At 59.4% G+C, this 92,252-nt stretch carries 67 protein-coding genes, 3 tRNA genes and 1 riboswitch; of the genes, 34 read left to right on the top strand and 36 right to left on the bottom strand.

Annotated elements, in window-relative coordinates; genetic code table 11:
- From WKI89_RS08575 to WKI89_RS08585, 3 genes are all read left to right on the top strand, one after another.
- The coding region (locus WKI89_RS08575) for an Ig-like domain-containing protein (protein ID WP_337868791.1) at positions 1-2,806 on the top strand (2,806 nt) is incomplete at its 5' end.
- A gap of 38 nt (positions 2,807-2,844) precedes the next feature.
- Positions 2,845-8,100 carry a DUF11 domain-containing protein gene (locus WKI89_RS08580; protein ID WP_337868792.1) on the top strand — a complete coding sequence of 1,752 codons (5,256 nt, stop codon included), beginning with the start codon at positions 2,845-2,847 and terminating at the stop codon, positions 8,098-8,100.
- A gap of 333 nt (positions 8,101-8,433) precedes the next feature.
- Complete coding sequence (locus tag WKI89_RS08585) at positions 8,434-9,090, top strand: hypothetical protein (protein WP_337868793.1); 657 nt, start codon at positions 8,434-8,436, stop codon at positions 9,088-9,090.
- Between the two features lie 296 nt (positions 9,091-9,386).
- On the opposite strand, the gene WKI89_RS08590 is transcribed toward WKI89_RS08585, so the two are convergent.
- Both WKI89_RS08590 and WKI89_RS08595 read right to left on the bottom strand, forming a co-directional pair.
- Positions 9,387-10,931 carry an ABC transporter ATP-binding protein gene (locus WKI89_RS08590; RefSeq protein WP_337868794.1) on the bottom strand — a complete coding sequence of 515 codons (1,545 nt, stop codon included), beginning with the start codon at positions 10,929-10,931 and terminating at the stop codon, positions 9,387-9,389.
- Between the two features lie 166 nt (positions 10,932-11,097).
- A complete protein-coding gene (locus WKI89_RS08595) occupies positions 11,098-12,231 on the bottom strand; it encodes a BMP family ABC transporter substrate-binding protein (RefSeq protein ID WP_337868795.1) in 1,134 nt (377 codons plus the stop codon).
- A 197-nt stretch (positions 12,232-12,428) separates the two neighbouring features.
- Here WKI89_RS08595 and ligA point away from each other — a divergent pair, with 197 nt between their 5' ends.
- Positions 12,429-14,417, top strand: coding sequence for an NAD-dependent DNA ligase LigA (ligA, locus tag WKI89_RS08600; protein ID WP_337868796.1), 1,989 nt, complete (start codon positions 12,429-12,431; stop codon positions 14,415-14,417).
- 6 nt (positions 14,418-14,423) lie between these two features.
- Here the strand turns inward: ligA and WKI89_RS08605 are convergent, their stop codons facing one another.
- Entirely contained in the window at positions 14,424-16,994 is a 2,571-nt protein-coding gene (locus WKI89_RS08605; protein ID WP_337868797.1) for a G8 domain-containing protein, read from the bottom strand.
- Between the two features lie 629 nt (positions 16,995-17,623).
- Between WKI89_RS08605 and WKI89_RS08610 the strand changes: the two genes are divergently transcribed.
- The 7 genes from WKI89_RS08610 (at position 17,624) to WKI89_RS08640 (ending at position 22,269) form a co-directional block, all read left to right on the top strand.
- Positions 17,624-17,700, top strand: a tRNA-Pro gene (locus WKI89_RS08610).
- Positions 17,701-17,901: 201 nt separating this feature from the next.
- Complete coding sequence (locus WKI89_RS08615) at positions 17,902-18,279, top strand: FxLYD domain-containing protein (protein WP_337868799.1); 378 nt, start codon at positions 17,902-17,904, stop codon at positions 18,277-18,279.
- 118 nt (positions 18,280-18,397) lie between these two features.
- Positions 18,398-18,799: a hypothetical protein gene (locus tag WKI89_RS08620; protein WP_337868800.1), complete on the top strand. Its 402-nt coding sequence runs from the start codon at positions 18,398-18,400 to the stop codon at positions 18,797-18,799.
- Between the two features lie 16 nt (positions 18,800-18,815).
- Positions 18,816-19,343, top strand: a complete 528-nt coding sequence (locus tag WKI89_RS08625) for an RsmD family RNA methyltransferase (protein ID WP_337868802.1) — start codon at positions 18,816-18,818, stop codon at positions 19,341-19,343.
- Between the two features lie 91 nt (positions 19,344-19,434).
- Complete coding sequence (gene coaD, locus WKI89_RS08630) at positions 19,435-19,932, top strand: pantetheine-phosphate adenylyltransferase (protein ID WP_337868803.1); 498 nt, start codon at positions 19,435-19,437, stop codon at positions 19,930-19,932.
- Positions 19,933-19,935: 3 nt separating this feature from the next.
- Positions 19,936-21,528 carry an aldehyde dehydrogenase family protein gene (locus WKI89_RS08635; protein WP_337868804.1) on the top strand — a complete coding sequence of 531 codons (1,593 nt, stop codon included), beginning with the start codon at positions 19,936-19,938 and terminating at the stop codon, positions 21,526-21,528.
- A 279-nt stretch (positions 21,529-21,807) separates the two neighbouring features.
- Positions 21,808-22,269, top strand: coding sequence for a hypothetical protein (locus tag WKI89_RS08640; protein WP_337868807.1), 462 nt, complete (start codon positions 21,808-21,810; stop codon positions 22,267-22,269).
- Positions 22,270-22,616: 347 nt separating this feature from the next.
- On the opposite strand, the gene WKI89_RS08645 is transcribed toward WKI89_RS08640, so the two are convergent.
- From WKI89_RS08645 to WKI89_RS08675, 7 genes are all read right to left on the bottom strand, one after another.
- A complete protein-coding gene (locus WKI89_RS08645) occupies positions 22,617-23,831 on the bottom strand; it encodes a VWA domain-containing protein (protein WP_337868808.1) in 1,215 nt (404 codons plus the stop codon).
- A 30-nt stretch (positions 23,832-23,861) separates the two neighbouring features.
- Positions 23,862-24,761, bottom strand: a complete 900-nt coding sequence (locus WKI89_RS08650) for a MoxR family ATPase (protein ID WP_337868810.1) — start codon at positions 24,759-24,761, stop codon at positions 23,862-23,864.
- The gene (locus tag WKI89_RS08655) at positions 24,758-25,867 is read right to left on the bottom strand and encodes an XdhC family protein (protein WP_337868811.1); all 1,110 of its coding nucleotides are present in this window, start codon (positions 25,865-25,867) and stop codon (positions 24,758-24,760) included. Before WKI89_RS08655 ends, WKI89_RS08650 begins: the two co-directional genes overlap by 4 nt.
- Positions 25,868-25,989: 122 nt before the next feature.
- Positions 25,990-26,439, bottom strand: a complete 450-nt coding sequence (locus WKI89_RS08660) for a carbon monoxide dehydrogenase subunit G (protein ID WP_337868813.1) — start codon at positions 26,437-26,439, stop codon at positions 25,990-25,992.
- A 94-nt stretch (positions 26,440-26,533) separates the two neighbouring features.
- Positions 26,534-28,933: an aerobic carbon-monoxide dehydrogenase large subunit gene (locus WKI89_RS08665; RefSeq protein WP_337868815.1), complete on the bottom strand. Its 2,400-nt coding sequence runs from the start codon at positions 28,931-28,933 to the stop codon at positions 26,534-26,536.
- 54 nt (positions 28,934-28,987) lie between these two features.
- Complete coding sequence (locus tag WKI89_RS08670) at positions 28,988-29,476, bottom strand: (2Fe-2S)-binding protein (protein ID WP_337868817.1); 489 nt, start codon at positions 29,474-29,476, stop codon at positions 28,988-28,990.
- A gap of 46 nt (positions 29,477-29,522) precedes the next feature.
- Complete coding sequence (locus tag WKI89_RS08675; RefSeq protein WP_337868818.1) at positions 29,523-30,401, bottom strand: xanthine dehydrogenase family protein subunit M; 879 nt, start codon at positions 30,399-30,401, stop codon at positions 29,523-29,525.
- 306 nt (positions 30,402-30,707) lie between these two features.
- On the opposite strand from WKI89_RS08675, the gene WKI89_RS08680 reads away from it, so the two are divergent.
- The 11 genes from WKI89_RS08680 to WKI89_RS08730 all read left to right on the top strand — a co-directional run bounded on the left by WKI89_RS08680 (position 30,708) and on the right by WKI89_RS08730 (position 49,649).
- Complete coding sequence (locus WKI89_RS08680) at positions 30,708-31,604, top strand: nucleotidyltransferase family protein (protein WP_337868820.1); 897 nt, start codon at positions 30,708-30,710, stop codon at positions 31,602-31,604.
- 182 nt (positions 31,605-31,786) lie between these two features.
- Complete coding sequence (locus WKI89_RS08685; protein WP_337868822.1) at positions 31,787-34,450, top strand: HD domain-containing phosphohydrolase; 2,664 nt, start codon at positions 31,787-31,789, stop codon at positions 34,448-34,450.
- A 197-nt stretch (positions 34,451-34,647) separates the two neighbouring features.
- Positions 34,648-34,824: riboswitch (SAM riboswitch) on the top strand.
- A gap of 147 nt (positions 34,825-34,971) precedes the next feature.
- Positions 34,972-36,267 (top strand): PLP-dependent transferase, encoded by a 1,296-nt coding sequence (locus WKI89_RS08690; protein WP_337868823.1) that lies wholly within the window; start codon positions 34,972-34,974, stop codon positions 36,265-36,267.
- An 85-nt stretch (positions 36,268-36,352) separates the two neighbouring features.
- Positions 36,353-37,492, top strand: coding sequence for a homoserine O-acetyltransferase (metX, locus tag WKI89_RS08695; protein WP_337868825.1), 1,140 nt, complete (start codon positions 36,353-36,355; stop codon positions 37,490-37,492).
- Positions 37,493-38,097: 605 nt separating this feature from the next.
- On the top strand, positions 38,098-41,472 hold the full coding sequence (locus WKI89_RS08700) for a DNA-directed RNA polymerase subunit beta (protein ID WP_337868826.1): 3,375 nt from the start codon (positions 38,098-38,100) through the stop codon (positions 41,470-41,472).
- A 79-nt stretch (positions 41,473-41,551) separates the two neighbouring features.
- Positions 41,552-46,132, top strand: coding sequence for a DNA-directed RNA polymerase subunit beta' (locus tag WKI89_RS08705; RefSeq protein ID WP_337868892.1), 4,581 nt, complete (start codon positions 41,552-41,554; stop codon positions 46,130-46,132).
- A 69-nt stretch (positions 46,133-46,201) separates the two neighbouring features.
- Positions 46,202-46,807, top strand: coding sequence for a class II aldolase/adducin family protein (locus WKI89_RS08710; RefSeq protein ID WP_337868828.1), 606 nt, complete (start codon positions 46,202-46,204; stop codon positions 46,805-46,807).
- A gap of 310 nt (positions 46,808-47,117) precedes the next feature.
- Positions 47,118-47,336, top strand: coding sequence for a hypothetical protein (locus WKI89_RS08715; protein WP_337868829.1), 219 nt, complete (start codon positions 47,118-47,120; stop codon positions 47,334-47,336).
- A 40-nt stretch (positions 47,337-47,376) separates the two neighbouring features.
- Positions 47,377-48,249 (top strand): alpha/beta hydrolase, encoded by an 873-nt coding sequence (locus WKI89_RS08720; RefSeq protein ID WP_337868830.1) that lies wholly within the window; start codon positions 47,377-47,379, stop codon positions 48,247-48,249.
- Between the two features lie 230 nt (positions 48,250-48,479).
- On the top strand, positions 48,480-49,112 hold the full coding sequence (locus WKI89_RS08725; protein ID WP_337868832.1) for a hypothetical protein: 633 nt from the start codon (positions 48,480-48,482) through the stop codon (positions 49,110-49,112).
- Positions 49,113-49,196: 84 nt separating this feature from the next.
- On the top strand, positions 49,197-49,649 hold the full coding sequence (locus tag WKI89_RS08730; protein ID WP_337868834.1) for a cytochrome P460 family protein: 453 nt from the start codon (positions 49,197-49,199) through the stop codon (positions 49,647-49,649).
- Here the strand turns inward: WKI89_RS08730 and WKI89_RS08735 are convergent, their stop codons facing one another.
- Complete coding sequence (locus WKI89_RS08735; RefSeq protein WP_337868836.1) at positions 49,650-50,336, bottom strand: Crp/Fnr family transcriptional regulator; 687 nt, start codon at positions 50,334-50,336, stop codon at positions 49,650-49,652.
- Positions 50,337-50,478: 142 nt separating this feature from the next.
- Positions 50,479-51,096, bottom strand: coding sequence for a TetR/AcrR family transcriptional regulator (locus WKI89_RS08740; RefSeq protein ID WP_337868838.1), 618 nt, complete (start codon positions 51,094-51,096; stop codon positions 50,479-50,481).
- A gap of 223 nt (positions 51,097-51,319) precedes the next feature.
- Between WKI89_RS08740 and WKI89_RS08745 the strand changes: the two genes are divergently transcribed.
- Both WKI89_RS08745 and WKI89_RS08750 read left to right on the top strand, forming a co-directional pair.
- Positions 51,320-51,396 (top strand) — tRNA-His (locus tag WKI89_RS08745).
- Between the two features lie 76 nt (positions 51,397-51,472).
- Positions 51,473-51,557: transfer RNA gene (locus WKI89_RS08750), tRNA-Leu, on the top strand.
- Positions 51,558-51,634: 77 nt separating this feature from the next.
- Here the strand turns inward: WKI89_RS08750 and WKI89_RS08755 are convergent.
- Positions 51,635-52,843, bottom strand: coding sequence for an FAD-dependent oxidoreductase (locus tag WKI89_RS08755; RefSeq protein WP_337868840.1), 1,209 nt, complete (start codon positions 52,841-52,843; stop codon positions 51,635-51,637).
- A 325-nt stretch (positions 52,844-53,168) separates the two neighbouring features.
- On the opposite strand from WKI89_RS08755, the gene tig reads away from it, so the two are divergent.
- From tig to clpX, 3 genes are all read left to right on the top strand, one after another.
- Positions 53,169-54,383 carry a trigger factor gene (gene tig / locus WKI89_RS08760; RefSeq protein WP_337868842.1) on the top strand — a complete coding sequence of 405 codons (1,215 nt, stop codon included), beginning with the start codon at positions 53,169-53,171 and terminating at the stop codon, positions 54,381-54,383.
- Between the two features lie 163 nt (positions 54,384-54,546).
- Positions 54,547-55,134: an ATP-dependent Clp protease proteolytic subunit gene (locus WKI89_RS08765; RefSeq protein ID WP_337868844.1), complete on the top strand. Its 588-nt coding sequence runs from the start codon at positions 54,547-54,549 to the stop codon at positions 55,132-55,134.
- The gene (gene clpX / locus WKI89_RS08770; protein ID WP_337868845.1) at positions 55,121-56,317 is read left to right on the top strand and encodes an ATP-dependent Clp protease ATP-binding subunit ClpX; all 1,197 of its coding nucleotides are present in this window, start codon (positions 55,121-55,123) and stop codon (positions 56,315-56,317) included. The genes WKI89_RS08765 and clpX overlap by 14 nt, the downstream gene beginning before the upstream one ends.
- 28 nt (positions 56,318-56,345) lie before the next feature.
- Here clpX and WKI89_RS08775 read toward each other — a convergent pair whose 3' ends face one another.
- The 12 genes from WKI89_RS08775 to WKI89_RS08830 all read right to left on the bottom strand — a co-directional run bounded on the left by WKI89_RS08775 (position 56,346) and on the right by WKI89_RS08830 (position 69,189).
- On the bottom strand, positions 56,346-57,032 hold the full coding sequence (locus WKI89_RS08775) for a DsbA family protein (protein WP_337868846.1): 687 nt from the start codon (positions 57,030-57,032) through the stop codon (positions 56,346-56,348).
- A 53-nt stretch (positions 57,033-57,085) separates the two neighbouring features.
- Complete coding sequence (locus WKI89_RS08780) at positions 57,086-58,000, bottom strand: alpha/beta hydrolase (protein ID WP_337868847.1); 915 nt, start codon at positions 57,998-58,000, stop codon at positions 57,086-57,088.
- A 171-nt stretch (positions 58,001-58,171) separates the two neighbouring features.
- Positions 58,172-59,110: a polyamine aminopropyltransferase gene (gene speE, locus WKI89_RS08785; protein WP_337868849.1), complete on the bottom strand. Its 939-nt coding sequence runs from the start codon at positions 59,108-59,110 to the stop codon at positions 58,172-58,174.
- Positions 59,111-59,213: 103 nt separating this feature from the next.
- Positions 59,214-59,621 (bottom strand): S-adenosylmethionine decarboxylase, encoded by a 408-nt coding sequence (locus WKI89_RS08790; RefSeq protein WP_337868851.1) that lies wholly within the window; start codon positions 59,619-59,621, stop codon positions 59,214-59,216.
- A gap of 323 nt (positions 59,622-59,944) precedes the next feature.
- On the bottom strand, positions 59,945-60,460 hold the full coding sequence (locus tag WKI89_RS08795; RefSeq protein WP_337868853.1) for a beta-carotene isomerase domain-containing protein: 516 nt from the start codon (positions 60,458-60,460) through the stop codon (positions 59,945-59,947).
- A gap of 39 nt (positions 60,461-60,499) precedes the next feature.
- Positions 60,500-61,024 carry a hypothetical protein gene (locus WKI89_RS08800; protein WP_337868854.1) on the bottom strand — a complete coding sequence of 175 codons (525 nt, stop codon included), beginning with the start codon at positions 61,022-61,024 and terminating at the stop codon, positions 60,500-60,502.
- A gap of 63 nt (positions 61,025-61,087) precedes the next feature.
- Positions 61,088-61,894, bottom strand: coding sequence for an HAD family hydrolase (locus WKI89_RS08805; protein WP_337868855.1), 807 nt, complete (start codon positions 61,892-61,894; stop codon positions 61,088-61,090).
- Between the two features lie 65 nt (positions 61,895-61,959).
- Positions 61,960-62,784, bottom strand: a complete 825-nt coding sequence (locus tag WKI89_RS08810) for an HAD family hydrolase (protein ID WP_337868856.1) — start codon at positions 62,782-62,784, stop codon at positions 61,960-61,962.
- Between the two features lie 87 nt (positions 62,785-62,871).
- Positions 62,872-63,783 (bottom strand): PhzF family phenazine biosynthesis protein, encoded by a 912-nt coding sequence (locus WKI89_RS08815; protein ID WP_337868858.1) that lies wholly within the window; start codon positions 63,781-63,783, stop codon positions 62,872-62,874.
- Between the two features lie 42 nt (positions 63,784-63,825).
- Positions 63,826-65,568: an aspartate--tRNA ligase gene (aspS, locus tag WKI89_RS08820; protein WP_337868860.1), complete on the bottom strand. Its 1,743-nt coding sequence runs from the start codon at positions 65,566-65,568 to the stop codon at positions 63,826-63,828.
- 121 nt (positions 65,569-65,689) lie between these two features.
- Entirely contained in the window at positions 65,690-66,967 is a 1,278-nt protein-coding gene (hisS, locus tag WKI89_RS08825) for a histidine--tRNA ligase (RefSeq protein WP_337868862.1), read from the bottom strand.
- Positions 66,968-67,014: 47 nt separating this feature from the next.
- The gene (locus tag WKI89_RS08830; protein ID WP_337868864.1) at positions 67,015-69,189 is read right to left on the bottom strand and encodes a diguanylate cyclase; all 2,175 of its coding nucleotides are present in this window, start codon (positions 69,187-69,189) and stop codon (positions 67,015-67,017) included.
- Between the two features lie 152 nt (positions 69,190-69,341).
- Here WKI89_RS08830 and WKI89_RS08835 point away from each other — a divergent pair, with 152 nt between their 5' ends.
- Positions 69,342-70,940, top strand: coding sequence for an S-layer homology domain-containing protein (locus WKI89_RS08835; RefSeq protein ID WP_337868865.1), 1,599 nt, complete (start codon positions 69,342-69,344; stop codon positions 70,938-70,940).
- Between the two features lie 16 nt (positions 70,941-70,956).
- Here WKI89_RS08835 and WKI89_RS08840 read toward each other — a convergent pair whose 3' ends face one another.
- Positions 70,957-71,304, bottom strand: coding sequence for a hypothetical protein (locus WKI89_RS08840; protein WP_337868866.1), 348 nt, complete (start codon positions 71,302-71,304; stop codon positions 70,957-70,959).
- A gap of 121 nt (positions 71,305-71,425) precedes the next feature.
- On the opposite strand from WKI89_RS08840, the gene WKI89_RS08845 reads away from it, so the two are divergent.
- The gene (locus WKI89_RS08845; RefSeq protein ID WP_337868868.1) at positions 71,426-72,457 is read left to right on the top strand and encodes a tyrosine-type recombinase/integrase; all 1,032 of its coding nucleotides are present in this window, start codon (positions 71,426-71,428) and stop codon (positions 72,455-72,457) included.
- Here the strand turns inward: WKI89_RS08845 and WKI89_RS08850 are convergent.
- The 5 genes from WKI89_RS08850 to smpB all read right to left on the bottom strand — a co-directional run bounded on the left by WKI89_RS08850 (position 72,434) and on the right by smpB (position 78,591).
- Positions 72,434-73,000: a Uma2 family endonuclease gene (locus WKI89_RS08850; RefSeq protein ID WP_337868869.1), complete on the bottom strand. Its 567-nt coding sequence runs from the start codon at positions 72,998-73,000 to the stop codon at positions 72,434-72,436. The genes WKI89_RS08845 and WKI89_RS08850 overlap by 24 nt on opposite strands.
- A 4-nt stretch (positions 73,001-73,004) precedes the next feature.
- Positions 73,005-76,223, bottom strand: a complete 3,219-nt coding sequence (locus WKI89_RS08855) for an AAA family ATPase (protein WP_337868871.1) — start codon at positions 76,221-76,223, stop codon at positions 73,005-73,007.
- 36 nt (positions 76,224-76,259) lie between these two features.
- Complete coding sequence (locus WKI89_RS08860; protein WP_337868873.1) at positions 76,260-76,793, bottom strand: GerMN domain-containing protein; 534 nt, start codon at positions 76,791-76,793, stop codon at positions 76,260-76,262.
- Positions 76,790-78,061 (bottom strand): N-acetylmuramoyl-L-alanine amidase, encoded by a 1,272-nt coding sequence (locus tag WKI89_RS08865; protein ID WP_337868875.1) that lies wholly within the window; start codon positions 78,059-78,061, stop codon positions 76,790-76,792. Before WKI89_RS08865 ends, WKI89_RS08860 begins: the two co-directional genes overlap by 4 nt.
- A gap of 98 nt (positions 78,062-78,159) precedes the next feature.
- Positions 78,160-78,591 (bottom strand): SsrA-binding protein SmpB, encoded by a 432-nt coding sequence (gene smpB / locus WKI89_RS08870; protein ID WP_337868876.1) that lies wholly within the window; start codon positions 78,589-78,591, stop codon positions 78,160-78,162.
- 197 nt (positions 78,592-78,788) lie between these two features.
- On the opposite strand from smpB, the gene WKI89_RS08875 reads away from it, so the two are divergent.
- Positions 78,789-80,006 (top strand): sugar ABC transporter permease, encoded by a 1,218-nt coding sequence (locus WKI89_RS08875; protein ID WP_337868878.1) that lies wholly within the window; start codon positions 78,789-78,791, stop codon positions 80,004-80,006.
- Positions 79,996-81,207, top strand: a complete 1,212-nt coding sequence (locus WKI89_RS08880; RefSeq protein ID WP_337868879.1) for a carbohydrate ABC transporter permease — start codon at positions 79,996-79,998, stop codon at positions 81,205-81,207. The genes WKI89_RS08875 and WKI89_RS08880 overlap by 11 nt, the downstream gene beginning before the upstream one ends.
- A 90-nt stretch (positions 81,208-81,297) precedes the next feature.
- On the opposite strand, the gene pdxT is transcribed toward WKI89_RS08880, so the two are convergent.
- The 4 genes from pdxT to ileS form a co-directional block, all read right to left on the bottom strand.
- Positions 81,298-81,876: a pyridoxal 5'-phosphate synthase glutaminase subunit PdxT gene (gene pdxT, locus WKI89_RS08885; RefSeq protein ID WP_337868881.1), complete on the bottom strand. Its 579-nt coding sequence runs from the start codon at positions 81,874-81,876 to the stop codon at positions 81,298-81,300.
- Positions 81,877-81,958: 82 nt separating this feature from the next.
- Positions 81,959-82,315, bottom strand: a complete 357-nt coding sequence (locus WKI89_RS08890; protein WP_337868883.1) for a hypothetical protein — start codon at positions 82,313-82,315, stop codon at positions 81,959-81,961.
- 551 nt (positions 82,316-82,866) lie between these two features.
- The gene (pdxS, locus tag WKI89_RS08895) at positions 82,867-83,748 is read right to left on the bottom strand and encodes a pyridoxal 5'-phosphate synthase lyase subunit PdxS (RefSeq protein WP_337868885.1); all 882 of its coding nucleotides are present in this window, start codon (positions 83,746-83,748) and stop codon (positions 82,867-82,869) included.
- A 106-nt stretch (positions 83,749-83,854) separates the two neighbouring features.
- Positions 83,855-87,145: an isoleucine--tRNA ligase gene (gene ileS / locus WKI89_RS08900; protein WP_337868887.1), complete on the bottom strand. Its 3,291-nt coding sequence runs from the start codon at positions 87,143-87,145 to the stop codon at positions 83,855-83,857.
- Between the two features lie 525 nt (positions 87,146-87,670).
- Between ileS and fsa the strand changes: the two genes are divergently transcribed.
- The 3 genes from fsa to WKI89_RS08915 all read left to right on the top strand — a co-directional run bounded on the left by fsa (position 87,671) and on the right by WKI89_RS08915 (position 91,053).
- Complete coding sequence (gene fsa / locus WKI89_RS08905; RefSeq protein WP_337868889.1) at positions 87,671-88,321, top strand: fructose-6-phosphate aldolase; 651 nt, start codon at positions 87,671-87,673, stop codon at positions 88,319-88,321.
- Between the two features lie 112 nt (positions 88,322-88,433).
- Positions 88,434-89,711, top strand: a complete 1,278-nt coding sequence (rho, locus tag WKI89_RS08910; protein ID WP_337868893.1) for a transcription termination factor Rho — start codon at positions 88,434-88,436, stop codon at positions 89,709-89,711.
- A gap of 190 nt (positions 89,712-89,901) precedes the next feature.
- A complete protein-coding gene (locus WKI89_RS08915; protein ID WP_337868894.1) occupies positions 89,902-91,053 on the top strand; it encodes a peptidoglycan DD-metalloendopeptidase family protein in 1,152 nt (383 codons plus the stop codon).
- Between the two features lie 236 nt (positions 91,054-91,289).
- Here the strand turns inward: WKI89_RS08915 and WKI89_RS08920 are convergent, their stop codons facing one another.
- Positions 91,290-92,033 (bottom strand): hypothetical protein, encoded by a 744-nt coding sequence (locus WKI89_RS08920; protein WP_337868891.1) that lies wholly within the window; start codon positions 92,031-92,033, stop codon positions 91,290-91,292.
- Positions 92,034-92,252 lie beyond the last annotated feature (219 nt).

Consider the following 92,252-nt stretch of genomic DNA (forward strand, 5'->3'; position numbering starts at 1 on the left):
ATGGCAAAGTGGTCTTACCCCTGTGCCCGGCTTCACCGGCACGGTGACCATCCCCTACACCGTCGCGGATCAAGACAACGACCCCAACACCAGCCCACAAACCTCCAACCCGGCCAACCTGACCGTGACCGTCAACGAGCTGCCCGCCGCGGTAGACGACCGGGCCACCACCCCGGTGGGAACCCCGGTCAACGTGCCGGTGGCCACCAACGACGTCACCAACCCCGGCCAGTCCATCCAGCCCAATACCGTTGACCTCGACCCCAGCACGCCGGGTCAGCAGACCAGCCGCACCGTACCGGGCCAGGGCACCTTCGAGCTCCAGCCCGACGGCACCGTGCGCTTTACCCCCGAGCCGGGTTTTGTGGGGACGGCCACCACGCCCTACACGGTGCAGGACAGCGCAGGCGTGACCTCGAGCCCCGCCAACATCATCATCACCGTCACGCCGCCACCGCCCACTGCGGCCAACGATCAGGCCAGCACCCCCTTCAACACCCCCGTCACCCTGTACCCCAGCACCAACGACACCCCCGGCGCGGGTGGGCAACTGGTGCCCAGCACCATTGACCTCGACCCCAGCACGCCCGGCCAGCAGACCGAGAGGGTAGTGCCGGGCCAGGGCCGCTTCGTGCTGCTGCCCGCCACCAACCTCAACAACGAGTCGGTGCAGTTCATCCCCGAGCCGGGCTTTAGCGGGACGGTCAGCATCCCCTATACCATCCAAGACAACTTCGGCCAGACCTCCAACCTGGCCAACCTGACCGTGACGGTCAACCCGCCCACCGCACCCATCGCCAACAACGACTTTGCCAGCACCAAGCGGGATACCCCGGTCACACTAAACCCGATTGCCAACGATACCAGCGGGGCAGGCACCAACCTGGTACCGGGTTCGGTTGACCTCGACCCCAGCACCCCAGGGCAGCAAACCCGCCTCGAGCTGCCGGGGCAGGGGGTCTTTGAACTGCAACCCGACGGAACGGTGCGTTTTACTCCGGCACCCGGTTTCACCGGAACCGTGCAAGCGCCCTACACCATCAACGATGCCACCGGCCAGACCTCCAACCCGGCCCGTCTGGTGGTGACGGTCAACCCCTTGCCCGCAGCTTCCAACGATAGCGCCACTACCCGTTTCAACACGCCCGTCACCCTCAACCCGCTCACCAACGACACCCCGAGCGATGGCGCGAACTTCGATCCCGCGACCCTCGACCTCGATCCCCTCACACCCGGTGTGCAGGACACCCTGACCGTACCGGGCAAAGGCACCTTCACCCGCAACCCCGATGGCAGCGTGACCTTCACGCCGGAGCCGGGCTTCACCGGAACCGTCACGATTCCCTACACCGTGAGCGACACCAGCGGAAGCACCACCAACACCGCCAACATCTCCGTCACGGTACAGGCTCCGGCGGCCCCGGTTGCCAACAACGACAGCGCCACCACCCCCTACAACACCCCGGTAACACTCAACCCGATCGCCAACGATACTCCAGGGGCGGGTGCAACGCTCGACCCCAACACCCTCGACCTCGACCCCGCCACGCCGGGCATACAAGACCGGGTGACCGTTCCGGGCAAGGGCACCTTCGTGCGCAACCCCGATGGCACCGTGACCTTTACCCCGGTCGAAGGATTTGTGGGCGCGGTGGAGATTCCCTACACGGTGCGCGACAATACCGGTCAGGAGTCTAACCCCGCCACCATCCGGGTTGAGGTGCGCGGCCCCAACCTGGTGCTCGAGAAGACTGCCGTGCAAGGTGTGGCCCGGACTGGGGGCAGCCTCGAGTACATCCTCAAGGCCACCAACCAGGGCTCGGGCGTACCGATGCGGCAGGTCACCCTGAGCGACCTGCTGCCCGTGGGGCTGGAATACCGCCCCGGAAGCAGCACCCTGAATGGCACGCCCTTTGCAGACCCACAGATCACCAACGAGGGCGGCCGTCAGCGGCTGGTCTGGGTGATTGGTGAACTGGCCCCGGACCAGTCGGCCAGCCTGCGCTTTGCCACCACCGTCACGGCGGCTGCTCCCACCACCGGCCAACTGGTCAACACCGCCGAAGCCAGCGCCTTGATCGGCAACGCGCTCAACCCGGTACGGGTCAACTCCAACGTAGCCACCGCCACCGTGCGCATCGAGCCGGGGGTCTTTAGCGACAAGGGCACCATTCTGGGCCGGGTTTATTTCGACAAGAACAACGACAACAACTACACCAGCGGGGTAGATGAGCCGCTCCAGGGTGTGCGGGTCTACCTGTCCGACGGGCGCTATGCGGTCACCGACGACCAGGGTCGCTACAGCCTGCCCGAGGTATCGCCAGGGCTCAATACCCTGCGGGTGGATGGCCTGACCGTGCCCTACGTGCCCAAGGCCGTGCCCGATGACCGCGGACTGCGCGGTACCCGTCAGGTGCGCGTCGAAGGGGCCGGTATCTACACCGAGGACTTCCTTTTCGAGGCCCCTGCCAGCGACGTGCGGGTGACCCGCTCGACCCGGGTCAGTGTGGATGGGCAGCGTCTCGAGAAGACGCTGACCCAGGTCGGAGCCAATACCTACACCGTGACCCTTACCCTGACCCTGAACAAAGCAGTGCGCAACCTGCGAATTGCCGACCCGCTGCCGCCCGGCAGCAGCCGTGGGGCCATCACCGCAACCGGCTTGCAGCCTGGCGTCCAAGGCAACGAAATCCGCCTGGGCAGCCTACCGGCTGGAACCTATACCCTGAGCTACACCCTGAGCGGCAACATCCCCATAGACCGCCTCATAACCGACCCCGACCTGTTCTGGGAGGAGGTGCGCTGATGAAGAGGCCTGTATTCTTCCCTGGATGGGTAAAAGCAATGCGAAACGAACTCGGTAAATTCGCGCTGACCAGCTTGTTGGCCCTGGCTGCTTGGGCGATGGCTCAGCCCGGAGTAGCTCAACAGTCGAGCATCAACCTGCCGCTCTCGAGCGTGGGCAGTGAGGTGGGCTGGGACCAGCGGGCCGGGGGCCAGGACGACTATCGGCTGGCTGTCTTCGAGCGGGCCGCTGCGCAGCCCCTGCGCCTCGAGCTTTATAGCCCCGACATCAACCTCAACGATTACCGCAACAAGCGGGACGTGCAAAACTACTACGGCGACGAAATCTACGCGCCGAACGTACAGATGCGTACCGATTTCAAGCTGCTGAACCGGGGCACCGCCGACGCGCTGGCAGAGCGGCGCTATGGCAACGCGGAAACCCACCGCTACGATACCCTTTACGAGGGTAGCCTCGTACAAGGCTACTACGGTCTACCGGTGCGCACCTTTGGCAACGGCAAAAACGCCTTCGGCTTCCGCCTGAGCCCCGGCCTTGCGGTGGAGGCCAGCCAGTTTACGGTTGTGACGCGGGGGCAGTTCGGTCGTGATCAGGTGGCTGCCCGCCTTACCCTGGGCCAAGCCGCGGTGGGCAAGGTTTTCCGCATCGAGAACTTCGACGCAGACGGCCCCCAGGAGATGCGCATCTTCGTGCGTTTTCCCAACGGACAGCGCCGTGAGCTGACCAGCTCCGGCGACGTGCAGTGGGCACGCAACGAGTTCCGCATCACGCCCGATCTGCGGGGGGAGTGGGCCATTCTGGTGCGGATTCTGCCCACCACCAAGCAGTTCTCCAACTCGGTCAAGTTCCGTTTGCGCCTAGATAACCAGCCCTACTACGCCCGCGTGCCGGCTGAGCCCGGCCCGGCCCTGCCCCGGGTGGAGCCGCCGCCCCCACCCCCGCCGGCCCCCAAAGTGGATCTGGCGGTGAATAAAAGTGTAAGCGCGCCGCAGGCCAATCCCGGTCAGACCGTGCGCTATACCCTGACGGTAACCAACAACGGCCCGAGCGTGGCCACCAACGTGACCCTGCGGGATGTCCTGCCCAGTGGTTTGGCGGATGTGCAGGCAGATGGCGCGGCCCGCGAGGGTAATGTCCTGACCTGGCGTCTGGGCCGCCTCGAGCCCGGCCAGCAGCAGAGCCTGCAGCTCGAGGCCACCGCCCAGAACCTGGGCACCTGGGTGAACGAGGCCGAAGTGCAGGCTGCCGAAGAAGACCCCAACCCCGAGAACAACCGGGCCCAAGCCCGCCTCGAGGTGGTAGCCCCGCCTCCGCCGCCCCGCCAGCCCGAAGTGGATCTGGTTCTCGGTAAATCGGTCGAGCCCGCCCGTATCGAGCTTGGACAGACCGCGACCTTTACCCTGACCGTGCGAAACGATGGCCCGGATGCGGCTACCGGGGTGGTTCTAACCGACCGGCTGCCGGTGGGCCTCGAGATGGTCTCCACCACCCCAGCGGCCACCCGCCAGGGCAGCACCCTGACCTGGAACCTGGAGCGCCTGCCCGCCGGGGAGCGTCGCAGCTTTAGCGTGGTGGTGCGGGGTCAGGTAGCGGGTTCACGCGCCAACCAAGCCAGCGTGACCTCGAGCGAACGCGATCGCGACACCGCCAGTAACCAAGCCCAGGCCACGCTAGAGGTGGTGGCCCCGCCTCCACCAACACCTCCACCGCCGCCCCCGCCCGAGCCTCGAGCTGACCTGGCCCTGAGCAAGTTCGTGAATCCAGCACAGGCCAGCGTGGGTGAACGGGTAACCTATACCCTGGTATTGGTCAACAACGGCCCCAGCGAAGCTACCGGTGTGGTGCTGACCGATCGCCTGCCTGCTGGGCTTAGCGAGGTCAGGGCCGAAGGGGCCTCCCTCAGCGACAGTACCCTTACCTGGGCCATCGGCAGCCTGCCCAGCGGGGCGCGCCGGAGCTTTACTGTGCAAGCCACCGCATCCCAGGCCGGCACCCTGACCAACCTCGCCGAGGTGCGCCTGCGCGAGAGCGACCCCAACCCCGAGAACAACCGTGCCCAGGCCCGTCTGAGCGTAGCCCAGCCCCCTGCGCCCCCGCCGCCGGTGGTGCGCGAGCCGGTGCGGGAGCGTGAATCCGAGGTCACCCTGGCGGCCCGTCTGGCTTCGGCCCCTGCATCGGGTGTGGTCATCCTCTCGGATCGCATCCCGGTTGGGGCCCGCTACGTGTTGGGCAGCAGCCGTCTGCTGCGCGGCGAGGGGCAGGGTGGGCTCGAGCAGTCCATACTGAACAACCCCACCCGCGAGAATGCCGATCCCATCGCCGACCCCGTGGTCTCGGGCGACCGCTTGTTCTGGATTGTGCCCGCCCCCTTGCGCAGCAGCTATGTGCTGGGCTACCGCCTGACCCACCAGGGGGCGCTGGAATTCCCGCAAGACCGCCTGGGTGTGATCCTGCAAACCCCCCAGACCCGCTCGGCGGGACGCCCCCGGACGCCCAACCAGCAGCCTCTCTTGGGCAGCCTGGGTGATGTGCGGGTACTGGTAGGGGAGGCCAGTCTGCTCGAGCGCTTGAGCCAGGCCCAGCCCATCCAGCGTAGCGAGCTAGCCGACCTGCGGGCCGTGCAGGGCGGGGGTGCGCCCAGTGTCATCCAGATCTACCCCAGCCGTCCCCTCACCACCGACCGGGCCGACCAACCCGAGCTGACCATCGTGGTGCGCGATGCCCAAGGCAACCCGGCCAATCTGGGTTATGTCTCAGTCAACGTGCAGCCCGAGCCCAACCTGCCCGATGCCGAGCCTACCGTGCCGGGCTACCAGGTGCGCCTCGAGAACGGCGAGGCCCGCCTACCGCTCTCCAACCTGGGGACGCGTTTGCAGGGTGGCAGCCCCGACGTGGTTACCCTCGAGGTGATTGCGGGCGATGTACGAACCGAGGCCCGTTTCCCGGTTGAGGCGGCCGAACCCCGTCCCTGGGTGGTCTCGGGTGCCTTGGGCGTGCAGGCCAATCTCAACAGCAACGGCTTTAGTCTGGAGAGCTCCTTGCGGGCTTTTGGGCGCGGCACGGTGCTGGGGGAGGGTTTGCTCACGGCTGCGGTGAATACCGGCGCAGACTTCAGCGTGCAGAACGGCTTCTTCTTCCGCGACGTGAACCTGCTGCCGCCCGCCAACCCCTACCAGCGCTTCCCGCTGCTGGGCGATAGCGCGCAGATTGGAACCGACGTCAACTCCGCCGATAGCTTCTTCTTGCGGTTTGAGGTGGACAAAAACTACCTGCAATACGGGCAGCTCAACACCGATTTCCAGGGCTTACTCACCGGCTATAACGCCGGCTATAACGGCCTCAAGGGGGTGTTGCGGCAGGGTGGATTTGGCCTCAACGCCTTTGCGGCGCTGGTGCCCAACGCCAACCGCCGCGAGGTGATCCCCGGCGATGGAACCAGCTTCTACCGGCTGGGCCTGCTGCCAACCGAGCGCCCGGTAGTGAGCAACAGCGAGCAGGTGGTGCGGGTGGTGCGCGATCGTTCCAACCCCAACCTGGTGTTGAGCCGCACCGTTCTGCTGCGCAACGCCGACTACGAGATTGACTACGCCGCGGGTATCTTGCAACTGCGCTCACCCTTGCAACCCACCGATCTCAACGGCAACCCGCAGAGCCTCGAGGTGGCCTACGCCGTCACCACCCCCAGCGGCATCGTGCGCGAACTGCGCGGCGGTCTGCAAGCCGGCTACGAAACCGAGACCTTCGGCATCAAAGCTACGCTGCTCTCGCTGGACAGCAGTGTCTCCGGGCTGGCGGGCCTGGGCTTTAGACTGGGTGGGCCGAACGCCGGTCTCGAGGCCGAACTAGCCGCGCCGATCAACGACTTGCTCAAGGTCGCAGGTGCGGCCCGTTTCAGCCTTAAGTCCGAAAACTTCAACTTCGAGGGCAGATACCAGGACGTAGCCCCAGGCTTCCAGGACCCACGTGGAACCCTCAACGCCCAGCGGGATATCAGCCTGGGTGCAGCCGCTCGATTTGGCTTGCTGAGCCTCAACGGTCGTTACAGCCTCAATACCGATTATGCTGCCAACAGCACCACCCAGCAGCTCAGCGCCGAAGCCCGGGCCGGTGATGAAAATCTGGCCTTGTTGCTGGGAGCAGGCGCCAGCTTTGGCCTGAGTCCGCAGTCCATCAACAACTTCCAGACCGATACCGCCTTCCTCTCGTTAGGCGCGGAAGCGCGATTTGGCAGTTTCGGCGTGGCTTTGCGCCAGTTGATTGGCCTGGGCGACACGCCCGGCGCTACCGACCTGGGCCTCGACTACGCCCTAACCCAGAACTTTGGTATACGGCTCCAAAGCCGCCTGACCTACGCCGCCAGTGGGCTGCGTCTGAGCGGCGCGCTGGGGGTGCGGGGTAGCTTTGCCAACGACGAGCTGCTACGCACCCTGCTGGGCAACAGCCCCGAGACCCCCGACCCCGAGGCTCGCCAGCTAGGTACCACCAACCTAAGCGCGGCCTACGAGTTATCCAACCTCGATGGCGAAGCCGGGCGCACCCGCCTGGGCCTCGAGACCACCATTCCGCTCAGCCCGGCGCTCCAGTTGGGCCTGAGTTCCAACGTCACCCTGGCCGACAATGCCCAGGGTGGGGCCAGCGCCGGCTTGGGCCTGCGCTACAAGATCGATCAACTGCAGGCCAGCGCCCGCGCCGAGATCTCCGGTCAGGCCAGCGCCCCTGGCATCAAGCAGGTCTACGAGTTCGGCCTGATCTATAGGCCCAGCAGCGATCTGATCGTTTCTCCACAGGCCACCTATGTGCGTGAGGCCAGCGGAACCGACGGCACCCGCTTTAGTCTGGCCGGTGCGTACCGCGGCGACCGCCTGAGCGTACTAACCCAGAACGTGCTGCGAGGCGGCTTCTACCGCGATGCCGACGGCATCTTGTTCGAGGGCGAGGTGCGCGGGGGCTACCAGGCCGATGAGCGCTGGTTTGTGCGTCTGGGAACCGCTTACCGCCTGAGCGACACGGGTGTTTTTACCGGTCAAGTGGGGGGCGGCTTCACCTACTTCTTGAGCGATACCTTTGGCCTAGGTGCGAACGGTAGTTATCTGTTCCAGTCCGCTACCAGCTCAGGCCAGCTCTCGCTTGGGGTGGAGGCCAGCCTGCGGGTCGCCACCGGCCTGACCTTCTCGGTAGGGGCCAACCTGCTGGGCACCCAGACCAGCCTGGCGGGCTTCCAGAGTCTGCCCGGTCTCTACCTGCGCCTAGACTGGCTGTTTGACGAGACCCTGTTTGGTGCGCCTACCCGATAACCCACCGGGTTGTGTGTTGCCAAGTGTCCAGGGGGTTCTGTGCCCTCGAGCGTGTAGCTGCGCGTGCAATTTTTAGGGCTTAACAAACACAGTGTGGCACAGCTCATACCAGGCCGAGATTACCTCGGCTTGGTGTTTTCTTGTGACGCGGTCTTCGCTATTTTTGCCGCTGCGCGAAAACGAGAATGCATCTGGGCCTGGACGCATGTTTTCGAGTTTCCCAGCGGCAAAAAATAAGCCTGGGAACGTACTTTTCATGACCGCGATGGTGCCATTTTTTCTGAAGACCGTTCTAACCCAGCAGACCCGGACGCGATTTGCTAGGCTGTACCTATGTTTTGGCGTGTGTTGCGCGCAGGGGGTCGGCCCCCGGCGATCTGGATATTGGTACTGGGCCTCGGGGTGGTGGCTGCGATGCTATTTGTGCAGGGCCTCGAGCCCTATCGCTCGGCCTGGCCCGTCCCCTTTCTCATCACCCTGCTGGCCTGGATTGCCATGAGCGCCACCCAGCTCGAGAACCGCGTGGCCCCGCTCATTCAGGACGACCCGCTCATGCGCAAGGCCTTGGAGCGCCGCGACGCCCTGGCCCGCGAGATCGCGCTGCTCGAGGCCCCCAGTTTCCGACACCAAGTAGATGATGTTTTGCAGCAAGTGGACAAGGATATCCTGCCCGAGTTTGAACGCCGCTTGGCTCGCCACCGCACCCTGGAATCCGCTCTGGCCGACCACCGCAAAGGGCGAGGCCCCCTGGTCGGTGCCAGCCCGGCTACTATAGCTAATTTGAGACAACTTAGCACGGCCCAGCAAGAAGCCCTGCAAGGGCTACTGACCAAGCTCTCCGACATGGTGGCTAACCTGATCGGCCTATCGCACAGCACCGAAGACCCAGAGACTCTGCGGCGCGCTCGAGCCCTGGTCGAAGACATGGCGACCTACTGGGAGTCCAGTGCGGAGGTGTTTAGAGATACCGACGCAACCCTCAAAAGGTAGGGCTTAGAGTCTAGTGGTTTGGTAAGTCATACTGTTTCCGCTTGAATCCTTCAGCGTTGGACGCAGTCAGAGGTGAAGGATTCAAGCCGACCGAAGGGAGTAGAAAAGCATTTCTGCAGTATCGTTTAGGCTCTCAAAAGTGAATGATATTGCCGAAATGCGTATCAAAGATTGATATGCAGTGAAGTTCCCAAAATGAAGCGTTCAAAGCAACTCTCAGATATTAAGGGAGCTAAATCCATCCCAGGAATTAAGTTACCGGAGCACTAGAACTCGGCTAAGATTTTCCAGGATAATCATTCGGTGATGCCCGCCATCAGCAGCCCCAGCTTTTCTTCGGTTGCTTCGCTGGCCTTGAGTTCGCCCATGATGCGACCCTCGAACATCACCAAGATGCGGTCTGCCAGCGAGCGCACCTCGTTGAGATCGGCGGAGACCAGCAGTACGGCCATACCCGCGTCCCTGGCCTTTACGATGTTTTCGTGGATAAACTCGATGGCCCCGATGTCCACCCCACGGGTGGGTTGGGCGGCTACCAGTACCTTGGGTTTGCGGCTTAACTCACGCCCCACAATGATTTTCTGGGCGTTGCCACCGGAATAGCGCCGGGCTGCCAGCTCGGTGCTGCGGGGGCGCACATCGAACTGTTCCACGATTTCGCGGCCTTCCGTTTCGATGGTATCAGCATCAATAAAACCCAAAAACCCCGCGTTGGGACTGCGGTAGTGATCGCCCAAAATCAGATTTTCACGGGTGGTAAAATCCAGCACCAAGCCCCGCGCATTGCGGTCTTCGGGAATATGGGAGACCCCCCACTCGCGCACCGCTCGCGCGCTGGGCTTGAGGGTCTGGCCGTGGTATCGGATGGTGCCCTGGTAGGGCCGCAGGCCGGTAATGGCTTCCACCAGCTCGGTCTGGCCGTTACCCTCCACCCCCGCGATGCCCACGATCTCACCGGCCCGCACCTGAAACGAAACCCCGTTGAGCCGGTGTTTTTTATCTTTACCCGGAATGTGCAGATCAATGACCTCGAGCACAGCCTCGGCGGGCCTGGCCTCGGACTTGTCCACCGAAAGGATGACCTCGCGCCCGACCATCATGCGGGCCAGTTGTGCTACGTTGGTCTCGGGGGTGTTGACGGTGCCCACCACCTTACCGTCGCGGATAACGGTCACGCGGTGCGAGAGCTTGATGACCTCGGCCAGCTTGTGGCTGATGAAAATAACCGCATTGCCCTGATCCACAAAACGGCGCAGAAAATCGAACAGTTCGTCGGCTTCCTGGGGCGTAAGTACGGCTGTGGGTTCGTCCAGGATCAGAATTTTGGCCTTGCGGTAGAGCGCCTTGAGGATTTCCACCCGCTGCTGCAAGCCCACCGGCAGCTCTTCCACAGGAGTATCCAGCGGAAGGTCGAACTCGAGGTCTTTCATCAAAGCCTCTACCTCGGCGCGGGCCTGGGCCAGGTTGAGCTGGGCTCCTTGCGTTGGTTCCGAGCCCAGAATCACGTTTTCCAGCACCGTGAAAGGGTCTACTAGCATGAAGTGCTGGTGAACCATCCCGATCCCCTGCGCGATGGCATCGCCTGGTTCAGTGATATGTACCTTTTGACCGTTGGCCCAAATCTCTCCCTGATCGGGTTTGACCAGACCATAGACAATCTTCATCAGTGTGGACTTGCCCGCCCCATTTTCCCCCACCACTGCCAGCACCTCGCCCCAGCGCACATCCAGCGAAATACGGTCGTTGGCCAAGACCAGCGGATAGCGCTTGGTGATGTCTTTGAGCTCGAGGGCCACCGCACCTTTGGGGGGTGTACTGGGGGTGGAAGCGGGATTGTTCATGCCCTCAATCATACAAGGAAGATTAGCTTGATACACGCCGTCGAAAGCGCAAAGCCAAACAATCCTTCCTCTGATGCGTGGAGACGTGGGAGAGGCAAAAGAAACGGGGTATTTGCTGCAAAAAAACGCCCAGGGAAACACCCTGAGCGTTGCACTGCAAGGCCAACTAGCGCTTGTCGGGTACTTTGAGGGCGCCGGAGATGATCTGGCTGCGCAAAACGGCCAGGCGGTTGATGACCGCCTGAGGAATCAGAGCGCGGTTGAAGTCGTCGAGGGCGTAGCCCACCCCGTTGTTGTTCAGGCCGAATTCACGCACGCCACCCTTGAAGGTATTGTCCTTAACCGACTTGATCACATCAAAGGTAGCTACATCCACCCGCTTGAGCATGGAGGTGAGCACGTGGTTGAGGGTGCGGGGGTTGTTGTCGGTGTCGCCCAGGTAGTTCTGGTTGGCGTCCACCCCTACCATGAACATCGGGCGGGTGGTAGCGGCAGGGCAGGACTGGTTATAAGCCGCGTAGCGGGGCACTGCCGAGCCGTTGTTGGAGATGAAGCGTATGCCCGAGGGCAGCTCGGCTTGCTTCAAGCAGCGCTGTTGCTTCACAAAGTCCAGCACGCCCAGGCCCGAAGCACCTGCGGCGGCATAGATGATGTCCGCACCCTGCTTGGACTGGGCGGTGGCGATTTCTTTGGCCTTGCCGGGATCGTTCCAGGCGGCAGGGGTGGTACCCACGTAGTTAATGAGCACACGGGGGTTGGCGATGTTGCGCTCACGCATACCCGCAATGGCCCCAGCACGGTAGCCCTGCTCGAACTTGTGGATCAGCGGGATGTCCATACCGCCTACAAAGCCCACCACACCGGTATTGGTGGTGCGACCGGCGATGTAGCCCACCAGGTAGCTGCCTTCGTGCTCGCGGAAGACCAGACCCACCGCGTTGTCGCACTTGCCTTCGCAGGGCACCGAGTCAATCACCGCGAACTTGATGTCCTTGAATTCCTGGGCGTTGCGGGTAATGGAGGGCTCGTTAGCGAAGCCTACCCCGATAATTAGGTCGAAGCCTTCTTCGGCAAAGCGGCGGATGCCTTGGCCCACCTGGCCGGGGTCGCCGGGCTCGAAGTCGAAGACCCGTACCCCCAACTCGCGCGCAGCGCGTTGCGCGCCCTCAAAAGTAGACTGGTTAAAACTGCGGTCGTTCTTGCCACCTGCGTCGAAAGCCATGCCGACCCGCACATCCTGGGCCAGTCCCAGCCCCAATACGGTAGCCACGGCAGCACCGAGCACTACGAGTTTCTTCATGCGATTCGCCTCCATTTACTTGTGAACAACACAAGTTCGAAACTGGCTGTTAGCCTCTGGCATTATAGAGCAGAAATCATGAAGCTTGAAAGGGGCTTGACAAAAGAATGAAGCGCACCTTCAGCACTTTGTGAGGCTTTGCGAGTTCGGTGTGAAATCGCTTCGATCTTCTTGAGCAAAAAAGATACAATCGCATTATGTCTACGCCCAAGCAGCGAATATCGGAGTTACGAGAGCAGATTCGATACCACAACTACCGCTACCACGTGTTGGACGACCCCGAGATTTCCGATGCGGAGTACGATCGGCTGTTGCGTGAACTCAAAGAACTGGAAGAAGCCCACCCCGAACTGATTACCCCAGACTCACCCACACAGACGGTCGGCAGCCAAATCTACGAGACCACCTTTGAAACCGTGCCCCACCCGAGTCGGATGTTCTCGCTGGGCAATGCCTTTAGCCTACAGGACATTCAAGACTTTGAAGCCAGCATCAACCGCGTCTTGGGCCGTGAAGATAGCCATGCGTATGTACTCGAGCACAAGATTGACGGCCTCTCGGTCAACCTGATCTACCGCGATGGGGTGCTCCGGCGCGGCCTGACCCGGGGCGATGGGACGGTGGGCGAGGACGTCACCCCCAACCTGCTCACCATTTCCGACATACCGCGGCAACTGCCCGAGCCCCTGAGCCTCGAGGTGCGGGGTGAAATTTACCTGCCCATCCAGACCTTTTTGGAGCTGAACGCCCGGTTGGAAGAGGAGGGGGCTGCGCCTTTCAAAAACCCCCGCAACGCTGCCGCGGGCAGCCTGCGCCAGAAAGACCCCCGTGTGACCGCAAGCCGGGGCCTGCGCGGCTTTTTTTACGGGGTGGGGCGGCCAGACGAATTTGGGGTGGCCACCCAGTATGAGCTACTGGAAAAGCTGAGAGAGCTTGGATTTGCCGTAGAGCCCAGTTTTCGCCTGGTTCGGGGGGTGCAGGGGGTGGAGCAGGGCTACCAGAACATGCTGGCCCACCGCCGGGAGCTTCCCTTTGAGGCCGATGGCGTGACGGTCAAGCTCAATAACCTCGCGCTCTGGTCGGAACTGGGCTATACCGCCAAGACCCCTCGCTTTGCCATTGCCTACAAGTTTCCCGCAGAGGAGAAACCTACGCGCGTGCTGAGGGTGGTTTTTCAGGTAGGGCGCACCGGGCGGGTGACGCCGGTGGCCGAACTCGAGCCCATCTCGCTGGACGGCTCCATCGTTAGCCGGGTCACGCTGCATAACGAGAGTTACGTACAGGAGTTGGGCCTCCGGATCGGCGATACGGTGCTTGTGCACAAATCCGGTGGGGTGATTCCTGAGGTGCTGCGGGTTCTTACCGACCAACCGCGCGGCGAACAGCCTGTGGAATGGCCCCAGCGCTGCCCTGAATGCAACGCCGAGCTGGTTCTGTCCGGCAAAATTCACCTCTGCCCAAATCCTCTATGTCCAGCCAAAGCCTTTGAGTCCATCCGCCACTTTGCCAGTCGCCGGGCCATGGACATTCAGGGGCTGGGGGAAAAGCTCATCGAGCAACTCTTACAGGCTGGACTGGTTAAGGATGCAGCTGATCTGTACCAGCTTCAACTCAAGGACTTGGCGGCCCTCGAGCGCATGGCGGAAAAAAGTGCCCAGAACCTGGTGGAGCAGATTGAGAGCAGCAAAAGCCGCGGCCTCGAGCGCCTCCTGTTAGCCCTGGGTATCCCGCAGGTAGGGGAGAGCACGGCCCGTACCTTGGCCAAGCGTTTTGGGCATCTGGACAGGGTTCTGGCGGCTACCGTGGAAGAGCTGGACGCGGTCGAAGACATTGCCGAAGTAACTGCCCAGGCTATCCACGGTGCGCTGGAGAAGCCCGAGATGCGACAATTTATCGAACGGCTGCGGGCTGCAGGGGTAGGTTTTGAGGCCAAGGAAAAGCAGAAAAGCAACGCCCTGGAAGGGCTAACTTTTGTGCTTACCGGCGAGCTGTCCCGTCCCAGGGACGAAGTAGCGCGGGAGCTCGAGGCCCAGGGAGCGAAAATATCTGGCTCGGTCAGCAAGAAAACCAGCTATGTGGTGGCCGGGCCGGGTGCGGGCTCGAAGCTCGAGAAAGCCAGAGAGCTGGGTATTACCATCCTGAATGAGGAGGAGCTATACCAGCTCATACAAGCCCGCTCGCAGTAGGGGGCCTCATCGGCACAGGTCGTTGCGGCAGATGTCCAGCACCGCCCAGTCGCGGCCAGGCTGGTCGCGCACCACCAGCTTCACATAAACAATACCGCCTTCGCTCCAGTAGCGGTCACCGTTGCTGCTATCGAATTCGGCCCTGGAAGCCGCCCGGGGCAGTTTATTACGGTTGTCAATCCAGTAATCGCGGTAAATGGAGGGCTCCCCGCTATAAGGGATTGCCACGTAGATGAGGTCTCCCGGCGCACTATCTTCAAAGCGCAGCTTGAGCTTGTTGGGAATGGTTCCCGTCACGCCCAAGGTGTAGCCGCGGCCCTTGATGACGCTGGCCCCAAAATTCGTATTATCGCCGCCGTTGGGCGTACCCCACATACGGAAGAGCGGGTTGCTGCCATCATTGCGCGTAAGCGAGACTGGGGCGATGTTGCCGCCGCTTTCGTTGTAAATGTACAGACGCCCGTAGCTGTAGTTACAAATTCCGGCGTTCCACTCGGCTCGCAGCACACAGTTGGTGTCCAGTAAGAAGGGGTTGTTGAACACGATGGCATGGCCCCGGCTGCCCCCCACCGAACCATCGGCATCCACAAAAACCGCACCCCGGTAGCCGTCGGCGTTGTCATCATTGGCAATTTCTTCAGGGGAGGGCTCGGCTCTGGGAGGGAAGTAGACCGGTTTGGCGTTCTCGAAACGGGCTCCCTGCGCGAAGTTGCGGCTGTCAATAGCAAAGTCGGTGAAGCGCAGGTAGCTTAAGGCCCCGGCCTCGCGGGTGGCGGTCTGGCCGCCCTGCGCGTTTTGGATTTGCAAGGGCTGGAAGTTCACAAACTGCACATTGCGGAAGCCGATCTTGCCATCGTAGAACTCGAAGCCGCGCAGGGGGAAGTTGTCCTGAATGGGGCCGCCGTTGCTGGCTGCCCAGGGCCTGGGCAGGCTACGCCCATCGCTGCCACGGAATTCCCAATTTTCGGCGAAGCCCTTGTTGGCGCTATCGCCCACCACCAGGGAGTCTTCCAGCGTGCTCTCCCAGGAGGCGAAAGTCACCCCAATGGCATTGTCGGCCAGTTTAGCCCCGGTGACCTTGTGATTGGTGCCGCGCAGCCAGGCGGCGTTGCCTCGGTTTTTGTAGGCGGTGAAGTTCTTAAACTCGGCCAGTACCGGGGGGTTCTTGGTGTTATCGTACTGGGTCTGTCCGTCGGCAGGGTTGGTGCGCGGGTTGTAGATGGTGGTTTCGGACTGTAGGGTGTTTTTGTTGGGGCCTCGGTCTACCATGAGGCCATCCCAGTTGGAGTGGGCCACGTTCCCGGAAAACTCGCCCAGCGGCGTGCGGCGGGGCCAGATGGCGGTGGTCGCCGAAGGGCCGGTGGGGTTCTCGGGAAAGGCGTACCAGAAGCCGGTGTGGTGCGAGCCGGCCGCCACGTTGCCCCGGACGATGTTGTCGGGGTGGGTGATCCAGAAGGTAGCGGGGTTGGTGTCAGTGGGAATGACCGGGCGCTCGCCTTGTTGGCTGTTGGGGCGGCGGGTCAGGATGCCCAGATTGCCCTCGAGCAGGTTTTTGGTTTCGGCGCCGTCCTCGAGGAAGTAGCAATGCCCCACGGTGTTGTAGGCCACGTTGCCGACCACTTCGACCCGGTTGGTGCCGTGAATGGTTACGCAGCGGTTGAAGCTTTGGTGGATGGAGGATTGCTTGAGAAACTGTCCCGAAGCGTCGCCCATTAGGTGCCAGTGGATGGGATAACGGGCTAGTTGATTGCGCTGGCCCATCCGAAAGAGCTCCACGCCCGAGATGCGCAATGTGCCCCCCTGCATGGCCATGATGTGGCCGCCAAAGCCACCCTGGCTCGAGGCCTCATCGCCCTGGATGGTAATGTTGCGGCTGAGCAGGCCCACCTCACCCCGCTGGTCTACCCCGTAGGTAATTTCGCCAAAATGGGGGTATTTGAGCGCCGCGTCGAGGGTGATGCTGTTGCCGGATATCGCGGTAATGGTTCTCACTTCCGCCTGATCGGGGTTGAAATCGGTGGAGGCCAGCACGATGCGGTCGCCTACCCGCCAACCCGTCGGATCCAGCACCGTGATGCGGTTGGAACCGGTGGACACACTCCCGCTCAGTTTGGTCCAGCCATTGCGGGGTTCGCCGTGAACGTCCAGCACGCCGCCCATCATCACCCCAATCACCTTGCTGCCCATGCCCATGATGTTCTCGCTGGGGTTGCTGCCGGTGAGGGTCAGGATGGCTCGGTTGCGAAAAGGCTGGCTGGGGGTGCCGATCTCGAGCTTCCCATGAACCATAATCCAGTCGGCGCTAAGCTGCAAATCCTTGCGATCAAATCGCAAAATACCGTTGATGGTCAGGCCCTTGAGCGCTGGAGGGCTGATGTCCAGCGTCACCGCCAGATCGGCCGGGATGGTCACCACCTCTCCTTGCCGAGGCACCTGTCCACTAGGCCAGGTCTTGGGGTCTGACCACACCCCCGTCCGGCTGGGGTTGGGGCCGCCGGGTGGTGGATTGGCACCTGCATCCTGTATCGAGCATGCGGCTGCACTTAACACAACGATCAGCCAGAGCCAGTGTTTCATGGGGTTCCTCCACGAATGGGGTTTTTGCTAAAAATTGCTAGGGGCAGCAGTACCAAAGATTTCGCCTAGTGCATACGATACAGAAGAGCCTTCCACACGCTTGTTTGGCTCGGATTAAGATTGGGTTTATCTTTCCATCATAGAAAATGAGCGTTTGATAATTTCTAACAGGCATCTTGCTATTGGAAGTATTGGCTGTCTGGCAAAAAAACGGTTTGGGGTTGTTTGAAGGAGCCATCCAGGTGCTCCGGTAACTTAATTCCTGGGATGGATTTAGCTCCCTTAATATCTGAGAGTTGCTTTGAGCGCTTCATTTTGAGAACTTCACTGCAAATCAATCCTTATCTTACCAATCCACCAGTGCTTAATGTCTGGGGCAGATTTAGCTCTTCAATAATCCGGGCGTTGCTTTGGGCGTCCCATTTGGGAAACGTCTTTTCTTAACCTACCCTGATGCGGTCTTCAAAAGAGCCGTACGGCTGGGGGATGTAAAACCCCCTCTTTGTCGCCTTGAGGCCTCGATGATCGGTTCACTTGCTGCATGATACTGCACTCGAGGAGGTCAGTGGGTTCGAAGGGTTGCCTAGACAAAGCCTCGAGTCCGCTCTATACTCATAAATCGCTGGTGCCGAGGAGTAGCGCAGCCTGGTAGCGCACCTGCTTCGGGAGCAGGGGGTCGCTGGTTCGAATCCAGTCTCCTCGACCAATATAGATTCGTGCCAAATGAGGTTTTTGCGTATAGAGGTCTATGGTGTACGACCCACTATTTGCCCCATCTGTACATTAAGAAAGCGCTCTCACGGGCTTCAAATAACGTTTTGTGAAACTCAATTTTGCGGTAAACTGCCATCTCAGTACCCCTCGGTTTAGACATCGGTTTTGATCTCAATAAGTTAAAACGTCCACAATGATGAAACGCTTGCTGGTTTTGTTGCTGACCCTTGGCATCGGAGCGATGGTGCTGGGTCAGTCGGGGGTCTATCGCCTGCGGGTTGTTTCTTGGAGTTGCAAGGCGTTTTCGCGGGGTGTACTGGTTCAAGGAACGGTTAGGAACATCAGCACTCGTCCATTAACAGATCTGCGGGCCAGTGTGCGGGTGGTGGGGCCTGGGCTTCGAATGGCCAGCAATTCTGCGGCCTTACAGGATCGTAGCTTGATGCCAGGGGAGGTAGCTTTTTTCGAGGTGCGAATTCGTACTAATTTCGACCAAGTCAACCGCTGCGAATTGTGGTTTCGCAACCCTCGAGTGGTGCAAATTGCCACCCTCGTTCCCCAACCCCGCTGACTACAGCCCGCTAGATTGACTTTGCAAGTTTCTGGACTGCCCTGCGAGGTCGCTTTTATTGAACCGATCCAAAAAAATGCGCTTCGCGGAACCGGCCATTTTTTGATAGCATCACGTCATGAGAAGAGTTGTTGTTTTGATGGGATTGTTGTTGATAGGGCTGGTTCAGGCTCAGGGTACGGTCTACAAGCTGCGGGTCAGCGAATGGAGCTGCGCGGTTAACGCCAGCGGCATGATGGTTGCAAAGGGCACAGTGGTCAATCAATCTGGGCAAACCCTGAACAATGTGCGCATAAACCTGCGGGTGGCAGATAAACAAGTCACTACGGTGAATGGGGTGCCCAACCGCCGGGTCTATGGCACCAACTCGGCCCCCATCGCGGTACGCAGCCTAGCCAATGGGGCCCGCAGCCGTTTTGAAGTACAAGTTAAGCCTAGCCAAAGCCGCAATGTGCAATGCCAGATCTGGTTTCGCAGCCCGGATATTGTGCAAATACCTACCAGGGTTCCCGGGCAGTAACCTCAAGGATGATGTGGTGTTGCGAATTCTGGGTGGAACTGCAAAGGGCGTGGTTTTGAAAGTACCGCAATCGGCCCGGCCTAGCCCAGTACGGTTGCGCAAAGCCTTGTTCGATTTTTTGCGCTTCCGCTACCCACACCGGGGCAGCTTCTTGGATTTATACGCGGGCAGCGGTGCGATTGGACTCGAGGCCGCCTCGGAGGGCTTTGAAACCACCCTGGTGGAGAAAGACCGGCAGGCGATTCAATTTCTGCGAGACAATGCCAGCAAAGCCCGCCTAAAAGTGCGGATTGAAGGCGTTGCGGCGGAGCGTTATTTGCTGGATGCGAAGCGGCAGGGTTTGCGCTTCACGGTGGCTTTTATGGCCCCGCCGTATCCACACGATCTGCTGCGGGACTTTGAGCACTTGCTCGAGGCCAGAATTGTCGAACCGGCGGGTTTGTACATCTTGCAACACCCCACCGAATTGATGCTGCCAATGGGCGAGCGGCGCGAGTATGGCTTCAATACCATCACCATGGTCGAGGCCACTGCCCTGGGTTAGGAAGTTACTGGGCCTTTCCCACTTTTGAGTACAGAGTGGTTTGACGCTGGGTGCTGGGCTGTGTGAAGATACTCCGCGAAAGTGAGGCATTATGCATGTGGTTTACCCAGGGAGTTTCGACCCTTTGCATAACGGGCACTTTGATGTGATTCAACGAGCCTCGAGGCTTTTTGGAAAAGTGACCGTTGCGGTGCTCGAGAATCCCTCCAAACGTGGGTTGTGGCTTTTCTCACCACAAGAACGGGTCGAAATCATCCGCCAGGCTGCTGCAGCTGCCCGTATGACCAATGTGGAAGTAGACACCTTTAGCGGTCTTTTGGTGGATTATATGAAGCGGATCAACTCCAAAGTGATCGTCAAGGGCTTGCGGGCGGTATCCGACTACGAAAACGAATTACAGATGGCCCATCTCAACCGCCAATACGGCAACCACCCCGAAACCCTGTTCATCATGGCTGCTACCCGATGGTCGTATGTTTCTTCCACCATGGTCAAGGAAATCGCCCGATATGGCGGTGATGTGGCTAAGCTAGTGCCCCCGATTTCAGTCGAAGCATTACGGGCCAAGCTCAACTCGATAGAGGGGTGAAATATGCAAGTGTACAAAAGCAAATACGGCAATGCTCTGGAGATCGGCCACTTAATTGGCGGTGAAGAAATCTTTGACGGCAAGTCGCTCGAGCGCCACAACCCGGCCGACCAAGACGACCTAATTGCGCGTTTTCCCGAAGCCTCCAAAGATACCCTGCGAAAAGCCGCACTGGTAGCCCAAAAAGCCTTTCAAGACTGGTCGCGCACACCCGCACCCGTTCGCGGAGGCGTATTGATGAACCTAGCTGAGGTTATGACGCGCGAAAAAGACACCCTGGTGCGGCTTATGGTGCGCGAGGTGGGTAAGACTTTTAAGGAAGCCGGTGGGGATGTACAGGAAGCCATAGACACCGCTATCTTTTTCGCCTCCGAAGGTCGCAGGCTCTATGGCCAGACCGTGCCCAGCGAGATGAAGAACAAGGAACTCTTCACCTTCCGTCGGCCCATCGGGGTAGTGGGGATGATTACGGCGGGCAACTTCCCCATAGCTGTGCCGTCCTGGAAGCTGATTCCGGCCATTTTGACCGGTAATACCGTGGTCTGGAAGCCTTCCGACGATGCCCCTGCGCTTTCTTATGTGTTTCTCAAGCTGTTTGAAGAAGCTGGACTGCCTCCAGGGGTCATTAACGTGGTCTTTGGTGGGGGCAAGGATTCTACCGGCCAGTGGTTGGTGGAGTTGATGGATGAAGGGCTTCTAAATAAATTCGCCTTTACCGGCAGTACGGCCGTGGGTCGCTGGATTGGCGAGGTGGCAGGCCGCAACCTGCTGCGTCCGACCCTCGAGCTCGGCGGAAAAAACCCTTTGGTAGTGTTGCGCGACAGCGATCTGGACCTAGCGGTGGAAGGAGCCTGGTGGAGTGCCTTTGCCACTGGTGGTCAGCGCTGTACCAGTGCTGGCAACATCATCGTGGATGCTCCCATCTACGACGAGTTCAAAAAGCGCTTCCTGGAGAAAACCGAGTCTACGGTGGTGGGCAACCCCATCGAGCACTCCAGCGTGACCTATGGCCCCTTCATGAATGGGCGACTATTCGAGCGCTGGATTGAACACTACTCCTGGGGCCGGGTAGATGGGGCTACGCTTCTCTTTGGCAAGGCCCGCATCTCTGGCTTGAACCCCTACCCACACTTCAAGGGCGATCCCGATGTGGGTACTTTTGGCTGGCCCACCGTTTGGGAAGCCAGACCCGGTATGAAACAGTTCGAACAAGAAATCTTTGGCCCTACCATCAACCTGGTGCGGGTGGACGGGCTGGACGAGGCCATTCAGGCCGCCAACGCCCACCCCTACGGACTCTCGAGCGCGGTGTACACCAACCGCCGTGACTGGGCCTACCGTTTCAAAAACGAGATCAGGGCCGGTATGACCAGCATCAACAACTCAACGGTAGGAGCCGAAGCCCACCTACCGTTTGGAGGTATCCGGGGCAGTGGCAATGGAGCACGTGAAAGTGGTGTCTGGGTCATCGAAGAGTACACTTACTGGCAAGCGGTGAACGAAGAATACTCTGGCAAGCTACAACTGGCCCAAATGGACACCGACTACACCCAGACCAAAACCCCGACCGATTGGGCTACGTTGTTGGGCAGCTAAAGGCTGGGTTCCAGCGTTCTGCTCTTACGCGCTCCTTACCCGCACTGGTCTAGGCGTAGGGGTAGACTTCACGGTATAGTTGAGTCAATTGCCGAGCCTTTGTTCTCCGGAACGGCCTTTTTGGCTTGTCTGACAACACCGAAATAGCATTTATATGGAATGCTCCAGTCTACAGCAAACCCTCAAAACCCAGAGCATTCACGCACCGAATCGCTATTTTGGCCTTGCTTCACCTCAACTTTACCATCGTAGGCTTAACATTAAGACTGGAGGAAAAACATGCGTAACTGGACTGTGCTGATGATAGTGGGAATTGCCCTTCTGGCGGCCTGTGGTCCTTCTGTACGGGCCGATCCGGGCGAAGTAGTCTACGACGTTGGAGGAGGGTTCACGTCTGGCAGTGCTCAGGCAGTTGCGGCAGGCAACCCTGTGGTCATACGGCTGTCACAATCGGTAGCAACCTACTATGCACTGGAAGCCCGCCCTCTACCTGGCTACGGACGCTGGGTACAGCGTTTGGGTACAGGTTCTACGGCTATCTATGTTTCCCAGCGAACCAATGCTCAGGGACAGGTTGAAGCCAGTATCGAGATGCGCTGGACTTTTGCGGTGCGGGCGGATGGCTTTGGGTCGGTTCGCTTGGAGACCCTGGCCTCCGAGCAGATTGATGTGGGGTTGGTCGAAGGCCCTGCCTTTGCGCGGCTGGACAGGGATTTCCGCCGTGTAGCCAGTGCCCGGTAGTGCTTCCTAAGTGTCTCCATGGTTGAAAGGCGAGACGCGATTACCAAAGATCGGTGGGGAACTGCGTCAGGTACGCCTTGCCGATTCCGCAGGTTTGGCCCATCTACCCTGGCGCAACTTATACCATTTCCGCTTGAATCCTTCACCGTTGGACGGAGTCAGAGGTGAAGAATTCAAGCCGACCGAAGGGAGTAGAAAAGCATTTCGGTAGTATCGTTTAAGCTTGCCGAAGTGAACGATACTGCCGAAATGCGTATTAGACCACAGCGCACGGTGTGCTCTGTGATGTACCCGCATAGCACGAAACGCTAAACTGTGTATTTGCGGGAATAGCGCTGAAAACACCTCTATTTCCGCAGCCGAAGTTGATGGGTCAGTCGTCCCAGTTCTTTCGGAGTGCTGGCCGCGCAGAATCTGTCCAGATAGGGGAGCGCCGTTTTCATACAGTTGGCATAGGGATCGTAGCCGTTGGTGCTGAGTAAGGGATTGAGCCAGATTAGGGCTGCGCTTCGAAAGTAGACTTGCCTTAAGGCATAATCCAGGACTTCCGGTGCTCCCGAATCCAGGCCATCGCTGGCGACGATCACAATAGTATCGCCACGAATAAGGCCACCAAACTTCTGCTCAAGGCGAAGCAGATTCTCCCCAATTCGGGTTCCACCTCCCCAGGCCCGACCCAACTGGCTGAGTTTTGGGCGCTCGGAAAGGCCTCGGGCTTTCTCCAGCTTCTGCGTAATTCGCTCGAGTTCGGTTGAAAAAGAAAAGACCTCGACCCGGTTGCAGCGCATTCGTAGGGCAAAAGCAAACTGTAAAAGCTGGTCGGAGTAGCTTTGCATCGAGCGACTGCCATCCAGCACAAATATAAATCGAGGCTGGCGCTTGGGATGACGTTGCCAGGCTGGGTAGAGTGGATCGCCTCCAGTATGCAAGGCTTTGCGAAGTGTGCGCCGAAAGTGAAGGCGAGAACCTTTAGAAGCCGTATTCCAGCGGCGGCTGCGACCTAGTCTGACCTGGCTAACCAACTGGGTGGCAGCCAACAGCATCTCATCGAGGTCTTGTTGGGATATCTCCACTTCCCGGGTTTCGCCACCCTGTGTTCGGCTGAACATGGCTCTTAGCAAGGGGGCGGCCCAGTGGTCGGAGTCCTGGTCATCCGATTGCTTGGCCTGTCCCCAAACCAGCGGACTGTGCGCATCGAGGATGGCCTCGGAGGGGTTTTTCTGGGTGTGCTGGCTTTTCTCGCCGGTCTCGTCTTGGCCGCCAGGACTGGATTTATTGGAACTGGCCTCCAGGCGTTTGCGACTGGGTAAGAAAAACTGAAAAAAGAGGTCATCGAAAACCCGCTCTTGCTCGAGGTTGCTGCACATGACCAGCTTGAGCGCTTGACGAACTTCCTGCAGGTGGCCCAGATGAACGGCCTCGAGCGCAAGCAAGCTGTCTTGGACCTCCTGTGGCCCGATATTGAACTTCTGGGTGGTGCGGCGCAGGTACTCCGCGAAGACCACTAGGTTCTCGAGCAGGTTGCTGTGAGGAAAACCGTTTTGTTCGGTAAAAGACGACATAGGCTGGGCTTTCAACAGCCGGAGAAGGCGCTAGACGACCAGTTCGGCGATGCGGGCTTTGTGGGCTTCTACCAGGGCCAGGTCGTCTTTGTCCTTGATGATTACGCCCCAGGTCTGCTCGAGGGCGCCCGCATCAAGAGACTCTTTGTGCAGCGAGACCAAGGCCTCGGCCCAGTCCAGGCTCTCAGCCACGCCGGGGGCTTTGTTCAAGGGTAGTTCGCGCAGATGGGCGACCACGGCGGCAATTTTCTGGGCCAGCCGTTCATTGATGCCCGGTAGCTTGGCCTGGATGATCTCGACCTCCTTTTCGAAGCTGGGGTAGTTTTGCCACAGGTACAAGCAGCGCCGCCGGAGGGCATCTGAGAGCTCACGGCTGCGGTTGGAGGTCAAAATCACGTACGGGCGGTGCCGGGCCTTGAGGGTGCCCAGCTCGGGTATGGTGACCTGGAACTCGGCCAGGATTTCTAGCAAAAAAGCCTCGAACTCCTCGTCGGTGCGGTCTATTTCGTCAATGAGCAGCACCGGCGGCCGATCCTGCGAGATGGCCTCGAGTAACGGGCGGCGCAGCAGATAGCCCTCGCTAAAAATCTCGGCCTCGCGCTGGGCCACGCTCTCGCCCGAATTCTCGGTCAGGCGGATGTGCAGCATCTGCTTGGGGTAGTTCCACTCGTAAAGGGCCTGGGCGGTGTCGAGCCCCTCGTAACACTGCAGCCGAATCAGCCGGGTATCCAGCACCTCGGCCAGGGTTTTGGCTACCTGGGTTTTGCCCACACCGGCGGGGCCTTCGACCAACAACGGCTTTTGCAGGGCCATGACCAGCCGCAGAGCGGTGGCCATGGGCAGGTCGGCGATGTAGTTGCGCTGGCGTAAAACAGTCTGGATGCCCTCTACTGTGTCGAGTTGGGGTGGAATCGCGGCGGCTTTGCTCATGCCGAACCCTTTAGGTATTTGTTGGGGTTTTTGAGGAACTTGGCGCGGCAGTTGGGGCAACTGAAATAGTAGGTCTGGCCTTGATATTCCGTGCTCACAGCCTTGGCGATTTCCAGTACCTCGCCGCTGGTGGGGTCAACAGCGTAGCCGGGCGTAAGGGGTTGATGGAGGAGGGTCGGCAATTCAGCCGCCACTGCTTCGACCGCCTGAACCACTTCCTGGGTTGCAGTATTACTGACCTGGACGGTATGTGCCGAAATTTTGGCAACTCCTACCTCTTCAATTTGTCCCCCGCTACCCGACAACTGCTTCCCGCTTTTTAGCAGCACGATCTCCGCTAGAATCGAGACCGCTACTTCATCGCGCCCGCGCCCACCCAGATCGAGTCCGGCGGGATACTTAAGTGTGGGGAAGGTGGTTTTGGGGACGCCTAGAATTTCTAGGTTGTCCAGTACGGTGGCCCCGCGTTTACGACTGGCCACCAACCCCAGATAGGCTGGGTTGGGCATGTGTTGAGCGATCAGCACTAGGGCATCTTCGTCGTAGTGGCCCTGCGAAGCGATCACAATGCTGGTTTTGCTGGGGTTCTGATTGGCGAGCCACTCCCCCAATTCGCGCCAGTCTAACACTTGAATCTCGGACTCGAGGCTCACCCCGGCCAGCTCCGGCTTATCGCAGGCCAGTGTGACGGTATAGTTCATCCGGGCAGCTATTTGTGCAGTCGTCAGGGCAATTTGCGAACCCCCTACCACCAGCAAGCAGGATTTGGCAATAAGCGGTTCGATGTAGACGTCTACCGCGCCCTCGCTGGCACAGGTCATGGGAATTACCACCTCGTCGGCGTGCTCGAGCACCACTTTGGCTGCCGCCTCAGGAGTAATTTTGACCAGCCTGGGCTTACCTAAGCGCAAGACCTCGAGGGCCTGCTTACGCACGATTTCGCGGGAACAAGAACCACCCACATAGCCCTCGAAGCGACCGTCCTCAAAAACGATGGCTTTGTCGCCTAGGTGCGAGGAAACCGGTGCCTGCCGCGAAACCACCGTTGCCAGCGCAAAAGACTGGCCGGTGCGTCTTAACTCAGCGATTTTTCCGTAAATGTCCATTTAAAAATCATCGTAATGCCTGTCGAGACAGGAAAATCTTCAGCCGGTTACAAAAACAGAGGTCTGGTGTACCAGACCTCCTTGTCTATTTCGGCTCAGCACTGCAAAGCTTTTCGGAGCCACTATGCTTCACTCATTTTTTTGCCCATGTTGGCGAACACCGTCTCGATTAGCCGTTTGGCTTGGGCGTCTAACACACGCCCCCCTACCGTTGCCGCTGGGCCGCTCACGCTGGCGACGCCATTCCAGTCGAGCAGGGTGGTCTGATCGGCCTGACCGCTGATGTCGGCGCTAGCGGTCAGGTCTACGGCGCTGCCTAGGCCACCGCCGCGGATGCGCACCATCATCTTGTTCTCTTCCGGACGAGGATCGAGCTCGATGTTGAACTTGAAAGAACCGCGCACGGGCCCCACCGCCACACCTACGGTGGCGACCATGTTTTTATCGTCTTTGATATCTACCGACTTAAGATCGGGCAGGCAGGAGGCCACTTTATTTGGATCCTGGATGAAGCCCCATACCGTCTCGGGGCTGGCTTGAACTTTTTCTTGTCCGCTGTACTCGAGTTTCATGCTTCGTACCTCGCAAATAGCCTATAGCCAGCGGCCGAGTAGTAAAACCTATGCAGTTCGCTATTAGCCATAAGCTACAGGCTATCAGCCTCATCTAAAACGAATCTACTCCGGCCTGCCGCAACACCTTCCAAACCTTTTCGCGGGTGACAGGCATATCAATGTGGCGCACCCCGAGGTGGGCCAAGGCATCCACCACGGCGTTCACGAAGGCGGCAGGGCTACCTACTGTGGGCGACTCGCCCACGCCTTTGGCTCCGATGGGGTGATGGGGGCTGGGGGTCACGGTGTGGCCAGTCTCCCACTTGGGGGTCTCGAGGGAAGTGGGCAGCAGATAGTCGGTGAAGTTGGACGAGAGGTGGTTGCCTTGCTCGTCGAAGGCGATCTCCTGCATGAAGGCCATGGCGTAACCCTCGGTGAGGCCGCCGTGCACCTGCCCTTCAACGATCATCGGGTTGATGATGGTGCCGCAGTCATCAATCGCCACGAAGCGCCGCACCTTGACCTCGCCGGTGCCCTTGTCTACGTCCACCACGCAGATATAAGCGCCGTGTGGGAAGGTCAGGTTGGGTGGGTCGTAGTAGTAGGTGGTCTCCAATCCGGGTTCCAGACCCGGTGGCAGGTTGGTGTAGGCCGCGAAGGCAACTTCGTTCATGGTCACGCTCTTGCCCGGCACGCCCTTGACCACGAACTTCTTGTCGGCCCACTCCACGTCCGACTCGCCGACCTCCATGAGATGCGCCGCGATCTTCTTGGCCTTCTCGCGGATGCGCCGTGCGCCCAGCGCCATCGCGCCGCCCGCGGTGGGGGTGCTCCGGCTGGCGTAGGTGCCCAGGCCGTAGGGGGCGGTGTCGGTGTCGCCCTCCTCGACGATGATCTTGTCCACGTCCAGGCCTAGCTCCTCAGACACAATCTGCGCCCAGGTGGTCTCGTGGCCCTGGCCCTGGTGGCGCGTCCCCGCCCGCACAATCGCTGAGCCCGAGGGATGGACACGAATCTCTGCACCGTCGAACATTTTGATGCCTAGAATGTCGAAGTCTTTGGAGGGCCCGGCTCCCACGATCTCGGTGAAAGTAGAGATGCCGATGCCCATTAGTTCGCCCTTAGCGCGTTTCTCGGCTTGCTCCTTTCGCAGTTCAGCGTAGCCGATTTTGTCCAGCGCTACCTTCAGGGTCTTCTCGTAGTCGCCAGAGTCATAGGTCCAGCCCAGGGCTGAAGGATAGGGGAACTGAGAGGGCTGGATGAAATTTTTCAGACGCAACTCGGCGGGATCCATCTTCAGCTCGTGGGCCAGCACATCCATGCTGCGCTCAATCAGGTAGCTGGCCTCGGTCACGCGGAAGGAGCAGCGGTAGGCCACACCCCCAGGGGCCTTGTTGGTGTAGACCGCCTCCACCTGGGCGTAGGCCTTCTGGAAGTCGTAGGAGCCGGTGCAGATGGAGAAAAGTCCTGCTGGGTACTTGCTGGGGTCGGCAGCGGCGTCGAAGGCCCCGTGGTCGGCCAGGGTGTAGACCTTCATGGCTGTGACCTTGCCCTCCTTGGTGGCCCCAATCTCGATGTCCATGTGGTAGTCGCGGGCAAAGCCGGTGGTGGTGAGGTTCTCGGTGCGGGTCTCCACCCATTTGACCGGCGCTCCCAGTACGATGCTGCCCACGATGGCGCACACATAGCCCGGATACACCGGTACCTTGTTGCCAAAGCCCCCGCCGATGTCGGGTGAGATGACCCGGATATTGTTCTCGGGGATGCCGGTCACCAGCGAGAGTACCGTACGAATGGCGTGGGGAGCCTGGCTGGTCATGTAGACCGTGAGTCGCCCGGTGGCCTTGTTCATGTCGCCAATACAGCCACAGGGCTCCAAGGGCGCGGGGTGGCTACGGGGGTAGACCATGTGCTGCTTGATGCGCACTTCAGACTGCGCCAAGGCTTTTTCGGTCTCGTCCTTCGAACCTACGTCCCAGGTCCAGATATGGTTGTCGTGGCGGCGGGGGCCATGGGCGCCTTTCATGTTGCCCTTGATGTCCTCGCGCAGCACGGGTGCGCCCTCGTCGGTGGCCTTGAACGGATCTACCACCACGTCCAGTGGCTCGTAGTCTACCTGCACAGCGGCGGCTCCATCGGCTGCGGCTTGGCGGGTCTCGGCAAATACGGCCGCGACTTCCTGGTACTGGTAAAGCACCTTGCCATCGGCCAGTACCATCTGTTTGTCGCCAGCTAGGGTGGGCACCCAGGCTAGGCTGGCCCCGGCCAGTTCCTTGGAAGTGATGACTGCCTTGACTCCTGGAATCTTGAGGGCTTCAGAGGTGTCAATGCTCAGAATCTTGGCATGGGCATAAGGGCTATGTACCAGGGCCATGTGCAGCATACCGGGCAGGTTGATATCGTCGAGGTAGTTGCCCTTCCCCACAATAAAACGGGGGTCTTCCTTGCGCTTGATGGCCTTGCCGAGCCCCTGGATGCCCTTGGGCTCGAGATTAGTGGATTCAACTGCCATGGGTGCTCCTTTCGTGCTGATAGCTGATAGCTAAGGGCTATTGGCTATCGGTAATTAGTCATCCGCCGCCGAACCAACGGGTTGCTGCAACATTTGTGCAGCTTGTTGCACCGCCTTTACGATGTTCTGGTAGCCGGTGCAACGGCAAAGGTTGCCCGAGAGACCAAAACGAATCTCTTCCTCGGTGGGGTTGGGGTTGTGCTGCAGCAAGGCATGGGCCGACATAATCATGCCCGGGGTGCAGTAGCCGCATTGCAAGCCGTGTTGATCATAAAAGGCTTGTTGCAGCGGGTGCAATTTCCCCCCCTGAGCCATGCCTTCAATGGTGGTGATCCCGTGACCTTCAGCCTGTACAGCAAACATCGTGCAGCTTTTGACGGCGGTCTTCCCATCGAGCACCACCGTACAAACCCCACACGAGGAGCTGTCACAGCCGATATGAGTTCCGGTCAGACCCGCATCACGGATGGCGTGTGCCAGCAGGGTGCGCGGCTCGACGTCAAGCTTTTTTTCCGAACCGTTGATGTTGAGTGTGATTTCCATAGTTGTTTCTCCAACCGAACAAGGGTTGCTCAGAAGAGGGCCTGTTTCAGACAACGACCACGCCTAGACGACCCAGAGCCTTGATTAAGCTACGTCCTACTAGGACGCGGGCCATATCTTTTTTATATTCAGCTGAACCACGGGCATCGGGGTTGGGGTCGGCTATCTTACGAGCTTCCTCAGCGGCTGCTCGGATTAGTTCCATTGTAGGCTTCTGGCCGCGCAGTAGTTTCTCGCCCTCGACCACCCGCAAAGCCATGTGGGCTACCGCAGTGATTCCAATGCCAGCTTCTTTGATGGTACCGTCGGGATTAAGCTCGATCTGCACTGCCGCCGCTGCTGTTGCGTAGTCGCCTACTTTACGCTCAATCTTCTCGTAGGCCCCGGATGTATGGGCATTTGGGATGGGGAAACGTGCTTCCACTGCCATCTCCCCTTCGCTAATGGAGGTGGCGAAGCTATCCACAAGGAATTGATCAATGCCCTCAATCCGTGCCCCGCCTTTGCCTTGAATCACCATCTGTGCCCGCGCTGCAATAGCGGCGGCGGCCCAGTCGCCCGAAGGATCGTTGTGGCAGAGTGAACCTACCACCGTGCCCCGGTAGCGCACGATGGGGTCGGCCACCACCATGGACACATCGCTGATGAGGTGGTATCTGCGTTGGATGTCTTTATTGAACTCCACATCGGTGTCGCGTACCAGTGCACCTATGCGGAGCATTCCGTTTTCCTCTTGCATAAACCCCAGGTTGGGGAGATTATTGATATCCACCAGTACGGCGGGCTGGGCCAAGCGGTAGCGCATAGCCGGGATAAGACTTTGCCCTCCTGCCAGTACCCTGGCGTCGTAGCCGTGTTCAGCCAAGTGACCGATGGCTTCTTCGAGGGACATCGGGCGTTTATATTCAAAGGCCGCGGGTATCATGCAGTCCTTCCTCCTCTTTTGCTTTTACAAGCAAAGCATAATCTAGGCCTAAATGGCGCAAATAAGAATATGGGAGATTACAGTTAGCAAATCGTGACGACCTCTGTTCTCATCGGTATAACTATCACGCTTGAACTCGCGGCTGCTTGGACGCTATCCGAACGCCGAAGGGCGTGGCAAACCACTTCTGCTGTGCCTAATCTCGAACGTCTAAAACGCGCTTGTAACCACTGGCTGGTATGGTTTGGGCTTTTGATGTAACGTGGGGAACCCCATCGAGGGAAACGATCTGAAAGAATCATTGGCATGCACCCTATAGACGCTATCATCTTATCGGCCGGGAGGGCCTCGAGGTTTGGGGTGCCCAAAATGCTGTTGCCCGCTGGGTCAGGAGAGGTTTTGCTGACACGGGTGCTGGCCCAGGCGCTACAGGTGGCCGAGGGCCGGGTGGTGGTGGTACTGGGGCGCGAAGCTGCGGCGGCCCAATACGCCATTGAAAGCTGGCTGGATCGCCATTCCCATACGAAAGCAAGGGTGTATTTTGTTCAAAATCCTAATTATGCGCAGGGCCAGAGCAGTTCACTCAAAGTGGGAATTCGGGCCTTGCAGAGTTCGCAGGGAGCCGTTGTTTTTCTGGCAGATATGCCTGGACTCGATGGGAGCCGACTGGCCCAGTTGCGCAGGGGCATAATACAGCGAGCCCCCCAGAGTCTGGCGGTGGCCCCCAGCGAAAGGGGTCAGTTGCGACCACCGGTCTTTTTGGCTGCCAGCTTATTCACCGAAATTGCCCACCTGACCGGCGACCAAGGGGCCAGAGCCATTTTGCAGACCCGAAGCAGTTTGGTCGAGTCGGTGGAATGGGGTTCGGGCCCTTGGTTTGCCGATGTAGACACCTGGGAGGATTACCGTGACCTCGCCCGAATGCTGAATTGGACCAAAGAGCCCTTGGTTCGGTTGCCCCGTGAGACCCGCCCAGCCTCAGAAATCAAGGCGCGAATAGAGGCGGCCCTCGCTTCAGAAGTTGTTCCCTGGCTTGCGCCGGGGTTGTTACTGTTGGCTTCTGAGGATGAGGCTTGCTGGATCGAGCTGCCCCAAAGTTACCGAGGCGTACACGGCCTCGTCCTGGGGCCGACCCAAACACCTACCGCTTACCTAGATTTGCTGCGCAGGGCTAGCCTAGCAGCACTGGAAGAAGATAACTAAGATAGCGTGGTCAAACAACCCTCCATCCGATGAGCATTTGTCACAAGTAGCCCCAGGATCGGGTCGTAAGCTAACATCGGGAGTGCAAAGGTGCTGATCCAAACGAGTGTGGAACGAATTTTCCAAGCCAATGTTTTTTTGAGCGTTGATGGAGTCGGTGAGGCTTTAGGATAGAGGCTGGAGTGGTGCAGCGCGATACCGATCCCATAACCGCCGTTTCGATGACTGCGCTGGCAACCATCGAGTCTTTGCTTGCAGAGTCCCAGCATCATCTAGCTAAAGCCCCCCAGGAAGCAGTCCGTCTTGCTCGGGAAGCCAGAGCCCAGGCCCACAGTCACCAGCAGCTTTTCCTGGAAATTCAAGCCTGCTTTGGCCTAGCCAGAGCGCATCGTCGGCTGGGGCAACTAGGCGAGGCGCTCGAGGCCGCCCAAACCGGCATCGAGCTTTCTGCCCAGCTCGGCGAAGCCGAAGTCAGGCTCGAGGCTTTGCGTCTCTCGGCCACCATTCTGCGTGAGCAGGGTGACCTGAGTCTGGCCTCAAACTATCTGGAAGAGGCCATCGAGTTGGCCCAGCAGGCAAATTTACCTGAGGCAGAGGCCGATTGTCTTAATCAGCAAGCTGGCATTCACCACACCAAGGCCGAGTACGCGCAGGCTCTCGACAAGCTTACCAGAGCGCTGAATATTGTGCGCACCCTCCATAATCAAGTTTCCGAGGCCAGCTTTCTCAACAACATTGGCATCTTGCGCACCGAGCTTGGGCAGTACCCCCAGGCTCTCGAGGCGTTTCTAGAGGCCTACCAGTTTTATCAAGGCGAGGGGCACAGCCCTCGCAACCGGGCAGGCAATCTGGCTTCTATCGGCAACCTCTACATGGAGATGGGGGATTTCGATCAAGCCGGCAGGTATTACGAAATGTCTCTAGCCGAGACGCGCCATGCCCGTGAGCGGTTTATCGAGGTACAGGTATTGCAACTCATCGCGGAACTGGCCTTTAAGCGCCAGGACTATTTGAAGGCCAGGGATTTTCACCTCAAGGTGGCCGAGGCCAGCAAGGAACTCGGGCTGGAGAGGGTTCTGGCGACCTCGTTGGAGGGGCTCGCCAAGGCTCAGATGGCTCTGGGAGAGCCTCAGGTAGCAGTACAGACCCTATTGGAAGTGTTGGAACTGGCTCGCCATAAGGGTTGGCGCACCACAGTTTTGGACGCATTGCTCAGCTTGGGGGAGGCCAGTATTAAGCTAGGTAATCTGGCCGATGCCTGGATTTATGGTTGGGAGGCCCTAGAACTTTCGCGCCAGGCCGAACGCAAACGCAGCACCTATCTGGCCCACCGTTTGCTAGCTCAGATACTTCGGGCCAACGGCGCGTATGAGCAGGCTATCGAACATCTGGAGGAGTACCATCGCCTCGAGCGCGAAGTCTTCAGCGAGGAAAGCGAACGCCAACGCCAAACCTTGATAAACCACCTCGAGCTCGAACGGGTGCGCAACGAGGCCGAGAGCCTGCGCCTGAAGACCGAGCTCGAGCGTCAGGCCCGCGAGGAGGCCCAGGCCAAAGTATTCCAGCGCACCCAGGAGCTCGAGTTCGCCCAACTGGAAATTGTCTCGCGCCTGGCCCTGGCTGCAGAGTTCCGCGACGACGCTACCGGCGAGCACACCTACCGCGTAGGCCGCAACGCGGCCATGATTGCCAAAGAGCTGGGCTGGCCGCAGCACGAGGTCGAGACCCTGCGGCTGGCTGCACGTTTGCACGACGTGGGCAAAATTGGAATCCCAGACACCATTTTACTCAAACGCGACCGCCTGACGGTAGGCGAGTACGCTTTGATGAAAGACCACACCCGCATCGGGGCCCGTATCCTCTCGGGGGGTCGTTCCAAAATCCTGCGCCTGGCCGAAGAAATTGCTCTGTCCCATCATGAGCACTTCGATGGCAGCGGTTATCCACGAGGTTTGGTAGGCGAGAACATTCCCATGTCCGGGCGGATTGTGGCAGTGGCAGATGTGCTGGATGCCCTCACCCATGAGCGTCCCTACAAGCGGGCCTGGTCGGTGGCGGAGGCTCTGGCAGAGATCAAACGCCAGAGTGGAAGGCAGTTTGACCCAAAGGTGGTGGAGGCCTGTCTGGCGGTTTTTGCCGAGGTCACGGCCGATGTAGAGGAACACATGCAGCGCCTGGACTCCGACCTCTTGCTTTCGGTACAGCTCGAGAAAGCCCAACTGGGCTGGGCCGATGAGGAAATCGAGCAACTCAAGCAGAACTTCGAGCAGTTGCTGGCCGAGCGCACCCGTGAGCTCGAGCAGGCCCGCCGGGAAGCCCAGGTTCTGGCCCGCCGCATGGAGCTCATGGCCCATACCGATGTGCTCACGGGTCTGGGCAACCGCCGTGCTTTCGAGTCCGACCTCGAGAGCGAAGTGGCCCGTGCTTACCGGGTAGGCTACTCGCTCAGCGTGCTGGCCCTGGATGTGGACACCCTCAAACAACTCAATGACAGCGAAGGCCACGAACGTGGCGATGCCCTGCTGCGCACTATTGCTCAGTCCTTGCAGGAGTGTTTCTTTGACCTAGGCCGGGTCTACCGCGTCGGCGGCGACGAATATGCCGCAATCTTGCCTTATGTGGATGCACGCCATCAGGCTGAGATCTTCAGCCGAATTGATGCGGCCATCTTCAACACCCAGGGCCAGGGATTCCCTACCGCTAGCGTCAGCACCGGCATGGCTTCGATGCCTACCGAAGCCACCTCCGATGGCGACCTGGTGCGCCTCTCCGACCAGCGTATGTACCAGGATAAACTCCATCGCCGCAAGGCCCGCGAAGCCAGCGCGCGCTCGGCCCTCGAGTGATTGCCCTAACACTGTTTTCCCGCATCCTGGGAATTCTCCGGGAAGCGCAAACGGGCTTTTGAACAGGAAAATAATGCTTGCTGCGAAGGGCCGGGAGGCGAAGCTCCTCGTGTACCCAATCGCTGGGTTGACAGATTCTCCCCATCTCTCTACACTTACCTCTAACCGCGCCGGGGCGTGGCCACAATCAAAAAGTTCTTTTATCCAGAGCGGTGGAGGGATTCGGCCCTGTGAAACCGCAGCAACCCACAAAAGTATTTCTGCCCATTACCAGAAGTTCTTTTGCAGGGTGCTAACTCCGACTCGACTGCTGAACGTTGTAGGCACACAATGTTCAAAACTGGGCATAGTTGGGCAGTCGAGAAAGATAAGAGAAGGGACTGGTTCAAACTCGACCCCCTTCCAGCAATAAAAGAACGCCTGGTAGGGGGTTTTGCTTCTATGTAAAACTCCTACCGAGAAAATCGCTGGCCAAAGCCAGGGATCCCTACGCCCCAAATCCCTTGCGGTAGGAGCGCAACATGTCCCAAAAACACCGTTTCGAGACCCTTCAACTGCACGCAGGCTACAGCCCCGACCCCACCACCGGTGCACGGCAGGTGCCGATTTACGCCACCACGTCCTATCAGTTCAAGGACGCCGACCACGCTGCCCGGCTCTTTGGGTTGCAGGAGTTCGGCAACATTTACACCCGCATTATGAACCCCACCACCGACGTGTTGGAAAAGCGCATCGCGGCCCTCGAGGGCGGGGTGGCGGCCCTGGCCACCAGTTCCGGCCACGCGGCGCAGTTTTTGGCTATCACCAACATTGCCCAGGCTGGCGATAACTTCGTTTCCACCCCCAATCTCTACGGTGGAAGCATCAACCAGTTCAAGGTTACGCTGCCCCGTCTGGGCATTCAAAGCCGCTTTACCGACAGCGCCGAGAGCGTGGACGACTTCATCCGTCTGACCGACGATAAAACCCGCTTCTGGTACCTGGAATCGCTGGGCAACCCGGCCCTCAACATCCCCGACTTTGAAGCCATTTCCCAGGCGGCCCAGGAACGCGGAATTGCCCTGATTGTGGACAACACCTTTGGACATGGAGGCTACCTGTTTCGTCCCATTGAATGGGGGGCCCATGTGGTCACCCACTCGGGCACCAAATGGATTGGCGGGCATGGGGCCGCCATTGCAGGTTTGATTGTGGACGGGGGTAATTTTGACTGGGATAACGGGCGCTACCCGCTTATTACCCAGCCCCAGCCCGGCTACCACGGCCTCGAGCTTCATAAAGCCCTGGGGAATCTGGCCTTCATCATCAAGGCCCGGGTAGATGGCCTGCGCGACCAGGGACAGTGCCTGGGGCCCTTCGAAGCCTTCTTGCTGCTGCTGGGCCTCGAGACCCTCTCGCTGCGTTCCGAGCGCCACGTCGAGAATACCCTGGCCCTGGCCCACTGGCTGCGCCAACAGGACGAGGTGGCCTGGGTGAACTACCCCGGCCTTGACGACCATCCCAGCCACGCCAAGGCCCAGAAGTACTTCAACGGCAAGCCGGGCTCGGTGCTGACCTTTGGCCTTAAGGCCGGTTATGAGGCAGCCAAGCGCTTCATCAACCGGCTGGAACTGGTCTCCCACCTGGCCAACGTGGGCGATACCCGCACCCTGGCCATCCACCCGGCTTCCACCACCCACTCGCAGCTCTCGCCCGAGGAGCAGACGCAGGCAGGGGTAAGCCCCGAGCTGGTTCGACTGAGTGTGGGCCTGGAAAACATAGAAGACCTCAAGGCCGATCTCAAACAAGCCCTGACGCAGCCGGTGGTTGCACCTTGAGCCGGGGGGATTAGATGGGCTTTTGTGAGCTACTAGGTGTGGTGTGCACCCAACCACAACCCGTCCAACCGATATGAGGGACGCCATGACCGACTTTCTGATTCAAGAAGCCTGGGGCGATCACGAGGCCCTGCTGATCAAACCGCCCAAGAGCCGGGGACGGGTTCCGCCGCCCATCCCGGCCCAGGCGCGGGTAGCGGAGGCCTTTCGCCTCGAGTACGGGGGCACTCTGCCCGAGCTTCATCTGCGCTACGAGACCTATGGCAACCTGAACCTCGACCGCAACAACGCCGTGCTGGTTTTTCATGCCTGGACTGGTTCGGCACACCTGGCCGGCACCTATTCCCGCGAGACCCTTGGCAGCCTGCCGCTGCTGGATCAGGCCTTTGGGCCGGATGGCTGGTGGGACGAGCTGGCGGGGCCGGGCCGCATGCTGGATACCGATAAGCACTTTGTCATCTGTGCCAACCATATCGGCGGTTGTTACGGCTCCACCGGCCCGCTCTCGCTGAACCCAGAGACCGGGCGCCCTTACGGCCCCGACTTCCCCAAGGTCACCGTGCGCGATCTGGCGCGCGCCCAGGCCCGGCTGCTCGACTTTCTAGGCATCGAGAAAGTCACCCTGCTGGGAGGCAGCTTGGGGGGGATGGTGGCGCTCGAGTTTGCCTTGCTGTACCCCCACCGTGTGCACAAACTGGTGGTGCTGGCGGCCCCGGCGGCGCATGGCCCCTGGGCCAGGGCCTTCAACCGGCTTTCGCGCGAGGCTGTCCTGGCCGACCCCAGCTACCAAGCAGGACACTACACCCAGCAGCCTTTGGGTCTGCAATTGGGCCGGGCGATTGCCATGCTTTCCTTCCGCTCGCCCGACTCGTTCCGGCTCCGCTGGCAGCAGCACCCCGAACGTGGGGAGAGCTATGTGTTCTACCAGGGCGAGAAGTTTGCCCGGCGTTTCGATGCCAACGCTTACCTGGTGCTCTCCGAGGCCATGGACACCCACGATGTGGGGCGTGGGCGGGGTGGGGTCGAAGCAGCCTTGCGTAAACTGCGCGGGATTCCCAGTCTTTTTGTGGGCATCAATTCGGATGTGCTCTACACCGCCCAGGAGGTGCGCGAGATGGCCATTTTATGTGAGGGGCTTTATCGAGAAATCCACAGCCCCCATGGCCACGACGCTTTCCTGATCGAAACCGATCAGGTGGAGCGCATTCTGGCAGATTTTGTTTAGTGGTAAAGTCCTACCACCGATTTCCCCCATCTTCCCCCGTCCTGGGGTTCCAGCGGGAAGCGCGAGTAGGCGCTCGAACAGCAAAAACATGGTTTGCTGCGATGGGACAGGGAGCGAAGCTTCCGGTGGTTTGGCCGAATGCAGGCACTCTGTGTTCTCGAAAGCGGATAATACGCATTCCGGCAGCATCATTCGCTTTTGAAAGCCTAAACGATACTGCCGGAATGCACTCCTACTCCCTTCGGTCGGCTCGAATCCTTCATCTTAAGTGAAGGATTCAAACGGAACCGGTATTGCCCATATCGGCTGCTATGCTCGGGGTGGGCTCTCCTCAAACATCTCACCTTGTGCTACACTCTCTCTCAGCAGCTTGAAGACTCAGGGTGCATATTGCTTCTACGTGTGTAGGTGTGTTACCATACACTTTATGTTTTGTGGCCTGCACCGTAGGTGTGTTCCACAAAAAGCGTAAGAGCCAGCCGCCGCAGGAGATTTTTCTACCTGCGGAAGAACCCTGTTAGCTTACGAAAACCCCCAAAACGACCCTAGGCAAGTGGTATCGAGGTGTCCTATCACCGGGATGCCCACGGGTTATGAGGTGTTCGATGAAGATAGAGCGGTTCGGCAAGATTGCAGAAGTAATTCCCCTCCCACCCCTGACAGAAATCCAGGTAGATTCCTTCACCAAAGCCCTACAGGCCCACGTTCCCCCCTCAAAGCGGGAGAACATTGGCTTGCAAGCTGCCTTCAAAGAAACCTTCCCAATTGAAGAAGGGGAGAAGGGGCGGGGGCTGGTGCTGGACTTCCTCGAGTACCGCCTGGGCGAACCACCTTTCGACCAGGACGAGTGCCGTGAGAAGGACCTGACCTACCAGGCTCCTCTTTACGCCAAGCTATTGCTGGTGCACAAGGACACCGGTCTCCTGAAAGAAGACGAAGTATTTCTGGGTGATCTGCCCCTGATGACGGAAGATGGCTCATTTATTGTCAACGGGGCCGACCGGGTGATCGTTTCGCAGATTCACCGCTCGCCAGGGGTGTACTTCACCGCCGACCAGGCCCGCCCCGGCAAGTACGTGGCCTCGGTTATTCCCCTGCCCAAGCGCGGCCCCTGGATTGACCTCGAGTTCGAGCAGTCCGGTGTGGTGGTGATGAAAGTCAACAAGAAGAAGTTCCCGCTGGCCCTTCTCCTAAGGGTGCTGGGCCTCACCGCCGATACCCTCAGCAAAGAGCTTGCAGACTACCCCGATCTGCTACCGGGACTGCTGGAGGCCCAATACCGGGGTAATAAGGCGCTCGAGATGGGGGTGGACGAGGCCCTCCTCAAGCTTTTCACCGAACTGCGCCCCGGTGACCCGCCCAAGCGGGATAAGGCCATCACCTACCTGCACTCTCTCTTGTCCGACCCCCGCCGCTACGACCTGGGCGAGGCGGGCAAATATAAGGCCCAGCAGAAGCTGGGCATCCAGCTTTCGGGCCGGATGCTGATCAGGTTTGAAAACGGCGAGTTTAAGGACGAGGGCTTGTTGCCGGTTCTAAAATATCTTTTTGCTCTGCAAAGTGGTGAGCCGGAATACGATTTCGATGACATTGACCACCTAGGCAACCGCCGTATCCGCACGGTGGGCGAATTGCTGGCCGATCAGTTCCGCGTGGGACTTTCGCGCTTGGCTCGAGGGGTGCGCGAGCGCATGCTGCTGGGTACCCCCGAAAGCGCCACGCCCGCCAAGCTGGTCAACAACCGCCCGCTGGTGGCAGCCATCCGTGAGTTTTTTGGCCGAAGCCAGCTTAGCCAGTTCAAAGACCAGACCAATCCGCTCTCGGAGCTGCGCCACAAACGGCGTATCTCGGCGCTAGGGCCGGGTGGTCTGACCCGTGAGCGCGCGGGCTTCGACGTTCGTGATGTGCACCGAACCCACTACGGCCGCATCTGTCCCATCGAAACCCCAGAGGGAGCCAACATTGGTCTGATCTCTTCGCTGGCTTCCTTTGGGCGGATCAACGACCTGGGCTTCATCCTTACCCCCTATCGCAAGGTGGAAAAGGGCAGGGTCACAGACAAAGTGGAGTTCATGACCGCCACTGAAGAAGACCGCTACGCCATTGCCCAGGCCAATACGCCCCTGAAACCCGATGGACACTTCGACACCAACCAGATTGTGGTGCGCAAGAAGGGCGATCCCATTGTGATGCGCCCCGAAGAAGTCGAGTACATGGATGTATCGCCCAAGCAGATATTCTCGGTCAACACCAACCTGGTGCCGTTCCTCGAGCACGACGACGCCAACCGTGCCCTGATGGGCTCCAACATGCAGGCCCAGGCAGTGCCGCTGCTGCGCGCCCAGAGCCCGGTGGTGATGACCGGGGTGGAAGAGCGGGTGGTGCGCGACTCCCTTACCTCCTTGTACTCGAACGTGGATGGGGTGGTGGAGTACGTGGACGGCTCTAAAATCCTGGTCAGGGGCGAAGACAAGGGCCTGTACGAGTTTAACCTGCGCCGCTTCACCCGCTCCAACCAGGGAACAGCCCTCGACCAGCGTCCTCGAGTCTCCAAGGGCCAGAAAGTCAGGAAAGGAGACCTCCTTGCCGACGGTCCCGCTTCCGATGAAGGGCGCCTAGCCTTGGGACAGAATGTGCTCTTGGCGATCATGCCCTTCGATGGCTACAACTACGAAGACGCCATTGTTATCTCCGAAGACCTTTTGCGCCGCGATTTCTACAGCTCGGTGCATATCGAGCGCTACGAGATCGAGGCCCGCGACACTAAGCTTGGTCCCGAGCGCGTAACCCGCGATATCCCCAACCTTTCCGAGGCCGCCCTGCGCGACCTCGACGAGGACGGCGTGGTGCGGATTGGGGCCGAGGTTAAGGCGGGCGATATCCTGGTGGGCCGTACCAGCTTCAAGGGCGAGACCGAGCCCACCCCCGAAGAGCGGCTTTTGCGCAGCATCTTCGGTGAGAAGGCCCGGGACGTGAAGGATACCTCGCTGCGGGTGCCGCCCGGCGAAGGGGGCATCGTGGTGCGCACCCTGCGCCTGCGCCGGGGTGACGCGGGGGTGGAACTCAAGCCGGGCGTGCGTGAGGTGGTGCGGGTGTATGTGGCCCAGAAGCGCAAGCTTCAGGTGGGCGATAAGCTGGCCAATCGCCACGGTAACAAGGGCGTGGTCTCCAAAATTTTGCCACCCGAGGATATGCCGCATATGCCTGATGGTACGCCGGTGGACATCGTGCTCAACCCGCTGGGCGTGCCCAGCCGTATGAACCTGGGCCAGATTCTGGAGACCCACCTGGGCCTGGCAGGCTACGAGCTCGACCTCAAATTTGTTACCCCTGTGTTTGACGGCATATCCGAGGACGAAATCAAAGAGATGCTGGGAAAAGCCTTTGATAAGAAGTGGCAAACCCGTACCAAGGCAGGTTTTGGGGTTGATAACCGCGAGCGTGAGGTCTTGGCCCGTGCCGCGAAGCTCGGCCTCGTAGATGGTGAAAAAGACCCTGCTGAGCAACTGCGTGAGGTGGCCCAGCAAGGCAAGAGTGTGCTCTACGATGGACGCACGGGTGAGCCCATTGAAGGCCCTATCGTGGTGGGTGTGATGTACATCATGAAGCTCTACCACATGGTGGAGGATAAGATGCACGCGCGGTCCACCGGCCCTTACTCGCTTATAACCCAGCAGCCTCTGGGCGGCAAGGCCCAGTTTGGGGGTCAACGTTTCGGTGAGATGGAAGTGTGGGCACTTGAAGCCTATGGTGCTGCTCATACCCTACAAGAAATCCTTACCATCAAATCCGACGATATTGAGGGGCGCAACGCAGCCTACGAAGCGGTGGTCAAGGGCGACGATGTGCCCGAGGCCAGCGTGCCGGAGAGCTTCCGGGTGCTGGTGAAAGAATTGCAGTCGCTGGGCCTGGATGTGGAGACCTACGACGAAAATGCAAGGAATCTGGATATCTTTGAGGGGTTGGCCAGCAAGCGCTAAGTGCCGCAGGTCGCAAGCTGGATGACGGAACCTGCCTTTGACCTAAGACCTTAGACAGAAGTTCACGGAGTGAACGATGATTAAACGAGAAGTTCGCAAAGTAAGAATCGGCCTGGCCGCCCCCGAAAAGATTCGTTCTTGGAGCTACGGCGAGGTCGAAAAACCCGAGACCATCAACTACCGCACCCTTAAGCCCGAGCGTGATGGGCTTTTTGATGAGCGCATCTTTGGGCCGCAAAAAGATTACGAGTGCGCCTGCGGTAAGTACAAGCGCCAGCGCTTCGAGGGCAAGGTCTGCGAGCGTTGTGGGGTGGAGGTAACCAAGAGCATCGTGCGCCGCTACCGCATGGGCCACGTCGAGCTGGCTACCCCCACCGCACATATCTGGTACGTCAAGGACGTACCCTCCAAGATCGGTACGTTGCTAGATCTTTCGGCCCAGGAACTCGAGCAAGTGCTGTACTTTGCCAAGTACATCACCATTGATCCCAGAGGGGCCATGCTGGGCGGTACGCCGGTGCAGAAGCGCCAGCTCCTCACCGACGACGAATACCGCGAACTGCGTTTTGGTAAACAGGAGACCTACGCCATTCCAGCCGGAGTAGAGACCTTTGTCAAAGATGGAGACGAGGTCAAAAAAGGCCAGGAGTTAGCCCCTGGCGTGGTGAGCAAGATGGACGGGCTGGTGCTCTTTCGGTTTCCTCGCCGTATCCGGGTGGAGTACGCTGACAAGGAGCGGGCCAGCCTGACCCTGCCCAAGTCCGCCTGGATTGAGCAGGATAAGTACAAGCCAGGTGAGCCCATCGCCGAGCTCGAGGCCTCCTATCAGATCACCTGTGAGGATGCCGGGGTGGTGGATGTGGAGGAAGTGGGGGACGGAGCCCTGGTCAAAATCCTCGACCCCGAGACGAGCGCGGTGAGCGCCATCTACCTGATTCCTGCCGGGATGCACCTCAAGGTGGGGCAAGGTGAGTTGGTGGGCGGTGGCGACGTATTGGCCCAGGGCAAGGGCCAACTCAGAATGCCCAAAGGCCTTAAGGCGGAGAAGCTCGAGGCCGAAACCGCGAAGAAGGAAGTTCACCTCAGCTTTACCCTCGAGCGCTCCCGCGTGGCCGACTACCCCCTCCAGCCGCATATGCACGTGTTAGCCTCCGAGGGTACGAGCGTGCGTAAGGGCGACAAGCTGGTGGGTGCCATCGAGCCTGAAGAAGAGGTGATTGCCGAGGCCGACGGGGTGGTGCACCTGCACGAGCCCGCCTCCATCGTGGTGATGAAGGCCAAGCTATACCCTTTCGAAGATGATGTGGACGTAACCAACGGCGACCGGGTATCACCAGGCGATGCTCTAGCCGATGGCGGTAGGATCACCTCGGAAATCTATGGCCGGGTAGAAGTCGACTTTATCCGCATGGCGGTACGGGTCATCGAGTCCTACGATATTGATGCCAAGATGGGTGCCCAGGCCATTCAGGAGCTGCTCAAGGATATTGACCTGAGCGTGCTCGAGGCCGAGCTGGTCGAGGAGATGAAGCATCCCAGCCGGGCTAGAAGGGCCAAGGCGCGCAAGCGTCTGGAAGTGGTGCGCTCGTTCCGCGACTCCGGCAACCGCCCCGAGTGGATGGTGCTGGAGGCCGTGCCCGTACTGCCGCCCGACTTGCGCCCGATGGTGCAGGTAGACGGGGGTCGTTTTGCCACCTCCGACCTCAACGACCTCTATCGCCGCCTGATCAACCGCAACAACCGTCTGCGCAAGCTACTCTCGCAGGGTGCCCCCGAGATGATTATCCGCAACGAGAAGCGGATGCTCCAAGAAGCTGTGGATGCCCTGCTGGACAACGGGCGCCGGGGTACGCCGGTCACCAACCCCGGCTCCGACCGGGCCCTGCGCTCCCTGACCGACATCCTCTCGGGCAAGCAGGGCCGCTTCCGCCAGAACCTGCTGGGCAAGCGCGTGGACTACTCGGGCCGTTCGGTAATCGTGGTGGGGCCGCAGCTCAAGCTGCACCAGTGCGGTCTGCCCAAGCGCATGGCCCTGGAGCTCTTCAAGCCCTTCCTGCTCAAGAAAATGGAGGAGAAGGGCATTGCCAACAACGTCAAGAGCGCCCGCAAAATGCTGGAGCGCTCCCGCGACATCAAAGACGAGGTCTGGGACGCCCTGGAGGAGGTCATCCACGGCAAGGTGGTGCTCCTGAACCGCGCCCCCACCCTGCACCGCCTGGGCATTCAGGCCTTCCAGCCGGTCTTGGTGGAGGGGCAGAGCATCCAGCTGCATCCGCTGGTCTGCGAGGCCTTCAACGCCGACTTCGATGGCGATCAGATGGCCGTGCACGTGCCCTTGTCCAGCTATGCTCAGGCCGAGGCCCGCATCCAGATGCTTTCGGCCCACAACATCCTCTCGCCGGCCTCGGGTGAGCCGGTGGCCAAGCCTTCCCGCGACATCATCCTGGGCTTGTATTACATCACCCAGCTCCGCCGTGAGAAAAAGGGCCAGGGCAGTGAGTTCAAAACCATTGAAGATGCGCTAAAAGCCTATGACCAAGGTAAGTTGGCCCTCAACGCTAAGATCAAGGTCGCTGGCAAAGAAACCAGTGTGGGTCGTCTTAAATACGTCTTCAGCAGTGTGGATGAAGCCTTGCTGGCGGTGCAGAGCGGGGTCGTAGACCACCAGGACGTGGTCACGGTGCGCCTGGGCAACAAGCTGCTGGAAACCTCGCCCGGACGGATGCTCTTCTTGCGCATCGTCAGCGAGGCTGTAGAGGATGCGGCGGCTGCAGAAGAGCTGGTCAACCTCGAGGTGGCCCAGGAAAAGAACTCCCTCAAAGACCTGGTCTATAAGAGCTTCCTAGTGCTGGGGGTGGAAAAGACCGCCAACCTGCTGGACGCGCTCAAGTACTACGGCTTTGTGCTCTCCACCACCTCGGGCATTACCATCGGGATTGACGATGCGGTCATTCCGGTAGAAAAGAAGCAGTTCCTGCAGGAGGCCGATGCCAAGCTGGCCCAGATCGAGCAGGCCTTCGAACTGGGCTTAATGACCGATGAAGAGCGCTTCCAGCAGATTCTACAGCTCTGGAGCCAGACCACCGAAAAAGTGACCGGGGCAGTCTTCAAGAACTTCGAGGAAAACTACCCCTTTAACCCGCTCTACGTGATGAGCCAGTCGGGGGCTCGCGGTAACCCCCAGCAGATCCGCCAGATCTCCGGGATGCGCGGCCTGATGGCCAAGCCTTCGGGTGAAACCTACCCCGTACCGGTAAAAGCCTCCTTCCGCGAGGGTCTAACGGTACTGGAATACTTTATCTCGACCCACGGGGCCCGCAAGGGTGGGGCCGACACCGCGCTGCGCACTGCCGACTCGGGCTACCTGACCCGCAAGCTGCACGACGTGGCCCACGAGGTGATCGTGCGGGAGCTGGACTGTGGGACGCCCGACTACATCTCGGTGCCCTTGCTGCAATTCGACGAAGCCTTCCGCAACAAGCGGTTGCGCAAAAAGAGCGATATCGAGTCGGGGCTGTATGGCCGCACGGTAGCCCGCGAATTTGAGATCAAAGGTAAAACCTTCACAGAGGGCCACCAACTTACCCAGGAGGAAGTGAACCTGATCGTCAAGGCCGCCGAAGAGCGCCTGATCGAGGAGGTTCCGGTGCGCTCGCCCCTGACCTGCCGTACCCGTTATGGGGTCTGCCAGCATTGCTACGGCTGGGATCTCTCGGCGGCCAAGCTGGTCTCGATTGGCGAGAGCGTCGGCGTGGTGGCTGCCGAGTCCATCGGTGAGCCTGGTACACAGCTCACGATGCGTACCTTCCACACTGGCGGGGTCGCTTCCGGAACCGACATCACCCAGGGTTTGCCCCGTGTGATCGAGCTCTTTGAGGCTCGCCGGCCCAAGGTTAAGGCGGTCATCGCCGAGATTGACAGCAGCATTCACATCGAAGAGCACGAAGATAAGACCAGTATCTTTGTGAGCAGCGAGGGGTTCTCCAAGGAATACAAGGTGCCCAAGGAGGCCCGTATCACCGTCAAGGAAGGCGAGACCGTGGAGGCGGGGCAGCCCCTCACCCGCGGCGCCATTGACCCCCACCAACTGCTGGAAGCCAAAGGCCCCGAAGCCGTGGAGCGCTACTTGACCGACGAAATCCAGCGCGTCTACCGCGCCCAGGGCGTGAAGCTGCACGATAAGCACATCGAGACCATCGTGCGGCAGATGCTCAAGTACGTCGAAATTACCGACTCGGGCGACAGCCGCTACTTGGAGGGCCAGGTCATCGAGAAGTGGGATGTGGAATCGGCCAACGAAGCCCTAATGGCGGAGGACAAGACCCCCGCCAGTTGGAAACCCATGCTGATGGGGGTGACTAAGAGCGCTCTCTCAACCAAGAGCTGGCTCTCGGCGGCGAGCTTCCAGCACACCACCCATGTCTTGACCGAAGCCGCTGTCGCCGGCAAGCTGGACGAGCTAATTGGTCTCAAGGAAAACGTGATCCTGGGTAAGTTGATTCCCGCCGGTACGGGGTCGGACTTTGTGCGTGATACCCAGGTAGTCGACCAGAAGACCCTCAAGCGCCTCGAGGAGGCCCGCCGCGAGGCCGAACAAGCGCCCGTAGGTGGCCCCCGCCGCCCAGGTGTGCGCCCCGAGCAGCCTGGACGCGAAGCGTAAAACCGAATCGTTGGGCTGTAGGCTGTAGGCATTTGCTTGCAGCCTATGCTTCTTAAGCGCTGGTAGCTGATGAAAGCCAAACTTTATCTCACCTTTCAGCAAGTCGGGGCCGATTTATTTACGGCAGGGCTGGCCTCGGCCACCTCGGGCAACTACTCCGTGCGTGCGGGGGAAGGCTTGTGGATTACCCGCTCGGGTGCCCAGAAGGCTCACCTAACCCCGGACGACCTGATGTTCTTGCCCCTCGAGCCCGACCCCGAAAAAGACCGGGGCGCCTCGGTGGAGCGGGTGATCCACCGCGCCATCTACCAGCAGACCGATGCCACTGCCGTGGTGCACGCCCATCCACGCCATGCCATTGCCCTGTCGTTTCACCTCGATTTCATCGTGCCGATTGACTTAGAAGGGCGCTACTACTTCGATCAGATTCCTGTTTTATCTCCCAAGACGGCCTCAGCAAGCCACGAGGCTGCCGAAGCGGTGGCCAGAGCCTTGCAAAAACACCGGGCCTGTGTGGTGCGCGGCCATGGAGCTTTTGTAAAAGGCATCGAGGAGGCACCAGAAAAATCGCTGTTGCAGGCGTTTTCGCTAATGACCAGCCTCGAGGAAGCCTGTGAAGTGCTTTTTCTCGAGCGTCTGTGGCGGGGAGGGCGCAGTGTGGCTTCCTCGAAGTGAGCGTCTCGAGGAAGCCTGTGAAGTGCTTTTTCTCGAGCGTCTGTGGCGGGGAGGATATGGTGGGGCTTCCCCGAAGTAGGTGTTTATCGGACGATTGTGAAGTGCTTTTTTTTGCTTCTTGATACGCATTTCGGCAGTATCGTTCACTTCGGCAAGCCTAAACGATACTACCGAAATGCTTTTCTACTCCCTTCGGTCGGCTTGAATCCTTCACCTCTGACTGCGGCGGGCGGTGAAGGATTCAAGCGGAAACGGTATGAGACCCGATAAGAAATGTTTACGGCGAGGCTTCGGGGTAGACTGAACCTTGATGAAGGTGCTTTTTGTAGAAGGTAAGAACCCAGAACCCTTGCGCCAACTCGCCCGGCAATACCCACACCCCTACCGGCTGCTTCACCGGGCCGAACAAGGGCTTTACCTGCTCGAGGTCTGGGCGTATGGCCCTGACCTGGAGACAGCGGCGATGGCGCTCGAGGGTTTCCGTAGCTGGAGCTTTGAACTGCTCGAGGAAGGGCTTCGCCGCCCCTAGAGCAGTTCTCGGATAGAGGGAACCACGATAAAGGAACTCAATGCGCGAAGAAATCGATCTAATTGTTGTGGACGATGGGGTAGAGGTCTACCTGGAAGATACCGGCCCCAAGGATGCCCCCGCCATTGTTGTACTGCACGGCGGGCCTGGAGGCAGTAGCTATGCGTTGCGAGAGGGCTTTGGGGAATATTTGGAAGATTTTCGGGTGCTTTATCTCGACCAGCGCGGCGGAGGCCGCAGTCCAGCACTGCCCGAAGAACCGCAACTTTTTACCATAGATGCCTTGGTGGAAGATCTCTTTCACCTACGAGACCATCTGGGCCTGGATACCTGGACATTGCTGGGGCACGGCTTTGGGGGGTTGCTGGCGCTTGATTATGCCCGCCGCTCTCCCGAGACTACCGAACAAGTGCTTTTGGTCAACCCCTGGACGAACTTCCCTTGGCTTGCTGGTCAGCTCTACCGCGCCTCGCTGGCGTTGCGGGGTATTGCACAGCACGACGTCGAGGTGGAAGTGCCCCAGGATGGCACAGGGCTGCTACAGGAAGCCTTTGCCCATGTGGAGCCAAAAGCAGCCTTCGATAAGCTCATGTTTCCAAGTCAGCACAGCCGCATGGAATACGAATGGATGGCGGAAGGCTCTACCGTGGTGGGAGCCGACACACCGGGGCGGATGTTTGTGCTGAATGGGCTTTGGCGCCTCGACTATACCCCCTTTTTGCTAGAGGTGCACGCCCCCACCATGGTGCTGTTGGGCACCTTGGACGCCAGCAGCTACCCCGAAGCTCAGACGATTGCCGATCTTACCGGTGGGCATCTGGAGCTAATCGAAGGCGCGGGCCACTACCCCTGGATTGATCAGCCCTATGCTTTCAGCGAGGTGTTTCAGAATGGGTTCCCAGGCGCTCGATAGGGCATTTCTTGCAAGACCCTGGAGTGTTTGTGAAGTACTTGTCGCAGATTTCACAGCAAGCTCGCCATCTGGCTGATCCTGGTTGCTTGTTCGCAAAACTGCTCTACGAGCCTGAACGGAGGCTCAATTGTAAGCCTGCCAACGGTATTCTGGTGAGGAAGTTTTGACCTACTCGCCAATCTTAGCCCCACGCACACCCGCCCTCCCTATTTAGGCGCACTCTTAAAAGCGTGATTGATCTGCGGGGCTTCAGGGGTTGGGCTGAATTGACCAATCAGCCTTTCTTGCGCCTGCTGCGTCAAGGGCAGGTCTCCAGCCGCGCCTTCACGCGTTGGCTGGTACAGGAGCAGTACCTGTACGAAGCCATGCTGGGGCTGCAAACCTCGCTTTTGCGCCGGGCACCTCAATTGCACCGGCTAATTAAAGCCAATGCCCTACTGGTTACGGTAGAAGAGCTAGACTGGCTTGCCCACCTCGATCTACCTAAAGCCCCCGTACACCCATCTCGCCAAGGTTACCTGGATTTTCTACGGGCCCTCGAGCAAGCCCCCTACGCCGTGGGCACTGTGGCCCATTGGGCTCGGCACAGGGCTTTTTTCGATGCCTGGAGTTCTCTGCGTTCGAGAGACCCGGAGGAAGACCTGGGTGGTCTGGCCGACGAAATTACCCAACACTGGATGGCTCCTGAAGCTCAGGCTCTGATTCACGATTTTGGCAGCCTGGCCCTCGAGGTATCCGAACAACTCTCGCCCACTGAAGTGAACCAAATTGTGGGTCGGGTATTTGAACTCGAGCAGTCGGCTTGGGAGATGGCCCTGGAATTTGCTCTAGACGATAAGTCGGGTGAGGAAAGAGGGTCGTAGCAGACGCTGTGCTGGTTTTCTGTGTTAAGTTCGATACACAAAACCCCCCAGGCGCTCGGTAGCGTGTGTCCTGGGAGGTAACCCATGAAAAAGTGGATGGTTTTTGCCGGACTAGTGGTGGTTGGGATGGTACTAGCCCAGGTGGCAAGCTTAGCAGAGAATATTCGTGGATATGCGGGTTGGACTCGAGTCAACGTAAATAAGATCAACTCGGCCGGTGCGCACCCCCTGGGCAAGGATGTGTACGTCAACCTGACCCCCGACCGGCTGCTGGGCACAAATGGCAACTACAAACTGCCCTTTGCCCAGGGTACGATCTTCGTAAAGGAGCGCGTGGATCCCCAGACCCTACAGGTGACCAACATCTGGGTGATGCAAAAACGCAGCAATAACGCAGGCGACTGGGCCTGGGCTGCCTACGAGCGTAAGGACAACACTATTCAGGGAGGTAACCTGGCTGATCCAGCGATGTGCGTGGGCTGCCACCAGCAGGCCAACGCTACCGATCAGGTTTTTACCCAGTGGGGCCGGCGGTAGCTAGTCTATCTCCTCGAAGCCCTCGAGCCAGCGCTCGAGGGCTTTCAAGTTAACCCGGTACCGGCCCCTTGTACCCTCCACCAGCCCCAGGTTGCGCAACTCACCCAGCGTGTTGGTAACTGTAACCCGGGTGGTTCCGCACATGGCCGCCAGGTCTTCCTGCTTGAGCTCCATGGGCAGATCGCGCCAGGCGGAAAAATCAGGCACGCTGAAGCGCTGAGCCAGCCATGCAAACGCGCGACCCAGGCGATAGGCCGCCGGGGTTGCAGAAACCTCGAGTTGGCCCTCGAGCTGGCTTACCCTGTCGGCCAGCACCTGGGCTAGGCGCAACGCAACATTGGGCAGCTCATTGGATACTTGTACAACCTGACTTTTCTCAACAGGGCAAATTACCACCCGGCTCAGACAGATGGCCGTGTTTGTGTGCGTAGCCTCCTGGGCTAAAAAGTTGATGCCCAGCAGGTCGCCGCCCCCGGCCACGTACACAATACGGTCCTGGCCCCCGCTGGCTACCTTTAGAAGCTTGACTTGGCCTTCAATCAGGATAATCAGACTGTGGCACGGGTCGCCATCGCGGTAAAGGAATTCCCCTGGTTCGAGGGCTCGAGGTGGGCAGATCTGCCCCAACCTTTGGCGCTCGTGCTCGCTCAGGTACTCCAGAAAACTGGGTTGGCGCAGATAAGGCATCACAAGGAATTATACTTGAAGCGACCTGTCCAAATTTATATCCAGAAATCCCAGGCAAACATCCATTCCTAGAAAATCTGTTTGCCAACGGTCTTTTTGACGTATGAAGCTGCTGGTGCTTGCGATGTTTGTGGTGTTGGCATCAGTCTTCGCTGGCGGTAGCACCCAGAGCCTTGAAGATTAGATTGCAATACTGCTGCGCCAGCGTCTCGAGGTTCATTTTGCCCCCTGGCCGGTACCACTGGTAAGTCCAGTTCAGGGCCGAAAGCACAAACAGGCTGGCGATCCGGATATCCTCGACCTGGAAATCCCCCGAACGACTGCCCGCCTCGATAATTCTGCGGAAATAACCCTCGTATGCATCGCGTTGGGCTTTGATCTGGCTTTGTAACGCAGGGCTAAGAAACTTCCACTCGTGAAAAAAGACCGTGGCGTTATCGAGCTCGCGTACAATTACTTCCAGGTGCCCCCGCACGAGATGTCTAAGCTGTTCTTTAGGGGGAAGGCTGGTCGGAATGGCTTCTGCGCTGCTCAGAAACCCGTCTGCAGCGCGATTGACTAGCTTGAATAGCACCTCTTCCTTGGACTCGATGTGGGCGTAGAGGCTGCCCCCTTGCAGATTAACAGCCCTGGCAAGGTCGCGCATAGAAGTGGCGTGAAAGCCCTGGCGGCTAAAAAGTTGGCCTGCCGCGTCCAGGATTTCGTCGCGACGGTTCCCTTTCTCCAGCTTACCTTCTTCTAACGAACGATTGTTTGACACCTTGGCGCCGAGTATAGGGGGTATTTGGAGGAGCGTCAACGCTATAGACTCAAATCCCAACCCCTCTCGAGCTGCCTTGGGCCGATAAAAGACCCATACATCGTGGGGCTTAACCCGCAGCAACCCCAAAACCGGCGAAAGTGGGAATCTATCAAATAAATTTGCCCTTCTTGACGTGCTGGAATCCCAGCCCTACAATACTTTTTGCTGCTGTTGCAGCGTGGTGAGCGTAGCTCAGTCGGTTAGAGCACTGGTCTGTGGATCCAGGGGTCGTGGGTTCAAATCCCATCGCTCACCCCAAAAGTAGGACAGAGGTTGGGGGATAGGGCATATAGAAAACCCTTCCCCCCGCTCTCTGATCTCTTTATTCAAGATTGCGCGGATGGTGGAATTGGTAGACACGCAAGACTTAGGATCTTGTGCCGCAAGGTGTGGGGGTTCAAGTCCCCCTCCGCGCACCACAACCCCGGAGAAGTCCGGGGTTTTTTTATAGACAAACCCCCTCGGGTAAAGCCGAGGGGGGAGGAGGGTGGGTTATTCAGGGCAGGAATGACCAACCATTGCGGTACTTCATCAAGAGCATTTTTTCTACCAGCACCTTGTTAAAGTCACCGAGTACATTGGGCAGCATGATCTGGAACTGGCGAGGTGGGTAGAGGTGGTTGCCCAGGATGATGACCTCTTTGTTCCCCGCATCCATCACACATACAGCGGGCATACTGCCGAAGGACTTGCAGTGCAGGTTGTTGACGTTGCCGTGTAGGATTTCGCGAATATTGTGGGCAGCAGTCTTAGCCATTTCGTCGGTGGGGAAGCCGGTTTTGGGCACCCCGAAGGCCACATCGCCCTTGAAGGGGTTGGGCACTTTGGCAGCCAGTCCTACAGCAAAAACGTTGGGGAAATGCGTGCTCTGGTAGCCGTCGGAGACTTCTACAAAGCCCTTGGCATCTACCAGTTCGGGTGTTTTTTGCATTACCTCCACCCCTAGGAAGGGTGGCACCAGCATGGTGAAGCTGGAAGGTAGCACCTCGCCGGTAGAGAGGACCACGCCATCGGGTCGTACCTCAGTAATAGCCGCATTGGCGCGGTATTCAATGCCTTGCATCTTGAGGAACATCTTGAGCATGGTTTCGCCGCCGGTCATGCCACCGATGCCAAAGTGGCCCAGTGCGGGCTCGGGCGTGACCCAAGTGATGCTGACCTGGTTACGCTTCCCGGCTCTGCGAACCTGGTGATCGAAATTGAAGAGGTATTCGTAGCCAGCACCCATGCAACTAGCACCTGGAACTGCCCCGATTACAACCGGGCCGGGGTTTTGTAGGAATTTCTGGTAGGCTTCATAGGTTTTCTCGGCATCAGGTGGAGTGAAGATGGAGTGGGAATAGCCTTTGGGGCCCAGCCCTGGCACTGCATCCCAGTCCAGCTTGGCTCCGGTAGCAACAACTAGGAAGTCGTAGTCAATCACCGTTCCATCGGCTAGTTCGACCTTGTTCTCTTGGGGTTTGATCTGGGTGGCTTCGCCAAAAATGAACTCGATACCCCCACGCCGGAAGGTGCTCTCTGCATCGAAGGTGATGTCCGAGACCTTGCGGCGACCAAAGGGAACCCAGATCAGGGAGGGGATATAGACGAACTCTTTTTGCCTCGAGACCACCACAATTCGGGCCTCTTTGCCCAGTTTGCGCTTCAGCTCGAAAGCACTGGTCATCCCGCCAAAGTTTCCGCCGATTACCAGAATGGTTTTCATGGTTTGCTCCTTATTTGATAAGGTACTTTATACTTGTGGGGGGTATATAGGGTCAGTTGTCCCGTCGAAGTTCTCGAGTCTTGGAGCCAAAAAACCACCCTCCACCTTGTTTGAGTTGCGCTAGAGTTGATGGGTAAACCAGAAAATCAATGAGGTAGAACTCGAGGTTTTTGTGTACTAAACAACGATATGAAGCCCTTATACTCACTGCTTACCGCTGCAAGCACCTTCCAAGGGGTATTTTCTTTTTGGGGTGTACGAAAATCGTGTAGGGGGTTGTACACTGTATCCTTGGCGGCCCCAGGGGTCGAACTTGAGGTGTGTTGTGGCAGAAATTCTTGAACGTGAAGGCTATAAGGTAAAAATCAAGGTTGAGGTTCCGGCCAGCCAGGTTGAGCAGACCTATCAATCGGTGCTGAGCAGCTATGCAGGGCGGGTAAAGCTGCCTGGTTTTCGTGCTGGCAAGGCCCCGGCTAAGGTAATTGAGGCCAAAATTGGTAAAGAATCTTTGTTGGACGAAGTAAAAGAAGCCCTGCGCGACGAGACCTTTCCCAAAGCTGCCCAGGAGTTGTCGTTGCTGCCAGTGGGGGCACGGGTTCTGGACGAGAGTCTGACCTTTGGTCAGCCCTTCGTTTATACCGTGGAAGTGGAGAACTACCCAGAAGTAAAGCTGCCTGACTGGCGAAGCTTCAAGCTCGAGGTCGAAACCCCCGAAGTGACCGACGATGCGGTCAGCCGGGCCCTAGATGATCTGCGTAACCGCTATGGCGAAATGGTGGCGGTGGATCGGGAAGCCCAGGAAAAAGACAATGTCTTTATCGAGACCGATGACGGAGGGCGCTTCCCGGTGGTGATGGAGAATGCCCAGCCGCACGTACGTGAGGCCTTGTTGGGCAAGAAAGCCGGGGATGAGGTAGTGGTGCCAGTCAAAGACGGCGAAACCATCGTACGCGAGGTCAAGACTAAGATCCTGGAAGTTAAGGCCCTCAAACTACCCGAACTGGACGACGAATTTGCCAAAACGGTGGGCGAAGATAACCTAGATGCCCTCACTACCAAGGTGCGGGAGAGCCTGACAGCCCAGTTTGCGCGCGAGATCCGCAATGCCAAGGCCAGCCAGTTGCTTGACAAGCTTGGCGAGGCCATCGAAGCCGATATTCCGCCCACCATGCTGGCCCGCGAGGAGCAAAGCCTGCTAGAGAGCCTGGCCGATGACTTCAAGCAACAAAAACTCGAACTCAGCGAGTATATCGCCCAACTGCAGAAGGAAGGCAAGCTCGAGGAGTTCAAGCAAAACCTTACCGAAAGTGCTACCAAGCGTCTGCGCCGTTCGCTGGCAGTGGAAGCCCTGACAGAGGAGCTTAAGACAGAGCTGAGCCAGGAAGAGTTCGATGAGTTCTTGGCTGAAATGGCGCGTTCCTACCGCACAACCCCATCCCGCCTGCAAAGTGAGCTGGGCCGGGAAGCCATTGCCCGACTGCGCATCCAGCGGCTACACGACAAAGCGCTGTTCGAGGCAGTGTCTTCAATCGAAAGCTAGAGCCCTCGAGCGCGCTATTTCAAAATCGAACGGATCTTATTTGCGCAAGATTGTAGATGCTGGTCCAAAAACAATGCAGACGCCTCAAGCAAAGCGTAAAGAATCAGGTTTATGTGCGCCAATGCCCTCTTGTGCTGGCATTCAGGCATAGAATAGAGCCGATATGGTAGTTCCCTACGTCATCGAACAGACTGCCCGTGGTGAGCGGGTCTACGACATCTACAGTCGCCTGCTCAAAGACCGCATCATCTTCTTGGGTACGCCCATAGACTCTCAGGTAGCCAATACCATCGTGGCGCAAATCCTGTTCCTGGCGGCGCAAAATCCCAACCAGGAAATCCGTATGTACATTAATTCTCCTGGTGGGGATGTGGATGCGGGGCTGGCTATTTACGACACCATGCAGTTTGTATCAGCCCCTGTTTCGACCATCTGTGTGGGTCTGGCTGCCTCGATGGGAGCGGTCTTGCTCACGGCGGGGGCGCCTGGCAAGCGCTACGCATTGCCGCACTCCAAGGTTATGATCCACCAGCCCTGGGCCAGGGGGCTGGGTGGTCAAGCTACTGATATTGCCATTCAGGCCGAGCAAATCCTCAAGACCCGCAAGGTTCTTAATGGCATCCTGGCCCGCCACACCAACCAGGTTCTGGAAAAAGTCGAGCGCGATACTGAGCGCGACTACTACCTTACCGCCGAAGAGGCCGCCAGCTATGGCTTGGTAGATCAGGTGGTTAGCCGTGAGACGCAGTAAGCCTTCTTGCAGCTTCTGTGGACGTAAACACCCCGAGGTGGCGCATCTAATCGAGTCGCCCTTGGGCGAGGTGTTTATCTGCAATGAGTGTGTGGAGCGGGCTAACGACCTTTTAGAAGCGGAGCCCAAGCAAAGCTTTGTGGGCCCCAGTCACCTGCCCAAACCTGTTGAGATCAAGAGCTTCCTAGACCAATACGTAATCGGGCAGGAGATGCCCAAGAAAACCCTCTCAGTGGCGGTATATAACCACTACAAGCGTCTAATGCATCCGGAAGCCGAGGTACAGAAGTCCAATGTGCTGCTGATTGGCCCCACCGGAACTGGCAAAACCCTGCTGGCTGAGACTTTGGCCCGGATGCTGGATGTGCCCTTCGCCATTGCCGATGCCACTACTCTGACTGAAGCGGGCTATGTTGGCGAGGACGTGGAAAACGTATTGCTACGCCTTTTACAGGCTGCTGATTTTGATGTGCAAGCTGCCGAGAAGGGCATCATCTACATTGATGAAATTGACAAAATTGCCCGCAAATCCGAGAACCCTAGCCTGACCCGCGATGTCTCGGGGGAGGGGGTACAGCAGGCTTTGTTGAAGATTGTGGAGGGTACCATTTCCAACGTGCCCCCCCAGGGTGGACGCAAGCATCCCCACCAGGAATTCATTACCCTAAATACCAAGAACATTCTTTTTATTCTGGGGGGAGCCTTTGACGGCCTCGAGCGCATCGTGCTCTCGAGGGTAGACCAGAACCCCATTGGCTTTACTCGACCCAAGAAAACCGAAGAAAAACCTGAGCCCATCCCCGAAGACCTGGTTCGCTTTGGCCTAATCCCTGAGTTTGTGGGCCGCATGCCGCTGATGGTGCAGCTCGAGGCCCTAGACGAAGAGGCCCTGGTGCGAATCCTGACCGAACCCAAGAACGCCCTTATACGTCAATACCAGGAGCTCTTGCGTATGGAAGGTATAGAAATCCGCTTCACGCCGGGTGTGCTACGTGAGATTGCCCGCCGTGCCCTCAAGCGCGGCACCGGTGCGCGCGGCTTGCGGGCAGTTATCGAAAAGGCCATGGTTGAGCTAATGTTCGAGTTGCCTGGTTCGGGGGTCTCGGAAGTGGTCTTCGATCTACCCCACCTCGATAAGCCGCTAAAAGCCCTCGAGGAAGCCCGCTTGCGCCAGGCTTCCTGAAGACACAAATAGGGTAAATGCAACCTGCCTAAGGCTTGGCTGGACTGCTAGCCCCGCCCTGATCGCCACCGGTGGCCTGGCTAGCCAAGGCTTTATCCAGAATTTCACGCCAGCTATCGTAGGAGCGCTGGCCGGTAAACTTCTCACCGTTCACGAAGAAGCTTGGGGTTCCGGTGAGCCCCAGTTCGCCCGCCAATTTCTGGTCGGCGAGCACCCCCGCCCGCTTGCTGCCCAACTTCAGGCACTGTGAGAAAGTAGCCGGGGCCATGCCAATCTGGCCTGCCAGGTCGGCAAAGTAGTTGTCCAACGCCTGACCGCTGAGGCCTGCCCACTGCATTTGCGCGCGGAAAAGGGCCTCGTGATATTCGACATATAGGTTGCTGTCGGCTGCGCAAGCAGCAGCCTCTCCGGCCCGAATTACGTTCTCCTGCCCGCCAAAGGGGAAATCGCGGAAAATGTAGCGCACCTTGCCGGTATCTATGTAGTCCCTCTTAATGAGGGGAAACACGTCGTTGGCGTGGTCGCGGCAGTGGCCACACAGGTAGTTCGAAAAATCCACCACCGTTACCTTGGCATCCGGGTTACCGATGGCGAACCTAGCGCCCCTGGCAGCATCGGCGGCACCAGCGGAGGGTTGGGGTCGGAGCACCAAGAACAACACAGCGGCTATGACAGCAGCCAAAAGTGCGACGGCAACAAAAAGCGTCCTTTGCATGGTTTAGATTCTATTGCTTTGGGATGAAAAAATGCAGAAGCTGGCCCTCGCCATCAAGGCGCTTTGCTCCAAAATGCGCTCAAGGCTGCCTTCACCTCGTCCGGCTTTTCAAAATGAGGCAGTCCGTCGGTATCGGGAATCCGAACTACACTGGCGTTTGGTTTTTGTGCGAAAACCGCAAGGTTCTCGAAGGAAACGAAGCCGTCCTGGTCGTAGAGAACCAGCACCGGAATGGTGAGTGGATCAAAGAGCCGGTTGTAGGCATCGCGGGTAAACAGCCGGCCGCTCACGAAGTAAATGGGGGCAAACTTGGCTCCCGGCTGGTGGGTGGTCTGCTGGGCGTAGTCTACGACTTCGGCAGGCACCGGCCCGCGAAAGCTGCGGTCGAGAAAGAACTCGAGCACAAAACGGGTGCTCAGCAACCCAAACAACGGGTCGCCGATGGCGCTGAGAAACCCAAAGAGCGAGGTGCCACCGTCTTGCTCGGAGGCTTCCTGAGAGGCGCCGGTGGGGGTCCCAAACCCGCTGGGGCTGATCAGGGCCAGGGTCTTGATGCGTGGCTCGGCCAGTGCAGCTCGAGCCGCAAACTCGCTACCCAGGCTGAGGGCCACCACGTCTACCTCGCTATTGAGTTGGTTCACCAACGCGAGGAGCGCCCGGCTCATCAACTTGGGGGTGTAGGGGGTGTCCGGGCGGTCACTGCTGCCAAAACCAGGCCATTCCAAGACATACAGCGGGCGACTTCCGACAAACATATCCCACACCGGCCTCATCTCGTAGGCGCTGGCTGCGGCATTCACGGCGTGGGTCAGAATGAGCGGCCGACCTGTGCCTTCCGGGCTGGCGTAGTAGCTGACCCTGCCAAAACCCGGCAGCTCGAGGCTCCTTCGCTCGGCCTGCACCGCCGGACGCAGAGAGTAGCCGTCGGGGCCTGGTGTTAGAGTCGCTGGCGCGCACCCGGAAACCACCAGGCCTAATAACAGGGCTAGCAATGCAACATATACCGCTCTCGGCAAACCACAATCGCTATACATAACCTTACCTTAGCGTTAAGGCTTATAAGCCAAAGTGGCCTCTGAGCAGTTTTGGCGAAATCCAACCCAAAGACCTGGGTGGCCTGGATTCCAGAACATCCAGGCTCAAGCCCCGGACTGCCGGGCCTCGCCCTCCTCGGTGAGCCAGAAGGGCTGGCTGTCACGTGAGACCATTTTTTCTGCGGCAATGGCCTCTTTGAGGTCTTTGGGCAGCACAAACATGGCCTCGGTGAAGGCGGCATCCAGGTGCCTGAGGGCCAGACCGCGCTCGACGATGCGGGTTTCCAGGATGCCCTCGCTCAAACCGGTAATGTCCACGGCATCGGAGGCCACAATGAAACCAAAGTTGAGCATAAACCCTGGAATGTAGTTGCGGTAGCTGCGGGTGTGCTTGAAGACCTGCTTGACGGTGTTGTGTACCACCGGGTGCATCTTGTGGTGGGTGAGCAGAATCATGCCCGCCTGCATGGCCATCAGGCCGCCGGGGTTGAGGCGGCGCTTGAGAAGTTCGTAAAATTCCACAGTAAAGAGCATGCGCGCCGGGTTATCCTGGCCTACAGGGTCGTTCAGGTCCACGATGATCACATCGTAGGTATCGGGGTGGTTCTCCAGCCAGCCCCTGGCGTCCTCGGTAACGACCTGGGCCCTGGGGTCGTCGAAGGCGCCCTGGTGCCACTCGGGCAACAGACGGCGGGCCATTTCTACCAGCTCGTCGTCAATGTCGCACATCACGGCTTTTTCCACGGTGGGATGCCGCAGGACTTCCCGCAAAGTAGCCCCTTCACCGCCCCCCACGATGAACACCGAGCGGGGATTGGGGTGGGCCAGCATGGCCGGGTGAACCAAGGTCTCGTGGTAGATGTACTCGTCGCGCTCGGTAGACTGGACGTCCTTGTCGAGCACCAGTACCTTGCCAAAAGCACCGGTCTGAAAGATGAAGTAGTCCTGGAACCGGGTGCGCCCTGCCGCCAGCACCTTCTCCATGCGGCGGTAGATGGCCTCGTAGGGTGTGACTTGCTCGAGGTAATACATACCATATTCCATGGGTGTCCTCCAGATTTGAGCCAGGGGTGATAGGGGTTGTAACCCCATTCGAAGGTTTTATCGCTTTTCTACCCAGCTCTATATCCCCTGCTTCCCTCAAGTCTTATTCTGCTCGTTTGGATTCCGAACCCTGTACCCGGCGCTTAATTTCGTGCTCGCCGCCCCGCCACAAGCGAAAGGCCGATTCCTCCCTGGCCCCAAAAGCCCTGGCCAGCCCGCGCAAAACCGATTCGGGGTCTACGTCGGGCCTATAGAAATAGAGATCGAGCGCAGCGGATACATCGTCCTCGGGCCAGGTATGAATCATTACTGCTGCTACCGGCGAAAGGATTGCTGCCGAGAGTCCTTGAGGATAAAACTTGTAGACCGTGGATTGTACGCTTCCAGGTGGTGCACCCAGTTTGATGACGGCATCCCTGAGAGCCACCTCTACCAGTTTGGGGTTTTCCAGCACTTCCAGGTTGCAGCCATAAATCTCAGCAACCCAGCGGCCTCCAGTAACGGCTGTCACGGCTGTATATGGTAGCACAGCCTGCAAAAAGGGCTGGAGATGTTTTTGGGAGAAGGCTGCCAGGGGTATCAATGCTTTGATACCGTTTCCGCTTGAATCCTTCACCGCCCGCCGCAGTCAGAGGTGAAGGATTCAAGCCGACCGAAGGGAGTAGAAAAGCATTTCGGTAGTATCGTTTAGGCTTGCCGAAGTGAACGATGCTACCGAAATGCGTATGAAACAAGCTCGACTTATACCAACCTCTGCGTTTGAGGGGCGCATATAGCACCCCTCCCAGATATTAAGGGAGCCAAATCCATCCCAGGAATCAAGTTACCGGAGCACTAAGACTGCAATTGCCGATGGGAGCCGCTAAGGAGGCTTAACTCTGCCGTGCAGGAGAGATTGCTTTGGTTTGGCTCGAGGCGTAGTTCTACTTCCAGTACTTCGCGGAAGAAGTTTTCGGTAGGCAGTTTGCAAGCCCGCAGGCAGGCTTCGGGGCCGGCCTGTTCCGCAAACTTGCACCGACTGATGTGAATCTGGTTTTGTGTAATGGGTTTGGACTGGCCCACTAGGAACCGAAAGGCCAGGGGGGTACCCCACATCAGCAAGGAGTGGGCGGATCCGGGTGCGGTTTTTGTAATCACGCGTAGCAAGCTCAAAACGGGGGTGGTGAAGAAAGCCCGGTAGGTCTGGAAGATGCGTTGTTGGATGTCGTCGGGGTTATAGGTTTGCAAAACCTCTCGCACCTCTTCCACAAGCCCCCTGTAGCCCGGCAGCGCCGAGAGTTTACCAAAACTCGAGGTGTGTGCACTACGAAAGCGCTCGAGCAGCCACCGATCCAGCCACGAATCTTCCATTTGCTCCCCAATTTAGCCTGTTTCTCGATGAAGTCTGGCTCAAATAACCTTGGATCCATTGGCCTGTGACGAGGCTGCCCTTTGGGGCGTTTCTTCGGTCTGCTTAAGCCAGCGCAGGGTCATGCCGATTTGTAGGAACAATACCAATAAAATCAGAACCCCTATGGCATCGGTAGGTTCGGCTCCGCTCATTAACCAACCAATTGGGCTAGGGGCCGGCAGGCCCCAGGTATGGGTCAGTATGTAAACCATGGCGGTGAAAACCCCTATTCCCACCGCTACCAACAAGAAAGGCCGGGCCTGGGGTTTGGGGATACTGCCGTTGTGCATAAAGCCCAGCATCAGGACAAAAAACCCGGTAGCCATTAGAAGAGAAATGCCCCACAGCATGATTTGAGCATAAAAGAAAGCCTGCGGCTGCTCGAGCATCAGTTGATCTATTCCAATCGCCCCACAGGGCCCGCCGCCCAGGGGCGTACCCGCCCAGCCCAACAGTTGTAGGGCAAAGGGGAGGAACATGAGCCCCACCAGTACACCCAGTAGTCGGTCACGAATACCGAACATGTGCCAATGGTGGCACTGACTCTGGAATGTGTGTAGGGAAAAATATCCCGATGGCTTTCAGCCCTACCCATTGAGCGCCAGAATGTATTCGATGGCCTGGGCAAAGCCATTTTCGCGCACATGGCCGGTGATGTGATCGGCCACGGCCTTGATTTCATCCACTGCATTGCCCATGGCAACGCCCAGACCGGCATCGCGGATGGCCTCGAGGTCGTTGTGGCTGTCGCCAATCATGGCAATTTCCTCGAGGGCGAACCCGTAGTGCCCTGCCAGCCAGCGCAGCCCGGACGATTTGGACACGCCCTTCTTGATTACGCCGGTAATCACCTCGCGCGGGCTGATGTACTCGGCCAGATCAATCTCGGGCAGGGTCGCCAGGTCGGGTTTGACCGTCTCCCACAGGCTCAGGTCGGGCACCACGAACCACAGCCGCACCAGGGTCTCGCGGATTTCCTCAAAGATGGCCGAGCGGGCCACCACCCCGGTCATCTCGATGTGGGTTAGCAGCTCGGGGGGCATCAGCTCGTTTTCGTAGTAGCGGCCGCCATCGGCTCCCATCAGATCGAAAGGCAGGGCATGTTTTCGGGCCAGGGCGATGACTTCTTGCAACCGGGGGACGGCTTCGGCAAAGAGCGAGCGCCCCCATGCTTCGCAGATGGAAGCACCATCGTTGAAGACATGGGGACCATCGGGTTGTAGCCGCTGGGCATACTGGAGGCCATGCCCCCCCTGCGGACGGCCGGTACAGACCGCGAACTTCAGGCCAGCCGAACGGCCCCGTTCGATGGCTGCCCAGGCCGACTCCGGCACGCCGAGGTTTCTTCCAGCGTAGAAGGTTCCATCCAGATCGAGTGCTACCAGTTTTACCATGCAGGTTCTCCATAGACTTGCATAATATTTTCACGAACAAGGTTTATCGTGAAATAATACACATGTTAGCCTCCGGCCAGTCGTGTTCTGAGCATATCCAGGGCTTGCTCGAGGCCGCACGCATTCACCGGCCCGACCACAAAGTCGGCGGCCTGCTTGACCGCTTCCGGGGCGTTGCCCATGGCGATCCCCAGGCGGGCGGCGCGGATCAGCTCGAGGTCGTTTTCACCGTCTCCAATCATGGCGCACTGGCTCAAATCCAGACCCAACTGGGCCGCGACCCACTCCGCAGCCGCCCGCTTCGACACCCCCGATGCCGTAACCGAACTGAAGCTGACACCCAGAAGGCCGGGGCTGGTCGCTTCGTGGAGCGCGACCTCTGGCATGGCCAGAACCGCTTCCCGCACGGTTTGCCAGGCAGGTGAGGGGCGGGCCACAAACTGCACCCGGATAATCTGCCCAGGAACCGTCTCGAGGTTGCGTAACTCGGCTCCAAAGCCCAGCATGCGCTCGTGGGCCAGCAGGTCGGGGTGTTCGCTTTCACGGAAAAAGCCGCCCTCGGCGGTGTAAACCTCAAAAGGGATGCCGTGGATACGGCTCAGCTCCAGTAGCGTGCGGTAGGAAGCCTGCGGTAGCGCCGAAACCTTCACGGGCTCGCGGTGGCCCGAGAAAATCACCGCCCCCGACTCGAAGATATGAAACCCCTCGGGGTCGAGGCGTTCGGCGTACTCGAGGGCGAACCCACGTCCAGGCCGCCCGGTACAGATGCTAAGGTGCAGCCCTGCTGCCCTGGCCCGTGCTGCGGCATCCCAGGCGCACTGCGGAACCCCGGTGGGGCCGAACAGGGTTCCATCTACGTCTATGAGCACCAGCTTGATGGGTTTATCCATAAATCTTCAGTTTATATGTGACCTGTAAGGTCTAGAAAGAGAACCACGGATGCTTCCTAGGCAAGGGGGTCAAGCTACCATGGCCTCTTAGTTGGGTGTGCCCCCCAGTTCTACCACGCCGGTTTCGGCCACCACGGCGGTACCGCCGATGTATACACCCAGAATGTTGCCGGCAGGGCCGTACTCCACCCGCACGTCCACCTGGCCGGGACCGCCCATGCGGTGGCCCTGGGTGACGGTCAGGTGGACCTCTCCCTCCCAGCGCGGCACCACCCCGGCGCGGGCCAGCAGGGCGCCCAAAGCCGCGTTGGGCGAACCGGTCACGGGGTCTTCGGGGATGCCCAGGGCGGGCGCGAAGGTACGGGCATAGAAGCGGCGGGGCCCGTACGGGGCATAGACGTGAACGGTGGCAACCTCGAGGTTCTTCGAAAGCTCGGCCAGCTTTTCCATCTCCGGCTCGAGGGCATCTACCAGGCCAGGAGCGATCACCGGCATGAATAAGGTCCAGAGCCCGGTAAAGGTGATGCCATAGGGGAGACCCCGGTGCAGGTAGCGCTCGTTGGCGCCCATTACCTCGATGAACTCCTGCAAAACCTTCCAGGGGGGCGGGTCGCGGAAACGGGGAGCTGGGCTTTGCACCAGGGCCCGCGCATCCTGTAGCTCAACCGCGAGCGTCTCCCCGATGGTGCGCAAATAGAGCTTGTTGAGACCCGGTGGGAGCTTTTCCTCTCTGGCCAGGGTGAGGGCCAAGGCAACCGCTGCGTGGCCGCTAAACTCCACCTCCCCATTGGCAGCAAAAAAGCGCACCCCAAACCCCGAACCATCCCAGTCGGTCACAAAAGCGGCCTGGGGTTGTCCGAGCTTGGCCGCTACCAACTGCATCTCCTCGGTGGTCATTCCCCGTGCATCCAGCACCAGCGCGACCCGGTTGCCTCCGCCGGGCGTGGCGGTAAAGGCATCTGCTAGCAGGTAGGGAATGCGGTGGGCTGCATTAGCCACGCGGCACCCCCTTTGAAAGTGGACACTCGAGGCCCAACCCCCTCATGCCTCCTCCAGCACTGCCAGACCGACGGCTTTTAGCTGGGCCTCATCCACAGGCGCGGGTGCGCCGGTAAGGGGTTCCTTGCCCTCTTTGTTTTTGGGGAAGGCGATCACCTCGCGGATGGACTCCTCCCCGGCCAGATTGGCCACAAAGCGGTCCAGCCCCCAGGCAATCCCGCCGTGCGGGGGTGCCCCATAGGAGAGGGCCTCGAGCAGAAAACCAAATTTCTCCTGCGCTTCGGCGGGCCCGATGCCGAGCTGAGCAAACATCCGCTCCTGCAGGTCGCGGCGGTGGATGCGGATCGAGCCCCCGCCCACCTCGCTGCCATTGAAGACGAAGTCGTAGGCGTAAGCGCGTACCCTGCCGGGGTCGGTCTGTAGCAGGGGCAGGTCTTCCAGGTTGGGACTGGTAAAGGGGTGGTGCATATAGGTCCAGCGCGCCCCTTCCTCATCCCATTCCAGCAAGGGAAAGTCCACCACCCATAGAAACTTGAATCCGGGCTCAATCAAGCCCAGCCGTTTGCCCAGCTCGAGGCGCACGGCCCCCAGGCACTCCACCGTCTTGCGCCAGGGACCGGCCACCAGCAGGATGGTTTGGCCCTCTGCAACAGCCAGGTGTTCCAGCAATCGGGAAGGGATGAATTTGGAAATGCCGCCAGTGAGCGTGCCGTTTTCCATGCGGGCCCAGGCCAGCCCGGCGGCCCCCTTGGCCTTGGCGATGGCCTCGAGCTCGTCAATTTCCTTGCGTGGCAGCAGACCCGGCACCACCAGCGCTTTGACCGTTTCCGCCGCGGCAAAAGCGCGGAACTCACCACCCCGGAAGACCTCAGTTACATCGGAGAGCTCGAGGCCAAACCGCAGGTCGGGCTTGTCCGAGCCGTAGCGGTTCATGGCTTCGGCATAGCTTAGGCGGGGAAAGGGGAGGGGTAGCTCGACCCCCAGGGTTTCGCGGACCACATAAGCGGCCAGCCGTTCGTTGAGCTCCATGATGTCGTCCTGGGTCACAAAAGACATCTCCAGGTCGAGCTGGGTGAAGTCGGGCTGGCGGTCGGCCCGCAGGTCTTCGTCGCGGAAGCAGCGGGCAATCTGAAAGTAGCGGTCGTAGCCGGCCACCATCAGCATCTGCTTGAAAAGCTGGGGCGACTGCGGCAGAGCATAAAAGTGGCCCGGCTCGAGCCTCGAGGGCACCAGAAAGTCGCGCGCACCCTCGGGGGTCGAGCGGGTCAGGTAGGGGGTCTCGATGCTGATAAACCCTTCCTCATCGAGGAAGCGGTAGATGGCTGCAATCACCTTGTGCCGTAAGCGCAGGTTCTCGTGCAGGCGCTTGCGGCGCAGGTCCACCACGCGGTTCTTTAGGCGCACCTCCTCGTTCACACTCTGGTCGGCCTCACCACGCCAGCCAGCATCTATGGGAAATGGCGGCGTCCTGGCCTCGGAGAGCACTAGGAGCACTTCCGCGGCCACCTCGACCGCGCCGGTCTGTAGTTTGGGGTTCACCTGTTCGCTGGGTCGTTTGCGCACCACCCCTTCGATGCGCACCACCCACTCCGAGCGCACCTGGTTGGCCTCGGCAAAACACGCGCTGTCGGGGTGAACCACCACCTGCACAATCCCCTCGCGGTCTCGCAGGTCTATAAAGATCAGACCCCCCAGATCGCGTCGGCGGTTGACCCAACCTTCCAGCACCACCCTTTGTCCTGCAAGTTGTTCGCGTAAGTTGCCGCAATAGAGCGTACGACGCATAGACTTTAGCATACCTTTTTCTAAAAACTTCTCAAATCAAGGTTAGATTACTCAAGGAATAATTTCACGAGCAAATTTATCGTGAAATAGAACACATACACCGATGCAAATCTGCTCAACCCTAGGGGCCTTCAAAAAGGCTGTGCAGTTGCAGGGGCTCGAGCTCCTTCTGCTCTCCGCTTTCCAGGTGCTTGAGGGTGATAACCCCTTTGGCCCGCTCCCCCTCGCCTAAAAACCCGATGTAGCGGGCTCCCTTCTTGAGGGCATCCTCGAGGGCCTTGCGGGGGCTCTTGGGGGTGTAGCCCAGCTCGACGGGCACTTTGGGGCGCAATTGTTCGGCCAAGGCCAAGGCCTCTATTTTGGCGGCCTCGTCCAGAGGTGCCAGGTAGAGGGTAGGGGAGGGGTCGGGGGATATAGCGACGCCCTCTTCCTCCAACGCAATGGCCACCCGTTCGATCCCGATGCCGAAGCCCACACCCGGAACCGGGGGGCCGCCCAGCATCTCCGAAAGCCCGTCGTAGCGTCCCCCACCTCCCAGCGCAGACTTAGCCCCAATTTGGGTATGGTGGACTTCCCAAGCAGTGCGCACATAGTAGTCCAGCCCGCGCACGATGCTGGGGTCTACAGTGAAAGGCACGCCGAGCTGGCCCAGGTAATGGCAAACTTTCTCGTGAAAAGCCCGCGATGCGTCTCCTAGAAACTCGAGCATTGGCCGCACCTGCAAATCAGCGGCGATCTGCTGATCGGCTTCGCTCTTGGAGTCCAGGATTCGCATGGGGTTGGTTTCCAGGCGAACCCTCGAGTCCTCCGATAAATCCTTGGCATAAGGACTAAAAAGCTCCCGCAGGTACTGGTTGTAGCGCACGCGATCCTCGGGATCACCCACCGAGCCCAGTTTGACCTCGAGGTCGCGGAGGCCCAGGGTTTTATAGATGCGCACCATCAAGGCAATAGCCTCGGCATCGAGCAAGGGATCGGATAAACCTAAAGCCTCGTAGTCAACCTGGTGGAACTGCTTGTAGCGCCCCTTTTGCTGGCGCTCACCGCGAAAAATGGGCCCCCAGGTAAACAGCCGCACCGGCTGGGGCCAGACCTTCATGCCGTGCTCGTTGTAGGCCCGCACAATGGCCGCCGTGGGCTCGGGGCGTAGGGCCAAGAGCCGCCCACCCCGATCCTCCAGCACAAACATCTCTTTCTTCACAACGATATCTGAGGTCAGGCCAACCCCTTTTTGGAAGACCTCGAGGTACTCGAAGATGGGGGTGTGGATCATCTGCGCCCCGGCCCCGCGCAGCACTTCCTCGGCGGTAGTGGTGATATAACGAAAAACCGGCTCGCGAAAAGGGTACTCCTTGGCCTGAGCAAAGACGTCGTTGGTTCCAGGAACGGCCTTCAACATGACCCCCATTCTAAGCTGAACAAGCCCGAGGCTTGCTTGGCCACGTCTCAGCGATTTTCATCGGGTTCGTTGGCTGGGGTTCCGTTTTTATCGGCATACATGCGCCGATCGGCCGACACCAGCAGCGCCTCGGCAGTCTGGACTTCGGCTGGGAAGCTGGCGCAGCCGATGTTGGCCGAAAGACAAAACCCCTCCAGGCAGATTTCGGAGATGGCCTCGAGGATCCGAGCGCTTACCGTCCCGGCAGCCTCCTTGGGGGTCTGGGGCAATAAAAGCGCAAACTCATCTCCGCCCCAGCGGAACACCATGTCCCCGGCCCGTTGCGTTCGTCGGAGGGCCTGGGCCACCATCACCAGGGCCTGGTCGCCCATGGCGTGGCCTAGGCGGTCGTTGATAGGCTTGAAGTTTTTTAGGTCAAGCACCAGCAGCGTGAGGGGGTAGTGGTAGCGCAGCGCCCGTTCGAACTCTTCCTTTAGACGCAGGTCGAAGGCCCTGCGGTTGTAAAGGCCGGTAAGACCATCGGTGAGGGCCGCTTTCTCCAAGGCCTCCCGGCTTTGCAACTCATGCAGCAAGGTGGCAATGGGGGTGGAGAAAAGCTGGGCCGTGTGCAGGGAGTCTTCGGCAAATGCCTCGGCATCGCGCAGGCTATCGAGGTTGAGGTAGGCCAGCACCTCACCCTGGCGGCTTACCGGTAGGCATAGGTTGGCGCTCATACCTCCTGACGAAAGCTGCTTGTGATCCAAAATGCGCGGCTGCCCCCGCGCGGCCAGGGCTTTGCCGTGCGCATACCAGTCTAAAAAGGCGGCCTCGCTCCAGCGCTGATCACAGGCCCAGCTCGAGCCCACCGAAGCCTGACAGATAAACTCTTCTCCGTCGCGCACCCACAGGCTGCCCGCATCGCTCCCCGGCACCAGCTCCACCGCGGCCTCGAGGATGTGTTGGTACACCTGCCGGGAAGGATACGACCAGGCCTCGGTCAGCAGGTGGTTGATACGCTGTTGCAGCTCTTCCAGCAACGCACGCTCCAGGGCCGAGCTTAGCAGGCGCTCCACCCCCAGCAGGATCTCCTTCTTGCTGCGCGACCAGGCCACCCGGGCCCGCGTGCCCAGCACCAGCACCACCCGGCCCTTCATGGCATCGCGGGTATGCACCGGGTAGGCCACCAGACTTTGGAAGCCCAGCTCCTTTAACGCTGGAATGGCCTCAGGGAGGCTCGAGTACGCCTCGGCAAAGCGGGCCACACCCGACTGGTAGACCTGCCAGGCCAGCCCCTGGCTATGGGCCAGCTCTCGGGCCAGGGATGCTAGCGTGGGGCGCAGCTCCGGTGGGATGTGCCAGGCTAGCCCACGCAAGGCCCCCCGGCGGTACTGCATAATCGCCCCGGCTTCCATCTCCAACTCCGGTATCAAGTAGCGCAGGGCCACATCGGCCACTTTGTGCTTGTTGCTGGCCGAGGCCAGGCCATCGGCCACCCTGAGCAGCAAGCGGCGCAGCTCGAGGTCGTGCAGGTGCTCGAGCTGCCGGCTTACCGCCAGGGCCAGACGGGAAAACAGCTCGAGCTCGCGTTGCTGCCAGCCCTCACCGCGCAAAAACTGCAATACCGCTACCATCTCTTCGCGCACCCGTAAGCCCACCGCCAGCTCGTAAGAGCCTGAATGAGGGCGTTTTTTACGGCCTTTTGATTCCTCCAAGATCGGGCCCGGGGCTTCCATGGCCCGGTAGACCAGGGCGCTGGGTGAAGTGGCGGCATCGTCTTCCAACAAGGTTAGCTGGCCTGCTCCGATAGGAACCCAGATGCGAAGCTGGCTACTGCCCAGCAGTTGCGAAAGCATAGTCGGCAGTTGCCGCAGGAGCTGTTGGCGGCTGTTGAACTTGGGAACTACCTCGAGGCCCTGCAAAAAAACATCCTGCAATTGGGCTAGTTGGCGGGCTTTTTGATGGGCCCGGCGTAGGCTGCGGCCCACCTGGTCGGCCAAAAAGGCCGAGAGCAAGAGAATACCGCCCATGACAAAATAATCCAACGTGCTCGAGCGAAAGAGATGCAGCGCCACTACCAACCCCAGGGCCGAGGCCAGCCCCACCCCCAGCCCGTAGACGCTCGAGGTGATGGCAGTAAAAAACATCATCCAGGGAAGGGCGTAGATGCCTTCTAACCGAAGCGTGTAGACCGCTCCAACCGCGGTGATGGAGAGCGCCAAAATAAGCGGGTAAGGCAGGAGCATGCTTCATCCCCAAACTACAGTTTGGCCTTACTTTATCAAATACCAGGGTGCTCGAGCGGTATAACGCATTTTTCTGGACTCAGATGGCTACGTAACGCTGGCTGGTGATAAATGCACAAAAAAATTTGTTGGGAAAATCTATCATGCCGCTCATGAGGATTGCTTTGTTTGTAATGGTTTTTGTAACGGCTTGGAGCCTGGCCCTACCCCTCGACGTACCCAACGACCACTGGGCAGCGGCTGCCGTAGAGGAAGTGGTCAAGCGGGGCTGGCTACAAGGGTATCCGGGGGGTGCCTTTAGGGGGGAGGTAGCCCTGGATCGCTACCAGTTGGCCACTACCTTGGCCCGGGTGCTGGCCGATAGCCCGCTGCCGGTGCGGGAAGCCGAGGTGCGCTTCAAGGACGTCAAACCCAACCACTGGGCTCTGCCCGGAATCCGCAGGATGGTAGGGGAGGGTCTGGTGGAGGGTTTTCCCGACCAAACCTACCGCGGTGCATCGGTGCTCACCCGGTATCAGATGGCCGTGGTGCTCGACAAACTGGTGCAGAACCTGGGGGTAGCGGCTACGGCCAGAGCTCTACGCCCCGACGACCTGCCGGTGGGCCACTGGGCCGAGGCGGCGGTGCTGCGGGTGGCCGTGCTGGAAGTTTTGCCGCTGGGGTCGGATGGCCTGTTCAGGGGAAGTGAGCCGGTGAATCGCTACCAGATGGCTCGAGCCTTGTGGCGCATTGGTCAGTTGATTACCACGCCTCAGGCATCGCTCAATCCGGGGCAGCCTGCCGGGGTAACACAGCCCGGATCGCAGGGAAGCGCACTCCAAACCCAGGCCAGTAGCGCCCAGCCTCTGGCCAGTCCAGAACCCCTTGTCCGGGTGGAGGCCGTCCAGACCACGGCAGCGCCGCAAGGCGTTACCCTGGCCAGCCTGAGTGCCGTACCTTTGCCCGATCCCTGGTCCGAAGCGCAGCTCGAGGCCAGCTTGCTGCACCTGGGACAAGCCCAGAAAAATGGCCGGGTCTGGGCGACTTTCAAACACCAGGACGCGCGGGCCATGGGCCTGCTGAGACTGGAGGAAGGCCTTGCGCTGGAAGCGTTTTATCCAATAAACGAGGCAGTGATGGTGGCAAGCGAGGGCTGGGCGTGGCTCGAGGGTGGGCAAAAACTCCTGCACCTTGACCCCAAAACCCAGAAAATGCGGGTTTTTGGCCCCATAGGTCAGACTCATGCGCGCGAAGCCCTGCCATCCGTTTTTGCTGCCGGGGCTCATCAAGGACTGCTGGGAGGGGTGGCGCTGGATGAAAGCCGCAACTACCTGGCACTCATTAACGGGCGGCCTCTATGCTTGCCCGACTGCGTAAAGGCTGCTACCTCGACAGTGCTGCGCCTGGTACTCCTGGGCCTCAACCCCGATGGTCTATTTGCCGAGTACGCCTATCTACTGGACGCGCCCGGTCACCGCGTAGTTGGCCTGGCCTGGCCCAAACCCAGGCTTCTATTGGTGCACGAGCACACCGGTCAAACCAGCCGAATCTATGCGGTAGACCTCAACCAGGCCGACGATATCGCCTTTACCGAGTGGGATAGTCCCGAAGCAGGGCTGGAACTGAAGCCTCAGGTCAAAACCCTGCCCAAAAAACTGGTGCTCGAGGTAGCCTTGGAAAAACCCAGTGGGCTGGCGGTTGTAAGTCCCAACCTGGTCGTCACGGGCCGCAACGGACTCCTGCGCCTGAGCCTCGATAAGCCCTTATGGTGAATACCAGCCCCGGAACTTAGCTGGGCATGGTCAGCCGGGTGGGGTGCGGAGCTTGCAACGACTCCTGTTGCTCCGCCCGGCGCACAATCAACTCGCTGCCCAGCAGGTCAACCAACTGCTGCCGAGTAACAAACTTACCCGCGTACATATAGACCAACCCCCGCCGTTGATGGGTAACCACATAGGCAATGCCATTGTGGTAGCGCACCAGCGTGTTGTGCCGCCGGGCGTGGCGCGACATGCGGGCCAGGGCGCGCACCCCCTGATCGGCTTTGCGGTTCTGTGCTTGTGGATACCAGCTCGAGAACAGGATCAGAAACATCAGGCCGGCCATCACCAGAGCAGTCAGAAAGTTGATTTCCATATACCCCTGAGTATAGGAAGCCGGTCTTCGCACCCTGGTGTTAACTCAAAGCAAGATAAATTTTGGATGAAACAAAATGCGCACTTATTTACCTAAGTACGCATTTTGATATACTCGGGCCATGCTGGTACCCCTCGCCAACTGGCACAACCCAGCCAAGCGCCGTCTCGAGGCCATCCGGGCCATCCACGAGCGCGATGGGGCGGGCTTGCTCGAGCTCCTCCAAGCTTATCTGGTATTGAAAGGTCGCAAACGCGCCACCCTGAGCCTGCGCACCCTCGAGAACTACCGTCTGGCGGTGCGGGATTTTCTGGCTTGGGCCTGGTCGGAGTCGCACTCACTGGATATCCTCAAAACAAGCGCCGACGACCTCGACCGCTACATCGCCCATCTACAACTCGAGGGCGGCAACCTCGAGGGCTCCGATGGCTTGAAGCTCAAACCCGGCTCCATCGCTACCTACGTTGCCGGTGTGCGGGCTTTTTATCGGGCGCTCGAGTGGGCCGGTGTCGCCCAACTGCCCCAGGTGACCGCGCCCCGCGACCCCACGCCGCCCGAGGAGCGCCGTCCTGCCCTGCCCCCCGACCTTTACAAAAAACTGCTGGAACACCTATCGGCCTCGAGCCCGCAGGCCCGCCGAGACCGCCTGGCCGTCCGGCTCATGGCCGAGGCAGGGTTACGTATAAGTGAGGCGATTCACTTGAGGGTGGAAGACCTGAGCCTGGCTGAACGCCTGCTGGTAGTACGGGCTGGCAAGGGCGGCAAACAGCGCTCGGTTCCGCTCTCAAAAGCCCTGGCTCAGGAGCTGGAGGGCTGGCTCAAACTGCGGCTGGCCCATGTGGCCGCCGGTGAAAAAGCCGTGCTTATCAACCTGGGAGGGCGCAAAGCCAGCGGGCAGGCCATGACCGACAAATCCCTGCGCAAAATACTCAACCGTCACTACCGCGAGCTGGGCTTCCCCGAGCGCTACTACGGGGCCCACATGCTCCGCCACACTGCCGGAACCCGCTTCTATAAGAAAAGCCGCGACCTGCATGCAACCGCCCGGCTGCTGGGCCATACCAACGTCAACACCAGTGCCCTCTATGCCAAGATGGACTTAGAAGGTCTATTCGAGGTAGTGGATCAACTAGACCAAGATGAACTGCCCTAAAACGCAAGCCCTTGGTATATCTGCTCGAGGCCAAGCCTGGTATTCAGACAAGGAATGTAGACCTCCCCGCTGTGCTCGAGGGTCTCCAGCCGCCAACCATCGGGCTGCCGCGCGTACACCAGCACCAGTCTGCTGGTCTGGGAGATGATTAGGTAGCGCTCGAGGCTGGGGGAGCGCAGTATACTCATTCAGCTTGTCGCTCAGGTCGGTTTGCTCGGTGCCGTCCGATAATACCTCCACAATCAGGCAGGGGGCAAACTCGATCCGCGATGCCTCCTTGGGGCCGCAAATTACCATCAAATCGGGGTAGCGGAAGCGCGTCGGGCGAACCTGTAGCTTGATGTTGGTCGAGTACAGCCGACATCCCCTGGCCCTGGCCTGTGGGCGTAAAGCTTCGACGATGTTGAGGAAGATCTCCTCGTGTTCTTGGGTCTCGCCCGCCATTGCCAGTAGACGCCCATCCACATACTCGTGGCGCTCTGGAGCACGGGCCTCGAACTCGAGGTACTGCTCCACCGAAAGCTGCGTCGGGGCCGACAGCATAGGTTTAGTTTAGCACCGAAGCCGCAACCTCATCGCGTTTGATGCTGAACACCCGACTGGTACCCCGATCGGTGGTTACGCCGTAGAGCGCATCGCAGGCTTCCATGGTGCGCTTCTGGTGGGTAACCAGAATGAACTGGGTCTGGCCTTTGAAGTGCTGCAAAAAGCGGCAGAAGCGCTGGATGTTGGCTTCGTCCAGAGGTGCGTCTACCTCGTCTAGCACGGCAATGGGGAGGCCGCCGCTCCCCTCCCCTACCTCCGAGAGCGCAAACAGGAAGGCCAGAGCGCCCATGGTGCGCTCGCCCATCGAGAGCAGGTTGAGGTGTACGGTGCGCTTACCCGCTGGCTTGAGCACCAGGTCGAGGCCGTGGGACGTGCGCTCCAACTGCACCTCTGCGTCCAGCAAGGCGCTGGCATAGTGGGCCAGTTTCTCCTTGAACACCCCATAAACCAGGTGCATGCGCTCCTGGTATTGGGACTCTACCCCCTGAAGCTCGGCCCCGAGCTTGAGCACGACCTGCTCCGACTCCATCAGGGCTGCTTCTAGCCTCTGGATGTCCTCGGCCAGAAGGGCGTACTCCTGCTCGGCGAGGTGATTGATGGGGCCCAGGGCTTCTAGTGCAGCCTCGGTTTCGGAGAGGGCGCGGGCTAGGCTGCGGGAGGTGCCTTCTTCTCCTGGTCCCGGTGGGAGCTCGGAGAGTTCCTGCTGCAAAGTTTCGATGGTAGCCTCCCGCCGGGCCTGGGTCAGATGCAGGGCCTCGAGCTCGGAGAGCAGCTCGTTGGTGCGGCTAATTAGCCGGGTTTCTTCTTCCGACAAAGCGCGGGTACGGCCTCGAGCGGTGTGCAAGACCCCTTCCAGATGGCGCAGGTTGAGGGCGTTGCGGGCTTGCTCGAACTCGGCTTTGCGCGTTTGAACCGCGGTCAGTTTCTGCGCCAGCTCGGCCTGCTCGCTGCGGAGGTTGTGCAGGCGGGCCTCGAGTTCTTCAATCTGCCGTCCCGCATCCTCGAAGCGTGCAAGGTCTTCGCGGTAACGCTGCCACTGGGCCGCGATTTCACGTTCCTGGGCCATCCGCGCATTAAGCGCCTCGCGCTCGTCGCGCAGGGCTTGCAGGCGCTCAGGCTGCGGCGGTCCCACCGGCAAGGGAGCCTCGGGGGCCTGGCTCTGGCTGAAGCGGGCCAGGTTTCCCTGCAGCGCCTTGAGTTCGGAGGCCAGCTCGGTCCGCCGGCGCTCTAGCAAGGGCAGCTCCAGCCTGGCCAGTTCGGCCTGCAGGTGTTCGATCTGGTTTTGCAGGGTCTGGGCCTCGGCTTCCAGGCGCTCTGCCTCGGCCTGGGTTTCCTGGTAGCGGCGGCGCAGCGAGAGCATCTGCCCGCCCCGCTGCACCCGCCCCCCGGTGATGGCCCCGGAGGTCTCGAGCAGCTCGCCCTCGAGCGTCACCAGGCGGGGGTGGCCGGGATGGGCGCGTGCCAGCGCGAGCGCCGCTTCCAGCGTTTCCACCACCAAGGTCTCGCCCAGCAGCGTGGGCAGCGCCTCGGGGCAGGCCGGCAGGGCTACCAGATGGCGGGCCAGCCCCACCACCCCCGGCTGAGCGGCCCAGTTGCGTTCGCGCTCTCGAGCGCCCCGCAGGAGGCTGCGCGGTAGGAAGGTGGCCCGGCCCCCGTGCTGTTTGAGGTGTTGCACCGCGGCCTGGGCCGCCTGCTCGTGCTCGGTCAGCACCCATTGCATCCGCCCGCCCATGGCCACCTCGATGGCCAGCTCGAGCCCGGCAGGCACCTGCAACAAATCGGCCACCACCCCCATCAGACCTGGAATGCCCGAGTCGCGGGCCCGCTTGGGGCCTTCGGCCAGGTCGGAGCCGGAACGCAAGAGGGCCTCGAGGCGGCCGGCCTCGGAGCGGGCCGCCCGCGCATCGCTCTTCTGCTGGCCCTGTTGCTTGAGCAGTTCGTTCAGCCGACTGCGAAGTTCGGCTTCACGGGCTTGAGAGGCGCTTAGGGTTGCTGTAAGACTATGTAGCTCGGCTTCAATGCGGCGCTGGTCGGCCTCGAGCTGAGATTTCTGCGCCAGCATCTGCTCGAAGGCCAGCTTCCGGGCCTCGTAGGTGGCCTGGGCTTGCAGGTAGCGCTCAAAAGCCTGCTGCTGTGCCCGCAGACGGCTTTCCTCGGCTTGCAGGGCAGTCTGCAGCTCGCGCAGCCGCACATGGTAGCCCTGCATGGCCTCGGGGGTGGGTTCCGGTTCGCTGGGGACAACCGGCGCGGGAATCGAGCGCAGGCGGGTCAGGCGGCCCTCGCTTTCGCCGAGTTCCTGGGTCAGGCGGCGCAAGAGACCTTCCAGCGAGGCGCGCTCCTGATCGGCCAGCCGCACTTCCCCGCTCAAGGCTTCGGCCTGCCTTAGGGCCTCGCTATAGGCGTTCTGGGCTGCCTCCAGGGCTTGGAGGGCCTGGGCTTTCTCGGTTTCTAGCTCGCGCAAGCGCAGGCTGGTCTCGTTGCGTTCGCGCTCGAGGTTTTGGGCCTTCTGCTGCGCAGCTTTGGCTTCCTGGTCGGCCTCGCGGATGCGGGCCATGAGCACGCTGCGGCGCAGCACCAGGCTGCGGGCAGCCAGCGCGGCGGCTTTGCGGGCCGCCTCGGCCTGCTGGACTTTTTCTTCCACGGCGGCCTTGCGTTCGCTCAGTTCCAATGAGCGGGTCTGGAGTTCCAGCATGGCACTTTCCAGCCGTTCACGGGCCACCTTGCTGGCCTGGGTAACGGCCCGCAAACCCGCAGCTTCTTCCAGATAGGTGAGCAGTACCTCGGGCCCTGCTTGCAAAATCTGCCCCACCTCACCCTGCCCCACAATGGCATAGCCGGTGCGCGAGAGGCCGGTGCCCAGTAGAGCATGCTCCACCTGCCACAGGGTGCTGCGCGACCCGTTGAGCCGCACATCGCTGCTGCCGTCGCGCTCGAGGCGCCGGTTCAAATTAACCCGCCGGCCATTGCCCGAAAGCTCCAGCCCTACCTCGGCGAACCCCAGCGGCGCTTTGCCATCGGAGCCGTGAAACAACAGCGAAAGGGCTTCCTCGCCGCGCAGTTCCCGCGCCCGGGCTCCCACCACCCAGCGCAGTGCCTCCACCAGATTGCTCTTGCCAGAACCGTTGGGGCCGACAATGCCATAAATGCCCCCATCGAACTCGAGGCTGGTGCGATCACCGAAAGATTTGAAGCCTTGCAGAGTCAATCGTTCGATCTTCATAGGTGTCTGGATACTAGAGTTCGTATACCCTCATAATCACTGTCCTTGTCGCTTGAACGGATCGAGCAGCGATAAGTGCCCCAGGCTCTCGACTTCCTTACCTTCCAGCAAAAACTTGACCTGCTGTACTTCCCTGAACTCCAGGAGGGTATTGGCAATGCCATAAATCAGGGCCATCTCCCCAGCCGTGCCGTAGCCCAGCCGTCCGTAGGCTGCGGGTAAGTCTACCAGGGCCGTGTTTTCCCGTAAGAAAACGGTAGGGGCAGGGGTTCCGGCTGGAACCAGCGGCGCGGCTCCTTGGATTTGCGGCCCCTTGACCAGTTCTTCCAGTACCCGCCCCAAGGTGTACTCACCTTCGGCAATCTGGATGGTGCGCTCCTCCACCAAAAGCCCATCCTCGGTGTCTTTGGCAAAGTGCAGCTTTACCGTGCGGGGGCCCTGGTTTTCCAGGTCGGAGGGCAGGTTGAGCGACTGAGAGCCCCCATCGCCTTGCAAAGACCACAGGCCCAGCCCTCCCAGCACCAAAACCACCAGTCCCACCAGGTTGGTAAAGCTCAACCACCGCCTCATGGCCGCGCACCCCCGGTGAGGTTGGGGCCCGGAGTGTTGGTTCGTGGAGCGGGGGCACTCAGGCCAAGATAGGAAAAAACGGCTCTCGCCACCACCTCTGCCACTTGTTCACGGCCTTGGGGGGTGCGGAGCTGTTCAAAGCCCAGCTCGAGCATAACCGCTGCACCCCCCGCCATCGAAAGTACATACATGGCATCCTGGCTGGTGTTGGCCACGATCCCCGCGGTCGCAAAGCCTTCCGACACTGCCTGGGCAAACCGCGCCGCCGAGCCCGGAGCGGCCACATAGCGCTCTAAAATAGCCCGCTGGCTGGCAGGGGTACGGGCCGACAACTCGCGACCCTTCTCCAGCAAGCGCAGGGTCTGAACCTCGGGGTGGCTAAAGACGGTGACCCGGTTACCGGCGGCTGCGTGCAGACTGATGAATACCTGGGCCGAGGTTGCGTACTGTGCTCTGGCCAGAAGGGGTACTTCGCGGTCGGCGCTTCGGGTCAGAATTACCTCGACCCGGCGCTCCTGCAGCAACTTCTGCAGGCGCTGAGTCACGCTCAACACTAGATCCTTTTCCCGCAGGCCGCTCACCACCACCCCGGTATCGGCACCGCCATGACCGGCATCCAGCACCACCCTGGGCAGCCGGGCGAGGCCTCCCCGTTCCACAATGACCTGCTGCGGCAAAAACAGCAACCGTGGGGGGTCTCCCCCTTGGGGCAGGTAAATTTCGGTGCCCCAGTTCTCCTGGCTAAAACTGATGGAGGTGTTGGGCGGTGTATCGGGCACCTCGCGTACCCCAATCATGGCCAGCCGGGGTGGGTTATTCGCCATAAGCCGCACCTGCACGTCGCGGTCAAAGCGCAGGATGTAGCGCTCCGTCGAGCCCGCCAGAGCCCGCTGCACCTCTAGCAGCCGGGCCGGGCGCAAGGCCAGCACCGAGGCGCCGTAGTCGTTGCGGTAGTAGAGATCGAGGTTTCTTGCCAGTTCGCGCACTGGAACCCAGAGGTTGCCCTGGTAACGGTAGGCATTCAGAAACCGGGCCGCGTCCGCTCCCTGGCTGCTGATGCCAAAGGCCGCCACCCGGCTACCTATGCTCAGGTACACCTTTCCCGAGGCCTCCAGATAGCCCAGTCCCAGGGCTTCGGCAATCAGCTTGGCCGACCCATAGGCCACCGAGCCCCCACCGGGATAGATGGCCTGGCTCTCCTGGAACCCTACCAGCAAGCGGTTTTCGTACTGGGCCGAACCGAGGCCAAGCAATGCTATCAGTGCCATCAATATCCGCCGCATCCAACCATCCAATCGGTACAGTTTTACTTGGAGCAGATTAGAATCGCAAGTCCATCCGGGCTCGAGGCTCCTAATACCCGCCCTCACCAGCTTTCCAGTTCGCGCTGCACGGCCCGTTTCTTGTCGTCGGCTTTTTTCTGATAAGCACGTTTCCCCTTAGCCAAGGCCAGCAGCAGCTTGGCTTTGCCTTGTTCGTTGAAATAGATTTTGAGCGGAACCAGCGTGAGCCCTTTTTGCTCCACTCGAGCCTTGAGTTTGTTTAGCTCGTGCCGGTGTAGCAAGAGCTTGCGTAGGCGGCGGGGGTCGTGGTTGGTATAACCCCCTTTCTCGTAAGGGGCAATGTACAGGTTCTCTAAAAACAGTTCCCCATTTTGGAACCGGGCGAAGGTGCCGGTAAAGTCTACCTGCGCAGCCCGTAGAGACTTAACCTCGGTTCCCCTCAGGGCCAGACCGGCCTCGAGGGTCTCCAAAATTTCGTAGTCGTGGCGCGCTTTGCGATTCTCGAGTCCAGCCATAGAGCACTTCAGTGTACCAGCCCACCCGCCATGCCTAAAGGCTCTAGTTCGGAGGTTGCGGTTTTTGCCTTACAACGGGTTGGCCAGCATATAGCCCATTTGACAAGAGCAATCCCTTCTTCTCGACTTTACCGCTGCTCCTGCAAACCTAGCCCCCTGATGCTCCCCTGACCTCTTTGGGAGTATATTCACCTTCGATGGGTCTGCGCCTGAGTCTGTACCTGGGCTTGCTGGTGGGCACTTTGTTGGTTCGGCTACTGTGGGAGCTGCGCTTTGCGCCGGCCTGGGTCTATCTGGTTTTGGCCTTTCTGGCGCTGGGGGTGGGCCTTTGGACAATTCGTGGGGGGTCGGCATGGGTTTGGTTGGGTGGGGCCGTCACGCTGGTGGGTCTGGTGGGGGGGTACTTTGCACCACTGGTCTCGCTCCTCGCCCTAGCCGGGCTTTTCCTTAGCTATCGGGGCTGGCAAAGCCAGCTAAGCGAGAGAGACCAGGCAGCCTTTTGGGGCTGGGCACTGGTCTGGCCCGCGGTGGCCTTGTTGTTGCTTTGGCAGGTTTTACCCGCGTTTTATGCGGTCTGGCTTTCGTTGCTCGACCGGTTCAATTTCCTTGGCCCCAGCCAATTCGCGGGGCTCTCCAACTACCAAATTCTGCTGCGCGACCCACTTTTTTGGAAGGCGATGGGCAACACCTTCTGGTTTGTGGCCTTTACTGTGCCCATCGGGATTGGTCTGGCCACCTTAATTGCTGTACTGCTCAACGAACGGATTCGTTTTCAGGGGCTTTTGCGCACCCTCTACTTTTTGCCTTATATCACTGCCCTCACCGCAGCAGCTGCGGTCTGGGACTGGATCTATAACCCCGAGTTTGGCTTTCTGAACTACCTCCTGGGCACCCAGGGACTGGACTGGTTGAACCGACCCGAGGGCGTTTTTGCTTCGCTGCTCAAACCTTTGGGTTTGCAACTCCAAGGCTTTATGGCTGGGCCCAGCCTGGCTTTCGTGGCCATCATGATCATGACCATCTGGCACTTCTTGGGCTACCAGATTGTAGTGCTGCTGGCCGGGCTGCAAAACATCCCCAAAGAATACTACGAAGCTGCCGAGCTAGACGGGGCTTCATGGTGGCAGCAGCAGCGGTTGATTACCTGGCCCTTGCTCTCCCCCACCACCTTTTTTCTCTTCACCTTGGGTCTGATCGGGGCTTTTCAGGTCTTTACCCAGGTCTTAATTCTCACCCCCACCGGCGGGGTTTTGCAGGATACCCTGACCATCACGCTGTATCTATACAATAAAGGCTTCCGCGACTCGGACTTCTCCTATGCCTCGGCCATTGCGGTGGTGGTGTTTGCGGTGATTCTGGTTCTGACCCTCGTGCAGCAACGGGTGCTGGAAAGGCGGGTGAACTATGAGGCGTAGCTCGCCCTGGAGCCTGGCGCTCGTCTACGGGGTGTTATGGGTGGGTGCAGTGGTGATGGCTTTTCCGTTTTATTGGATGCTGGCTACCAGCCTCAAAAGCCCCCAGGAAGCCCAACAAGCCAGACCGGTCTGGCTACCCGAAAGGCTCAAGGTCGCCAACTGGCAAGCAGCCTGGAACCTAGGGACCCAAGTGGGCTCGAGCTGGTGGGGTGGTTTTGGGGCACAAGAAAATCTGACCCTGCGGGTTTACACGCCACCAGGCAAACCGCCCGAGGTCTCGATTCCTTCCCCTCCAGGGGCTTTTTCCGACCCCCGCTCCGAGCAAACCCAGATCGAGACTACCTATCAAGGCGATCACTGGGCTATTCGATTCACCAACCAGAGCGGCGAAAACTTCCGTACCCTTCCGGCCGTAATTCTGATTTCAAAGGAGTACCCTACCTACCGGCCCGAGCTACCCCCCGACGCTATTCGCAGCAGCGGGGAGTACTGGCGGCTCGAGTTCGTCAATGTGGCCCCTGGACTGCTGGGCTACATTTTCCACAACTACCGCGAAGCCTGGTACGCCGCCAGGTTCGAGCGCTATTTTTTCAATAGCTTCTTTACCGCCGGCTTGCAGGTGCTGGGGGGCCTGTTGCTGGCCGTGATGGCTGCTTTTGCTCTGGCCCGCATTCCCTTTCCCGGCAGGCAGTGGGTGTTTGGGCTGATTTTGGCTACCCTGATGATCCCCGGCGAGGTCTTGCTGATTCCCAACTATGTCCTGTTGGCGCGCCTGGACTGGATTGACACCTACTATGCCCTGATTGTGCCCTGGCTAGCCTCGGTGTTTGGCATCTTCCTGCTGCGGCAGTTCTACCTATCGCTGCCGCAGGATTTGTTCGATGCCGCCCGCATTGACGGTGCTAGCTACTGGACCCAGATGTTCCGGATCGCGTTGCCCCTTTCGATTCCAGGGTTGGTGACCTATGGCATCTTTACCTTCCTAGGGGCCTACAACGCCCTGCTGTGGCCGCTGATTGTGACCAACAGCCCGGAAATGCGCACCGTTCAGCTTGGCTTGCAGGTGTTCATCGGCGAGGCAGGCAGTGACTATGGCGCACTAATGGCAGCCTCCACGGTCTCGATTTTGCCCATCATCATCGGCTACTTCATTGCCCAAAAGCAGTTTATCCAAGGTGTAGCCCGCAGCGGGATCAAGTGAGCCGATCCAAGTGCTAGGCCAACTTTACCGAACACTATATGTGATTATATTCACGATTTCAACGTTCGTGAAAAAAATATAAGCCTAGACTTAACTCAATGCCAAGCCCACAAACATCTGATGGATTCTGGAATCATGGGTTAGCTCTGGATGAAAGGTTCCAGCCAGCACTTTACCCGACCGTACCAAAACAATCTCGTCGTGGTGCGTGGCCAGAACCTCCACACCCTCGCCTACCCGCAAGATAACCGGAGCACGGATAAAAAAAGCATGAAAGGGCCGATCCAGACCCTTTATGTGCAAGTCTTCTTCAAAACTATCCACCTGACGCCCATAGGCATTGCGCTCTACCGCAATATCCAAGATGCCCAAACGGGGCTGGTCGGGGTACTGCGGGATCTCTTTGGCCAACCAGATCGCCCCCGCGCACGTTCCCCACAGGGCTAAGGAGCCTTCTTGCACGCGCTCCCGCACTGCGCGCTCGAGGCCGTACTCCCGCGCCAGCATGCCAATGGTAGTGGACTCCCCTCCCGGCACAATCAGCCCGGCCAGTCCTTCCAAGTGTTTGGGCAGCCTCACCTCTACGACTTCCACCCCAAGGGACTGAAGCATCTGCTTGTGCTCGCGGAAATCGCCTTGAATAGCCATCACACCGATTTTCACGTGCACAATCCTATAGCAAATCTAGACAATCATCAGACCAGTATAGAGAAAGACTAGGTTCACCCTAGCCTCAAGCAGTGGGTGGTTGCTAAGCCGGCAATGTGACCAGCGTCAGGGTAGGGCCGTGGCGACTTTCCTCGCTCTCGGCTTTTAGTAGATGCTTTTCGTTCTCCTCACCCAAAATTTTCAAAAGCCGTTCGCGCGACACAAACTGCCCCGCCAGCATGTAATAGAAGCCTTGCCTGCCCAAGACCACTACGTAACGCAGCCCTTGGTGGTTGCGCACAAACGTGTTGTGCTTGAGGGCAAACCGCTGCATCTTGCCAAGGATTCGCAGCTCACGTTCCTGGCGGCGGCGGTTGAGGAAAGGCACCAGCCATGCCAGTACCCATACCAAAAGTGCCGTGACACTAAAAAGAACCACTCCAAGGCTTTCTGCTTGCATAGCGTTACAATTATACCTGCTTGTGTTACGTTTTGTGTAACATACCCGTAAACTAAACCCGGTTCAAAAAACCCCTGCCACCGGGCAAGCGGAACAGGGGTTTGGTCTTGATACCAGCTTCACACAGTCGCTGAGTAACCTTCCCGTTACACAGCAGAAATTTTGAAGTCCTACAAGCTTTCTTAGGTCTGGGTTAGGGCAACTTCGTGTTTTTGGTAGAAGCTCCGAAATTTGGTGGGCCTTATTGTGAAGTCCACCCATACCGCCTAGATCGGGTCAAAAGCAGACGTGCCTCACAGGCTAGAAGCACGTCTGATAAGAAATCTTTAATACTCTTTCCACTAAAGCGGAGCCATGCAACTGGCCCAACGTCAGCGCCGCCCCCGGTTGGAACTCCGACTACAACACCACTTAACCCAGCCAGCGCTTACCCAGAGCTACACCCTATTCCACTGGTGGCCGGGGGATATTAAGGGAATAACTCAAAAGAACTTCTTATGAGTGTAGAACGGGGACAGTCGAGGGCCGTCCACCAGATTGGTATACGTAGCCTACCAGCCGCGCTTCGCCAGCTTTTCTTCTTCGGACAGAAAGTCCAGGTTGATACCCACCATGGCTTCGCCCAGGTCTTCGGAAACCTCGGCCAGCACCTGGGGGTCGTTGTAGTGCGTTACAGCCCGCACAATGGCCTTGGCCCGCTTGCGTGGGTCGCCCGACTTGAAGATGCCCGAACCCACAAACACCCCATCCATACCGAGTTTCATCATCAAAGCTGCATCGGCAGGGGTGGCCACCCCACCGGCGGCAAAGTTCACCACCGGTAGTCTGCCGTTTTCGTGCACCCATAGCACCAGCTCATAAGGAGCCCCGTGGTTCTTGGCGTAGGTCATGAGCTCCTCGCGGGGAAGCGCCTGGATTTGGCGAACCGCCCCTAGCACGCTGCGGGCGTGGCGAACCGCCTCCACCACATTGCCCGTTCCAGCCTCGCCCTTGGTGCGAATCATGGCCGCCCCCTCCCCGATGCGCCGCAGGGCTTCCCCAATGTCGGTGGCACCACATACAAACGGCACCGTAAAGGCATGCTTGTCAATGTGGAACGATTCGTCCGCGGGGGTCAGCACCTCCGACTCGTCTATGAAATCTACCCCTAGAGCCTGGAGAATTTGGGCTTCCACAATGTGGCCGATGCGGCACTTGGCCATCACTGGAATCGAGACCGCCCCAATAATCTCCTTGATCAGCTTGGGATCGGACATCCGGGCCACACCCCCTTGCACGCGTATGTCGGCGGGCACGCGCTCGAGGGCCATTACCGCTACGGCACCCGCCTCCTGGGCAATTTCGGCTTGCTGGGCATTGACCACATCCATGATCACGCCGCCTTTGAACATCTCAGCGAATCCAGTTTTGACCCGCAAAGTTCCTTTTTCCATAGCTCCCTCCAAAAGGCTAGCATACGACTTTTTCGCACAAGCTCCTAGGGGTCTGGCTCACAGCCTGGCCTACCTCTAGCGATAAAGCTGGCAAATACCAAGCCCATCAAGCTTTCCGAATACCAAACCGAACCTGCCCCTCCTCGTCGGATAGTTCGGTGATAAAGCCCTCGGGTTCTTGTGGCACCAGCGAAAGGGCCAGGGTCTCCTCCTGCAGCCTCGAGCCAAACTGTTCCAGGGCCTCGGCATACTTGCCCTGGGCAGCATAGGTCAGGTAGATGCGGTCCGAGACGTTCAGATCCATCTCTTTGCGGGCTTGCTGCACCAATCGAATCAGGTCGCGGTTGAGCCCTTCGAGGAGCAACTGCTGGTCGAGCTTGACCTCGAGGGCGGCCAGATAGCCGTCCTGCTCCTGGGCCGAGTAGCCTTCGGGTGAGAGGGCCTCCAGGAGCAGTTCCTCCGGCGATAGACTGATACTTGTACCATCCAGGTTGCCCACCTCGAGGTTCACGTTGCGCCCGGCTTTGATGGTTTGGGCTACCATCTTGCTATCGAGCTCGGCCAGTGCAGCTCGAATCGCAGGAACCTGCTTACCGTATTTCTTACCCAGCACCGGCAGGTTCGGCAGCACCCGGTAGGTTAGCAGCTCCTCACCCAGGCTTAGCGCCTCAACCTGCTTGACGTTGAGCTCCTCGGCAATTTCGTCGGCGAAATGGCGCAGTCCCGCTAACTCGGCCTCGGAGGGGGCCGTCACCAGCACCTTGGGCAAGGGGATGCGGGTTTTAACGCCGCTGATGGCCCGGGCGCTCCGTGCTAGCCCGACCACCTTGACCACCGCACCCATCTGGGTTAGGAGGGTCTCGTCCGTAAGGTCGGGGTCGGCTTTGGGCCAGTCGGAAAGGTGCACCGACTCGGGTGCGTCGGGCCTGACCGAGCGCGACAGGTTTTGCCACAAAGCCTCGGCCACAAATGGAGTAAAGGGGGCCGCCAACTGCGCTACCACCACCAGGGCTTCCCAGAGGGTAGCATAGGCCGCCTCACGGTCGGTGGAATCGTCGTTTTTCCAAAAGCGGCGGCGGTTGCGCCGCACGTACCAGTTGGACAGCTCTTCGACAAACTGCTCGAGTTCCTTCCCAGCTCCTCTGGCATCATACACATCCATTGCAGCCGTCACCCGCTCGATCAGCTGCTGCTTGCGGGCCACCAGCCACCGATCCATCTCCGGTCGGGCCTTCACGGGCGGCCGGTTGTGTAAGTCGGGCTTGTCTAGGTTGGCGTACAGCACAAAGAAGCTGTATACGTTCCACAACGTGCCCAGAAAGCCCCGCTGAGCTTCCTGCACCAGCCGCTCGGAGAAGCGCTTCTGGTCGCCGGGGTCGGATCCGGTAAACAAGTACCAGCGCACCGCATCCGCTCCATACTTGTCGAACATGGGCAGAGGCTCCACCACATTGCCCTTGCTCTTGGACATCTTGTGGCCCTTTTCGTCTACCAGGTGGCCCAGACAGATCACGTTCTTGAAGCAGGGTTGGTCATACAGCAGCGTGGAGATGGCGTGCAGTGAATAGAACCAGCCCCGGGTCTGGTCAATGGCCTCGCAGATGTAATCGGCAGGAAAGTGGCGTTGCCAAAGCCGATGGTTCTCTTCGTTTCCGGACAAGGGTTGGCCCGCTTCGTCGAGCAACAAGTGCCACTGCGCGTAGGGCATGGCCCCCGAATCGAACCATACGTCCAACACCTCCGGAACCCGGCGGAAAGTTTTGCCGTTTCGAACGAAGGTAATCTCGTCTACATAGGGACGGTGCAGGTCGAGATCCGACAGATCGCGCCCGACCAGCGCCGATAGTTCCCGAACACTGCCTACGCAAATTTGCTCCGATCCGTCCTCTGAGACCCAGAAGGGCAGCGGCGTACCCCAGTAGCGCTCGCGGCTGATGGCCCAGTCTACATTGTCCTTGAGCCAGTTGCCGAACCGCCCGTGTTTGATGTGCTCAGGAATCCAGTTGATCTTCTCGTTGTTCTCCCAGAGCTGCTGGCGGAAATTGGAGGTTTTGACATACCAGCTCGGCTTGGCAAAGTACAAAATGGGGTCGCCGGTACGGTCGTGGAAGGGGTAGCGGTGTCGAATTTGCCCCGCGTGGTACATGACCCCCCGTTCCTTCATGATGCGAACCAATCCCTTGTCGGCATCCTTGAAAAACTTGCCACGCTCATTCGTGACCTGCATTACGCCATACTCGTTGGTGCCAAATAGGAGCGGCGTGCCGTACCGGCGCGAGAGCTCGAGGTCCTCTGCCCCATACACGGGGGCCTCGTGTGCAACCCCCGAGCCGTCCTCGGCGCTCACGAAGTCGGCTAGGGCCACAAAGTGCATAACCGGTCGGCCATCGGGGCGCTTTTCCCCTTGCTGCTGTACCACGCCCAGCTCGACGCACACCTCGGGGAAGGGAGGGGTGTACTCCCACCACTCCATATCCGAGCCTTTGAGGTGGGCCACCACCTCGAGCTCCTCCTTGTGCAGCTCTTTGAGCCGCTCCACCGCCTCGGCAGCAAAAATCAGGTGGCCCACCGAGGGCGACCTGACCACGGCGTAGTCCATTGTTGGGTTCACGGCGGCCATGGTGTTGGAGGGCAGCGTCCAGGGGGTGGTGGTCCAGACCAGGATGGCCAGGTTTTCTAGGTTCTCAGGGCTCACCCCCTGGGCCTGGAGTTTTTCCCGTACGGCGGGCGGGGTGGTCTGGGGCTTCAAGGGGAAGCGCACATACACGCTGGGGTCGTCCACTTCCCGATAACCATCGGCAATCTCGTTTTGCGATAGGGTGGAAGAGATGCGCGGGGACAAAGGAACCACTTTGTAGTCTTGCACCACCATGCCTCGGTCCCACATTCGCTTGAGCAGGTTCCATACCGACTCGATGTAGCTATTGTGGTAGGTCACGTAGGCGTTCTCGAGGTCCACCCACATGCCCATGCGCTCGGTGAAGTAGTTCCAGTCTTCGATATTGGCGAAAACCCACTCCCGGCACTGGCGGGTGAACTCGGCGATCTCTTCGCGGTTCAGGGTCTTGCGGCCCAGCACGCCCAGCTTCTTCTCCACGGCAATTTCAACCGGCAGCCCATGGGTGTCCCAGCCCCCTTTACGGGTGACATGGTAGCCCTGCATGGTTTTATAGCGGGGAAAGATGTCCTTGAAGCTGCGGGCCAGCACATGGTGCATGGCCGGTTTCCCGTTGGCGGTGGGGGGGCCTTCATAAAACACAAACTCCCCGCTGGGCGCAGGCTTCTGATCCGATTTGGCGAAAATACCATTCTCGCGCCAGAAAGCCAGCACGGCCTCTTCCAACTTGGGAAAATTGGTCTCGGTCACCTCGTTGAAAAGCTTCTTTTCCTCCACCATTATCGGTTCCTTTCTGAGGAGCACCGCGTGGTTCATGGTCACTTTAGGGAACAAGAAAAACGTCCGACCTGTAACCTTGGGGTTCCTCAGGTGCGGACGAGAGACTCGAAGCTGAGTTTTCCCGCGTTACCACCGCACTTCCTGATTTGGGCTGAAGCTCTCAGCTTCTAGCGCACCTCAGGCACTCTGAACGCTGTCTCGGGCGCACCCGTTGGGGTCTACGCAGCGGTTCGCTGTTTCTTCCCAAAACTGTCGGGGTGATATTCGGCTATCCGGTTGCCGCCTGGCTTGCACCCTCCCAGGCTCGCTTCTTGGACGCTGGATAACGTACTCGTCCCGCGTGCTCTTTACACCGGCTGCGGCATGTGCAATACTACGCTGCTGGCAACCGGCTAACCTGAATGGTAGCAAGCTGCTAACCCCGCGTCAACAATAAATCGCTTGTTTCTCATCCTGAGTGGGCGATATACTCGCCTGGAAAAATCCGCATAAAGTGTCCAAGACGCGGGAAGGAGTGAATACGGTATGGACTTGTACCTGGATACTGCTGAAGTAAACGAGATCAGGGAAATCGCTGCCTGGGGCGTGCTGGCGGGGGTCACTACCAATCCCTCCTTGATTGCGAAATCGGGCCGTCCCCACGAGCCTACCATCAAAGAAATATGTGAGATCGTCCAGGGCCCGGTCTCAGCCGAAGTGGTTTCCACCGTTGCGGCAGAGATGGTAGCCGAAGGGCGTCGCTTAGCGGCAATTGATGAGCATGTAGTGGTCAAGCTTCCCACCACCATTGATGGGCTCAAGGCTTGCAAAATCCTCTCGAGCGAAGGCATTCGCATCAACATGACCCTGGTTTTTTCGGCCAACCAGGCCCTATTGTGCGCCAAAGCGGGAGCCTGGTGTGTCTCGCCCTTTTTGGGACGCATTGATGATATCTCCTGGGAAGGCATGGATTTGATCCGCGAAATTGCCGAACTTTTTCAAGTACAAAACCTTAGCACCCGGATTCTAGCAGCTTCGATTCGCCATCCCCGCCATGTCACCCAAGCGGCCATGCTTGGGGCCGACATTGCTACCATGCCCGCCAAGGTTTTCCAGCAACTCATCAAGCATCCCCTTACCGACTTGGGCCTGAAGGCCTTCTTGGAAGACTGGGCCAAAGCAAGCGCAAAGGTGTAGCTGTACCATAAGTTTTTTGTTTAATGAAACTGGAGTAAGAGTAATGCCGAAATCAAGTACCGCCGACCCCAACGCCGAAGCCCAGGTCACCGTGACCCGAACCGGCAAAAAAATCCGTCGCAAGGCCGAGAGCAATGTGCCTTTGAGCTACCATGAACTCTCGAGCCGCATCCTGCCCGAACTGCATCTGCTGGCCGCCGAGGCGGGCATTCCCAATTACAAGAAGCTTTCCAAAGACGAGTTGGTGATGCTGTTGCTTTCGCAGGAAGCTACCGAGGAAGGCCTGGTCATTGCCAAGGGGTACCTGGAGATCAGCCAAGACGGCTATGGCTTCTTGCAGGAAAGCCTCTACACCATGGAGTCCCGTACGGTAATTGTCTCAGCCGGTCTGATTAAGCAGTACCAGTTGCGCACCGGCGACTACGTGGTGGGCAAGGCCCGGGTCGCTCGTGAAAACGAGCGCTACGGCACCCTGATGAAAGTGGAAGCGGTCAACAACCTCGACCCCGAGGCAGCGGCTAAACGCCCCAAATTTGACGACCTGATACCCCAGTTCCCTGACAGGCAATTGATCCTCGAGACCACCGGCGAGGAGTCTTCCAACCGGGTCATAGACCTGCTGGCCCCCATAGGACGCGGCCAGCGGGGCCTGATTGTGGCCCCGCCCAAAGCGGGTAAGACCACCCTCCTGAAAAAAGTGGCCCGGGCGGTTTTGCGCAACGAGCCGGACGTTAAGGTGATTGTGCTGTTAATTGACGAACGCCCCGAAGAGGTCACCGATTTCCGCGAGTCGGTTGACGGGGCCGATGTGATCGCTTCGACCTTCGACGAACCCCCCCAAAACCATATCCGAGTAGCTGAATTTGTGCACGAGCGCAGCCGCCGGATTGTCGAGGAAGGTGGGCACGTCCTGATTTTGCTGGACTCCATCACCCGCCTGGCCAGGGCCAACAACCTGGTTACGCCCCCAACCGGGCGCACACTGTCCGGGGGTCTGGACTCGGCAGCCCTACACTTCCCCAAGCGTTTCCTGGGGGCAGCCCGCAACATTCGGGGCGGGGGTTCACTGACCATATTGGCGACGGCCCTGGTCGAGACCGGCAGTCGGATGGACGATGTGATCTTCGAGGAGTTCAAGGGCACAGGCAACATGGAACTGCACCTCTCGCGCCGTCTGGAAGAACGCCGCATCTTCCCGGCCATTGACATCCTCAAATCGGGCACGAGGCGCGAGGAGCTACTGTTGGGTGAGGAAGTAATTCAAAAAATGTGGCTGCTGCGCAAGGTGCTGGCCGATATGGACCCCGCCGAGGCCATGGAAATGCTGCTGGGACGTCTGTCCCGCACCAAAACCAACAAGGAGTTCCTTGCAACTTTGGGGGGAAAATAGGTATACTCCCTGCGGTAGTCTCTAGGAACACAAGATGCGTGGGTTTTAGACCTGCTGTATCCATGGTTCCAAAAGGGGAGCGGTTGCTTTCGAGCCCCTCCTTCGCGGTAAAGTGCAGTGTTGGAGGTTGACTTTGGCCATAACCGAACTCTTGAGCAGTGTGTTGGCGACGGGCATCCTCGGTTTACCGATGGGGCTGGCCCAGGCAAACCTGCCAGGAACCGAGATTGCGGTGGACTCTCCGGCCCGCAAAGGTTGGGTGATGTACACCGTACAGCCTGGCGATACCCTGAGCCAGATCGCGCGTCGGTATCGGGTAGATGCCAGGGCCATCATGTACAGCAGCGGCCTCGAGGGCGTTGCGATTCGTCCTGGACAGGTCTTGAGAATCCCCTTGGTCGAAGAAGCCAACGACGAAGCCCGCTTACCCCCAGGGGTTCGTACCTACATTGTGCGTCGCGGTGACACCGTCCAGTCGGTCGCCAACCGCTTTGACCTGACGGTGCTGGGACTGGTCTCGGCCAACCCAGGCCTGCCCAGTCTGGATCGCCTCGAGGTAGGTTCCACGCTGTACATCCCTACTGGAGAGCCGGGCCTGCTGGTGCGTCTTAAGCAGGGCGAAACCATCCAAGACTTAGCCAGCCGTTTTGGGCTTTCCGTGACCGAGCTAGCCAAAGCCAACGACCTGAACTCGCCGACCGATGTGCAGGCGGGCGATCTGGTACTTTTGCCAGGGGTACAGGCCAAAACCACCTACGGCCGCCTCCTGCAGATCCGCGAAGCGGAGCGCAAAGCCCGCGAGGAAGAAGAGCGCCGTCTGGCCGAAGAACGCCGCCAGCGCGAAGAGGCCCGCCGCAAGCAGCTCGAAGAGCAGCGACGCCTCGAGCAGCAGGCTCGAGCCCGCCAGCAGCAACAGGTTCAAAGCCAACCCCGCCTTCGCCGCGCCAACGCGGTGGTTGCGGCAGCCGGGTATCGCTGGCCGATGTCGAGCTTCACCATCACCACCTACTTTGGCCGCCGAGGGGTATTCCAGCGCTTCCATACCGGCATTGACCTCGCTGCACCAGCCGGTACTCCCATCTATGCGGCCAGGGCTGGGCAGGTAGAAACCGCGGGCTGGAGCCGGTTTGGATACGGTTTGCACGTGATTCTGGACCACGGAGGGGCGCAAGAGACCCTGTACGGCCACATGTCGCGCATCGCGGTGCGCCCTGGTCAGTGGGTCGCTCGAGGCGAGCTGATCGGGTATGTGGGTTCGACGGGATGGAGCACCGGCCCCCACCTCCACTTTGAAGTGCGCGTGGGCGGCGCGGCCCGCAACCCCATGGCTTTCCTGCCCTAGACCGGTGTTACTGGCAGGGGACGGCTCATGGTCGTCCCCTTTTGCCCTGTATTTCTATGCCCACCACTGCATTTTGTAGGAACTGCTGGCGCAGCGTTGAATACCGAGGAGGACAGGAATCGCTTTCTTCATTGGGTGTAGCAAGAAGCGTCCTCCGGGACTCAAAAAACGGTCTCTTGGAGTCTTTTGAATGCGGTATTAAGAACCGGGAAGGCCTTATGAGGAAGCAGGCATCACTAACGGGTAGGCTTGAAGAAGTCGGCCTCGGTAAAGGTTAGGTTGAACTCCACTTCCATCACCTCACCCCGCGCAGCCAGCACCCCGTCCACGTAGTTTTCCCACTTCTGCGGAACGCGTATACCTTCGACCGTCTGGAAGTTATCAAAAAAGGTTATGCTCTCCCCTACCCCGGTGATGATGAGGCGCTCGCCCCGCAATAAGCCATCGCTGCCAAACAAGTAGGTGCTGACCCAGCCCTGGGTACTGACCGTAAGCAACCGACCTGCTTGGTTGCGCAAGCTGCCCTGCGTTACACTGGCCCTCTCCCGGTTGCTGCTGCCATATTTGAGGCCGAGCCAGCCGGTATAGAGGCTCGAGCGCAGCAACTCGCGCTCTCTGGCGGGCAAGGGGCGCAAGGAGGTCTCGCGGCTCCAGAAGAAGCTCTCCTGGGGGCTGTACTGCTGCAAAGCCAGCGGGATGGGGTTGGCATTGTTCAAGCTTTGGGGGTCGTATATCTCCAACCGCACCCGGCTATTGACAAAATCAACCAGCAACAACGTCACGATGCGGCTTTCCTCCTTGCCATCGGCGGTGTAGTAGATGTTGGTGGTCACCTCGCGGTAGGTCTTGAGGTTTGTCAGGGCCGCACCGCCCAGCACGCTGCGGGCACGCTCGAGCAACTGCGCAGCTTCGGGCGTGACCTGTGCCAGGGCCAGCAGGCTGCCCAATACTAGAAACGCAAAAAAAGCAAAACGGCGCATACAGACCCTCTCGAAGAACCTAACATGAAAAAGCCTCACTTCCATGAGTTATTAGTGTTATTTTTCACGATAAAAAGTATTCGTGAATAATCCCTTCGTGTGCTACCTGCAGTCTACCCTTCCACCCCCGCCATCCTGAGCAGAAGACGGCTGCGGATGAGGTTGTGCACCAGCAGAATCAGGTTCACCCGCGCCAGGAAACCTGCAAACGACCGGGCC

The organism is Meiothermus sp. (genome assembly GCF_037443965.1).
Taxonomy (GTDB): Bacteria; Deinococcota; Deinococci; order Deinococcales; family Thermaceae; genus Meiothermus.

Bases quoted from the DNA above. Each gene is read 5' to 3' on its own strand.
- WKI89_RS08635 (WP_337868804.1), top strand. From the start codon at position 19,936: ATGCAAGTGTACAAAAGCAAATACGGCAATGCTCTGGAGATCGGCCAC.
- WKI89_RS08860 (WP_337868873.1), bottom strand. From the start codon at position 76,793: ATGAGGCGGTGGTTGAGCTTTACCAACCTGGTGGGACTGGTGGTTTTG.
- WKI89_RS08645 (WP_337868808.1), bottom strand. From the start codon at position 23,831: ATGTCGTCTTTTACCGAACAAAACGGTTTTCCTCACAGCAACCTGCTC.
- WKI89_RS08865 (WP_337868875.1), bottom strand. From the start codon at position 78,061: ATGGCACTGATAGCATTGCTTGGCCTCGGTTCGGCCCAGTACGAAAAC.
- WKI89_RS08805 (WP_337868855.1), bottom strand. From the start codon at position 61,894: ATGGTAAAACTGGTAGCACTCGATCTGGATGGAACCTTCTACGCTGGA.
- WKI89_RS08795 (WP_337868853.1), bottom strand. From the start codon at position 60,460: ATGGAAGATTCGTGGCTGGATCGGTGGCTGCTCGAGCGCTTTCGTAGT.
- WKI89_RS08775 (WP_337868846.1), bottom strand. From the start codon at position 57,032: ATGCAAAGGACGCTTTTTGTTGCCGTCGCACTTTTGGCTGCTGTCATA.
- WKI89_RS08665 (WP_337868815.1), bottom strand. From the start codon at position 28,933: ATGGCAGTTGAATCCACTAATCTCGAGCCCAAGGGCATCCAGGGGCTC.
- WKI89_RS08840 (WP_337868866.1), bottom strand. From the start codon at position 71,304: ATGGAAATCAACTTTCTGACTGCTCTGGTGATGGCCGGCCTGATGTTT.
- WKI89_RS08595 (WP_337868795.1), bottom strand. From the start codon at position 12,231: ATGAAGAAACTCGTAGTGCTCGGTGCTGCCGTGGCTACCGTATTGGGG.
- WKI89_RS08735 (WP_337868836.1), bottom strand. From the start codon at position 50,336: ATGCCTTATCTGCGCCAACCCAGTTTTCTGGAGTACCTGAGCGAGCAC.
- aspS (WP_337868860.1), bottom strand. From the start codon at position 65,568: ATGCGTCGTACGCTCTATTGCGGCAACTTACGCGAACAACTTGCAGGA.
- hisS (WP_337868862.1), bottom strand. From the start codon at position 66,967: ATGTTGAAGGCCGTTCCTGGAACCAACGACGTCTTTGCTCAGGCCAAG.
- WKI89_RS08660 (WP_337868813.1), bottom strand. From the start codon at position 26,439: ATGAAACTCGAGTACAGCGGACAAGAAAAAGTTCAAGCCAGCCCCGAG.
- WKI89_RS08850 (WP_337868869.1), bottom strand. From the start codon at position 73,000: ATGCTGTCGGCCCCGACGCAGCTTTCGGTGGAGCAGTACCTCGAGTTC.
- WKI89_RS08580 (WP_337868792.1), top strand. From the start codon at position 2,845: ATGCGAAACGAACTCGGTAAATTCGCGCTGACCAGCTTGTTGGCCCTG.
- WKI89_RS08720 (WP_337868830.1), top strand. From the start codon at position 47,377: ATGCGCGAAGAAATCGATCTAATTGTTGTGGACGATGGGGTAGAGGTC.
- ileS (WP_337868887.1), bottom strand. From the start codon at position 87,145: ATGGTGGAGGAAAAGAAGCTTTTCAACGAGGTGACCGAGACCAATTTT.
- WKI89_RS08655 (WP_337868811.1), bottom strand. From the start codon at position 25,867: ATGGACATTTACGGAAAAATCGCTGAGTTAAGACGCACCGGCCAGTCT.
- WKI89_RS08690 (WP_337868823.1), top strand. From the start codon at position 34,972: ATGTCCCAAAAACACCGTTTCGAGACCCTTCAACTGCACGCAGGCTAC.
- WKI89_RS08650 (WP_337868810.1), bottom strand. From the start codon at position 24,761: ATGAGCAAAGCCGCCGCGATTCCACCCCAACTCGACACAGTAGAGGGC.
- coaD (WP_337868803.1), top strand. From the start codon at position 19,435: ATGCATGTGGTTTACCCAGGGAGTTTCGACCCTTTGCATAACGGGCAC.
- WKI89_RS08800 (WP_337868854.1), bottom strand. From the start codon at position 61,024: ATGTTCGGTATTCGTGACCGACTACTGGGTGTACTGGTGGGGCTCATG.
- WKI89_RS08730 (WP_337868834.1), top strand. From the start codon at position 49,197: ATGAAAAAGTGGATGGTTTTTGCCGGACTAGTGGTGGTTGGGATGGTA.
- WKI89_RS08590 (WP_337868794.1), bottom strand. From the start codon at position 10,931: ATGAACAATCCCGCTTCCACCCCCAGTACACCCCCCAAAGGTGCGGTG.
- WKI89_RS08615 (WP_337868799.1), top strand. From the start codon at position 17,902: ATGATGAAACGCTTGCTGGTTTTGTTGCTGACCCTTGGCATCGGAGCG.
- WKI89_RS08605 (WP_337868797.1), bottom strand. From the start codon at position 16,994: ATGAAACACTGGCTCTGGCTGATCGTTGTGTTAAGTGCAGCCGCATGC.
- WKI89_RS08915 (WP_337868894.1), top strand. From the start codon at position 89,902: ATGGGGCTGGCCCAGGCAAACCTGCCAGGAACCGAGATTGCGGTGGAC.
- WKI89_RS08680 (WP_337868820.1), top strand. From the start codon at position 30,708: ATGCACCCTATAGACGCTATCATCTTATCGGCCGGGAGGGCCTCGAGG.
- WKI89_RS08620 (WP_337868800.1), top strand. From the start codon at position 18,398: ATGAGAAGAGTTGTTGTTTTGATGGGATTGTTGTTGATAGGGCTGGTT.
- WKI89_RS08765 (WP_337868844.1), top strand. From the start codon at position 54,547: ATGGTAGTTCCCTACGTCATCGAACAGACTGCCCGTGGTGAGCGGGTC.
- WKI89_RS08830 (WP_337868864.1), bottom strand. From the start codon at position 69,189: ATGCTCCTGCCTTACCCGCTTATTTTGGCGCTCTCCATCACCGCGGTT.
- WKI89_RS08675 (WP_337868818.1), bottom strand. From the start codon at position 30,401: ATGATACCCGCGGCCTTTGAATATAAACGCCCGATGTCCCTCGAAGAA.
- WKI89_RS08670 (WP_337868817.1), bottom strand. From the start codon at position 29,476: ATGGAAATCACACTCAACATCAACGGTTCGGAAAAAAAGCTTGACGTC.
- speE (WP_337868849.1), bottom strand. From the start codon at position 59,110: ATGGAATATGGTATGTATTACCTCGAGCAAGTCACACCCTACGAGGCC.
- WKI89_RS08855 (WP_337868871.1), bottom strand. From the start codon at position 76,223: ATGAAGATCGAACGATTGACTCTGCAAGGCTTCAAATCTTTCGGTGAT.
- WKI89_RS08715 (WP_337868829.1), top strand. From the start codon at position 47,118: ATGAAGGTGCTTTTTGTAGAAGGTAAGAACCCAGAACCCTTGCGCCAA.
- WKI89_RS08875 (WP_337868878.1), top strand. From the start codon at position 78,789: ATGGGTCTGCGCCTGAGTCTGTACCTGGGCTTGCTGGTGGGCACTTTG.
- metX (WP_337868825.1), top strand. From the start codon at position 36,353: ATGACCGACTTTCTGATTCAAGAAGCCTGGGGCGATCACGAGGCCCTG.
- WKI89_RS08640 (WP_337868807.1), top strand. From the start codon at position 21,808: ATGCGTAACTGGACTGTGCTGATGATAGTGGGAATTGCCCTTCTGGCG.
- smpB (WP_337868876.1), bottom strand. From the start codon at position 78,591: ATGGCTGGACTCGAGAATCGCAAAGCGCGCCACGACTACGAAATTTTG.
- WKI89_RS08755 (WP_337868840.1), bottom strand. From the start codon at position 52,843: ATGAAAACCATTCTGGTAATCGGCGGAAACTTTGGCGGGATGACCAGT.
- ligA (WP_337868796.1), top strand. From the start codon at position 12,429: ATGTCTACGCCCAAGCAGCGAATATCGGAGTTACGAGAGCAGATTCGA.
- WKI89_RS08700 (WP_337868826.1), top strand. From the start codon at position 38,098: ATGAAGATAGAGCGGTTCGGCAAGATTGCAGAAGTAATTCCCCTCCCA.
- WKI89_RS08890 (WP_337868883.1), bottom strand. From the start codon at position 82,315: ATGCAAGCAGAAAGCCTTGGAGTGGTTCTTTTTAGTGTCACGGCACTT.
- fsa (WP_337868889.1), top strand. From the start codon at position 87,671: ATGGACTTGTACCTGGATACTGCTGAAGTAAACGAGATCAGGGAAATC.
- WKI89_RS08585 (WP_337868793.1), top strand. From the start codon at position 8,434: ATGTTTTGGCGTGTGTTGCGCGCAGGGGGTCGGCCCCCGGCGATCTGG.
- WKI89_RS08880 (WP_337868879.1), top strand. From the start codon at position 79,996: ATGAGGCGTAGCTCGCCCTGGAGCCTGGCGCTCGTCTACGGGGTGTTA.
- WKI89_RS08920 (WP_337868891.1), bottom strand. From the start codon at position 92,033: ATGCGCCGTTTTGCTTTTTTTGCGTTTCTAGTATTGGGCAGCCTGCTG.
- WKI89_RS08835 (WP_337868865.1), top strand. From the start codon at position 69,342: ATGAGGATTGCTTTGTTTGTAATGGTTTTTGTAACGGCTTGGAGCCTG.
- pdxS (WP_337868885.1), bottom strand. From the start codon at position 83,748: ATGGAAAAAGGAACTTTGCGGGTCAAAACTGGATTCGCTGAGATGTTC.
- WKI89_RS08810 (WP_337868856.1), bottom strand. From the start codon at position 62,784: ATGGATAAACCCATCAAGCTGGTGCTCATAGACGTAGATGGAACCCTG.
- WKI89_RS08710 (WP_337868828.1), top strand. From the start codon at position 46,202: ATGAAAGCCAAACTTTATCTCACCTTTCAGCAAGTCGGGGCCGATTTA.
- WKI89_RS08845 (WP_337868868.1), top strand. From the start codon at position 71,426: ATGCTGGTACCCCTCGCCAACTGGCACAACCCAGCCAAGCGCCGTCTC.